The following is a 115,343-nucleotide window of genomic DNA, read 5'->3' on the forward strand; positions in this document are numbered from 1 at the left end:
CGGTGGTGGGGCGGGGGGTCGGTCCGGGGGGTGGGGGCCGGTGGTTCCGCCGGGGGTGTCGCTGCCGTCTGGCCCGTCTGGCCCACCTGGCCCGCCTGGTCCGCCTGGCCCGCCTGGTCCGCCTGGCCCACCTGGTCAACCTGGTCAACCTGGTCAACCTGGTCAACCTGGTCCACGATCGCCGCCGCCCGCGGCCCCGTGCTCGCCGCCGCCGACAGCGCCTCCGCCAGGCCGCCCAGCTCCACGTGGACGACCGTGACCGGCTTCGTGGGGCAGCTCGCGGCGGCGGCGCGCAGGGCCGCCGCCAGGGACTTGTCCTCGCCCTGGCGGGTGGACTCGCCGAGGGACGGGATGACGGTGACGACGACGGCGTCGGAGCCCTCGTCGGCCAGGGCGGCGGCGAGCGCGGTGCGGAAGTCGTCCGGGGACGCGGCGGTCGTCAGGTCGAGGGGCGGCAGGGGGCGCAGGCCCTCGGCGACGCAGGCGTCGTACGTGAGCAGGCCGAGCGACTCGGAGTTGCCGAGGATGGCGACGCGGGGTCCGGCGGGCAGCGGCTGCCCGGCGAGGAGCAGTCCGGCGTCGACGAGTTCGGTGACGGTGTCCACGCGGATCACCCCGGCCTGCCGGAGCAGCGCGGAGACGGTGGCGTGCGGGAGGCGGGTGGCGGCGCTCGCGTGGCCGGTCGGCGCGATGCCGCTGTGCCGGGCGCCCTGGACGACGACGAGGGGCTTCACGGCGGCGGTGCGGCGGGCGAGGCGGGTGAACTTGCGGGGGTTGCCGATGGATTCGAGGTACATCAGGGCGACGTCGGTGTCCGGGTCGTCGTACCAGTACTGGAGTACGTCGTTGCCGGAGACGTCCGCGCGGTTGCCGGTGCTGACGCACGTGGACAGGCCCCACAGGCCCGAGCCGCGGCGGTGCAGCCGGGACAGGAGGGCGATGCCGATGGCGCCCGACTGGGTGAACAGGCCGAGGCGTCCGGCGGGCGGCAGTTCCGGCGCCAGGGAGGCGTTGAGGCGGGTCTCCGGAGAGGTGTTGATGACTCCGAAGGCGTTCGGTCCGATGATGCGCATCCCGTAGGAGCGTGCTTGACGGACGAGTTCACGCTGTCGTTCGCGTCCTTCGGGGCCACTCTCGGCGTATCCGGCGGAGATGACGACGAGCCCCTGGACGCCGTGTTCGCCGCAGTCGGCGACGGCCTGGGGGACACGTTCGGCGGGGACGGCGACGACGGCGAGGTCGACCGGTTCGGCGATGTCGCGCACGGAGCGGTGGGCGGGCACCCCGTCGATGTCGGTGGCCCCTTCGGGGAGTGCGCTGTTCACCGCGTACAGCCAGCCGGTGAACCCCGCTCCCAGGACGTTGCGCAGGACGCCGCGGCCGACGCCGTCCGGGGAGCGTCCCACGCCGATGACGGCGACGGATCCCGGCGCGAGCAGGCGCTGCACGGAGCGGGCCTCCGCGCGCTGTTCACGGGCGCGCTGGACGGCGAGGGAGCGGTCGGTGGGCTCCAGGTCCAGTTCCAGACGTACGACGCCGTCCTCGAAGCTGCGCTGCTGCTGATAACCGGCGTCCGTGAAGACCTTGACCATCTTGGTGTTGGCGGGCAGGACCTCGGCGGCGAAGCGGCGGATGCCGCGCTCGCGGGCGACGGCCGCGATGTGCTCCAGGAGCGCGGAGGCGACGCCGCGGCCCTGGTGGGCGTCCTGCACCAGGAAGGCGACCTCGGCCTCGTCGGCGGGCGCGGACGCGGGGCGGCCCTGGGCGTCGATGCGGTCGAAGCGGACCGTCGCGATGAACTCGCCGCCCACGGTGGCCGCGAGTCCCACGCGGTCCACGTGGTCGTGATGGGTGAAGCGGTGCACGTCCTTGGCGGACAGGCGGGGGTAGGGCGCGAAGAAGCGGTAGTACTTCGACTCGTCGGAGACCTGCTCGAAGAAGCTGACCAGGCGGTCCGCGTCGGCGGCGGTGATGGGCCTGATCCGGGCGGTGCCCCCGTCCCGCAGCACCACGTCGGCCTCCCAGTGGGAGGGGTAGGGGTGCCGGTCCGCCGCGGTGGGCTCGGCGCTGTCCGACGAGGTGTGCGCTGGGCCGTCCGCCGGGGTCTGCATGGGGCCAGGGTACGGGTCGCGCGGCCGCCCGGGCCGGGGCAGTGTAGGAGTGGTCGAAGGGCGGCCGGGTAGGGGACGTACGTCCGTGGCGGGTGGTGACGGACGTCCGGCAGGAGCATTCGGGTCGGCATGAGATAGTGGTCTAGACAAGTGTGAGACACCTGGAAGGGCAGCAACACATGGCTGAGCGCCGCGTCAACGTCGGCTGGGCCGAGGGCCTCCACGCCCGGCCCGCCTCCATCTTCGTCCGTGCGGCCACGGCCGCCGGCGTCCCCGTGACGATCGCCAAGGCCGGCGGCAACCCGGTCAACGCCGCCTCCATGCTCGGGGTGCTCGGTCTGGGTGCGCAGGGCGGCGAGGAGATCGTGCTCGCTTCGGACGCCGAGGGCGCGGACGCCGCCCTCGACCGCCTGGCGAAGCTGGTCGCCGAGGGGCTCGAGGAGCTTCCCGAGACCGTCTAGTGCGCCTGGCCTCTCCGTACGCGGAGAACGCCGCCCGGCACATACGCGAAGGGCCCGTCCTGATTCCAGGGCGGGCCCTTCGCGTATCCGGCGCGCATCTCATGACGCATGGGCACATCTCGTGACTCATATGGAGTCGCGCACCTGGCGATTGTCCGGCCAGGCGCCTCACGCACATTCGGCGCATATTCGGCACGCATTCGGCACGCATTCGGCATGCACTCGGCACGTATTCGACGCATATTCGAAGCCGAAACAGAGGCAGTGGAATGCCGCCCGCGAACATGTCTCTCTTTGTATACGGCGTCGCCGTTAATTCCGCGCGCTCACCGTGTTGACGGCATGTTGCGAATCCCTCACACGCCCGGCGCGGGGGCCGGTCCGCGGCCGGTGCGCGATGGTGGCCCGTTCGGCGTGCAGCACGGTGAGGGCGCGGGCCCGCTCCGCGTCGCCGCGGGCCACGGCGTCGACGACGGCGGCGCGCTCGGACCAGGTCTGCGCGGGGACGGCCTGGGGCTCCATGCCGTACATCCAGGCGATCTTGTGGCGGAGCTGGGTGAGCAGGGTGATCAGGCCGGGGCTCGACGAGGCCTGCGTGAGCGTCTCGTGGAACCAGCCGTCGAGCGAGCGGAGGTCCTCGGTGCCGCCGTGCCGGGAGCGCTCCTTGCCGAGCCGGACGAGCCCGCGCAGGACCTTCAGATGGGCTTCGGTGCGGCGCTGGGCGGCGCGGGCGGCCGCGAGGGGCTCCAGGAGCGCGCGGATCTCCAGGAGGTCGGCTGCGTCCTGCTCGGTGGGCTCGGCGACGCAGGCGCCCGCGTGCCTGCGGGTGACGACGAAGCCCTCGGCCTCGAGCGTGCGCAGGGCCTCGCGCACGGGGACGCGGGAGACGCCGTAGCGGCGGGCGAGCAGTTCCTCGGTGAGGCGCGTGCCGCGTTCGTAGACACCGGAGACGATGTCGTCCCGGATGGCCGTGCAAACCGAGTGCGCGGGAATGCGCATGACGGACCTCCGCTTTAATGCCCGCGAAACGCGTCGGTCGGCGCGTCGGCCGACGCGTCGAATGGCGCTCGTTCAACGACTCCATGGACCCTGCCGCCGTGAACTCTATTGCAGCGGGCCGGATTTTCCGACGGGAGACCGGAATCCATGGATATCTTTTGGCCAAAAGGGCCCGCATGCGCAGGAAAGCCCCGGCTCGGTCGAGCCGGGGCTTTCCTGCGTCCGGGAGGGTCCCGGCATCAGGATTCAGACGTTGACGCCGTGCGAGCGGAGGTACGCCACGGGGTCGATGTCGGAGCCGTAGTCCGCGCCGGTGCGGGCCTCGAAGTGCAGGTGCGGGCCGCTGGAGTTGCCGGTCGAGCCGGAGAGGCCGATCTGCTGGCTCGGGGTGACCGCCTGGCCGACCGTGACACTGAGGGACGACATGTGGCCGTACTGCGTGTACGTGCCGTCGTTGTGGCGGATCACGACGTTGTTGCCGTAGGCGCCGCCCCAGCCGGCCTCGACGACGGTGCCCGCGGCGACCGCCTGGACCTGGGTGCCGGACGCGGCGTGGAAGTCGACGCCGGTGTGGCTGCCGGAGGACCACATGGCGCCGCCGGTCTTGTAGCCGGTGGAGACGTAGCTGCCCTCGATCGGCGAGACGTAGGAGCCGAGGCGCTTGCGCTCGGCCTCGCGGGCGGCGCGCTCCTTGGCCTCGCGCTCCTTCTGGGCCTTCACCTTCGCGGCGGCCTCGGCCTTCCGCTTGGCCTCGGCGGCCTTGCGCTTGGCCTCGGCGGCATCGGCGCGGGCCTCGGCCTCGGCCTTCTTCTGGGCGGCGGCCTCGGCGGCGGCGTGCTTCTGGGCGGCGGCCTGGGCGTCGATCTCGCCGGCCAGGGAGTCGCCGACGGAGATGGACTGGGTGAGGCCGGTGTGCGCGTACTCCGCGGAGCTGCCTTCGGCGGCGAGGGCCGGCGCGGCCAGGCCCGAGATGACTCCGGTGGTGGTGAGCGCGGCGACGCCCGCGGCGCTTGCGGTCGTGCGCGTGATGCGGCTCGGACGGCGGTGCTTGCCGGTCGGGCGGGTGAACGCCATGAAGCGGCTGATCCTTTCCTTCCTTCTCGCCTACCGGGTTAGCTGACGGGTTCGGAGCAGGAAGGTCTCCTACGGGCTCCTCGCCTCGCGGCAAGGGGTCCGATTCACCCCAGGGACGTGTGGGTCCCCGGCTCCCCTGGCTCGCGCCGTACGGGGACTCGGCGATGGCTGTCCGGTGCCGCGGACGCGGCGTACTGCCTGACGGACAGCCGGACCGACGCTAAACGCCTCATCTTTCAATCGACAAACGAATCAGGCCGTTTGTAGCGCACGCCACAGACCAGACGAGCAACCTCCATGCCAATTCGGACATATGGCGGCATGCAGGGACCCCAGCGGCTTCCTGAGCCACTGGGGTCCCTGTGCTCACGAGAGGGTTGCTACCGCTATGTCCGGCTTTACGTCATCAGCGGCGCAGGTCCGTCCCGTCCGGCAATCAGCCGGTGACCACCGTCACTTCACCGATGCCGAGCGCCTTGACGGGCTCCTCGATCTGCGCGGCGTCGCCCACGAGGACCGTCACCAGACGGTCGTCCGGGAAGGCGCTCACGACGGCCGCGGTGGCCTCCACGGTGCCCGTCTGCGCCAACTGGCGGTACAGGTGGGCCTGGAAGTCGTCCGGCAGGTGCTGCTCGACCTGGTCGGCGAGGGTGGCGGCGACGGCCGCCGCGGTCTCGTACTTCAACGGGGCGACGCCGACCAGGTTCTGCACGGCGACGTCGCGCTCGGGGTCCGTCAGGCCCTCCGCGGCGAGCGTGCGCAGGACCTTCCACAGGTCGTCGAGGGCCGCGCCCGTGTTCGGGGTGTCCACGGAGCCGCTGATGGCGAGCATCGCGGCGCCCGTCCCGTCCGGGGCGGAGCGCAGGACCTGGGCGAAGGCGCGCACTCCGTAGGTGTAGCCCTTCTCCTCGCGCAGGACGCGGTCCAGGCGTGAGGTGAGGGTGCCGCCCAGGCAGTACGTGCCGAGGACCTGCGCGGACCACACGCGGTCGTGCCGGTCCGGGCCGACGCGGCCGATGAGCAGCTGCGTCTGGACGGCGCCGGGGCGGTCCACGATGACGACGCGGCCGCGGTCGTCGGCGGTCACCGGGGGCACCGGGCGCGGCTCGGCCGTTCCGCCGGTCCAGGCGCCGAGGGTGTCGGCGAGGACGGCGTCCAGGTCGATGCCGGTGAGGTCGCCGACCACCACGGCGGTGGCCGTCGCGGGGCGGACGTGCCTTTCGTAGAAGGCGCGTACGGCCGCCGAGTCGATCGCGGAGACCGTCTCCTCCGTGCCCTGGCGCGGGCGCGACATGCGCGAGGACGCCGGGAAGAGCTCCTTGGAGAGCTCCTTGGCGGCACGCCGCGCCGGGTTGGCGGCCTCGTGCGGGATCTCGTCCAGGCGGTTGCGGACCAGGCGCTCGACCTCGCTGTCGGCGAACGCGGGCGCGCGCAGGGCGTCGGCGAGCAGGCCGAGCGCCTTGGGCAGCCGGGAGACGGGCACCTCCAGGGAGACCCGGACGCCGGGGTGGTCCGCGTGCGCGTCGAGCGTGGCGCCGCAGCGGTCGAGCTCGGCGGCGAACTCCTCCGCGGAGTGCTTGTCGGTGCCTTCGGAGAAGGCCCTCGCCATGATCGTGGCGACGCCGTCGAGGCCCTTGGGCTCGGCGTCCAGGGGGGCGTCGAGGTGGACCTCCACGGCGACGAGCTGCTGGCCGGGGCGGTCGCAGCGCAGCACGGTGAGGCCGTTGCCGAGCGCGCCGCGCTCGGGGGCCGGGAAGGCCCAGGGCCTGGCCGTGCCCGCCTGGGGCTGCGGGTGGAACTGCATCGTTGCGGCCTCGGTCACTTCGCCGTCTCCTCGTCTTCCTCGTCGGCGGCGTCTTCGGGGGCGGTGGGTTCGTACACGAGCACCGCGCGGTTGTCGGGGCGCAGGCGGGCCTTGGCGACCTCCTGGACCTCGTCGGCGGTGATGTCGAGGACGCGCTGGACGGCGGTGAGGGCCAGCTGGGGGTCACCGAAAAGGACCGCGTACCGGCACAGTTCGTCCGCGCGGCCCGCGACCGTGCCGAGCCGGTCGAGCCACTCGCGCTCCAACTGGGCCTGGGCGCGCTCCATCTCCTCCGGAGTGGGGCCCTCCGCGGCGAACCGGGCCAGCTCCTCGTCGACGGCGGCCTCGATGACGGGGACCTCCACGTCGCCGGACGTCTTCACGTCGAGCCACCCGAGGGAGGGCGCCCCGGCGAGACGCAGCAGGCCGAATCCGGCGGTGACGGCGGTGCGGTCACGGCGCACGAGGCGGTTGTAGAGCCGCGAGGACTCGCCGCTGCCGAGGACCGTGAGCGCCAGGTCGGCCGCGTCGCTCGCGCGCGTGCCGTCCTCCGGGAGGCGGTAGGCGGCCATGAGGGCGCGCGCGGGGACCTCCTCCTCGACGACCTCACGCAGCTCCTTGCCGATGCGCTCGGGCAGCGAGCCGTCACGCGGGGGCTGCTTGCCGTCGTGCGAGGGGATGGAGCCGAAGTACTTCTCGACCCAGCGAAGCGTCTCCTCGGGGTCGATGTCGCCGACGACCGAGAGGACCGCGTTGTTCGGCGCGTAGTACGTACGGAAGAACTCCCGCGCGTCCTCGAGGGTGGCCGCGTCCAGGTCGGCCATGGAGCCGATGGGCGTGTGGTGGTACGGGTGGCCCTCGGGGTAGGAGAGGGCGGTCAGCTTCTCGAAGGCCGTGCCGTACGGAACGTTGTCGTAGCGCTGGCGGCGTTCGTTCTTGACGACGTCCCGCTGGTTCTCCATCGACTCCTCGTCGAGCGCCGACAGGAGCGAGCCCATGCGGTCGGCCTCCAGCCAGAGGGCGAGCTCCAGCTGGTGGGTCGGCATCGTCTCGAAGTAGTTGGTGCGCTCGAAGCTGGTGGTGCCGTTCAGCGAGCCGCCGGCGCCCTGCACCAGCTCGAAGTGGCCGTTGCCGTGCACCTGCTTCGAACCCTGGAACATCAGGTGCTCGAAGAGGTGAGCCAGGCCCGTACGGCCCTTGACCTCGTGGCGGGAACCGACGTCGTACCAGAGGCAGACTGCGGCGACCGGGGTCAGGTGGTCCTCGGAGAGCACCACGCGCAGGCCATTGGCCAGCCGGTGCTCGGTCGCTGTCAGGCCGCCGGAGCCGGCCTCGGCTGTGGCCGTGTGACCCATGGGCATGTACGTCCCTTCGATCGCGAAATCCTCGATAAGTGCTGGCAAGTCCTGCCACTGTAAGCAAGGCCTCGGACCCCTGGCGAAGTTCCCGCTCCGCCCTCGGCGTAGTCGGGTTTCGCCCTCGGCGTGATCCGCCGCGGCCGCGGGCGCCGTCGGCCGGGCGGGTGAGCGGTGGAGGCGGTGGGACGGGCGGGGCGCACGGTCGCTGCCGGGGGGCGCGGCGGGCGGGGCGCACGGTCGGTACAGGTGCGGCGCGCGGTTGACGCGCGCTCGGGGCCCGCCCACCACCGGGTCGTGGTCGGCGTTGTCAGTGGGACAGTCCACAATGGTCGGCGTCAGATCCCGCACTTGTTGGTGAAGGAGCCGCAGCAGCGATGGCCCGCCGCAGCACGAAGACCCCGCCGCCCGACGACTCGTTCGAGGAGAAGATCCTCGACATCGACGTCGTCGACGAGATGCAGGGCTCCTTCCTCGAGTACGCCTACTCCGTCATCTACTCCCGCGCCCTGCCCGACGCCCGGGACGGCCTGAAGCCGGTGCACCGCCGCATCGTCTACCAGATGAACGAGATGGGCCTGCGCCCCGAGCGCGGCTACGTCAAGTGCGCCCGTGTCGTCGGCGAGGTCATGGGCAAGCTGCACCCCCACGGCGACGCGTCGATCTACGACGCCCTGGTGCGCATGGCGCAGCCCTTCTCCATGCGCCTCCCGCTGGTCGACGGCCATGGCAACTTCGGCTCCCTGGGCAACGACGACCCGCCCGCGGCGATGCGGTACACCGAATGCCGCATGGCCGACGCGACCTCCTTGATGACGGAGTCCATCGACGAGAACACGGTCGACTTCGAGCCGAACTACGACGGCCAGGAGCAGGAGCCGGTCGCGCTGCCCGCGGCGTATCCGAACCTCCTGGTGAACGGCTCCTCCGGCATCGCCGTCGGCATGGCGACGAACATGCCGCCGCACAACCTGGGCGAGGTCATCGCCGCCGCCCGGCATCTGATCAAGCACCCGGGCGCCGACCTCGACACGCTGATGCGGTTCATCCCGGGCCCCGACCTGCCCACGGGCGGCCGCATCGTCGGCCTCGCGGGCATCAAGGACGCGTACGAATCGGGGCGCGGCACCTTCAAGATGCGCGCCACGGTCTCCGTGGAGGCGGTGACCGCGCGCCGCAAGGGTCTGGTCGTCACGGAACTGCCCTTCTCCGTGGGCCCCGAGAAGGTCATCTCCAAGATCAAGGACCTGGTCGGCTCGAAGAAGCTGCAGGGCATCGCCGACGTCAAGGACCTCACCGACCGCCAGCACGGCCTGCGCCTGGTCATCGAGATCAAGAACGGCTTCGTCCCGGAGGCCGTCCTGGAGCAGCTGTACAAACTGACGCCGATGGAGGAGTCCTTCGGCATCAACAACGTCGCCCTGGTCGACGGCCAGCCGCTCACGCTCGGCCTCAAGGAGCTCCTCGAGGTCTATCTCGACCACCGCTTCAACGTCGTGCGGCGCCGCAGCGAGTTCCGCCGCGGCAAGAAGCAGGCCCGGCTGCACCTGGTGGAGGGCCTGCTCGTCGCCCTCCTGGACATCGACGAGGTCATCCGCCTCATCCGCTCCAGTGAGAACTCCGCGCAGGCCAAGGAGCGCCTGATGGAGCACTTCTCGCTGAGCGAGGTCCAGACGCAGTACATCCTGGACACGCCGCTGCGCCGCCTCACCAAGTACGACCGCATCGAGCTGGAGTCCGAGCGCGACAAGCTGAAGGCGGAGATCGAGGAGCTGACGCGGATCCTGGAGTCCGACGCGGAGCTGCGCAAGCTGGTCTCCTCGGAACTGGCCGCCGTGGCCAAGAAGTTCGGCACGGACCGGCGCACGGTGCTCCTGGAGTCGGCGGGCGCACCCGCGGCCGCGGTGCCGCTGCAGGTGGCGGACGACCCGTGCCGGGTGCTCCTGTCGTCGACAGGCCTGCTCGCGCGCACGGCCAACGGCGAGCCCTTCGGGGAGAGCGACGGCAAGCGCGTCAAGCACGACGTGATCGTCTCCGCGGTGCCCGCGACGGCGCGCGGCGAGGTGGGCGCGGTGACGTCCGAGGGGCGACTCCTTCGGCTCTCCGTAGTGGACCTTCCTCAGCTCCCGGACACGGCTTCGGCACCCAACCTCTCCGGAGGGGCGCCGGTCGCGGAGCTGCTCTCCCTGGAGGGCGACGAGAAGCTGATCTGCCTGATGACGCTGGACGAGTCCTCGCCGGGCCTGGCGCTCGGCACCGAACAGGGCGTCGTCAAGCGCGTGGTGCCCGACTATCCGGCCAACAAGGACGAGCTGGAGGTCATCACCCTCAAGGACGGCGACCGCATCGTCGGCGCGGCCGAGCTGCGCACGGGCGAGGAGGACCTGGTCTTCATCACGGACGACGCGCAGCTGCTGCGCTATCCGGCGGGGCAGGTCCGCCCGCAGGGCCGTCCGGCGGGCGGCATGGCGGGCATCAAGCTTGCCGACGGCGCGAAGGTGCTTTCCTTCACGGCGGTCGACCCGGCGGCGGACGCCGTGGTGTTCACGGTCGCGGGCTCGCGCGGCACGCTCGACGACTCGGTGCACACGACGGCCAAGGTCACGCCGTTCGACCAGTATCCGCGCAAGGGCCGTGCCACGGGCGGCGTGCGCTGCCAGCGGCTCCTGAAGGGCGAGGACTGCCTGAGCTTCGCCTGGGCGGGCCCGACGCCGCCGCGCGCGGCCCAGCGCAACGGCCTTCCGGCGGAGCTGCCGGAGGTCGACCCGCGCCGGGACGGCTCCGGGGTGTCGCTGGCGAAGTCGGTGGCGGCGGTGGCGGGGCCGGCGTAGTCAGTCGTCGGGGCCGGAATCGTCCGGGCCGGGGGCGGAGGCCGCGTCCGAGCCCGGCCCCGAGACCGGCTCCCCCTCCGGCTCCTGTACGTAGCGCAGGACGCCCCACATGCCGAACTCATCGGTGTGCGGGGCGTCCTCGTCGTTCTCCCGGCACAGCGTCAGCTCCCCGTCCAGGGCCGCGACGTCTATGCCGGAGCCGATGAGGACGAGCTGGGTGAGGCGCTTCTCGCCGGGCTCCCACGGCTCGGGGTAGAACCGCAGGAAGCGCCCCACGGCGTGCACCGCGTACCGGTTGCGGGCGTCGGCGGCGCCGAAGTCGACGTACCCCTTGATGCGGTACAGCCCCTCGGGCCTGCTGTCGAGGAACGCCATCAGCCGGCGCGGGTTGAGGGGCGCTTCCGAGGTGAAGGCGAGGCTTTCGTAGCCGGCGTGCAGGTGGTGGTGGGCGGGGTCGTCACACCCGCAGGCGGCGTGGCCCTCGGCATCGGGCCGCCCGGAGCCGGGCCTCTCCCCCTCCGGCAGGTCGGCCTGTTCGCCGTGGTCGTGCAGGTCGTCGAAGGACAGCTGCCCGACGCGTTCCCCCACGGGCTTGCGGTCGAGCAGGAGCGCCACGTCGACGCGCCCGTACGAGGCGGTGACGACGGCCGCGCGGTCGGTGAGGCGGTGCACCTCGGCGAGGATGCGCTCCCGCTCGGCGTCACTGACCCGGTCGGCCTTGTTGACGACGACGAGGTCGGCGATGCCCAGGTGCCGGTCGACCTCCGGATGCCGCTGCCTGGTGGCGTCGAACTCGGCGGCGTCGACGACCTCCACGAGACCGCCGTACACGATGTTCGGGTTCTCGCTGGCCAGCACCATCCGCATCAGCTCCTGCGGCTCGGCGAGCCCGCTGGCCTCGATGACGATGACGTCGATACGGGCGGCCGGTCCGGCAAGCCGCTCCAGATACTCGTCCAGCTCGCTGGCGTCCACGGCGCAGCACAGGCAGCCGTTGCCGAGGGAGACGGTCGAGTCGCCGAGCGCCCCGGCGACGGCCATGGCGTCGATCTCGATGGAGCCGAAGTCGTTCACAATGGCCCCGATCCGACTGCCTCCACTGCGATGCAGCAGATGGTTCAGGAGTGTCGTCTTCCCGGAGCCCAAAAAGCCGGTGAGGACGACAACCGGAATCTGCTGCTCACGCACGTGCGGCCCCTCGCGTCAACTCTCATCAAGGTGGATCAAGTCTCTCAAGATGTGTACACATCGCGGGCGACGAAGCTGTACGACGATTGAAGACCGCTCCAGGATATGTGCGCGTAGACGCGCCGGTTGGTGAACGATTGTTAGCGGCGCTCGCGGGGCACACATTGGGCACGGCGCACGGGAAGAGAGCACAGCTTCCCTCCGTGCGCCCTCCTCTCCGCCTCCCGCCCGATCAGAGCCGCTCGGCACCCTGGGAGACGGCAAGCGCCGCCCATCGCTCGCCGGTCCGCACTCTGCCGCCCCGCACCCGACGACCGGCGTACGGTCGCCTGATTCGGGGGTTGACATGACCACACGGAAAATCGGCACAGGGGGGCTCTGCTCCGCGGCCGGAGCGGGACTCGCCCTCGCGGCCGGATGCCTCGCACTCCTGGCCGCCCAGCAGCGCACATACGCAGAGCTCCGCGCGCGGGCGGACCGGGCGGAGCGCGCCGAGTGGCGGCGCGCCATGATGGCCGAACAGCAGGAACTCCAGCTCTATCTGCTCCGGAAGGCCATCGAGGACCCCGATCTCGCGGCGGTCTACAGCGTCGCGGAGGCCGATTCACCCACGCAGCGGCGTCAGTTCCTGTTCGCCAACGCGCTCTACACGAACGCGGTGCTCGCCTATCGCAGTGGCGTCGTCACCTGGGAGGAACTCCACGGCCACCTGCGATGGATCGCCACCAACCCGGTGTTCCGCCAGTACTGGCACGCCACCCGCCATCAGCGCGCCAGCCTGAAGGACTCCTCGGACGAAGCCCGGGTGGGCCGGATGACGGACACACTCATCCGCGACCTGGACGAGGCCGACACCGACGAGTACTGGGTGGTGGGTGAACCCCCGCCGGAATAGGGCCGGTTGGAGCAGCCCGAGTTCGGGGCGGGATAAGGAACGGCTAACCTGTCCCCGCCCGCCCCGTCGTCCACATCACGGGTGGCGGGCGCTGCGGCATGTCGACACCTCGGGGCGACGACCCTTCCTGCGTCCGAACCCCTCCCCTTGCGCCTCATCCGCATCACCCTTTTCACCCCATCCGCATCACCCTCCAGACCGACACTCCACTACCGCCCCCTACCCATGACCATTCACTCCTCAAGGACCGGGATCCACTTGAAGATCGTGCGCCGCATCGGTGCGTCACCACGGGAACGTGGCAGTCTCGCCGGCGACACCTGCCCCGACATCTTCGAACTCAGCAGCGGCGACTTCGCCGTCATCGGGACGGAAGCAACAGCGGCGCTCGACGGCGAGCTTCCCCCTGACGCCGCCCGCGCCCCTCACGAGCGCATCGTGATCGTCAGCCGCGAGACACTCCTCCGCGCGAAGGCCGACATCCCCAACAGCTGATCCCGCCGCGTGGAGTGACCGGCGCTCACCGCGCCCTCTCCGTCGAGGTCCTCCGGCCACCCCGTTGAGGCCGCCTCCGGATGACGAACTCCTCCGCTCGCCCCACCGACCTTGCGTGCAGTGAGGCCCGCGCCAGACCGGCACCGGGCCTCACTGCCGTCTCCCGGCCCGCGCCGGCCGCCTGAGACCGTCTCAGCCCCAGGCCGCCCCGGACCGGGGCCTCCTCAGAGTCCCGCCCCGTCCGGCGCGGGCACCGGAACCGGCGGCACCGGCCCCGCGTACCGCGCCGCAGGCCGAATGATCTTCGAGTCCTCCGCCTGCTCCAGGATGTTGGCGCTCCACCCGACCACACGCGCCGACGCGAACGTCGGCGTGAACATCTCGCGCGGCAACCCGCACAGCTCCATGACCACGCCGGCGTAGAACTCCACGTTCGTGTGGAGTTCGCGGCCCGGCTTGAGCTCCGCGAGGATCGCCTCGACCTGCCGCTCCACCTCGACGGCGAACGCGACCAGCTCCCCGCCGAACCCTCGTGCGATCCCGCGGAGCATCCGGGAACGCGGGTCCTCGGTGCGGTACACCGGGTGTCCGAAGCCCATGATGCGTTCACCCGCGAGGACCCGTTCACGGATCCACGGGTCGATGCGGTCGGGGGTGCCGATGGCGTCGAGCGTGTCCAGTGCTCGGCTCGGGGCGCCACCGTGGAGGGGCCCCGACAGCGCGCCGACGGCACCCACGAGACAGGCGGCCACATCCGCGCCGGTCGAGGCGATGACCCGGCCCGTGAACGTGGACGCGTTGAATCCATGGTCAATGGTGGAGATCAAGTATTGCTCGACCGCACGGGCCCGGTCGGCGTCCGGCTCTGAACCCGTGAGCATGTAGAGATAGTTGGCGGCGTACGGAAGGTCGTCACGCGGCTCGACCGGGTCGAGCCCCTGGCCAAGCCGGTACAGCGCGGTGAGCAGCGTCGGCACGACAGCGGACGCGGTGAGTGCGTCGGCGCGCCGCTGGTCACCGTCGATGTCGTACACCGGCCGGAAGCCCTTGGCGGCCCCGAACAGCGAAAGGGCCGAGCGCAGCCCGGCGAGCGGCCCCGACAGGGCGCTGGCCCTGGCGATGCCGGGCAGGGCCGCCCGCACCTCCTCGGGGAGGTGCCGCAGCGTGGCGGCCTGCTGGGCGAACGCGGCTCGCTGCGCGGCGTCCGGCAGCGAGCCGTGGAACATCAGGTGCCAGACGTCCTCGAAGCTGCGGGTCTGCGCGAGCTCCACGGCGGAGTACTGGCGGTAGTGGTAGAAGCCCTCGCGCCCCCGGACGTCACCGAGTTGGGTCTCGGTGACGACGACGCCCGCGAGACCGCGTGGGACCTCGACGGGAGCGGTGGGGGTGGCGGCGGAGCCATTGATCGGCATGTTGTTCCTCGACTTCCTCCCTGGACTTGATTCGACTGTCCATGCTTGACTGAAGCTCTGTCAATATTGATTGAATCAATATGACGATGCAGATGTCGGGACATGGATACGGTGACGCCCATGACGGATCAAGAAGCGGGTCACAGCGCAGTCACGCGCGCAGACCGCCGCCTCACCACCAAGGAAGCCGCGGAACTCCTCGGCGTGAAGCCGGAGACCGTGTACGCGTACGTGAGTCGCGGCCAACTCAGCAGCCGCCGCGGCCCCGGCGCACGGGGCAGCACCTTCGACCCCAAGGAGGTCGAGGCGCTGGCCCGCAGGAACCGGCGCGAACCCGCCGCGGCCTCCGGCGCCAACGAGCTCTCCGTACGCACCCGCATCACGCTGATCGAGAAGGACCGCTACTACTTCCGTGGCGTGGACGCGGCCGCGCTGGCCCTGCGCCACTCCTACGAAGAGGTCGCCGAGTGGCTGTGGACCGGCGTGCTGAAGCCCGGCATCCACTTCACGGCACCCCCGGAGCCGTCAGGCTCGGCCCGCCTGGCCGTGCGCGCGCTACCGGAGCACTGCGGCCCCACCGACCGCCTGCGCGTGGCGGCCATCGCCGCGGGAGCGTCCGACCCGCTCCGCTTCGACCTCTCCGAGGAAGCCGTCGTCGGCACGGCCCGCACCCTGATCCCGACACTCGTGGCCGCGCTTCCGCCCCTGCTCTCCGCCCACCGGGACGGCGGCCCACTCGCCGGACGCCTGTGGGGACGTCTCAGCCGCCACAAGCCCGACGACGCCTCCCTGCACGCCCTGGACACCGCGCTCGCGCTGCTCGTCGACCACGACCTGGCGGCATCCACGCTGGCGGTCCGCGTCGCGGCATCGGCACGCGCCCACCCGTACGCGGCCGTGTCGGCGGGGCTCGGCGTCCTGGAGGGCCCTCTGCACGGCGCTGCCAGCGGCCTCGCCCACCGCATGCTCCTGGAGGTCCTCGACCGCGGCACGGCGGCACCCGTCGTCGCGAACGAGCTGCGCGCGGGCCGCCGCGTCCCCGGCCTCGGCCACCGCGTCTACCAGGGCGAGGACCCCCGCGCGCAAGCCCTGTTCGGCCTCCTGGAGACCATGCCGAAAGCAGGCCCGGCCCTGGCGGCGGCCCGTGACGTGATCGCCACCACGGCCCGCCACACCGACCTGCACGCCAACGTCGACCTCCCGCTCGCCGTCCTCACGGCGTCGTCCGGCATGGCCGCGGAGGCGGGCGAGGCCGTCTTCGCCGTGGCGCGCACCGCCGGGTGGATCGCGCACGCCCTGGAGGAGTACGGCGAGCGGCCCATGCGGATGCGTCCCGTGGGGCAGTACGTCGGGCTGCGGCCGCCCCAGCCGCTGCCGGAGGCGCACGGCCCGTCCGGCACGTCCGATGTCCCCGGCGCGAGCGCCACGCCCGGCTCGCCCAGCAGGTGAAACAGGCTGGTCCGGGCGCGGGTTAGGCTCACCTCCGTGAGTACGTGCGCGACCGCCTCGCGGGATCTGGACGAACCTCTGGCGGGCACCGCGGCCACCGCCAGGACCTGGCTGCTCCTGGAACAGCCAGGACCCTGGGGCGCCAAGGCGCTCACAGCGAGCCACCTCGATCCGGACGTGGGACGCGCCCTGGAGCGGGCGGCCGAGTCGACCGGCGTGCGGGTCGCCCTCATCCGGCGCCCAGGGCGGCACGCCGACTGCCACACACCGGCGCGGCACCGCGTCTACGTAGCGCACACCGTCCCGGGCAACGCCTGGCTGCGCTCCCATGTGGTGGACGAACCACGGCAGTTGCTGGACCTGGACTTCGCGGCGCTCGGCGCCGGCGACCACGGGGGCTTCGGTTCACCGCACACGGGCGAGCCGCTGGCGCTCGTCTGCACGAACGGCAAGCGTGACCGCTGCTGCGCCCTGCTCGGCAGGCCGCTGGCCGGAGAACTGACCGCCTCCGGAGAGGAGGGCGTCTGGGAGATCACTCATCTGGGTGGTCATCGCTTCTCCCCCACGCTCCTCGTCCTGCCGCACGGCTATGCGTACGGCCGCACCGGGGCGCACGCCGTCAAGGAGATCCTGCAGGCGGTACGTGAGGACCGCGTCGTCACTGAAGGGTGCCGGGGCAACTCCGCCTGGGAACGCCCCGGACAGGCCGCCGAGCTTGCGGTGCGCACCGCCGCGCGGGAGGACGCGCTGGGCACGCTCAGCGTCGTGGGCACCACGGGTGGCGCTCCGCGCTGGGAGGTGACGGTCGCCCACACCGACGGGCGGCACTGGCGGGTCACCGTCGCGCAGGGCGCCTCGTTGCCGCCGCGCCCGGAGAGCTGCGGGGCGGCGCTGGGGTCGCCCGCGCGGATGGACGTGATGGCGGTGCGGGAGATCGTGTAGGGCCGCTCGGGCGGCGGGCTCCTGGCCGCGTGGAGCCGCCCGGACCGCCACCCTCCCGACAGCTCCGGAGAGGACGCTCCCGAAAGATCACGCAGGCCCGCTGGTCCAAGGGCTCTCGAAAGATCACGCAGGCCCACTGGTCGAAGGACTGCCGGGAGATCCACGCCACACTCCCTTCGGAGCAGGCCGCCCCTCGCCGTACCGTTCGTACACATGAGCCCGACTCCCCCTGCCCGACGTCTGCGCCTCGGCCTGCCGCGGCGCGTCTTCTCGCAGGTGCTGCTGATGCAGCTGGCGATCGCCGCCGGAGTGGCCGTGCTCGCCACCGGGCTCTTCCTGGCGCCGCTCAGCGACCAACTGGACGACCAGGCGATGCGCAGGGCCCTCGCCATCGCGCAGACGACGGCGGCGCAGCCCAGGATCGCCCAGGACCTGGCCTCCTCGCGTCCGGCGGCCGACGGGCCCGTGCAGGCCGCGGCGGAGCGGATCCGCAAGGCCAGCGGCGCCGAGTACGTCGTGATCATGAACAAGGAAGGTGTGCGCTGGTCGCACACGGACCGTGACGAGGTGGGCAGGGTCGTCTCGACGGACCCCAGCGACGCGCTGGCGGGCCGCCACGTCATGGAGATCGACAACGGCACGCTCGGCCGCTCCGCGCGCGGGAAGGTGCCATTGCGGGACACGAGCGGCACGATCGTGGGCGCTGTCTCCGTAGGCATCGAGTACGACAGCGTGCGCGCCCGGCTGATCCACACGATCCCGAGCCTGTTCGCGTACGCAGGCGGGGCGCTGGCCGTCGGCGCGCTCGCCGCCTATCTGATCTCGCGCAGGGTGCACCGCCAGACGCGTGACCTCGCGTTCTCCGACATCTCGGCGTTGCTCGCGGAGCGCGAGGCGATGCTGCACGGCATCCGCGAGGGTGTCGTCGCCCTGGACCGCGGCGGCAGGATCCGGCTGCTCAACGACGAGGCGCAGCGGCTCCTTGGGCTCGGTGCGGAGGCGATCGGTGAGTCCCTGGAGGCGGCGCTCGGCGAGGGCCGCACCACCGATGTCCTGTCGGGCCGCGTCTCCGGCACCGACCTCCTGACGGTACGCGGCCAGCGCGTCCTGGTCGCCAATCGCATGCCCACGGACGACGGCGGCGCCGTCGCGACCCTCCGCGACCGCACCGAACTGGAACAGCTCGGCCGGGAACTCGACTCCACGCGCGGCCTCATCGACGCCCTGCGCGCCCAGGACCACGAGCACGCCAACCGCATGCACACGCTGCTCGGCCTGCTCGAACTGGAGATGTACGAGGAGGCCGCGGAGTTCGTGGGCGAGGTGGCGGGCGCGCACCGGGTGACCGCCGAGCAGATCACCGAGAAGATCCACGATCCGCTGCTTTCGGCCCTGCTGGTCGGCAAGGCGACCGTCGCCGCGGAGCGCGGCGTGTCGCTCGCCGTCTCTGAGGACACCGCTCTGCCCGACCGGCTCGTCGACCCCGGTGGGCTCGTCACGATCGTCGGCAACCTCGTCGACAACGCGCTGGACGCGGCGGCGACCCTGCGGCCCGGGACTGCGGGCATCGGGCACGCGCGCGTGGAGGTCGCTCTGCGCACCGAGGGGCCGGAGGGGCGCACGATGGTGTTGCGGGTACGCGATTCGGGTCCCGGTGTGCCGGCGGAGCAGCGTGAGTCGGTGTTCACGGAGGGCTGGAGCACCAAGGAGCCGCCTGCGCACGGGAAGCGCGGTATCGGGCTCCCTCTGGTGCGCAGGCTCGCCGAGCGGCAGGGCGGCAGTGTGGCGGTGGGTGCGGCGCCAGGCGGTGGCGCCGAGTTCACGGTCGTCCTGCCTGAGGGACTCGCGGAGCTGCGGCCGGTGGCCACGGAGGAGGCACGATGATCGAGGTTCTGGTCGTGGACGACGACGTGCGCGTGGCGAACGTCAACGCGGCCTACGTGGAGAAGGTTCCGGGTTTCCGGGTGGCCGGGCGCGCGCACAGCGCCACCGAGGCCCTGCGCCTCGTCGAGGAGCTGCCGGTCGATCTGGTGCTGCTCGACCACTATCTGCCGGACGAGACGGGCCTGGCCGTGGTCCGCTCGCTGCGTGAGCGCGGCCACCAGACCGACGTGATCATGGTGACGGCGGCCCGTGACATCGCCACGGTCCAGGCCGCGATGCGTCATGGCGCGCTGCAGTACCTGGTCAAGCCCTTCTCGTACGCGGGGCTCCGCGCCAAGCTCGACGCGTACGCGACGCTGCGCCGCACTCTCGACGGCGGCGGCGAGGCGGAGCAGGCCGAGGTCGACCGCATCTTCGGTGCCCTCTCGGCCACACCGGCGCCGGAGCTGCCCAAGGGGCACTCTCCCACGACCGCGGAGCTGGTCCGCAGGGCCCTGATGGCGGCTGAAGGGCCGATCTCCGCCCAGGACCTCGCGGAGTCCACCGGGTTGAGCCGACAGACCGCACAGCGCTATCTGAAGCTCCTGGAGCGCACGGGCCGTGTACACCTGAGCCTGAAGTACGGCGACACGGGCCGCCCGGAGCACCGCTACGCCTGGTCGTCCTCCTTCTGACCTCCGACGCTACGCGGCGCCCGCTCCCGTCAGCGACCGCACTTCCGTCTCCGCGTGCTTGGCCTCGTCCGCCGGGTCCGACGAGGTGACCGTGCCGAACCATCCCGCGAGGAAGCCGAGCGGAATCGACACGAGCCCGGGGTTCTCCAGCGGGAAGTACTGGAAGTCCACGCCGGGGAACAGGGAGTTCGGGCTTCCGGAGACCACGGGCGACAACACCACGAGCACCAGTGAGGGCAGCAGCCCGCCGTAGACGGACCAGACGGCGCCCCGTGTGGTGAACTGCCGCCAGAACAGCGAGTAGAGCAGCACCGGAAGGTTCGCGGACGCCGCGACCGCGAAGGCCAGGCCGACGAGGAAGGCGACGTTGAGGTCGCGGGCGACCAGGCCGAGCCCGATCGCGACCGCGCCGATCCCCACCGCCGCGACCCGCGCCACCGCGACCTCGCTGCGCGGCTTGGCGTTCTTGCGCCGCAGCGAGGCATAGAGGTCGTGGGCCACGGACGCCGAGGAGGCGAGCGTGATCCCGGCGACCACGGCGAGGATCGTGGCGAAGGCGATGGCGGCCACGACCGCGAACAGAACCGTTCCGCCCGTGGAATCCGCACCGCCGCCCAGGTCGAGCGCGAGCAGCGGAACCGCCGTGTTCCCCGCCGCGTTCGAGCCCTTCACCGCGTCGGTCCCGACGATCGCCGCGGCACCGAAACCGAGCACGATCGTCATCAGGTAGAAGCTGCCGATGAGGCCGATGGACCAGATGACCGACCGACGGGCGGCCCGTGCGGTCGGCACGGTGTAGAAGCGCGACAGGATGTGCGGCAGTCCGGCGGTGCCGAGCACCAGCGCGAGGCCGAGGCTGATGAAGTCGAACCGCGACGTCCAGTCACCGCCGTACTTCAGCCCGGGCGCCAGGAACTGCCCGCCGTGCCCGCTGCGGTCGGCGGCCGTCCGCAGCAGTTGGTCGAAGTCGCCGTGGAAGCGCATCAGGACGAGCACGGTCAGTGCGATCGCCCCGGCCATGAGCAGGACCGCCTTGACGATCTGGATCCACGTGGTGGCCCGCATCCCTCCCATCGACACATAGATGACCATGAGCGCGCCGACACCGATCACCGTCCACGTCTGCGCCGCCTCGCTCGTCCCGCCCAGCAGCAACGCGACCAGTGAGCCCGCCCCCACCATCTGCGCCACCAGATAGAGAACGGACACGGTCACCGAGGAAGTTCCCGCGGCGATCCGCACCGGACGCTCCCGCATCCGCGCCGCCACCACGTCGGCGAGCGTGAACCGCCCGCAGTTCCGCACCAGTTCGGCCACCAGGAACAGCACGACGAGCCAGGCCACCAGGAAGCCCACCGAGTAGAGCAGCCCGTCGTAGCCGTAGAGCGCGATCAGCCCGGAAATGCCGAGGAACGAGGCCGCCGACATGTAGTCGCCCGCGATGGCAAAACCATTCTCCATGGGCGAGAACAGCCGACCTCCGGCATAGAACTCCTCCGCGGAGCCGTGCCGGTTGCGGCTCACATACGTCGTGATCCCCAGCGTGACGGCAACGAACGCCCCGAACAGGACCAGCGCCAGCGTCTGGTGATCCCCCGTCACCGCTCGGCCCCCTGGCGCAGTTCCTGCTCCCGCTTCTGCTCGAACACGACCCACCGCAGGTCGAGCGCCGCCTTGTCCCTGCGCAACCGGGCATGCCGTGCGTACGCCCACGTCAGCAGGAACGTTGAGGCGAACTGCGCGAGACCCGCGACCATCGCCACGTTCACCGCTCCGCTGACGGGGCGTGCCATCAGCTCCGGCGCCGCCGTCGCGGTCACGACGTACGCCACGTACCAGGTGAAGAAGGCGGCCACGGCGGGGATCACGAACCTTCGATACCGACGGCGCACCTCCTGGAAGGCCGCGCTCGCCTGCACCTCCAGATAGATGTCGGCGGCGCTCCGCTCCGGCGCGGCGGCCGGCGCCGGTACGGCGGGCGCCGTGGGTGCGCCGGTGCCGTCCAGCTCGCCCCATCCGGAGGCCAGCTCGTCGTACCACGGATCCTTCAGATCACCGGGCCGGACCCGCCCGGCGTCGCGGCCGTCGTGCTTCTCCACCGAACTCTCCTTGTCCGCGGCCTGATCCGGCCGCGTGCCCAAGGATGGGCAGATCGGGAAGATCCGTGACTCTTCTCTCCCCGCTCTTCACCCCATCAGGTGACGGAAGCCCCTCACCCCCGCGTTCTGCCCGGCGGCTGCGCGAGACCGTGCCGGTAGGCGTAACGCACCGCCTGCGCACGGTCCTTGAGCCCCGCCTTGGCGAAGAGGTTGTTGATGTGGGTCTTCACGGTGGCGGTGGAGACATGCAGCGCCCGCGCGATCTCCTGGTTGGTCATCCCTTCCGCGATCAGGGTGATCACCTCCGTCTCCCGCAGCGTCAGTCCGTCGGGCGGCTCCGCCGGGCGCGTGGCCTCCGCCGGCTCCGAAAGCCGCTCGAGGAGGCGCCGTTGGATCTTCGGCGAGAGCCCCGCGTCCCCCGAGAGCACGTCCTCGACGGCCCGCACGATCTCCTCCCCGCCCGCGTCCTTGGTGAGATAGCCCCGCGCCCCGGCCTTGAGCGCCGGGAAGAGCGACTCGTCGTCGGCGTACGTCGTGAGCACCACGACCTGCGTGCCCGGATACTGCGACCGGATCCGACGCGTGGCCTCCGCCCCGTCGCAGCGCGGCATCCGCAGGTCCATCAGGACCACGTCCGGCGCGAGTTCCGCGACGAGCCGCACCGCTTCCTCGCCGTCGCCCCCGGCCCCGACGACCTCGATGCCCGGCAGCAGCCCGAGGAGCATCACGATCCCCTCGCGCACCACGGTCTGATCGTCGACCACGACCACCCGCGCGGGCGGCCGACCCCCACCACCAGCGCCCCGGTCCCGCGGAACCACGCCCTCACCACCACTGCCCGTACCCCGCCGACCCGCGACACCAGCACCAGCCTCGGGTGACCCTTCGTCCATCGTCATCCCGGCACCTTCAACCGCACCGCGAAGCCTTCCTGTTCCGGCCCTGCCTCCAGCGAGCCGCCCAGCAGCTCGGCACGCTCGCGCATCCCCAGCAGACCGTACCCGGCTCCGGAAGCCGCGAGTTCGCCCGGCGAACCGCCCGAGTCCCGCACGTCCAGCGTCACCTCCCCCTCCCCGTACTCAAGGAGGACCGTCACCTTGGCCCCCCGCGCGTGCTTGCGCACGTTCGTCAACGCCTCCTGCGCCACTCGGCGCACCGCCTGGGACGCCTCCGCCGTCAGATCCCGCCGCTCCCCCGTGACCGCCACCGATGCCCGGTCCGACGCCGCCAGTTCCCGTAGGAAGTCCTCCACCGGCGTCATCTCACCACGCAGCGCGGACAGTGCCTGCCGGGTCTCGGCCAGTCCTTCCGAAGCCATGGACCGAGCTGCCACCACACGTCCGAGGATCTGCTGCCGCTCACCGCCACCCTCGATCAGCAGCCGGGCCGCCTCCAGGTGGACGAGCTGGGCGGACAGGCTGTGCGCCAGCACGTCGTGGATCTCCCGGGCGATCCGCCCCCGCTCGGCCAACGCTGCCGACTCGGCCTCGGCGACGCGCGCCGCACGCTCCTGGGCCAGCAACTGCTGGGCGTGCCCCCGAGCTTCCGCGTCCAGTCGCAGGACGTACCCAGCGAGGGCGATCCCCGCGGTCACCGCCGCCGTCGTCGGCCAGGGGTCCTCGTTCACCAGGGCGAACGCTCCGAGCGCCGCCCCGGTCGCGATCACAGCCGCTCCCAGGGGCAACCGCTCCAGCGACATGATGGCGGCGGCACACCACAGCACAGCCGCCGGAAGGTCGAAGCCGGTCGCATGGGCCGCGACGCCCACCGCCAGGACAAGGCCGAGCGATCCCAGCGACAGCCACAGTCGCTGCTCCAGCGTGGCGCGGAAGTACACCACGAGGGATGTCCCGCAGACGACGATGGCGACCAGTCCCAGCGCGATCCCCCAGCCCGGGAGCCCGCTTCGGAAGAGGGTGCTCCAGAGCAGCAGACCGATGAACACCGCGCGCACGAGCCGACTGAGCAGCCGTCGGGGGCGCGTCATCCTCTCGCTGGACAGGGCCTCTCGCGACGGCCAGCGCGTCCAGGTGTCAAGCGTGCCGGACACCCCGTTCCCACGGGGAGCCCCGTCGCCGGCGGGGTCCGTCCCCATCAGTGCGGGCATTTTGTCACCGTACGCCGCCGGCCAGGGCCGGCGCCGGGCGCAGGGCCTGGGCCCGCAGTTCCAGGATGCCCGCGCGCACCAGCAACGACGCGGCGAGGGCGACCAGGAGCGCGCCGGTGCCCTGGTGGATGCCGATGAGGAGGCCTATCCCCATGAGCCCGAGCCGGGCGGCTATGCCGACGGCCCAGACGACGGCGGTGGACTTGGTGCCGCGGGTCCACACGGAACCGTCCGGCTCGGTCCAGACCCGGCTGGTCCAGGCCCAGGCTGCGCCCATCAACAGTCCCACGGCGATCTCACCGCCGAGCAGCACGAGGGAGGCCGTCTCGTGCTGGGTGTCGATGACACCGGAGCCCCCGAGGCCGAAGTATCCGAGCACGACAGGGATCAGCCACCAGCGCTTGGAGTCGGTCATGCGCTGCGGCTGCGTCTGGCGTCTGACGACGAGAGCGACTGCGGCAAGGATGAGCAGCGCGTTGGCAAACCCGGGCATCACGGCCTCCGATGGCATGCGCGGACGAAGAAGAGCGATGAAGAAGTACGCCTTCGACGCTACGGAATCAGCCTGGTCAGAGGATCGGAGCTGGGGTGGATCATGGGTGGACCGGGTGTCTCCACCCACGGGTGGAGCTACCCGTCGCGAGGGCCTCCGGCCGCGCAGACACGGGTGCCCCGCGTGCTCCGGACACCCTGACGAGGGCGCCCCAGCGCACACGGGGCACTACTGCGTGCAAGATCGCGTTCAAGCACGCACCCATGGTCGAGCACGCGCCCGCAGGGACCTCACGCGTCGATGCGCGAGCGGTCCAGGGTCGCCGCCGAGCTCGTGATGAACTCCTTGCGCGGCGCGACCTCGTTGCCCATGAGCAGGTCGAAGACCTGTTCCGCCGACTCGAGGTCGGAGATGTTGATCCGGCGCAGCGTGCGGTAGCGGGGGTCCATCGTCGTCTCGGCCAGTTGGTCGGCGTCCATCTCGCCCAGGCCCTTGTAGCGCTGGATGGAGTCCTTGTACCGCACGCCCTTGCGCTCGAACTCGAGGAGGGTGTCGCGCAGCTCGCGGTCCGAGTACGTGTAGACGTACTTGTCCTGGCCCTTCTTGGGCTGGACCAGCTCGATCCGGTGCAGCGGCGGCACGGCGGCGAACACACGGCCCGCCTCGACCATGGGCCGCATGTAGCGCTGGAACAGGGTCAGGAGCAGGATGCGGATGTGCGCGCCGTCGACATCGGCGTCGACCAGCAGGATGATCTTGCCGTAGCGCGCCGCGTCGATGTCGAAGGTCCGGCCGGACCCGGCTCCTATGACCTGGATGATCGCGCCGCACTCGGCGTTCTTGAGCATGTCCGAGACCGAGGCCTTCTGGACGTTGAGGATCTTGCCGCGGATGGGCAGCAGGGCCTGGAACTCGGAGTTCCGGGCGAGCTTGGCGGTGCCGAGGGCGGAGTCTCCCTCGACGATGAACAGCTCGCTGCGGTCGACGTCGTCGCTGCGGCAGTCGGCGAGCTTCGCGGGCAGCGAGGAGGACTCCAGGGCGGTCTTCCGACGCTGGGCGTCCTTGTGCTGGCGGGCCGCGATGCGTGTGCGGGCGGCGGCGACGGCCTTCTCCATCACGGAGCGCGCCTGCGCCTTCGCGTCACGCTTGGTGGAGGTCAGGAACGCCTTGAGCTCCTTGGCGATGACGTTGGCGACGATGCGGTTGGCCGCCGACGTGCCGAGGACCTCCTTCGTCTGACCTTCGAACTGCGGCTCCGCTAGGCGCACGGTGACGACGGCGGTGAGGCCTTCCAGGGCGTCGTCCTTGACGATGTCGTCCTCGGCGACGCGCAGCAGCTTCTGCGCGCGCAGCGCCTCGTTCATCGTCTTCGTGAGCGACCGCTCGAAGCCGGTCACGTGCGTGCCGCCCTTGGGGGTGGCGATGATGTTGACGAACGACCTGACCGTCGTGTCGTACCCGGTGCCCCAGCGCAGCGCGACATCCACGCCGAGCTCCCGCGTGACCTCGGTCGGCGTCATCTGGCCGTGGTCGTCGAGGACGGGCACGGTCTCCTTGAAGGTGCCCTGGCCGGAGAAGCGGAGGACGTCACAGACGGCCTTGTCCTGCGCCAGGTACTCGCAGAACTCGCTGATTCCGCCGTCGAAGCGGAAGGATTCCTCGCCCTTCGTGCCGCCCTCGCCGAGGCCGAACTCGTCCCGCACGACGATGGTCAGTCCGGGCACCAGGAAGGCGGTCTGGCGGGCGCGCTGATGCAGGTTCTCCAGGCTGAGCCTGGCGTCCTTGAGGAAGATCTGGCGGTCGGCCCAGTAGCGCACGCGCGTGCCGGTGCGGGTCTTGGGGATCTTCTTGACCTTGCTCAGCCGTGCCGCCGGGTCGAACGCCGCGTCCGCGCCGGGCTTGGCGAAGGCTCCGGGGACACCGCGCCGGAAGCTGATGGCGTGCGTGTGCCCGGCGCGGTCCACCTCGACGTCCAGACGGGCCGAGAGGGCGTTCACCACAGAGGCGCCCACGCCGTGCAGGCCGCCGGAGGCCGCGTACGAACCGCCGCCGAACTTGCCGCCCGCGTGCAGCTTGGTCATGACGACCTCGACTCCGGAGAGCCCGGTCTTGGGCTCGACGTCGACCGGGATGCCGCGGCCGTTGTCCCGGACCTCCACGGAGGCGTCGTCGTGGAGGATGACCTCGATGTGGTCGCAGTACCCGCCCAGGGCCTCGTCGACGGAGTTGTCGATGATCTCCCAGAGGCAGTGCATCAGACCGCGGCTGTCCGTCGACCCGATGTACATGCCCGGACGCTTGCGGACGGCTTCGAGCCCCTCCAGGACGAGAAGGTGCCGCGCGGTGTAGTTGGAACCGTCCCGGTCTGCTCCGGTCAGCAACGCTGTGGACGGCACGGACGTCTCGGCGGTCACGCGGTTCGCTCCTCGCTGAATTTCAAGGGAGGCCCTTTGGGGTAAGGGCCCGGCTTCTACTGCCCGTCAGAGGGTACCGAGGCCTGGTAGAGCCGTTGTCACGCCACCCTCGACTCGGCCCAGACTAGTCCAGAAGCGCACGCGTGTTCGATCGCTCGATGGAGTGAAGCACACATCACGTTCCCTTCCAGGCATGAACCATTTAGGCTCCGGGCACGTCCTCATGAACAACCGGCAAGCCAGCCGGCGAGGACCTGACCTGACAGACAGCGCGAAACCGTACGACAGCAATACGGCACATTCGCCGCCAACCGGCAGCAGACAGCCACCCCGAATGAAAAATTCGAGGAAAAGCCACGAGCGGGAACGTTTTCGGCCTGGTTGGATGTTGACCCTGGTACGACAGCTCGTCGAGCTAGAGAAGAGGCGACGTGACTACTGTTCTGACCCCCGCGAGCCCCCTGACGGCCGCTGACCGCTGCGACCGCTGCGGCGCACAGGCGTACCTGCGCGTCGTCCTGTTGAGCGGCGGTGAACTGCTCTTCTGCGCCCACCACGGTCGCAAGTTCGAGCCGGAACTCAAGAAGATCGCCGCCGAGATACAGGATGAGACGGAGCGCCTGACGGCTGTGCCGGCCAGCTCATCCGAAGAGGAACGCTGAAGCCTCGCACGACGACGAGCGAGCGCCGGACCACCAGACCGGCGACCGGGCGGCTGCCCCTGTAACCCCAGGGGCAGCCGCCCGCTCACATTCCTCAGGACGCCCGACAGCCCGCGCTCCCCGGCCGACCGGGACTCTGTGCCGTACCGGTGCCCCAGGAGCGCGTGCGGGCCGCCCAGAGCCGCGCACGGCCCGTCCGCGCGGAGCCCGGAACTCAGGGCCCCGCGCGGTCCGTCCGCTCACTGACCCTGGTTCATCACCCGCACGACGTCCGAGATCCGTGTGTACACCCCCGGGCTGCCCGCCCGGCCGCAGCCGTCCCCCCACGACACCAGGCCGATGAGCCTCCCTCGCGCGACCAGCGGCCCACCGCTGTCGCCTTGGCAGGCATCCCGGCCCCCCTGAGGCTCCCCCGCGCACACCATGGAGGCGCGCGTGTACGTGCCGTCAGCACTGCCGGGGTACGCCTCCTCGCACACCTTGTCCGCGAGGACCGTGACCTGGGCGGCGCGCAGCGACCGGGCGTAGTCGCCCCGCCCCGTGGTGTCACCCCAGCCGTACACGGTGGCGCTCGTACCGGGGTCGTAGGCGGCGTCTCCGGCGCGCGCCGTCCCGATCACATGGCTCTGCGGCAGCGGCTGCGCCAGGGTCAGCACCGCGAAGTCACCGGCGTTGGTGTAGCTGTCGTAGTCGCGGTTGACCCGCACGCGGCTCACGGAGATCTCACTGCCCGCGTTCGTGGCCAGGTCCTCACGGTCGGCGATGACCTTGAGGTCCCGTACCTCACCGAGGGCCACACCGAGGACTTCCTCGCGCATGCAGTGCGCCGCGGTGAGGACCGTCGAGCGCGCGATCGCGACACCACCGCAGAACTGGCCCGACCTCGTACCCCCGAACCGGTCACGGCTCGCAAGGGCCACCGTCCAGGGGCTGTCGGCCACCCGCACCGGCTGGCCTCCGATGATGACGCTGTCGGCCTCGGCGGGGGCCGTGGCCGCCAGGGGCAGCGCCGCTGCCGCTGCCCCCAGGACCAGCGCTGAGGCCAGCGATCGGGCGATGGGACGACGCATGCGATCTCCTCACTCCGGGTTGCAATCGCACACCCAGAGTCAGCCACCGTCCCATGCCCCGCACGTGCGCCACGCGGGCAGGCGAAAGGCCCGGAGTCCCGTGCGGGTCTCCGGGCCTTTCTGTGGCACTGTGCCGCGGCTCAGTCCAGGTAGTCGCGCAGGACCTGCGAGCGCGACGGGTGGCGCAGCTTCGACATCGTCTTCGACTCGATCTGGCGGATGCGCTCGCGCGTCACTCCGTAGACCTTGCCGATCTCGTCGAGGGTCTTCGGCTGACCGTCGGTGAGACCGAATCGCATCGAGACGACGCCCGCCTCGCGCTCCGACAGGGTGTCGAGCACGGAGTGGAGCTGCTCCTGGAGGAGCGTGAAGCTGACCGCGTCGGCCGGGACGACGGCTTCGGAGTCCTCGATGAGGTCACCGAACTCGCTGTCGCCGTCCTCGCCCAGCGGCGTGTGCAGGGAGATGGGCTCGCGGCCGTACTTCTGGACCTCGATGACCTTCTCCGGGGTCATGTCGAGTTCCTTGGCCAGCTCCTCCGGGGTGGGCTCGCGGCCCAGGTCCTGGAGCATCTGGCGCTGCACGCGCGCGAGCTTGTTGATGACCTCGACCATGTGCACCGGGATACGGATGGTGCGGGCCTGGTCGGCCATGGCGCGGGTGATGGCCTGACGGATCCACCAGGTGGCGTACGTGGAGAACTTGTAGCCCTTGGTGTAGTCGAACTTCTCGACCGCGCGGATCAGACCGAGGTTGCCCTCCTGGATGAGGTCCAGGAAGAGCATGCCGCGGCCGGTGTAGCGCTTGGCCAGGGAGACCACGAGGCGGAGGTTGGCCTCCAGGAGGTGGTTCTTGGCGCGGCGGCCGTCCTCGGCGATGATCTCCAGCTCGCGCTTGAGCTTCGGCGCGAGCTTGTCCGCGTTGGCCAGCTTGTCCTCGGCGAACAGGCCCGCCTCGATGCGCTTGGCGAGCTCGACCTCCTGCTCGGCGTTGAGCAGGGGGACCTTGCCGATCTGCTTCAGGTAGTCCTTGACCGGGTCGGCGGTGGCACCCGCGGCGGCGACCTGCTGTGCGGGCGCGTCGTCCTCGTCCTCGTCGGAGAGCACGAAGCCCTGCGCGCCCTCCTCCGCGGGCTCGCCCTCGCCGGGCTTGCCGGCGGCGGGCGTCTCCTCGGTGGCCTCCTCGTCCAGGAGCTCACCGGCTTCCTTCTTGGAGGTGGTCTTCTTGGCCGCCGTCTTCTTGGCGGTGGTCTTCTTGGCGACGGCCTTCTTGGCGGTCGTCTTCTTGGCAGCGGCCTTCTTGGCCGTACCGTCCTCGGCGGCTTCGGCGGCGACCGGCTTCTCGGGCGCGGCCGCGGTGGTGGCCGGCTTCGCCGTGGCGGTCTTGGCCGCGACCGTCTTGGTCGCGGTGCGCTTGGCCGGGCTCTTCGCTGCGACGCTCTTGCGGGGGCGCTTCGGCTCCGCGGCACTGACCATCAGCGTCACACCCTCTTCCTCGAGGATCTGGTTGAGGCTGCGCAGAACGTTCTTCCACTGAGTGGCCGGGATCTGGTCAGCTTCGAAGGCACGACGAACGTCGTCGCCGGCGATCTGCCCATCAGCCTTTCCCCGCTCGATGAGCGCCATGACAGAGACGGATTCGGCGATCTCCGGCGGGAGCGTACGGGATGTGCTGGCCGACACGAACAACCTCTCGGAACGTTGGAAAACGGCTTCCGGCCCCGTCCACTGTGGACCGGAGCCGACGACCGACGGCTGGGGATTTGGGCCGACGGCGCGGGCGGGGCCGTGGAGCTCGGACAGCGCCGTGAACGACGGCTGTATTCCCTCCTCGGCTATCACCTCTTAGGTCATCGCGCTGTTCGTAGGAGCGTTACGCCCAATCTACGTGGCCCGAGTCACACCCCGTAAGCGCTCAAAAGCAGCTAGATGCGGTCAGAAGCGACGAGAGTTCCGTCATCCTCCAGTCGGATGCGCACGTCGCGTTCGTCGTGATGCGCGTCCGTCGGCGCCCTCACGGCCGCATCAACATTCCTCGTCACGCATCAACATCCTTCGACGTCCGTCGGCTCCCTTGGGGTGTACGCCGACGTCTCTCCGTGTCGCCAGCGTCCTTCAGCCCGGACCGCGACGCCACCCGGGCGCCGGGCTCACGGTCGCCGTCCACGTACGAAGTCATCGTCTTCCCCCTGAGTACGAAGCCCTCGCATGACCTCCCATCGCTCGTGCCATCCCCCGCCGCTGCCGCCGGACCCGCCCTGCCCCTGAGGGGTGCGGGAGTCCGGCGACGCGGGCGGCATAAGGCAGCGAAACGATGCTGCGGGGGCGGGCACGGGCTGCCGTACTGACGCGGGAGGGGTCAGTGCTCGCGGGGAGCGGGCACCACGCGCTCCACTTCCGGGTGGACGGTGAGCAGCTGCCGCATGGCGGACTCGGCACCGGCTCCGTCGCCCGCGGCGAGGGCGTCGACGATCCGGGAGTGGTGCACCAGGGAGGCCTCGGTCGGGCGGTCACAGCCGGTGACGGGCCCTCCGGAGACGTGGAGTGCGGCGGAGACGATGCCGGAGAGGTGCTCCAGCATGCGGTTGCCCGCGACCTGGATGAGCAGCGAGTGGAACTCGGCGTCCGCGCGGGAGAAGGTGATCGAGTCACCCTGGGCCAGCGCGTGGCCCATGATCTCCACCATGTCGGCGAGCCGCTGCTGCACCTCCTCGCGGCCGTGCCCGGCGGCGAGGCGGGCCGCCAGGGGCTCGATCGTCCAGCGGAGCTCACTGAGTTCGCGCCGCTGGTCGTCGCGCTGCGGGCCGAACGCCCGCCATTCGATGATGTCCGGGTCGAGCAGGTTCCAGTCGCTGACCGGGCGGACGCGCGTGCCGACGTTCGGGCGGGCGCTGACGAGGCCTTTGGCCTCCAGTACGCGCAGCGATTCACGGACGACGGTGCGGGAGACCTCGAACCGCTGGCCGATCTCCTCCGGGACCAGGGGCCGGTCGGCTCCGAGGTCTCCGGAGACGATCATCTGGCCCAGCTGCTGGACCAGTTGGCCATGCAGCCCGCGGCCGCGGTTGCCTGCGGCTCGTCGGCCCACGCGGCCCAGGTCCTGGTCCGCGCCGTCCCACACGGGAGCGACCACGCGGTCGGCGCCGGGAGCCTCCGCGTAGGGGTAGCGGTCGAGTTCGCCCGCCGGGCCGGCGAGGCCGGCGTCTGCGGAGCGGGCGGTGGTCATCATGGTGTGCGCAAGGGTACTCACGGATGAGTTGTCGGCTTGGCCCTCAAGTCCCTTGAGGTCTTTGGTGAAAAGCACACGAAAGGGTGATCGCTTACCTCGCTCCAATTGACGCGTTATCGGAAAGAAGTGGCCGCCGCCCGGAGAGTTGCGCGCAACGCAGGAACGAAAGGCAGCAGATTGCGGTCAGCTCGCCCTGTTTCGCGTCGCGGTCAGCAGATAAGCGCAGAGCAGGGCGGTGACGGACAACGCCAGTGCGCCGCCCACGGGTTGGGCAACCATCCGGAGTCCCCCGGCCAGATACCGCTCGACTCCGAAGGGCCATTCCACGAGTGCGAGCTGCCGCAATCGCCCTGGCAGACCGACCGCCGATCGCACAGACGGGCCCGCCAGCCCCTTTTGTACGAGGGGTACAACGACAATCGGAACGGCGACGACAGCGGCGAGCCCGGCAGTGGTGGACCGGAACACACCGGCCGCCAGAACCCCCGCCCAAGCACAGCCGATCATAAAGGTGATCCAACTCGTACTCACGGAAAGCCAGTCAGCGGGAACTTCGGTGAGCTCCGGTCCGTATACGAGGTGGAGCACGGCGGCGTCGCAGCCCACGGTGAGCACGGCCAGGAGCAGAGCGGTGACCGCGGCGACCACGAGCTTCGCGGCGAGCAGACCGAGACGGCGCGGGACGGTGCCTCGGTCCGTCGCGAGGGCGGGATGGCGGAACTCCTCGCCGAAGGCGAGTGCGCCGAGAAGCCCGGCACCAAGGGCCGCGGGCGGCAGCGGAAGTTCGGTGGGCCAGGCCGCGAGCAGCCGGGGCTGCGGTGTGTGGCCCGTGCGACCGAGGAAGACGCACAGCAGTGCGGATACGGCGAGGACGGCGGCCACCGTGAGGTGTCCGGTACCGATTCCGGTGGCGCGGCACAGTTCGTAGCGCAGGGGACGCAGGGGGCTGCGAGCCGCGTGGACGGCGATGGGGGGTGGCAGGGGGGACACGGGGGGTGGTGGAGGCTGGGGCGGGGCTGGGGACGGGGATGCATGCGGGCTCTGGGGGTGAGGCTTCGGTGATGTCCGTGTGGGGGTCAGGTCGGCGGGCGGCTCGCCGCCGTCCAGTGGGCGGAGCGGGACGAGCGGGTGGAGTGGGGCGAGTCGGGGTGAGGGCTCAGGGGGGCGTCCGGGCTCATCCCGGGGCTCACCCGTTGGCTCATCCCGCGGCTCATCCATTGGCTCGCTCCAGGGCTCGGCGGCGGGCGACCCGGCTCTCAGAGTGGGCTCCGCCTCTGCGCCTGGATCCGCCGGGGGCTCGTGCTCAGGCTCCGCGTCGGGCCGGACGAGGTCGGCGTACTTCCGTTCCTCAGGCAGGAGTTGAACCGTCGGTGCCGGTTCCGGCAAGGTCACGGGCGGGAGGGTGACGGTCGACGCGTCAGTGACGTCTGGCGGGGCGGTGTCAGCACCACACGGGTTGCGCGGAGTGCTCTTAGTGGATACGCCGGGCGCGCGCTCCGGCGCCGCCACCTCGGGCTCCGCCTCAGGAGCCAACCCACGACCTGCCGACGCCCCCGCGTCCCCGATCTCGTCCGCGAGGCGATGAACGAGAATGCCGTGCCGGAACGCGGTCTCGCCCACATCCGCGCAGGTGCTGCCGTACACCGAAAGCCTGTTGCCGTCCTCCTCCACCACCTCCACGGGCCTGCGGCGTGCCCGTGCTTCCTTCGTCAGCAGGGCGGCCAGGCGCGCGGCATGCGGCGTGCGGACAGCCACGCGGGGGCGCAGCCGGGTGCGGGCGAACTCCCCCGCCTCCTGATCGGCGGTGACGCGTCCGGCTTCGAGCGTGACGACCCGGTCAGCGGTTCGCGCGGCCTCCTTGGAGTCGCTGGTGGAGTACAGGACGGTGCCGCCTCGGGCCGCGTGCGCCCGCAGGAAGCCGTGCAGCCAGGCGCCCTCCCGGGCGGAAAGGCCGTCGGCGGGACCGTCCAGGACGAGCGTGTGCGGGTCGGCGAGCAAGGCGCAGGCCAGCGCGAGCCTGCGATCCATGCCGCGCGAGAGGGTGCCGAGTGACTGTCCGCGAAGGCTGACGAGCCCGACGGCCTCCAGTACGTCGTCGGCACGCAGCACGGGCACACCAACAGCGGCGCAGAGCATCCGCAGGTGGCCCCGCACCGAGCGAGCCGGATGACCTGGCACTTCGCCGAGCAGCACACCCACTTCCCGGGAGGGATGGGCGATGCGGTGCAGAGGGCGGCCTCTGAAGTAGGTGACCCCGCGGCCCTGTTGGAGTTCGAGCATCAACCTGAGCACCGTCGTCTTGCCCGCGTCGGCCGCGCCGAGCAGCGCGGTGACACGGCCCGTGCGCGCCTCGAAGGACACGTCGTCGACAGCGGGCGGGAGCTCCTTGCGACTCTTGCTGGTCAGTCCGATGGCCTGGATCATCGCTTCTCTCGCGGGACGTGCGACCGCTCGGCGGCCGGGGCGAGTCCGCCGAATCGGGGACGGACGAACCCCGTGGGTACCGCAGCAAGATAACGCGACATTTCCGGCTTTTCGCTCAGGGCGTGGGCCGCGGGTGTCAACCGCGGTGCCCGAGGCGCCGAATGACGCACCCCGATCGCGCAGCCAGGAGCGGCACTACGCGACCGAGAGGCGCCCTCAGACGTCGGGGCGCAGCATCGGCGGGTTGAGGAGCGTGGCGCCGCCTGCCCGGAAAAGCTGTGCGGGCCGCCCGCCCTGGCGGGTCGTCGTACCGCCGGTGGGGACGAGGAAGCCCGGCGTGCCCGTCACCTTGCGGTGGAAGTTACGCGGGTCGAGCGCCACACCCCACACGGCTTCGTAGACCCGGCGCAGCTCACCGACCGTGAACTCGGGCGGGCAGAACGCCGTGGCAAGAGAGGAGTACTCGATCTTCGAACGGGCGCGCTCCACTCCGTCGGAGAGGATCTGCGCGTGGTCGAACGCGAGGGGCGTCGCCTGTTCCCCCTCGCGGCCGTACCCGCCCTGGGCGAGCAGGGCGTCGACCGGCGCCCAGCGCGCGCTGTTCGCGTCACCGCCCGCTCTGGGCGCGGGCAGGTCGGGTGCGAGCGCGAGGTGCGCGACGCTGACCACCCGCATGCGCGGATCGCGCTTGGGGTCGCCGTAGGTGGCCAGCTGCTCCAAGTGCGCCCCATTGGCCTGAACCGGGCTGTCAGGATCATGGGCGCACAGCCCCGTCTCCTCGATCAGTTCCCGCGCCGCCGCAGACGACAGGTCCTCATCGGGCCGCACGAACCCGCCGGGCAGCGCCCAACGTCCCTGGAACGGTGACTCACCGCGACGTACGGCCAGCGCGCACAGCGCGTGGCGACGCACGGTCAGCACGACCAGATCGACGGTGACAGCAAAGGGCGGGAAGGCCGACGGGTCGTAGGGCGACATGCCGCGATCATAGTCGTCTGCTTGACGATAAACACCTCCTACGCCAGCTCCCGCAACATCTACTTCCGGCCCCGATTCCTGGGATCCGCGCCCGTGGCCCGCCGCGCCCTCCGCACCGCCGCCCAGCGCTCTCACACCCCCAACTGCAGCCGGTCAGCCGCTTCCTCGACCATGGCGAGCCCGAGCCTGCTCACCCGGACCGAGAACGGGGCTTCCGCGACACGCAGCCCCGTCAGCCCGAGCTCGCCCAGCGGGGCGCTGCGCACGGGGTTCAGCGTGACCGTGCCAGCAGGGGCGTCCGGACGGATTCCGGCGAGCACCGTCAGGAGCTGTACCCCGGCTGCCGCGGTCATGGCCGCCGGGCGGCATGCCGCAGGGTGCGGCAGTGGCGCGCCGCCCTCCGCGCGTTGCTCGCTCGCGTACATCTCGGGCAGGCGGTGGCCGAAGGTCTCGGCCGCGGCGAGCACTCCGCGCAGCAGCGACCCCGCTTCCTTCTCGTACCCCGCAGCGGCGAGCCCCGCGACCGCGACGGCCGTCTCGTGCACACGCACCGCCCCGCTCCGGTGCCCGAACGGGTTGTACGCGGCCTCCTTCACGCCCATGCTCCGCAGCCCCCAGCCCGAGTCCATGGCGGGGCCGCCGAACAGCCTGGCGACCTGTTCCGTCTGCACCTTGTCGAGCAAGCCGGGAGCGAGCTCCCCGGATCCGAGCAGCCCTGTGTCCAGGAGGTGGGCCGCGCTCCCGGTGAGGTACGGAACCAGTCGGCCGTCTGGCAACCGCGCCGCCGCAGGCCTGCCGCCCGCCCGGTCCGCCGCCCAGAACTCTTTGCGGAACCGGCCGCGCAGCCGCCCCGCCCACTCCCTGAGCTCGCCACCGCCCGCACGTCCATGGGCGTCGAGCAGGTCCGCGCCGAGCAGCGCCGCACGGTGGGCGTGGGCCTGGGTCTCGCAGCGAGCTGGGCCGCCGGGGTGGGGGTCCGGGAGGAAATCGCTGTCGTCGACGGCACTGAGGAGCCACCGCAGGCACCGCTCCGCGGGCGGCAGCAACTCCTCCACGTCCGCCTCCGGCGTCCCCCAGCGCCAGGCCTCGGCCAGCAGCACGGGGAACAGCAGCGTGGCTTCGATGCCCGTGCAGCCGGGAGGCAGCAGCGGTCCCGCGTTGCGCATCGGCCCCGGGATCATGCCTGCCCGCGGCCCCGGTGTGCCGATCTGGCTGCGGGCGAGGGTGCGCAGCGTGCCGACGGCGAGCCTGGTGCCGAGCGGCAGGGCCATCCGGGCGGCCATGAGCGCCTCGGCGGGCGCGAGACCACACCGCCAGGGCGCCCCTGCTGCCACGTACACGTCGGTCGGATACGCGGGGTCCCGCAGCAGCAGTGCCCTCAGGTCCGCCGTGGACGTCTCCAGGAGCCGACCCACCGTCGGCTCGTCGCCGACCGCCCGGACCGGTGACAGCGGGCTGCTCGCACCGTGCCCCACCGGGCGCACCGGCCCACCACCGTCCGGGCGGACCCGCAGCTCCACGCTCTGGCTGCCTCCCGGGGGCAGCTGCACCTCCCAGCGGAGCAGTCCGGCGGAGGCCAGCGCGTCCTTGGGTGCCGGAACGGCGGTGACCACGCAGTGGCCCTTGCCCGAGGACCAACGCATGCCGGAGTCGTGCACGCTGGCCGGCAGTTCCGGGCCGGCTCTGCCCGAGGCGACCGCGCCCAGTTCCGCGAGGTCCGTGCCGAGCGACACCTCGACGGGCAGCCTGAGGGGACGGCTGGCCGCGCTGTGCAGGGTGATCCGCTCCGTGCCGTCGGCGTGCCGGGTCCGCTCCACGACGACGTCCGGATCCGGCCCGCCTTCGGTGGACGGCAGGACGGTGGCGACGAAGCGGGCGCTGTCGGCCGAGAGCATCCGTGCCTGTACGGCGACCGGTTCCCGCCCGGCCACCCGCACCTGGCAGCGCGACAGCATGCGCCGCCCCGAGCGGTAGAACCCTTCGAGCCCACGGCCGTTCAGTTGCCCTTGGTCGGTGGACACCGCCAGCGCCGGCAGCGCAACGCAGACCAGCGAGGCGTGCACAGGCGGCAGCGCGCCTGGGCGGCGTGAAACGGGGCCGGGGTCCTGTCCGACGGGTGGGCGCCGGGCAGCGGTGGCGGGCAGGCGGATGCTGTTGTCCTGCCCGCCATCGGATCTCTTGGGCCTGCCGGAGAGACCGGACAGGCCGGAGGCAGGAGACGGAGCGGGAACGTGCATGGGGCGGCCTCTTCTGCGTTGTCTGCGCTGCGGAGACTCGGTCGCGGTGCAGCGGCGCGACCCGGACGTGGGTACCGCCACTCAGGTGAACGGGCCCGGGCCGCCCCAAGTCACGCACGCGCCTCAGGAAGCCGCCCATACGGCGGCGCACCGCCGCGACGGCCATTCCGGCTCGCGCCCGTACAGGTCGCCGTACGCGGCGCCCGTCCCCCGAGTTCACCTGCCGTTCCTCGTCTCACGCCGGCCCGCGGGCCGCCGGTGCCGCGGCCCCGCCCCTGCGCTGCCGCCCGGACGTGTCCCACGGGTGGTGGAGCAGCGAGCACGGCGCCGACCAGGGGACGTCGAGCCGACGCCTGCGTCAGCCCTCGGTTCACCTGCCACCACGGCGTCGGAAGCCGCGTCGGGGGCGGCACCTGATCCCGCGGCGGAGGCGGCGGGAGCGGCGGAGGCGGCGGGAGCGGCGGAGGCGGCGGGAGCTGCGGGAGCGGCGGGAGCTGCGGGAGCTGCGGGAGCTGCGGGAGCGGGGGCCGAGACGGCTGCGTCGGCGGGGGCCGGAGCAGATGCGCTCAACCGATCCGCATCTCCAGGAAGTTCGACACCTCCTCGAGGCTCGGGAATCTCGTCGAGGGCAGCGGCGTGATCGGCACCGAGTCCGTCTGCACTGAGCCGGTCGAAGGGTCCGGCGCCACGCACAGCCGTGGTGTCGGTGATGTCATCGGACGTGCCGGGGCTGTCAAGGGCACCCACGCCCTCAACAACCGCACCACTCCGGCCGCCTGCCAGGTCGACGATCGGGACTCCCGAGTCGACCGGAACCTCCGCGCCAGCCGGGGCCTCCGCGCCGACCGGGGCCTCCAGGTCGATGAGTTCCTCCGGGGCGAGCGGGATCTCGGGGTCGTCCGACTCGCGCTCGGCCCGCTCGCGACGCAGGACGCGGCGAATCGGCTCCGGGTCCTCGTCCGCGCCGCAGGCGGGGTAGAGCAGCAGCGCGAAGGTGTAGTGCGGGTCGGCTTTGAGCGCCATGGTCAACGCCTCCTGGCCCTCGATGAGGTCACCCAGAGACCAGGCGACCCAACCGGCCAGGGCCAGTGGCGCCGCCGCGTGCTCGTGGAACGGGCCGACGCAGCGGCGTGCGAGCGCCCGCCAGAGCCTGAGGGCGGGTTTCGCTTCCGCCCCCTCCATCCACTCCGCCGCCCGGTCCCGGGTCGTGCGGTCCTGGATGCCGAGGATAAGGGCAGCGGCCTCGTCATGGGCCAGCAGCTCGTCGTCCTGGAGGTCCGCGGCCAGCGGGTCGCCCTTCGCGGGCGCCTCAGCGAGACGGGCCATGACGCGACGGGCGAGGTCGATCGTCTCGTCGGAGACATCGGCGTGGCCGCCCTCGTCCAGGATCCTGGGCACGAGCGCGATGGCCGCCCCGTGCAGCGCGCTCTCCTGAGCGGCCGCGGCGTCGGTCCGCCAGGGCGTGAGTCGCGCTCGCAGCTTCCCCTGGTCGAGGCCCACAAGGCGGCCCGAATACGCGGTGGCCGCGGCCAGGACCGACGTGCCCGCGGGAAGCAGCCGCGTCCCCTCCGGCGGGCAGCACCGCTGGTCAGGGCAGCAGTACGTCCAGAAGCGCCCGTCCGAGATGCAGACGACCTCCAGGACCGGGACGTCGAGACCGCCGCAGGCGGTCCGCAGAGCCTGAGCCAGCGGCCGCAGGCGCTCCACGACCTGCCGCCCGGAATTTCCGGAGGCGCCTTCTGCCTCTCCTCGGCGGGGCTGCCCGGAGGTGTCCCCCGCGGACCCTCCCGGCTCCTGGCAGAGGAAGGCGACGACGCCGTCCGGTCGGGCCTCGCGCCGTTCGCAGCCGCTCACGAGACACTGCGCGAGTTGCTCCGCGACGGCCGGCCAGTCCTCCGCACGCGTCGGAATACCGAGGCGCGCCCGGCCGCCGAACCGTCCGCTACGGCCGTGCAGTGCGATGAGGACGACGCTGTTCTCGGGCCTGAAGCCGAGCAAGTACGGCAAGGCGTCGGCCAGTTCGGCGGGAGTGCGCAGGGTGACCACGGACTCGGCGACGGAGTCCGCGCTCGCATCTTCGACGGGCGCTTCGATCGTGCCCTCAGTCGGGCCGTCGGTCGTGCCCTCGGTCGGATCGGCTGATTCGCTGTGATTCGTCATGCGCCGACTCTGCACCGGATCCCATCATTCCGGTTGACCCTGTGGATAACCATGATCAGGGGCACCTCAAGAGTTATCCACAGACTGGCGGACTCGTTCACCCGATGTCGTACCCATCAGGTTGCATGGGGCCATGAGCAACGAAGACCTGCGCACGGCGGCCGACGCCGTCCTCGCCCGCCTCGTCGGCGGCCCCTCCCCCGATTCCGGCGGGGCGCCGCCGGGCGGCCCTCGGCTGCGCGAGGACCAGTGGCGCGCAATCGAGGCACTGGTCGCCGAGAAGCGCCGGGCGCTCGTCGTGCAGCGAACGGGCTGGGGCAAGTCCGCCGTGTACTTCGTCGCGACGGCACTGCTGCGGGAGCGGGGCAGCGGCCCCACCGTGATCGTCTCTCCGCTGCTCGCGCTCATGCGGAATCAGGTGGAGTCGGCCGAGCGCGCCGGGATCCGAGCCCGCACGATCAACTCGTCCAACACGGAAGAGTGGGACACCATCCAGGCCGAGGTGGCGGCGGGCGAGGTGGACGTCCTGCTGGTGAGCCCGGAGCGGCTCAACAACCCGGACTTCCGCGATCAGGTCCTGCCGAAGCTGGCCGCGGCCACGGGCCTGCTCGTGGTTGACGAGGCCCACTGCATCTCGGACTGGGGACACGACTTCCGCCCCGACTACCGCAGGCTGCGCACCATGCTGGCCGACCTTCCGCCCGGCGTCCCGGTCCTGGCCACGACAGCGACGGCCAACGCCCGCGTGACGGCCGACGTCGCCGACCAGCTCGGCACCGGCGGCGGATCGGACGCCCTCGTCCTGCGCGGCGCGCTCGACCGGGAGAGCCTGAGCCTCGGCGTGCTCCAACTGCCCAACGCGGCACACCGGCTGGCCTGGCTCGCCGACCACCTCGACGAGCTTCCGGGCTCCGGAATCATCTACACCCTCACCGTGGCCGCCGCCGAGGAAGTGACGGCGTACCTGCGCCATCGCGGGCACACGGTCACCTCGTACACCGGCAAGACGGAGAACGCGGACCGGCAGCAAGCCGAGGAGGACCTGCTCGCCAACCGGGTCAAGGCTCTCGTCGCCACCTCCGCCCTGGGGATGGGCTTCGACAAGCCGGACCTCGGCTTCGTCGTCCACCTCGGCTCGCCGTCCTCACCGATCGCCTATTACCAGCAGGTGGGCCGAGCGGGCCGCGGCGTCGCCCACGCGGAAGTCCTGCTGCTTCCGGGCAAGGAGGACACGGCGATCTGGAACTACTTCGCCTCGCTCGCCTTCCCGCCGGAGGAGCAGGTGCGGCGCACCCTGGACGTGCTGGCGCAGGCCGACCGCCCCATGTCGCTTCCGGCTCTTGAGCCTCTCGTCGAGCTGCGCAGGTCACGCCTCGAGACGATGCTCAAGGTCCTCGATGTCGACGGCGCGGTCCGGCGTGTGCAGGGAGGCTGGATCTCCACGGGCAGGCCGTGGACGTACGACACCGAGCGCTACGCCTGGGTGGCCAAGCAGCGGCAGGCGGAGCAGCAGGCCATGCGGGAGTACGCGACTACGGCCGGCTGCCGCATGGAGTTCCTGCGGCGTCAGCTCGACGACGAGGAGGCCGCGCCGTGCGGGCGCTGTGACAACTGCGCCGGCGGGCGGTTCAGCGACAACGTGTCGTCCGCGGCACTGGAGACGGCACGCGGCGAGCTCGCCCGCCCGGGTGTCGAGGTCGAGCCGAGGAAGATGTGGCCCACGGGTCTGGCGGCCGTGGGGATGACGCTCAAGGGACGCATCCCGGCCGGCGAACTGGCCGCACCCGGACGGGCCCTGGGCCGGCTGTCGGACATCGGCTGGGGCAACCGACTGCGGCCGATGCTCGCGCCCCAGGCTCCGGACGGGCCAGTTCCGGACGATGTGGCGAAGGCCGTCGTGGAAGTGCTGGCCGACTGGGCGAAGGGGCCGGGCGGCTGGGCCTCGGGAAGCTCCGACGCTGGGCCGCGTCCGGTGGGAGTGGTGACCATGGCCTCGCGCTCGAAGCCGCAGCTGATCCAGTCCCTGGGCGCGCGGATCGCGGAGATCGGGCGCCTGCCGCTGCTCGGCTCCCTGGAGTACGTCGACGGGGCCGAGACCGCGCACGTGCCGAGGAGCAACAGCGCCCAGCGGCTGCGAGCCCTGGACGGCACGCTGACCCTGCCGCCCGCGCTGGCCTCGGCCCTCCAGGAGGCGGACGGGCCCGTGCTCCTGGTGGACGACTCGACGGAGACCGGCTGGACGCTCGCCGTGGGAGCGCGGATGTTGCGCCGAGCCGGAGCCAAGGGGGTGTTGCCGCTGGTCCTGGCCGTACAGGGGTGAAGCGGGCTTGGGCGAGGGACGCTCTGGGCAGGGATATGCGAGACGTATCACCGGATACAGGGCGACGGCTTCAATTGCTCGTTGCCGCAAGCCAGTACGACGGGAAGAATTGGAAGCGCTCCCGCGCGGCCCCCGTGGTCCAGTAGGGCTCTGCCGTGGTGCGCCCCAGTCCGACGCCGCCCTCCGCAGGGGCGTGTAGCCGAAGGGAGGAACGTGACCTTCGGATTCACACCGTCCACAGCGGCATCGACGACGGATCCATCGGCCGCCGCCGCGATACCCGATCCCGCTCAGTCGCCCACCCGTCTGCTTGAGCCCGCCGAGTGGTCGGCCGCCGAGATCCCGCTGCTTCGGAACCCTCGCGAGGTCGTCAGTGGCCTGCACACCCGCCACCGGCCCACTCCGGCCACGGCGGTGGTCGCCGTCCTCGACCAGGAGGAACGGGTCAGGGCGTCCGCGTCGTTCGCGAGGCGGTCGAGCGTCGCCGACGGCTGGGTGTTCCGCAATGCCCTGCTCGCGCAGTTGCGCCGGGTCATCCCGCACGATCTGCGCCGCCGCACCCCGGTGCGTACGGCCGTGTTGCTCTACTGCCGGGACGGGGACGGGCTGTGGACGCCGGAGGACGGCGCGTGGATGTGGGGCCTGCGGGACGCGTGCACGCTGCACGGGCTGCGCTGCGGGGCGTACATCACGCTGACCCGGGAGGGCTGGCAGGTGCTCGGCGAAGGCCGCGCGGGCCGTCGGCCGAGCGCCGGTTCGCGTCCCGAGGACCTCGCCGAGGTCGAGACACCTCCGCCGCGCATGGGTGGCGTGGCGTCGGAGTTGTTACGTCGCGTCGCCGCTCGCTGAGACGTCGTAGGGACTGGACCGTCCCAGGGCGGGACGGGTAGGTGCCCGCCGGACGCCGCCTCGCACCGAGCGCCCCTCATGCACCCGCTACCGCCGCGGGCAACCCACGGCGCAGGCGCCAGCCGCCACCACGCACCACGCACCACGCACCACGCACCACGCACCACGCACCACGCACCACGCACCACGCACCACGCACCACGCACCACGCACCACGCACGTGCAGCGCGCGGCCACGCAGGTGGCCGCAGCCCAGCGCGACGTGGCGCGCGGCGCCGCGGCGCGAGGCCGCGGCGTGGCCCGCCGGACGGGAGCGTCAGACGCCCGCGCCCAGCATCGCGTTGATCCGCTGCGGGTCGCCGCAGACGACCAGCAGGGTTCCGGCCCGGGTGAGCGCCGTCGGCAGGGCCGCGACGGCGACCTCTTCGCTGCCGCCGTTCAGGGCCACGACGACCACGGGGCGAGCCTTGGCGCGGGGCAGGGCGGCGGCGTCGGCGTAGAAGACGTCGTCGCCTGCGTCGTGCTGGGCCCAGTAGGCGGCGTCGCCGAAGGACAGCTCGTGCGTCGCCCACGGGTGCGGTTCGCCGGTGGTGATCACCAGGACGTCACCCGGGGCGCGGCCCGAGTCGAGCAGCAGGTCGACGGCTTCCTCGGCGGCGTCCAGCGCGCCCTCGGACGAGGCCGGGATCAGCTGGATCTGCGGGAGCGCCGCGGCGGCGTCGACGGCGGAAGCTTCGGGGGCAGCCGGAGCCGTGGGCTCCGGCGTGGGGGCCAGGGCGGTGGGCCCGGGCTTGACGGCCGGTTCGCGCGTCGCGCGCTGCGCGGGCGGCGTCGGCCGTGCGGGACCCGGACGTCCGGGCCGCGGCGGCGCCGCGGGACGCGGGCCGGGTACGGGGCGGGGGGTCGGCGCGGTACGGCTGCTGGCCGGCGTGGCGCGGGGACCCTGGGCACTCTCGTGAATCTGAGGCTCCTCGGGAATGAGAGGCATGCGTTGTTGTCTATCAAACGCCGATGCGACACGCGTCGGCGGGTGGCACATGAGTGCGACCGGAACTGCGGAAAACATCAGAAGTCAAAGCCGAGCTGGCCCTCGATTTCCGGAACGTTTCCCTCCGCCCAGCTGCGGGCTTTCTTGAGATGCCGCCACTGGGGCAGCGCATCAAGATACGCCCACGTAAGCCGGTGGTAGGGGGTGGGCCCCCGTTCCGCCAGCGCGGCCTTGTGCACCGGCGACGGATAACCGGCGTTGGCCGCAAAACCGAAGTCTGCATGTTCGATGCCCAGTTCGGCCATCATTTTGTCGCGCCGAACCTTGGCGATCACCGATGCGGCGGCGACGGCCACGCAGGACTGGTCGCCCTTGATGACCGTACGGACCCGCCACGGCGCCCCGAGGTAGTCGTGCTTCCCGTCGAGAATGACCGCCTCCGGACGGACCGGAAGGGCCTCGAGGGCCCGGACCGCGGCCAGCCGCAGCGCGGCCGTCATGCCCAGGTCATCGATCTCCTCGTGCGAGGCGTGACCGAGGGCGTGCGCCGTGACCCAGCCCTCCAGCTCGTCGGCGAGCTCGGCTCGCCGCTTGGGGCTGATCAGCTTGGAGTCGGTGAGCCCTGCGGGCGGCCTGCGCAGTCCCGTCACCGCCGCACAGACAGTGACCGGTCCCGCCCACGCCCCGCGTCCGACTTCGTCGACACCGGCGACGATCTTCGCTCCGGTGGTGGCGCGCAGGGAGCGCTCGACGGTGTGGGTGGGTGCTTCGTACGGCATGGCGCCAGACAGCGTACGCCGCCGATGACCACTCGCGACACCCCGGTTCGCCGAGCTCTGTCCGGTTTCACGCCGACGCCCCGCGCGTGCGCCTCGGCCACCCCCGCGCTACACGCGCAGCAGCGGCACCATGACCTGGTCGATCAGGCTGATGAATTCCTCGTCCGTCCATTCGCTCCCGCACACCTTGGAGCGATACATCATCATCGCCGGAATCACATCGCAGACGAATGGATCCGTCGCTCCGGAACGCACCTCTCCGCGCTCCATTCCGCGCCGCATGACCTCTCTGATGAGTTCCACACTCGGTTCGATGACACCTTCGACGATCACTCCATGGAAACGCTCCGCGGTTGCCGTGTCGCACTCGTGAAGAACAGCCATGAGCGCATAGCCGGGGCGTGACGTCATGGCCGTACGCATCTGACGGCACAGTTGCAGCAGGTCCTCCCGGACGCTTCCGTGATCCGGAACGCCCACCAGGTCCGGCAGCCCGGCCTGCAGCGCGTCCACGACGAGGTCCTCCTTGGACGGCCAGCGCCGGTACACCGCGGCCTTGCCCGTCTGGGCACCCGCGGCCACGCCCTCCATCGTCAGCCCGCTCCAGCCGACCGTACTGAGCTGCTCCAGCGCGGACTCAAGAATCGCGCGCTCCAGCACGGGGCCTCGGCGGCGCGAGGAGACCGCCTGCGTGGAGGCAGCCGTCCAACGCGAAGTAACCATCTACACATCTCCGTTGAGCAATCAAGGCAGTTCCAGTGAACGCTTGCGTTCACTGTCAGGGTTTCACTACCGTAGACCGCGACAGTGAACGTATGCGTTCACTAACGCACTTGTGGGGGACCCATAGTGACAACCTCTCAGTTAAATCAAGATCAGAAGCCAGGTGCGGCCCGCCGAGAAGGCCGACCCGGCATAGCGCTCACCATCATCGCTGCCTGTCAACTCATGGTGGTCCTGGACGCGACGATTGTGAACATCGCGCTCCCGCACATTCAGGACGCGCTCAAGTTCTCCACGACAGACCTCACTTGGGTCGTGAGTGCGTACACCCTCACCTTCGGCGGCCTGCTGCTTCTCGGTGGCCGCGCCGGTGACATCCTCGGTCGCCGACGGGTCTTCATGACCGGCATCCTGCTCTTCACCCTCGCCTCGCTGCTCGGCGGATTCGCCCAGGAGCCCTGGCAGTTGCTGGCGGCACGCGCCCTGCAGGGCGTCGGTGGCGCGATCGCGTCGCCCACGTCACTCGCGTTGATCACGACGACGTTCCCCGAAGGCCCCGAACGGAATCGCGCGTTCGGTGTCTTCGCAGCCGTATCCGCCGGTGGCGGCGCGATCGGCCTGCTGGCGGGCGGCATGCTCACCGAGTGGCTGGACTGGCGCTGGGTGCTGTTCGTGAACGTGCCCATCGGCGTGCTGATCGCCTTCCTCACCCCGCTCTACATCAGTGAGTCCGAGCGCCATCCCGGCCGGTTCGACTTCGTGGGCGCGCTGACCTCGACCGCCGGCATGGCCGCGCTCGTCTACGGCTTCATCCGGGCCTCCGAGGACGGCTGGCGCGACGGTCTGACCCTGGGGTCCTTCGGCGCGGCGGTCGTGCTGCTCGCCGCCTTCGTCCTGATCGAGAGCCGGGCGAAGGAACCGATCACACCACTGAAGATGTTCGCCGACCGCAACCGGTCGGGCACCTACGTGATCATGCTCAGCCTGGCCGCCGCCATGTTCGGCATGTTCTTCTTCATCGTGCTCTTCGTCCAGAACGTGTTGAGCTACACCCCCATCGAAGCCGGCCTCGCCTTCCTCCCTGTGACGGTCGCGATCGTGATCGGCGCGGGTCTGTCGCAGCGGTTCCTGCCGGTTCTCGGGCCCAAGCCGTTCATGGTGACCGGCTCCGCCATCGTCGCCCTCGGCCTTGGGTGGCAGACGTTCATCACTCCGGACAGCTCGTACGTCAGCGGGGTCCTCGGGCCGATGGTCCTGTTCGGCTTCGGCATGGGTCTCAACTTCGTGACGCTCACACTGACCGCGGTGTCAGGCGTCGCGGTGCACGAGGCGGGAGCGGCGTCCGGACTGCTCAACGCGACGCAGCAGGTGGGCGGTTCGCTGGGCCTGTCCATCCTGACGACGGTCTTCGGCACGGCGAGCCGGGACGAGGCCAAGGAACAGGTCCCGGACTTCATGGCGAAGGCCTCGCCGGAGCAGAAGGCCGAGTTCGCCAAATCGGGAGAGCTTCCCGCTCCCTGGGGCCACGAGGTGCTGTCCACCGGCATCTCCACGGCCTTCCTGCCGGCTGTCGGCATGGCCGTACTCGCCCTGGTCACGGCCTTGCTCGTGATCCGGGTGCGCAAGAGCGACCTGGACGCACTCTCCGGTACGGCGAGCGCGGCAGGTCCAGCGGGGGGCTGACGGGGGCCGTGTGTGCCGGGCCGTTCGCGACGGCGAGACCGGCCCGGCACATACGTTGGTCAGCTCACCTCTGAGGGCGCGCGTCAGCGGTCCTCAGCGTACGAATCACCGGCCTGCTCCGGCCCTCAGGCAGCAGCCACCGGTACCCAGGCGGGCAGCGGCTCGGTCCGCTCCAGCCATGCGGCCGGAGGCGCCCCGTCGGCGTCAGCACCGGCACCGGCCCCCGCGGCGACGACCCCACCCACGATCGCGCACGTGGTGTCCATGTCACCACCCACCCGCACGGTCGCCCAGAAGCCCGTTTCGTAGTCGCCGAGCGCGCGTGCCGCAGACCACAGCGCGAACGGCACCGTGTCGTGCGCCGTCGTGCGGCGCCCGCACCCCAGCACCGCCGCCACCGTCCCGGCGTCCCCGTAGTCGAGCATGTCCCGGGCCCTGCGCAGCCCGGCGCCCACAGCGCTGCGAGGTACGAGATCGATGACCCCGTCGAGCAGCGCCTTGGGAGTCGGCGGCCCCGCGGGGTCGGCGGCCAGCGCGGCCGCGGCGGCCACCGCCATCGCCCCTACGACGGCCTCGCGATGCTGGTGGGTCGGGTAGGCCGAGATCTCCGCCTGGTGGGTCGCCTGCTCCGGGTCGTCGGCGTACCAGGCGCCGAGCGGAGCGATCCGCATGGACGCGCCGTTGCCCCATGACCCCTGCCCCTTGAACAGGGCGGAGGACAGCTCCCGCCAGTCCCCGCCGTCCCGGATCCGGCCGAGCAGCTGGTTCACGGCGGGGCCGTACCCCCGCTCGACGTGGTGGTGCTCGGCGAAGGAGCGGGCCAGCTCGTCCTGGTCGATCCTGCCGTGGGCGGCGAGGACGGACAGCACGGAGCAGGCCATCTCGGTGTCATCGGTCCAGGGCCAGGGGCCCTCGGGCAGCTCGCGCCGCTTGAGCAGTGGGTAGTGCGCGGGCTTGAAGAACTGGGAGCCCAGCGCGTCTCCCACCGCAAGACCACGCAGGCTGGCGAGGGCGCGGTCCAGGCGCTGGTCTGGAGAGAGGTCAGCGGTCATCGCCCTGTCACTCTATCCGGTGATGCCGTACGGCTCCGGCTCACGCCAGCGCTCAAACGGCCGGTCGAGTGTGTACTTGCCGTCCTCGCCGAGCAGCAGCGTCCGCGTCTCGCCGTTGCCGGGGTTGGACAGCGACTCGAACTCCGCCACCGACCAGTGGAACCAGCGCATGCAGAACAGCCGCATGGTCAGCCCATGGGTGACCAGCAGGACGTTCGGCGGGTGGTCAGGGGCCTCGAAGCTGCGGTACAGGCTCTCCAGGAAGGAGCCGACGCGGTCGTAGACGTCGGCACCGGACTCGCCCTGGGCGAAGCGGTAGAAGAAGTGGCCGTAGGCGTCGCGGTAGGCCTTCTGGAGCTTGACGTCGTCCCTGTCCTGCCAGTTCCCCCAGTCCTGCTCCCGCAGCCGCGGCTCCTCCCGCACCCGCACCCGGTCGGGGTCGAGGCGCAGGGCCCGGAAGGTCTCGTGGGTGCGGCGGTACGGCGAGACGTACACGCTCACGTGCTCCTGGCCGAACAGCTCCCGCAGATGTTTCCCGGTCTCCTCCGCCTGGCGCCACCCGGTCTCGGTGAGCGCCAGGGCATGGTCGGGCTCGCGTTCGTACACGGTGTCGTCGGCGTTGCCGGCCGACTCGCCGTGCCGGACGAGGACGATGCGCCGCGGTCGTGCCATGGGTCGACCCTAGATCGGTGGCACCCCGGGCGGGTCAGGAGGGTAGCCGTCCGGACTCCATCCGGCGTATTCGTCCCGTGAAACGGCCGCGCAGGAGTCGGTCGTGCGAGACGACCACGAGAGCTCCCGTCCACTGCTCAAGGGCCTCCTCCAACTCCTCCACGAGGGCGAGCGCCAGGTGGTTGCCCGGCTCGTCGAGCAGGAGCAGGTCCGCGGGTCTGGCGAGCAGCCGGGCCAGGGCGAGCCTCCGGCGTTGTCCCGCGGAGAGCGAGCCGACGGGGACGTGGAGGTCGCGGGGGTGGAACAGGCCGTAGGAGAGCAGCAGTTCGGCCTTCTCCTCGGCGGTGAGCGGCAGGCCCTTCCCGAAGGTGTCGAGCACGCGCTCCGCCGGCCGGTGCACCGGGATCTCCTGGGCGAGGTACCCGATGCGGCCCCGGCGGACGACGGAGCCCTCGTCCGGTTCGAGCACGCCCGCCATGGTGCGCAGCAGGGTGGACTTGCCCGCGCCGTTGCCACCGTGGATGAGGAGTCGCTCGCCCGCCGCCACCGTGAGCTCCGGGACGGACAGGCGGTCCCCGACCCGGACGTCCCGCAGGGTCACCAGGTCCCCGTCCACGGCCCCGGCCTCCGGGCGGGCGGCGAAGCGCAGGGGCGCGGGCGGCTTGGGCACGGGGTGGTCGTGCAGTCGGCGCAGCCTCTCCTGCGCGTTGCGCACGCGCCCGGCGACGGAGGCCTGCACGCGGCCTCCCGCGCGGTCGTACGCCATCTTGTTGTTGTCCTTCATGCCGCGGCCGCCCGCCACGGCGTGGGCCGTGGTCGCCGCGAACTCCTCCAGCCGCCGTGTCTCCTCGCACCACTCCACATAGGCCTGCTCCCAGCGCCTTCTCGATGCCGCACGCTCGGCCAGCAGGCCCTGATAGCCGCCCCCGTAGCGCACGACCGCGCGGCGGGCCTCGTCCACTTCGAGGATCGCGGTGGCCACGCGCTCCAGGAAGGTCCGGTCGTGCGAGACCGCGACAACCGTGCCGTGGTGCGCCAGAAGGGAGGTCTCCAGCCAGTCGAGTGCGTTCTCGTCAAGGTGGTTGGTCGGCTCGTCCAGGAACATCACTTCAGGGGCGGCGGCGATCAGGCAGGCCAGGCCGAGGCGGGCCTGCTCGCCGCCCGAGAGGCTGCCCAGCTGCCGTCCACGGTCTATGTGGGCGAGTCCGAGGCCGTGCATGGCCTTGTCCACGCGGGCGTCGGCCTCGTATCCGCCGCGCAGTTCGAAGGCCGTGAGGAGGTCGCCGTACTCGCTGAGCACAGCCTCGGACGCCGCGCCGAGCCCCGTCTCCAGCTCACGCAACCGGCGTTCCATGGTGCGCAGTTCGGCCAGGGCGGCGTCGATCGCGTCCCCCACGCGACGGTCTGCAGGCAGCTGCGGGGTCTGCGCGAGGAACCCCGCGCCGCCCTCCGCGACGGTGACCACGTCACCGCTGTCCGGCCGGTCCTGTCCAGCCAGGAGGCGCAGGAGTGTCGACTTCCCGGCGCCGTTCTCGCCGACGATCCCGATGCGTTCACCGGGCCGGACCGTGAAGGAGACGTCGCCGAGCAGGAGGCGGTCACCCCTGGCCTTCGTCACGCCACGTACCGAGATCTGTGTAGGCATGGGCACCCCCGTTTCCGTACATGCCACTTCCACCCGCTGCGGGCAAACGCAACCCATGTCGCATTACGATGAGTGTGACACAGTCGGCCGCACTAATGCAACAGGAGTAGCACTTGAGCGCGACACCACTCGGCGCAGCCGGGAAGACAGCCCGGCGCAGCCGGCCGGCCAGAGGAAGCGAAGGACCGAGATGACGAACGAGGGCGTTCACGCCGACGAGCGACCGGCACCCGGCACACGCCGCCCCGGCGGCCGCACCGCCCGCACCCGTGCGGCGGTCCGCGACGCGGTCCTGAGCGGGCTCAGCGACCACGGCTACCCGGGCCTGACGATCGAGTACGTCGCCGAGCACTCCGGCGTGCACAAGACCACGCTGTACAGGCGCTGGGGCGGCCTGGAGGGCCTGATGGCCGACGCGCTCGACCTCGCGGGCGAGGACGCGTGGACCCCGCCGGACACCGGCAGCCTGGAAGGTGATCTGCGCGCGCTCGCGCACGAGGTCGTCGACGCGTTCGCCGACGAGTCGAAGGCCGCGGCGCCGACTGCCTTCGTCGCCGCCTCGTTCCAGTCCCCGCGCGCGGCCGACGCCCTGCGGGCCTTCTACGCCGAGCGGTTCTCCCGCTGCGAGGCCGTGGTCACGCGAGCCGTGGAGCGGGGCGAGGCGGACCGGGACACCGACGCGGCGGCGCTCGTGCGCGCCGTCTCCGCGCCGCTGATGCTCCGCCTGTTCGTCACGCGGGAGCCGATCGACGCGGCGCTCGCCGACCAGTCGGCGGCCGTGGCACTCGCGGCCACACGCGCGGGGGCGTTCACGAGGCGCTGACTACGACTGACCACGACTGATTGCAGCTGATTGCGGCAGATTGCGGCTGACTGCGTATGTGCCCTCACACCGTCCACGAAGGTTCCAACTGCACGACATCCCCCGCGAGCGCCGCCACATCCGCCTCGGTCTGCGCGCGCAGCGCGAGCCGTTCCACCCGCTCCACGCGGTACTTCCCGTGCTCGGCCGCCGACTGCCACATGGAGAGGACCAGGAACTCATGGCCCGGGGCCTCACCGAAGAGCCCCCGGACCATGCCGGGCGAGCCCGCCATGGCAGGGTTCCAGACCTTCTCCTGCATCAGTGCGAAGTTCTCCACCCGCGCCGCATGAACGCGACAGTGCGCCACCCGGACCACGTCCGCGTCCGTGAACCGCGGCTCGAACCCCGTCTTCACGTCGAAGCGGTGGTCGAAGAGCTTGGCCTGCAGGTTCTTGTACGTGCCCACCTGCGCCGAGGCCAGCCGGTCGTGCGAGCGGGCCATGAACGAGTCGTAGAAGGCGCGGCTCTCCCAGAACGCGAAGACATGCGCCACATCCGGTCGACCGCGACTCCATCCTCCGCCCTGTCCCCGGAACCCCGGCTCCCCCAGAAGCCCCGCCCACTTTCGCTGCGCCCGCTCGAAACCCCGGCGGTCCACCACGGTGCAGCGAATCCACTTGACCAGCACCGCGCCATCGTACGGCGCGGCGCGTGGCCAGGGTCACGCTCCGGCGTAGTGCACCCGGATCAGCTCGGCGAACTCGTCGTCCCCCAACTCGATGCCGAACTCCCGCACGAGCGTGTGCCGCAACTCGCTTACAGGTACGTCGCGTTCGTCACGGGAGCCGTCGGGGCGCGTGCGGGTCAGTTGCGCGCCGATCAGCCGGCACCGCACGCCGGGGGCGGCCTGTTGCAGCACCGGGCGTCGGATGAAGGGAGATTTGGGGTGAGTTGAGGTGTAGTGGTTCATCACTACGTAGTCGACGGGCAAGCACCGGGTCGTCGTGTAGGCGTAGAGGTCGAACCAACCGTCGGCGTTCTGGGTGCGAAGAACCCGCACCCCTTCCTCTTCGCTCCCGATGCCGAACCGCCACTCTCCTTGGCTTACGTCGACGCCCGTGCGCAGGGGGATCGGTTCGAGCAGTCCGTCGGCGCCGAACCCGACATCGCAGTGCCACTGTTCACCGTCGGCCTCGACGTCCAGGAGCATGTGCGTCACCGCGCGCGTGGTGGACGCTCCCGCCCTGACCCGGGCGCCGAGCCCCTTGACCGAGAAGCCGATGCGCTCCAGGGCGGCGGCGAACAGCAGGTTCTGTTCGTAGCAGTAGCCGCCGCGGCGCCGGTGCACCATCTTGTCCTGCAGTGCCGCCAGGTCCAGCAGGACCGGCTGGCCGAGCATGATCTCCAGATTCTCGAAGGGGATCGAGGCCACGTGCCCGCGGTGGAGCGCGCGCAGCGTCTCCAGGTCCGGCTTGGCCTCGCCCTCGTACCCGATCCTGGCCAAGTAGGCCTCGATGTCCAGCTCTTCCCCGTTCCATGTCATGGGGGCAATGATCGCAGGCGATCCGAAGGGTTCACGGCACCGATGTCAGCGGCAGGCCTTAGCGTGGTCGTAGCACTGACAACGCACGAAGACCCAGGGGGAGTTCGGTGAGCAACATCAAGAAGGGGCTGAAGAAGGTCGAGGTCGGCCTGCGATGGGATCCGAGCCCCCTCGGCACGCCCTCCCACGACTTGGACATCGTCGCCGCGACGTACACCTCCGAGGACCTCCACGGCAGTCCCGCCTACCTCGTGCACTTCGACAGCCGTTCCCCGGACGGCACGATCACGCTCAGCAGGGACAGCAAGACCGGCCAGGGCTTCGGATACGACGAGGTCATGGTCCTGGAGCTGGAGCGACTCGCCGAGAGGTACGTCCGTGTGGTGGTCGGCGTGGCCATCCAGCAGCCTCCGGAGGGCCGGGTCTTCGGAGACATACTGAATGCCTCGGTCCGGATCCGCGAGGGGTACACGGACCTCGTCGAGCACGACTTCGCGGAAGTGGCCGGTTCCACGGCCTCGGTGGTCGCCGAGTTCACCCGGGATCAGCCGGGCGGCCCTTGGACGTTCCGCGAGCTGCTCCAGGGCTTCGACACCGACCTTGCGTCCTTCACGGCCGCGATGGGCGGCGTCCACTGAGACGCGGTGAGGGGCGGCGGGCCCGAAGGCCCGCCGCCCCTCACCTCACGGCGTCAAGCGGTCAGCTGCAGCCGCTGGTGGAGCCGCAGCCCTCGCAGATGTAGCACGAGCCCGCGCGCTGCATCTTCGTGCCGCAGGAGAAGCACAGCGGCGCGTCGGCCTGGATGCCCAGCTGCATCTCGACGAGCTCGGCGCTGGTGTGCGCCTGCTGCGGAGCGGCCGCCTCGGCCTCCGGCTTCGGCGTGGCGACGGCCTTCAGGACCTCCGTCTGCCGCGGGGCGGACTGGGCCAGGCCCTCGACGTCGACGTCCTCGTCGGCCGGCTCGTACGAACCGGTCTCCAGGTGACGCTGACGCTCCTCGGCGGAGTGGATGCCGAGCGCGGAGCGGGTCTCGAAGGGCAGGAAGTCCAGCGCCAGGCGGCGGAAGATGTAGTCGACGATCGACTGCGCCATCCGTACGTCCGGGTCGTCCGTCATGCCGGCCGGCTCGAAGCGCATGTTCGTGAACTTGGAGACGTACGTCTCCAGGGGCACGCCGTACTGCAGGCCGACGGAGACGGCGATGGAGAAGGCGTCCATCATGCCCGCGAGGGTCGAACCCTGCTTGGACATCTTGAGGAAGACCTCACCCAGACCGTCGTCCGGGTAGGAGTTCGCCGTCATGTAGCCCTCGGCGCCACCGACGGTGAAGGACGTGGTGATGCCGGGACGGCCCTTCGGCAGACGCTTGCGGACCGGGCGGTACTCGACGACCTTCTCGACCGCGCTGCGGATCGTGCCTTCGGCCTTCTCGGCGATCTCGGTCTTCTCCTCCTCCTTCTTCTTGGCGGAGAGGGGCTGACCGACCTTGCAGTTGTCGCGGTAGATCGCGAGCGCCTTGACGCCCAGCTTCCAGGCCTCGAAGTAGACCTCCTCGACGTCCTCCACGGTCGCGGTCTCGGGGAGGTTGACCGTCTTGGAGAGCGCGCCGGAGATCCACGGCTGGATGGCCGCCATCATCCGGACGTGACCCATCGCGGAGATGGAGCGCTCGCCCATGGCGCAGTCGAAGACCTCGTAGTGCTTGGTCTTCAGGCCGGGGGCGTCGATCACATTGCCGCGCTCGGCGATGTGGGCGACGATCGCCTCGATCTGCTCCTCCTGGTAGCCCAGGCGACGCAGGGCCTGCGGCACGGTGCCGTTGACGATCTGCATCGAGCCGCCGCCGACGAGCTTCTTGAACTTGACCAGGGCCAGGTCGGGCTCGAGGCCGGTCGTGTCGCAGGACATGGCGAGACCGATGGTGCCGGTCGGCGCGATGACCGAGGCCTGCGAGTTACGGAAACCGTTCTTCTCGCCGAGGCGCAGGACGTCCTGCCAGGCCTCCGTGGCGGCGGCCCAGATCGGGGTGTCCAGGTCGTCGATGCGGACGGCCGAGGCGTTGGCGTCGGCGTGCTGCTTCATGACGCGCTTGTGCGGGGTGGCGTTGCGGGCGTAGCCGTCATAGGCGCCGACGACCGCCGCGAGCTCCGCGGAGCGCTTGTACGAGGTGCCGGTCATCAGCGACGTGATGGCACCGGCGAGGGCACGGCCGCCGTCGGAGTCGTACGCGTGGCCGGTCGCCATCAGGAGGGCGCCCAGGTTGGCGTAGCCGATGCCGAGCTGGCGGAAGGCGCGGGTGTTCTCGCCGATCTTCTGGGTCGGGAAGTCCGCGAAGCAGATGGAGATGTCCATCGCCGTGATGACCAGCTCGACGACCTTGGCGAAGCGCTCGGACTCGAACGACTGGGTGCCGTTGCCGTCGTCCTTGAGGAACTTCATCAGGTTCAGCGAGGCGAGGTTGCAGGACGTGTTGTCCAGGTGCATGTACTCGCTGCACGGGTTCGAGCCGTTGATGCGGCCGGACTCCGGGCAGGTGTGCCAGGCGTTGATGGTGTCGTCGTACTGGATGCCGGGGTCGGCGCAGGCCCAGGCGGCCTCGGCCATCTTGCGGAAGAGCGACTTGGCGTCGACCTCCTCGATGACGTCGCCGGTCATGCGGGCACGCAGACCGAACTTGTCGCCGTTCTCCACGGCCTTCATGAACTCGTCGTTCACACGGACCGAGTTGTTGGCGTTCTGGTACTGGACGGACGTGATGTCGTCGCCGCCCAGGTCCATGTCGAAGCCCGCGTCACGCAGCGCGCGGATCTTCTCCTCTTCCTTCACCTTGGTCTCGATGAAGCCCTCGATGTCGGGGTGGTCGACGTCGAGGATGACCATCTTGGCCGCGCGGCGCGTGGCGCCGCCCGACTTGATCGTTCCTGCGGACGCGTCGGCGCCCCGCATGAAGGAGACCGGACCCGAGGCGTTGCCTCCGGAGGACAGCAGTTCCTTGGAGGAACGGATACGGGAGAGGTTCAGGCCGGCGCCGGAGCCGCCCTTGAAGATCATGCCCTCTTCCTTGTACCAGTCGAGGATCGACTCCATGGAGTCGTCGACGGACAGGATGAAGCAGGCGGAGACCTGCTGCGGCTGGGGCGTGCCGACGTTGAACCACACCGGGCTGTTGAAGCTGAAGATCTGGTGCAGGAGGGCGTATGCCAGCTCGTGCTCGAAGATCTCGGCGTCGGCGGGCGAGGCGAAGTACTTGTAGTCCTCGCCGGCCTTCCGGTACGTCTTCACGATGCGGTCGATGAGCTGCTTCAGGCTCACCTCGCGCTGCGGCGTGCCGACCGCGCCGCGGAAGTACTTGCTCGTGACGATGTTGACCGCGTTCACCGACCAGAACTCGGGGAACTCGACGCCGCGCTGCTCGAAGTTGACCGAACCGTCGCGCCAGTTGGTCATGACGACGTCACGGCGCTCCCAGGCCACCTCGTCGTACGGATGCACGCCCGGGGTCGTGTGGATGCGCTCGATGCGCAGGCCCTTGCCGCCCTTGGGTCCCTTCGCGCGCGAACCTCGCGCGGGGCCGCTCGTCGTCTCGGTCATGCCGCCTCCCTGTATCAGGCTAAAACGCCCTGAAGTGCCACGCTCTTCCCGCAGCACGGTGTGTGTCTTGTGTCGCGGGCACCACTGGGGGCGACCGCGACAGGTCTGGTTCGCCGTCGGACCGTGAAAGGTCAGTCGCCGGCGGTGGCAGGCTGCGGGACTTCGGCAGTCCCACCGGGCCCGCGGCCGGTCGCGTCACGTTCCGCTCCGGAGCCGTCCGGCGCGGCGTCGCGCCGCTCCCGCAGCTCTTCGACCGCGGCCTCGAAGTCCTCGAGCGAGTCGAACGCCCGGTACACGGACGCGAAGCGCAAGTAGGCGACGAGGTCGAGTTCCTGCAGCGGGCCGAGTATGGCCAGCCCCACGTCGTGGGTGGTCAGTTCGGCACTTCCGGTGGCCCGGACCGCTTCCTCGACGCGCTGGCCGAGCTGCGCCAGCGCGTCCTCGGTCACAGGCCGCCCCTGGCATGCCTTGCGGACGCCGTTGATGACCTTGGTGCGGCTGAAGGGCTCGGTGACGCCGCTGCGCTTGACGACCATCAGGGAGCAGGTCTCCACGGTCGTGAAACGACGCGAGCAGTCCGGGCACTGACGGCGCCTGCGGATCGACGTGCCGTCATCAGTGGTGCGGCTGTCGACTACGCGGCTGTCGGGGTGCCTACAGAAGGGGCAGTGCATGGATCTCCCAACCCTCCTTCATGGCACGACACAGAGGCCTCCAAGGACCCTTGGGCCCCTCGAAGCAGCCCCAAGCATAGGCGATGCCCGCGGCCCCGGAAGACCGGGGACCACAACTTCTAGGCTGCGGTCGCAATCCAACCACTACATCTGGGGTTTGCCCGTCATCCTCGACGTCACCGCGTGTCGCGGGAGCCGCCGGACGGGCAGGCGCGTGCGGGCCGGCGCCGACGCCACCCGGGAGGTCCCAGCGCCCTGTTGACGGGGCACCGAATGGCACTATGGGAGCCTCACTCGGCAGGGCCTGGACCCCGGCGGTGAAGCGTACCGTAATGAACCGAAATTCCTTTCGGCCCGAACGTCAGCCATACACCCAGACACATGATCAGGACAGGGAATCTACGATTTTTCACTCGAACGTGTGTTTGGCGCAACCTTTCGAAAGCAACTACCGTTGGCTAACTAGGGAGAACATCTCGAGAGGGGCCGACCGACGTGACCACCACCGCAGACAGCGCCACCATCACAGCCCAGGACCGCTCCCAGAGCCGATTCGAGCCGGTGCATGCCATGAATGACGCAGCCACGAACCAGGAGGGGCCCAAGCCCACACGCTCCCTGCCGGGCCGACCTCCAGGAATCCGCGCCGACAGCTCCGGGCTCACCGATCGCCAGCGCCGGGTGATCGAGGTCATCAGGGACTCGGTGCAGCGGCGTGGTTACCCGCCGTCGATGCGGGAGATCGGTCAGGCGGTCGGACTCTCCAGCACCTCGTCCGTCGCCCACCAGCTGATGGCTCTCGAGCGCAAGGGCTTCCTGCGCCGCGACCCGCACCGCCCGCGGGCGTACGAGGTCCGGGGTTCGGACCAGCCCAGCACCCAGGCCACGGACACCACGGGCAAGCCGGCCGCTTCGTACGTCCCCCTGGTCGGCCGCATCGCGGCAGGCGGCCCGATCCTCGCCGAGGAGTCCGTCGAGGACGTGTTCCCCCTCCCCCGCCAGCTCGTCGGCGACGGAGAGCTGTTCGTCCTGAAGGTCGTCGGCGACTCCATGATCGAGGCCGCCATCTGCGACGGGGACTGGGTCACGGTCCGCCGCCAGCCCGTCGCCGAGAACGGCGACATCGTCGCCGCCATGCTCGACGGCGAAGCGACCGTCAAGCGCTTCAAGCGCGAGGACGGACACGTCTGGCTCCTGCCGCACAACTCCGCGTACCAGCCGATCCCCGGGGACGAGGCGACCATCCTCGGCAAGGTGGTCGCGGTCCTGCGTCGCGTGTGAGCCTCCGCCCCTGACACGGGCCCCGGAACCTACTGCGCCGGTTCCGGGGCCCGTCTCTTGCGTTCTGAGGGCTGCTGCAACGGGGCAGCGGTGCGTTCTGGGCGCTGCCGCAACGGGGCAGCGAGCTACTCCTCCGAGGCCTCGGCCGCCTGCGCCGCCCCGGCCCCTCCCGACGCTTCCGCAGCCGTCGCCGCCGCGTCGATCGCCGCCAGGGAGCGACGCACCTGGTTCCGGTCCGTCGTGTACCAGAACTCCGGCAGCGAGGCCCGCAGATAGCTTCCGTAGCGCGCGGTGGCCAGGCGCGGGTCCAGGACAGCCACCACCCCACGGTCCCCCGAGGCCCGGACGAGACGACCGGCACCCTGGGCCATGAGCAGCGCGGCATGGGTCGCCGCGACCGCCATGAAGCCATTGCCGCCCGCTTCGTCCACGGCATTCTGCCGGGCACTCATCAGCGGGTCGTCAGGGCGCGGAAACGGGATCTTGTCCATGATCACCAGCTGACAGTTCGCGCCCGGCACGTCGACGCCCTGCCACAGCGAGAGCGTGCCGAACAGACACGTCCGCGCATCGGCCGCGAAGCCCTTGATCAGCTCGCCCAGCGTCTCCTCGCCCTGCAGCAGGATCGGCATGTCGAGCCTGCCCCGCAGCTCCTCGGCCGCCGCCTGGGCCGCCCGCATCGAGGAGAACAGGCCGAGCGTCCGCCCACCCGCCGCCTCGATCAGCTCGGTGAGCTCGTCCAGCATGTCGCCGCGCGTGCCCTCCCGCCCGGGACGTGCCAGGTGCTGCGCGACGTACAGGATGCCCTGCTTGCGGTAGTCGAAGGGCGAGCCGACGTCGACGCCCTTCCAGACGGGCGCGTCCTCGGTGTGGCTGCCCTCCGGGGACAGCCCGAGGGACGCCCCGACGCCATTGAAGTCCCCGCCGAGCTTGAGCGTGGCGGACGTGAGGACCACAGAGCGGTCGGTGAACAGCTTCTCGCGGAGCAGGCCCGAGACGGACATCGGGGCCACCCTCAGGGAGGCGCCGAAGCGGTCGTGGCGTTCGTACCAGACGACGTCGTACTCGGAGCCGTTCGTGATGCGCTCCGACACGTCGTGGATCGTCTCCACGGAGGCCAGGGCCTGCTTGCGGACCACGTCCTCGTCCTGGACGGACTTGTCGCGGGTCGAGCCGAGTGCCGAGATGACCGTGCGGGCGGCGTCGCGCAGCGCCATGAGGGCATAGCCGAGGTCCTCGGGGACCTCTTCGAGGCGCCCCGGCAGCGCCAGCTCCATGAGCCGCTCGAAGCCCTCGGCGGCCGTCTGGAGCTGATCCGCGGCCTTCTCGTTGACCAACTTCGCCGCGCGCCGCACCGCTCGGTTGACCTGTCCCGGGGTGAGCTCGCCGGTGGCGACACCCGTGACACGGGATACCAGCTCATGGGCCTCGTCCACGATCAGCACCTCGTGCTGGGGCAGGACGGGGGCGCCCTCGATGGCGTCGATCGCAAGGAGCGCGTGGTTGGTGACCACGACCTCGGCGAGCTTCGCGCGCTCGCGGGCCATCTCGGCGAAGCACTCCTGGCCGTACGCGCACTTCGATGCGCCCAGGCACTCCCTGGACGAGACGGACACCTGGGCCCAGGCGCGGTCGGAGACGCCCGGGGTGAGGTCGTCGCGGTCGCCGGTCTCCGTCTCGTCCGCCCAGTCCCGCATGCGCAGCAGGTCCCGGCCGAGCTTGCTCGTGGGCGTCGCCGCCTCGAACTGGTCGAAAAGACCCTCTTCCTCGTCCTGCGGAACGCCCTCGTGCAGGCGGTGCAGACAGAGATAGTTCGACCGGCCCTTGAGCATGGCGAAGTCGGGGCGGCGGCGCAGCAGCGGATGCAGGGCGTCCACCGTCCGCGGCAGGTCGCGCTCGACCAGCTGGCGCTGCAGCGCCAGGGTGGCCGTCGCGACGACGACCCGCTCCCCGTGCGCCAGCGCGGGCACCAGGTAGCCGAGGGACTTTCCGGTGCCGGTGCCGGCCTGGACCAGCAGGTGGGAACCGTCGTCGATCGCCTCGGCGACGGTCTCGGCCATGGTCACCTGGCCGGGGCGCTCCGTACCGCCGACGGCGGCGACGGCGGCGTGCAGGAGCTCGGGGAGGGAGGGCTTCGTCATAGCTCGACCACCCTACGGTGCCCCACTGACAACACTGCGATCAAGGCTGATGGAGGGGGTTGGCCACGGTCCCGTGGACAGCGGCGTGCGGGCGCTCGGAACGGTCGCGGTAGCCGTCGAGGTGGAGCCGGTTGCGGTTCAGACACAGCCGCTCGATACGGGGTGTGAGCAGGTCGAAGGTCTCGTACCGCTCCTTCAGCTCGGGGGCGCGGGCCTGGTGCCGCAGGATCTCGGCCCGTACGAGGGCCCAGAAGTCGGCCTCCGGGACGCCCAGTTGGTCCTCGCACAGCGGCGCCAGGTAGCGGAAGACACCCACGAAGAGCCCGGCGTGGATGAACTGGGTCAGGAAGGACGGCGGCTCGGTGAGCAGGATGTCGCGTACGTCGTCGGGCATGGAGGCGTGCTCCGGCACGGGCTCCGCACTGACATTGACGTCGTCCACGAAGTCCTTGACCGCGAGGCGCACGGGGACGTCCTTGTCGTCGAAGACGACGATGGCGTTCTCTCCGTGCGGGGAGAACACCGTTCCGTAGCGATAGAGGAACTGCAGCAGGGGCGGCAGCAGCGCGGCGAACAGACGCGTCAGCCAGGCCGCAGGCGTCAGCCCGGAGCGGGCGACGAGCTCCGTGACGAAAGCGCGGCCCTGGGGATCGGTGTGCAGGAGCGCGGCGAGGGTGCGGGCGCGCTCCCCGGGCGCGAGGTAGCGCGTGAGGGGCTCGCGCCAGATGGCTCCCAGGAGTTCCTTGTACTGGTAGGGAACTTCTGGGAGCGAGTCGTAGACAGGGTGCTCGACGGCGACGGAGGCGACCTCTCCGAGGAGGATCACCCGGCACTCGTCACGCAGGAACGGATCGCTGTCACGCAAGGCGTGCACCCAGGAAGTGACGGCCGAGGCGGCGACCGTCCGCTCAGTCGGCAGACCACGCCACACCAGTGTGTTGAGGACCGACAGCGGGAGCTTGATGGTGTGCCGGTCGGGACGGGTGGTGTTCAGGAATGTCCGGATCGACTGCTGTGGCAGACGCAGGTCGCCGTCACTGGGGAGCGGGACGATGGTCCCCGCGGCGACGGACGGGGCGAACAGGGGCAGCACGACGTCGTCCCACTGCCAGGGATGCACGGGCAGGTACAGGTACTCCCGGGGGTCGAGGCCGCGCGCGCCGAGTATGGCCGCGTAGGACTCGCGGGTGCCTGCGTCGAGCTCGCGCGCGTAGAGGTCGTCCGCGGTGTCCAGGCCCGGCACGCCGCGGTAGGTGGAGATGCTGTGGTGCACGGCGATCCACGGGATGGCCGCGTCGCTGCGGGCCTCGGGTGCCCAGCGTGCGGCGTCCGTCGCGGAGAAGCCGATGCGGCCCTTGTTGAGGACGAGCCAGGGATGGCCGGTCTGGTGGCCTTCGAGCTCCGCGTAGCCGAGGTCGGCGAGCTGCCCGGCGCTGAGCGCTCCGTGGTCGAGGCGGGTGTCGGCGCTCAGCGTCGCGGTCAGTTCGCGGATGAGGTGGCCGAGGGTGGCGCCGTCGAGGTCCAGAGTGCGGCGGGCGACGGTCAGGAAGCGCAGTGGGTCGATGCAGGGGCGCGGGCTGCCGGTGCCGTCGGTGAGCGTGAGGCTCGCCGGGTCCACTCGCCAGCTGCCGTACGCGCCGCGGCGGGCGCGGAAGGTGAGACGGGGGCGGGGCTCGCCGGGCGCGGCCGGTTCGTCGAGAAGCAGGGTGTACGTGTCCGTGGCGCACCCCTCACCGTCCGCGACGCCCCCTTCGCTTCCTACGGCGGACGCTGCGGCGGACGCCCTGCTTCCCCTGGCATCCTCGCGGCCTTCGGCATCGCCGCCTCGGCTGTCGGCGCTCACTGCCCCCGCCGGTACCGGACTGAGGATCTCTTCGTACGCGAACTCGGCGACGATCTTGGCGAGGAGTCGGCGCCCGGCCTCCTCCCAGCGTTCCGCGGTCAGCTCAGGCGGGTCGTAAAGGGCGGCGGGGTCGTTGGGTGTCGCGGGGTCGGAAAGATTCGGCACGGGGACTCCTCGGGGAGGGAACCGGATCGGGTCGAGCGGTGTATCAGAAGTGAGCGGATCGAAGTGAGCAGATGAGAGGGGCGGGCCGAGCGGGTCACAGCACGGCGCGCAGGGCCCGGTCACGGACCATGAGTGCCGCTCGTTTGTCGGGGAGGTCCACCTCGGCGGCGAAGCGGAACCCGGCACTGAGAAAGGCAGAGACGGAGGGGGTGTTGCGCAGATCTGGTTCGGCTACGACACGTGCGCAGGAGGGGCGGTGATCGAGTACGAGGTCGGCGACGGCCCGGAGCAGGGTGGTGCCGAGGCCTCGGCCGCGATCGGCGACGCCGCCGACGAGGAGGTGGATCCCGGTGTCGTGAGGGCGTGCGGGGTAGTGGCGGGCGAGGGGGTCGAGGTCGGCGCGGTAGATCTCCCAGTAGCTCATGGGGGCGCCGTCGAGGACGCCGAGGCAGGGCACGCTGCGCCCGTCGCCGTCGAGCTGGGGGCGCAGGTGGGTCTCCGTGACGGATGGGGGTCCGGCCAGTTCCCAGAAGGCCGCCACGGCGGGGTCGTTCATCCACCTGCTGATCAGCGCCAGGTCGCGTTCGATGCGTACGGGGACGAGTTGGAAGACGCCGGCTTCGGTGGTGGCCGGGCTCCAGGTGGCCACGTGGTCGAGGAGGTCGCCGCGGGCCGGGTCGGGCTCGGGGGCCGTCGTGGGGTCCGAGCCCGCCGTGGCGTCGGAGCTGAGGTGCGCCGCGTGCCCACCGGAGTCGGCGATCAGCGCGACGAGTTCGTCGGGCAGCCGCAGGTCCAAGGTGTCGTCGCAGTCCGGGGTGCCCGCGGTGGCGGGATCTGTTCCGGCGTCGGTGCTCGCGTCGGTGGGAGGCACGGCGTCGCTCCTCTCGGAGGGGATCGGAGGGGAAGGGTTCGGCAGGGGTGGGGCCTGGTCCTCAGGAAGGGGTCATGGTCATCGGCGGGGAAAGGGGGCGTGGCCCCCAGTGGCGCAAACGAAGTGGTCGTGGCCACCGGGGAGTTGGTGGATCCGGGCGGGGTTCGGGGTGGAGCGGGTCACGTATGGAGGGGATTCGAGATGGTGACGTAGACGGATTGGGTGTCGACGGGCCCGACGAGTTCGTCGAGTCCGTGCAGGCGGGTCAGCAGGTTGGCCTTGCACCGCAGCACGGGTGAGTCGAGCAACCGGGCGGGCAGCGGGGTACGGAGCCGGTCGGGGCCCGAGGCGGCGGCGAGGAGGAAGCGGCGGAACGCGGCGAGCAACAGCCGTTCTTCGGCGAGGCGTTCGGCGCCCAGGGCGCCGATGAGGCCGAGGACGTTGTTGATGCCGAGGTAGTAGGCGAAGCGTTCGTCGGTGACCTCGTCGGAGACGAAGGTGTCGCTCTGTCGGCCGATGCCGGGGAGCCGCTTGTCCAGCTCGGCGCGGCGGGATTCGCGGAAGTAGTAGCCCTGGTTGTCGCGGTAGCGGCCGCCGGTGGGCCAGCCGTCGGGGTCGAGCAGCAGCAGGGTGTTCTGCTGGTGGGCCTCCAAGGCGACGCCCGCTTCGCTGTCCAGCCAGAGCACGGGGCGTACGACGTTCTGGAGGTAGCGCAGGAACCACTCCGTGGCGACGGCTCCTCGTGGGCGGCCGGTGTGTCCGGCGAGCCGGGTGATGATCACGGCGAGCCGGGAGCGCATGAGCGGCCGGTCCTGGCCGGTGGGCTGGGCGGGCGGCCGGGGCGAGACGAGGCCGGCGATGCAGGTCGCGTCGTCGCCGGAACGGAAGGGGTTGTGCCGGATCATCACGTCGAGTCCGGGGACGGCTTCCCCGTCGGCTCCGGTGACGGCGAGCCAGGCCGGGTCGCGGATCACGTCGAAGCCGGGATGGGCCGCCTGCCACTGCTCGGCGAGGCCGCTGCGCAACAGCCGGTGGACCTCGACGCCGCGGTGGAGTTCCTTGCGGAGGTTCTCACGACGGGAGTTGGTGATGCGCAGGGCCAGCGAGAGCTTCAGCATGGCCGGGGCGCCGGAGCGGTAGAGGGTGCGGACGGAGGAGGTGGGGTGCCAGGGTGCGCCGTGCGGGCCGAGGTCCTTGAGGAGTCCGGCGTCGAGCAGCGCGGCGGTCTCGGGGCGGTGGCGGAGTTCGCGGATCTGCCACGGGTGTGCGGGCAGCACGGCGTGATCGTCCGGCAGCGGCAGGTCGGGGCCCGCGAGGCGGGCGGCGAGCTGGTCGGCGGGGACGGTGCGGCCGCGTTCGGTCCAGGCCGAGTCCATGGCGAGCACCGAGCGTTCGACGGCGAGCCAGTGCAGCGGGAAGGCGCCGCGCAACTCGGGTGAGTAGAGCCGGGATTCGGTGTCGGACAGTCCCTCGCGGCTCTTCGGGGTCGGGTGCAGCGGGTGACCGAGGAGGAGGGACTGTTCGGCGGCCAGGAACAGGTCGGGGATGTCGCCTGGATTGTTCCTGCGGTCGGCGATGAAGTCGGCGGTGCGGCGGACGGAGTCGGCGACGCGGGCCACCAGGTCGGCGCCGTCGGGGGCTTCCCGGGCCTCGGTGGGTTCGGCTTCGGACGCTTCCCCGAGGGCCGCGGTCGGCGGGACCGCCGGTTGCGGTTGTGGCTGCGGCTGCTCCGGGCCGGGCTGCGCCTGGGGGTCCGAGTCGGTGAATTCGCCACGCTGGGTGTCGGGTTGGGCGGCGGCGTCGGGGGTGTGTGCGGTGTGCTCCCGGGTGGGGCCGTGGGTAGCTTCGGCCGTGCGGGCTGTCTCGCGGCTCAGGAGGGCGGCGACGGTGACGGCGTCGACCGGTGGCGCGGTGGTGGGGCCGTCTTCCAGGCAAGGGGGGCCGAAGCGGTGCCAGCCGGTCGGGGACCAGTAGTCCACGGGGACGAGGAGGGCGGTGCCGCTGGCTTTGAGGGGGATGCGCAGGGAGCCGTGTTCCGGTGCGGCCATGTCGTTCTCCCGCACCCAGCAGCGCAGCAGGTTCTCGACGGCTGCGGCCTGGGCCGCGGTGTGCGGGTCGGGGTGGTCGAGGAGGTCGGTGGTGCCGTGGTGCAGTCGCTCGGCCTCCTGGCTCCTGCCTTTCTGCCGCGGGACCGTACTGGCCTCCGCCGTCTGCGGGGACTGCGCGGACTGTGTGCCGCACGCTGCCGGTGGGTGCGGTTGGGGACGGCCGTCGGGTGCGGGGGTGGCGTTCAAGAGGGTTCCTTGTGTGGTTGATCGGGCTCCGTTTGGCGACGGGCGGTGTTGGGCGGGACGGGTCGCGGAGGGGGCACAGGGTGGGACGGTGACGGACGCGCCTGGGAGGTGATGGTGCGGCTGCGCCTGTCACCAGGTCGGTCGGTTCGTGCCCGGCTCGGTCAGGGGACGTGCGTCGCGGTGGTCATGGATGGTCCGGTGCGAGTCTGCCGTCGGGGGTGCGGCGGTGGGAACGCTCCGCCGCGGTGAGGGCATCGGCGAGTCGGTCGAGGACCGCGGTCGCCTGTTCGTCCGTGATGGTGAGGGGAGGCAGGAGTCGCACGACGCTGGAGTGCCGTCCGCCGAGTTCGACGATGAGCCCGCGGCGCAGGCACTCGCGCTGTACGGCGGCGGCCAGTTCGGGGGCCGGTGGGTGCGGACGGGTGTCGGGGAGGTCGTGCGGCCGGTGGTGCTGAAGGTGATTGTGCCGGTGCGGGTGCTGGTGTGGGTACTGGGCACTGGCCGGAGGCGCGGTGGGCATGGTCACGGGGGGTGCGGTCGTCGGGGGTGCGGGGGCCGGTTGCGCGGGGGCTGTGGGGGCGTACGAGGTGCTTGGGGTCTGTGAGGTGGACGCGGAAGGCGCCGTCGCGTGGCCCAAGTGCAGGGTGCGGGAGGCGGGTTGGGGGCTTTCCGGGTCCACGAGTTCGACGCCCAGCATGAGGCCGAGCCCGCGGACGTCGCCGACGCAAGCGTGGTCGGCAGCGAGGGAGCGCAGACCGCCGAGCATGCGGGCGCCGAGGGTGGCGGCGCGTTCGGCGAGGCGGTTCTCGCGTACGTGGGCGAGGGTGGCGGCGCCGGCGGCCATGGCGAGTTGGTTGCCGCGGAAGGTGCCCGCGTGGGCGCCGGGGGGCCAGACGTCGAGGTCGTCGCGGTAGACCACGACGGCGAGGGGGAGGCTGCCGCCGATCGCCTTGGACAGGACGAGGACGTCGGGGACGATGCCGCTGTGCTCGACGGCCCAGAAGGCGCCGGTGCGGCCGACGCCGGTCTGTACCTCGTCGGCGATGAGAGGGATGCCACGGGCCGCGGTGATGTCGCGCATCCGGCGGAGCCAGGCGTCGGGGGCGGGGAGGACTCCGCCTTCGCCCTGGACGGGTTCGAGGATCATGGCGGCGGGGGCAGGGACGCCGGACTTGGTGTCGTCGAGGAGGTTCTCGGTCCAGCGGGCGGCGAGTTCGGCTCCGTTGGGGCCGCCGATGCCGAAGGGGCAGCGGTAGTCCTGCGGGTAGGGCAGGCGGGCGACGCGGACGTCGCGGGCGCCGCCGGATGCTTCGAGGGCTCCTGCGGTCATGCCGTGGTAGGCGCCGGTGAAGGCGAGCAGGCCCTCGCGGCCGGTGGCCGTGCGGGTGAGTTTGAGGGCCGCTTCGACCGCGTCGGTTCCGGCGGGGCCGCAGAACTGGATGCGGGCGTGGTCGGCGAGGGCGGGCGGGAGGGTGCGGAACAGTTCGGTGGTGAAGGCGTCCTTGACGGGGGTGGCCAGGTCGAGGACGTGGAGGGGGGCTCCGGAGTCGAGGACGTTGCGGATGGCTTCGAGGACGACGGGGTGGTTGTGGCCGAGGGCGAGTGTGCCCGCGCCGGAGAGACAGTCCAGGTAGCGCTGTCCGTCGGCGCCCTCGATGGTCATGCCGCGGGCTCGGACGGGGACGATCGGCAGGGCTCGCGCGTAGGTGCGCGCGGCGGACTCGCGGGCGGACTGGCGGCGCAGGATGCCTTCGTGCGCGCCCCTGTCGGGGGTGGGGGTGCCTGACTGATGCGTGCCGGTTTGGTGCACGGCCTTGCCCTGCGCGCCGCTGTCCTGCGCACTCTCCTCGCGGGCGACACCCTCAGGCACAACACCCTCACGCCCACCCTCCTCGCGCACGGCGCCCTCGCCAGCACCCTCCACGTCCGCGCACCCCTCGTACACAGCACCGTCACGTGCGACACCCACACGCATGACAGCGTCGCCCGCAGCACCCCCACCACGCCCGGCCACCTCACCGGCAGTTCCCTGCTCCGCGGCCCCCGCCGCGATTTCGCGCCCCGCGGGCACCACCGCGGAAGCAGGCTCGATCACGGCCACAGCTGTTGGTCCTCCCGCTGGGACTTGACGCGGGCCCGCGGATTTCGGTCGGGCGCGCGAGCGAGTTGGCGCGGGGGCTGAACGCGCGCGGCGTGTCCCCCGTACGTACCAACGACGGCACGTGCGCGGGATCACGGGTGCCGGGAAGATCCTTGCCGTGACGGAACCGTTGCCGTCTCGTGGGCCGTCCCCAACGGCACCGGCATAGTGTGGGGTGCCGTTCATCAGCACCAAGGTGTTCCGCACCGCGGGCAAATCCGGACGTTCGGTACCACCGACGACCGGGCGCCCGCCAGCACGGGCATCCGCGCGCCCCCTAGGGGTGCGCCGTGATGACCGAGGCCGTACAGAAGGACGTACGGCACCACGATGTACGGCATTTGGAACGATTTCGAGGCCCAGGGGGATTCTCACCATGCGACCCATACGTCCGCTCTTCAGCTCCCGCAGTGGGAGGAGCGCGCGCGGCAGGACCTCCCCCGTGGCGGCCGCCGTCGCGCTCGGCGCGGCGCTCGTTCTGACGGCGACCGCCTGCGGCCCGAGTGACGACAACGCGGGCGACTCGTCCGCGTCGCAGCCCGGCGACAAGGGCGACGACAAGATCCAGCTTCCCGGCGACATCCAGGACCGGCTCAAGGAGCACGGCATCGACCTGGACAAGTGGAAGGACGGCGCCTGGAAGAACTGGGACAAGGACGACTGGCTGCGCGAGGCGGGCGACTTCGTCAACCCGATCATCGAGGACCTCTGGGACCCGGACCGCATGCGGGACGCGGACAAGAACCCGGACCGCGGTGTCGACGAGGGCGACATCTCCGGTGACCAGGGCGTGACGGACCCGACGCCGGAGCCCGTCGAGGCCGCGGCCGTGAAGACGCCGTACCACGACCAGGTCCCCGCGGCCGGCAAGCTCTTCTTCGACGGTCCCGAGGGCTCCATGGTCTGCTCGGCCACGGTCGTCAAGGACCCGAAGAACCCGGGCAAGTCCAACATGGTGTGGACCGCCGGTCACTGCGTCCACGCGGGCGCCAAGGGCGGCTGGTACCGCAACATCGCCTTCGTCCCGTCGTACAACGACAGCGGCACGCCCACCACGGAGCTCCAGGGCAAGCCCAAGGAAGAGGTCGCTCCGTACGGCGTCTGGTGGGGCGACTGGGCACAGACGTCCGACCAGTGGATCGAGACGGGCGGCCCGACGGGCGGCAAGGGCGCTCCTTACGACTTCGCGGTGATCCACGTGACGCCGGAGAAGGGCAGCGAGGGCAAGTCCCTGGAGGAGACGGTCGGCACCGCTCTGCCGGTGGACTTCGACGCCCCCGCGGTGCCGAAGATCAAGGACATGACGGCGACCGGCTACCCGGCGGCGTCGCCGTTCGACGGCCAGAAGCAGTTCCAGTGCGCGGACAAGCCGGGCCGCCTCTCCCTGAGCAAGCCCGACCCGACGATGTACCGGATCGGCTGCACCATGACCGGCGGTTCGTCCGGTGGCGGCTGGGTCACGGAGGGCCAGGACGGCAAGCCCGCGCTGGTGTCGAACACGTCGATCGGCCCGGTGACGGCGGGCTGGCTCGCGGGTCCGCGCCTCGGTGACGAGGCCAAGGGCATCTACAACGCGGTGAGCAAGAGGTTCGCAGGGCAGTAGGCAGTCGGGGCGGTGCGACGTCACCGCCGGTGGGTCGGCCTCGATTCCCGAGGCCGCCCCACCATCCGCTTCGTCCGCGTACGAGACGCGTACGAGACGCGTACGAAAAGCGTGCGTGCGGCGTACGCGCATCAGCGCGGCGAAACCTTCACCGCCCCGCCGCTGTTCGTCCCCAATTCCACAGGCATAGTGGGAGCTCACGTCGGCCCGGGCGGCGGACGCCACGCCCACGCCTGACACGCACATGGCAAATACACGTTCCTACGGGGGTTACAGCTACATGCGTTCCATTCGTGCGCCCTTCGCGCGCAGCCGCGGCCGCCGCGCCGCGCTCGCCGTCACCGGGCTCGCCGCGACCCTGGCGCTCACCGCCACGGGCTGCGGCCCGAGCGACGACAAGGCGAGCGACAAGTCGGACAGCGGCTCGGCGCAGGAGGCGGACAAGGGTTCCGGCTCCGACTCCGGCTCCGGTCTGCCCGGCGACCTCGCCGACCGGCTCAAGGAGCACGGCATCGATCCGGACAAGTGGAAGGACGGTGCCTGGAAGAACTGGAGCAAGGACGACTGGCTGCGCGAGGCAAAGGACTTCGTCAACCCGGTCATCGAGGGGCTCTGGAAGCCCGAGCGGATGCAGAAGGCCAAGGACCCGAACAAGACGATCGCGGCGAAGGACGCGACCGCCGACCAGGGCCAGACCGACCCGGACCCCGCTCCGGTCCGGGCGAAGCCCGAGAAGACGCCGTACCACGACAACGCGGCGCCGGTCGGCAAGATCTTCTTCGACTCCCCCAAGGGTTCGATGGTCTGCTCCGGCACGGTCGTGAAGGACCCGCGCAACCCGGGCAAGTCCAACCTCGTGTGGACGGCGGGCCACTGTGTGCACGCCGGTTCCGAGGGCGGCTGGTACCGCAACATCACCTTCGTGCCCTCGTACAACGACCTGGGCAAGTCCGAGGCGGCCCTGAGCAACGCGGCACCGCAGGAGATCGCGCCGTACGGCCAGTGGTGGGCGGACTGGGTCTCGACGTCCGGTGAGTGGATCGACCAGGGTGCCTCCTCGGGCGGCGCCGGCGCTCCGTACGACTACGCCGTGATGCACGTGAAGCCGCAGGAGGGCACCAAGTCCCTCGAGGAGACCGTCGGCAACGCGCTGGAGGTCGACTTCTCGACTCCGTCGGCGCAGAGCGTGGCGTCCATGGGCGCCTGGGGCTACCCGGCCGCGCCGCCGTACAACGGCTTGATCATGCACAAGTGCATCGACAAGCCCGGCCGTCTGTCGCTGGACCCGGCGACGCCGACGATGTACCGCATCGGCTGCACCATGACCGGCGGTTCGTCCGGCGGTGGCTGGTTCCGGGTGGTGGGCGACAAGTCCCAGCTGGTGTCCAACACGTCGATCGGCCCGGCCGACAACACCTGGCTCGCCGGTCCGCAGCTGGGCAGCGGCGCGAAGCAGGTCTTCGACAACATGAGCGAGAAGTACGGCTCGCAGTGAGCCGTCGGCCGCCCGGGCCGAAGTGACCCTTCGGCCGCCTGGTCCCGGTGACCCGACGGCGGCCAGGTCCCGGTTGCCCGTAGGCAGTCACGACCGCGGTGACCTGGAGCTTTCACGGTGAAGGCCCCGCCCCCTACGAATGGGGGCGGGGCCTTCACCGTGTGGTGCGCCTACAAGTTCCGCGTCAGCGCGCGGATTCTCTGCGTCCGGTCAGTGCGCCGCGGGGACGTACGGCGCGAGTTCCGCCGCCAGTTCCTCGTGCACCCGTGCCTTGAGCAGCGTGCCCTCGGGAGTGTGCTCCTCGGAGAGCACCTCGCCGTCGGCGTGCGCACGCGCCACGAGCTTGCCGTGGGTGTACGGCACGAGGGCCTCGATCTCGACCTCGGGGCGCGGCAGTTCGGCGTCGATGAGCGCGAGCAACTCCTCGATGCCGGCGCCGGTGCGCGCGGACACGGCGATCGCGTGCTTCTGCTGACGCAGCAGCCGCTGGAGGACCAGCGGGTCGGCCGCGTCCGCCTTGTTGATCACCACGATCTCGCGCACGTCCGTCGCGCCCACGTCCCGGATGACCTCGCGCACGGCGGCGAGCTGCTCCTCCGGCGCGGGGTGCGAGCCGTCCACCACGTGCAGGATCAGGTCGGACTCGCCGACCTCCTCCATGGTGGAGCGGAACGCCTCCACGAGGTGGTGCGGCAGATGCCGGACGAAGCCGACCGTGTCGGCCAGGGTGTACAGCCGACCGCTGGGCGTCTCCGCCCTGCGGACCGTCGGGTCGAGGGTGGCGAACAGGGCGTTCTCCACCAGCACACCCGCGCCCGTGAGGCGGTTGAGCAGGGAGGACTTGCCGGCGTTCGTGTACCCGGCGATGGCGACCGAAGGCACCTTGTTGCGCTTGCGCTCCTGGCGCTTGATGTCGCGGCCCGTCTTCATCTCCGCGATCTCCCGGCGCATCTTCGCCATCTTCTCGCGGATCCGTCGCCGGTCCGTTTCGATCTTGGTCTCACCGGGACCGCGGGTGGCCATGCCGCCACCGCCGCCGCCACCCATCTGACGGGAGAGCGACTGACCCCAGCCGCGGAGCCTCGGCAGCATGTACTGCATCTGCGCGAGGGCCACCTGTGCCTTGCCCTCTCGGGACTTGGCGTGCTGGGCGAAGATGTCGAGGATCAGGGCGGTCCGGTCGACCACCTTGACCTTGACGACGTCTTCGAGGTGGATGAGCTGGCCGGGGCTGAGCTCACCGTCGCACACGACGGTGTCCGCTCCGGTCTCGAGGACGATGTCACGCAGCTCCAGGGCCTTGCCGGAGCCGATGTACGTCGCCGGGTCGGGCTTGTCGCGGCGCTGGATGACGCCGTCGAGCACGAGCGCGCCCGCGGTCTCCGCGAGGGCGGCCAGCTCGGCGAGGGAGTTCTCCGCGTCGTGAACCGTTCCTGAGGTCCAGACGCCCACGAGGACGACGCGCTCCAGGCGGAGCTGTCGGTACTCGACCTCGGTGACGTCCTCGAGCTCGGTGGAGAGTCCTGCGACGCGGCGCAGGGCCGCGCGCTCGGAGCGGTCGAACTGCTCTCCGTCGATCTCGTGGCTCCAGGCGACGTCCTCTTCCATCAGGGCATCGGCCCGAAGACCTTCGGGGTAGTTCTGCGCGAAGCTCTGTGCGTCCTGGGAAGGGGAAGAAGAGGAGGTCATTGGGTCCTTTACGTCGATGGGAATCCGATACGGAGAGCGCCTGCGGGCATTCTTCGCCCTGCCGCACCGCGTGTGCGACTCGCACCGCGTGCCACAGCGCCACCCGTCATGTTCGACAACGCTCACAGCCCCCCGGAGATTCCCCGGGCCGGCCGGGTCCGCCCCTGAGATGTCCCCGAGGGGATCTCCCGGACGGGCCGCGCCGTCGACCTGTTGATGGTCGCACGGTACGACCCGTCTCGTCACCCGAGTATTTCGGTGCGGCGCCTCGCCCCGGGACGGCCGGGGCACCCGCCGCCTAGGGCCTGGCGCTGCTTCTTGCCGGACGCCGCCTTACTTCTTGCCGGACGTCGCCTTCTTCTCCGGCGGCGTCGACGTCCAGTCGGGGTGCCCGGGCATCGGCGGCGTCTTCGCCCCGTACAGCCAGGCGTCGAAGAACCCGTCGAGGTTCCGGCCGGAGACCTCGGACGCGAGCCGCACGAAGTCGGCGGTGGTCGCGTTCCCGTCGCGGTAGGTGTGCACCCAGGCCCGCTCCACGGCCTCGAAGTCGGACCGGCCGATCTCCTGGCGCAGCGCGTAGAGCACGAGCGCGCTGCCGTCGTACACGACGGGCCGGAAGATGCTGATCTTCTCCCCCGGCCGGGGCCCCTTGGGCGCGGCCGGGGGCCCGCCCGCCGCGCGCCAGCTGTCGGAGAGCCGGTAGGCGTACCGCATCCGCTTCTCCAGCGGCTGGCGCGCCTTCTCCTCGGCGTACAGGGCCTCGTACCAGGTGGCGTGCCCCTCGTTCAGCCACAGGTCGGACCAGGTGGCGGGGCTCACGCTGTCGCCGAACCACTGGTGCGCCAGCTCGTGCACCATGATCGATTCCACGTACCACTCGGGGAACTCGGGCCGTGTGAACAGCTCCTTCTCGAAGAGCGACAGCGTCTGTGTCTCCAGCTCGAAGCCGGTCCGGGCGTCGGCGACGAGCACCCCGTAGGTCTCGAACGGATAGCGGCCGACCTTGTCCTCCATCCAGGAGATCTGGTCAGGGGTCTTCTTCAGCCAGGGTTCCAGTTGCTTGCGGTCCTTCGTGGGCACGACGTCCCGTACGGGGAGGCGGTAGGGGCCGGTGCGGTGCAGCACGGTGGAGCGGCCGATGGACACCTGGGCCAGCTCGGTCGCCATCGGGTGCCGGGTGCGGTACGCCCACGTGGTGGTGTCCGCGCGGCGTTCCTCGGCCAGGGGCAGGCCGTTGGCCACGGCGGTGAGGCCCTTGGGCGCGGTGACGCGGAAGGTGAACTGCGCCTTGTCGGCGGGGTGGTCGTTGCACGGGAACACGCGGTGCGCGACGTCCGCCTGGTTGGCCATCGCGAGCCCGTCGCCGGTGCGCACCCAGCCGCCCTCGACGTCGCGGGACACCGGGTCGCTGGTGTGCCGCACGGCGATCCGCAGGCGCTCGCCGGGCTGCACGCGCGCGTGGGGCGTGACGACCAGGTCCTCACCGGCGGTGGTGAAGTCGGCGGCGGCGCCGTTCACCTCGACGGAGCGGACCTTGCCGTGGGTGAAGTCGAGGTTGACGCGCTCCAGCGGGGCCGTCACCCGGGCGTCGATCTTCGTGAGCGCGTCCAGGGGCTTGCTGTTGTCCCCCTGATAGGTGAAAGCGATGTCGTACGACGTGACGTCGTACCCGGGGTTGCCGAGGTGGGGGAAGAGCCTGTCGCCGATGCCGAGCGGGGCGGCGGGCTGCGGGGCGCTCGCGGCGAGCAGGGCGGCGGAGGTGGTGGCGGCGAGGACGGCGACGGCGATCCGGACCGACTTCGGCCGGGACGGCTTGGTGCGCGGGGTGAGGAGCATGAACTACGGCTATCAGCGCACGCCTTCCACACCGGGACGGCACGCGACGGGCCCACCCGAACGAGTCGGCGCCGTTTCACCGAAGAGCGCCGCCGAGCTCAGCGAGGGGCGCTGCCGGGACCCCCGGGGAGCATCGTCAGGCTCCCGTCGGGCTCAGCGTGGAGCGGCCTCAGGGCGCCGCTGCCGCCCGGTGCTGAGCGCGGGCCACGTCGTACACCCCGGGGACATTGCGCATGGCGCGCATCAGGCCCGGAAGGTGTGCCGCGTCGGGGAGTTGGAGCGTGTACGTGTGGCGTACGCGCTGTTGGCTCGGGGGTTCGACGGTCGCCGAGATGATCGCGGCGCCTTCTAGGGCGATGGCTTCGGTGAGGTCGGCCAGGAGGTGCGCCCGGCCGAACGACTCGGCGATCAGGGTGACCCTGCACTCCGTAGTGTCCCCCCAGCGCACGCCCACCTCCGGGCGCCCCACCTGCGTCATGCGCGCCACCGCGGGGCAGGTCACGCGGTGGACGGTGACGACGCCGCCGCGTACCGCGAAGCCGGTGATCTCGTCGGGCGGGACCGGGGTGCAACAGCCCGCGAGCCGTACGGTGGCGCCCTCGCGGTCGACGACGACGTTCTCCGCCGCCGGGCGCAGGGCCGCGGAGACCTGGGGCCTCGGTGTGGCGGCGGGCACCGTCACGAGGGCGGGCGGAGCCGGGGCGGACTGCGCGGGAGGGACGGGGGCGGACGCCGGGTGCGTGGTGAGCCAGCGCCGGATGGCAATGCGCGCGGCGGGGGTGCGCGCGTGGTCGAGCCAGTCGCGCGAGGGCCCCGACGCCAGGTCCTGGCCCATGAGCAGCTGCACGGTGTCGCCGTCGCGCAGGACCGTGCTGAGCGTGGCCAGGCGGCCGTTGACGCGCGCGCCGATGCAGGCGTGGGCGTCCTCGCCGTACTGGGCGTAGGCGGCGTCGACGCAGCTGGCGCCCGCGGGCAGGCCGAGCGTGCCGCCGTCGGTGCGGTAGACGGCGATCTCGCGGTCCTGGGCGAGGTCTTCGCGGAGCGTCGACCAGAAGGTGTCGGGGTCGGGGGCGGCCTGCTGCCAGTCGAGGAGGCGCGAGAGCCAGCCGGGACGGGTGGGGTCGGCGCGCTCGCCGTCGGGCGGCTGCTCCTCGGACGGCACGGCGTAGGGGTTGTGCAGGGCGACGACGCCCGCTTCGGCGACCCGGTGCATCTGGTGGGTGCGGATGAGGACTTCGGCGACTTCGCCGTCGCCGCGGGCCACGGCCGTGTGCAGCGACTGGTACAGGTTGAACTTCGGTACGGCGATGAAGTCCTTGAACTCCGAGACGACCGGCGTGAAGCAGGTGTGCAGCTCGCCGAGGACTCCGTAGCAATCGGCGTCCTCGTTGACGAGGACGAGCAGGCGGCCGAAGTCGGCGGGGCGCAGCTCGCCGCGTTTGCGGTGCGCGCGGTGGACGGACACGAAGTGGCGTGGCCGGATGAGGACTTCGGCGGCGATGCCGGCCTCGCGCAGGACGCCGCGCACCTCTTCGGAGATGTCGGCCAGCGGGTCGGTCCCGGCCCGCGTCTTCGCCGAGATCAGCTCCCTGACCTCGGCGTACTCCTCGGGGTGGAGGATCGCGAAGACGAGGTCCTCCAGCTCGGTCTTGAGGGCCTGCACGCCGAGCCGTTCGGCGAGCGGGATGAGGACGTCGCGGGTGACCTTGGCGATGCGGGCCTGTTTCTCGGGGCGCATCACGCCGAGCGTGCGCATGTTGTGCAGGCGGTCGGCGAGTTTGATCGCCATCACGCGGACGTCGTTGCCGGTGGCGACCAGCATCTTGCGGAAGGTCTCCGGTTCTGCAGCGGCTCCGTAGTCGACCTTTTCGAGTTTGGTGACGCCGTCGACCAGGTAGCAGACGTCGTCGCCGAACTCCGCGCGTACCTGATCGAGCGTCACATCCGTGTCCTCGACGGTGTCGTGGAGCAGGGACGCGGTCAACGTGGTGGTCTCGGCGCCCAGTTGGGCCAGGATGAGCGTGACGGCGAGCGGGTGTGTGATGTACGGCTCACCGCTCTTGCGCATCTGGCCGCGGTGCGAGGACTCCGCGAGGACGTAGGCGCGGCGCAGCGGCTCCAGGTCGGCGTCCGGGTGGTGGCCGCGGTGGGCCTCGGCCACATGGCCGATGGCGTCCGGCACGCGGTCCCTCGCGGCGGGGCCGAGGAATGCGGCGCGGCCGAGTCTGCGCAGGTCGAGGCGGGGGCGGGCGCGCCTTCGCTGGGTCGAGGGCGTCGTCGGGCCTGGCGTCGCGGGATTCGTCGCCTCCGCACTCATGGGCACCTCCGGCAGCTCCGACCGGCGGTGGGCGGACGGCAGCCTGCTCCGTCCGGGCCGGTGCTTGATGCTATCGAGCCCATCACGTGGTGCTGACCCGCTCTCGCCGAGCGTGAAACGGATCACCCATTCGAGCGACAGTTCTGTGGAGTGTCGTTTCGAGCGGGACGAGCGGGGTTTCGACCACGGCGCGGGGTCGGGGGCGGGCGGACCGCCCGTGCTCCCGTGTGCGCCGTGCGGCCGAGCGCGCCATCAGGCCGCCGCTACGGCCGCCGCCAGCCAGTCGGCGTCGATCTCGCCCTCGGCCACGATCACGGCGGGGCCCGTCTTCTCGATCTCGCCGTCCGGCCGCTCTGTGATGACCAGGCGCCCGCCGGGCACGTCGACGGTGTACGCCACGGGGGTGCCGGTCACTGCGGGGTCCAGGCCGTCCCTGCGCGCCGCCGCGACGGCCACGGCGCAGGCTCCCGTGCCGCACGAGCGGGTCTCGCCGGCGCCGCGCTCGTACACGCGCATGGCGACGTGGCGCGGGCCGCGGTCGACCACGAACTCCACGTTCACCCCGTGCGGGTAGGCCGTGGCCGGGCTGAAGGGCGGCGGGTCCAGGAGGCGGCCCGCGTGCGCCAGGTCGGCCACGAAGGCGACCGCGTGCGGGTTGCCCATGTTCACGTTGAGCGCGGGCCACTGGTGCTCGTCCACGGAGATCGTGACGTCGCCCCCGGGGAGCACGGCCTTGCCCATGGCGACGGTGATGTCGCCGGGGGCGCCGTCCTCGGTGGGCTTGGCGATGTGGACGCGCTTGACGCCGCCTCGGGTGGCGACGGCCACGTCGCCCTCGCCGACGAGCCCCGCACGCTCGAGGTACCGGGCGAAGACGCGCACGCCGTTGCCGCACATCTCGGCGACCGAGCCGTCGCCGTTGCGGTAGTCCATGAACCACTCGGCCTCCGCGGCCAGGTGCCGCGCGTCCGGGTGGGCGGCGGAGCGCACGACGTGCAGCAGACCGTCGCCGCCGATACCCGCGCGGCGGTCGCACAGGGCGGCGACGGCGGCCGGGGGCAGTTCGATGGCGTTGTCGGCGTCGGGGACGATCACGAAGTCGTTCTCGGTCCCGTGCCCCTTGAGGAAGGCGATCCGCGTGCTCATCCCTCGATCGTACGGGGTGGGTGCGACAAGCTGCCGGGGCCGTCCATGGGGAGAGGTGACGCCCAGGCCGCGTCGGTGCGCCGTCGGGGTCGGGGCGTCAGCGGAGGCGGGCCACGCGCCACACCGCGAGCACCGCGACCACCCCGACGACCAGCGTGTACGCGGACACCACGCGCCAGTCCGGCCGCCGCCCGGAGCCGCGCTCCGGCAGCCCCGGCCAGGTGTGCCCCACGCGGCGGGCGGCCATCATGCCCCAGCCCGCGGCACAGGAGCTGAGGAGCAGCCCGAGCATCGCGACGACGGCGCCGCCGTCGCCGAACTCGAAGGCCAGCGGGAAGGCGAACATCAGGGAGCCGACGGCGGCGAGGATCACGATCGGCGCGAGCTGCCAGATGCGCAGCCTGCGCTGCGGCCGCAGCTCGACCTCGACCTCGGGTTCCGTCGCCAGCTCCTCCTCGGTGGGGCCGTCGTCGGTCATGCCGCTCTCGGTGATCCCGGGGCTGTCGGGTCCGTCCGGGCTGAGTCGGCCGTCCGGTCCGTCCGGGCCGAGTCGCGCGCCGCTGTGCGCGGGGTGCTCCGCACCGTCCTGTGCGGTGTGCTGCTCGCCGTCATGTGCGGTGTCACGAGGGCCGGCCTCCATCGCCACGCGCCCTCCCACTTCGGACTCCACTGGTCGATCGATGGTCGATGATGGCACGCCGTCAGCTGCCTCGATGACCGGCGGAGCGTCCCGATGCCATCACGTGATCAGGCTGTGACCGCTCGTTCGACCAACGCCATTGCACTCCCCGGGAGTTCCCCGCGGTCGGCGACGGCGCCGCTCAGCCAGTGCACGCGTGGATCACGCCGGAACCAGGAGTCCTGTCGGCGCGCGAAGCGTTTCGTGGCGCGCACGGTCTCGGCGCGCGCCTCGTCCTCGGTGCACTCACCGGCGAGCGCCCCGAGCACCTGTTGGTAGCCGAGCGCGCGCGACGCCGTGCGCCCCTCCCGAAGCCCTTGCGCCTCCAGCGTGCGCACCTCCTCCACAAGTCCCGCCTCCCACATGCGGTCCACGCGCGTGGCGATGCGCAGGTCGAGCTCGGGGCGGGCCACGTCGACGCCGATCTGCACGGTGTCGTACACGGACTCGTGACTGGGGAGGTTGGCGGTGAACGGCTTGCCCGTGATCTCGATGACCTCCAGGGCGCGCACGATCCGGCGCCCGTTGCCGGGCAGGATCGCGTGGGCCGCGTCCGGGTCGGCGGCGGCAAGGCGGGCGTGCAGCACGCCGGGGCCGTGCTCCTCCAGCTCCTCCTCCAGGCGGGCGCGGACGGCGGGGTCGGTGCCGGGGAACTCCAGGTGGTCGACGGCCCCGCGCACGTACAGGCCGGAGCCGCCGACCAGGATCGGCCAGCGGCCCTCGCCGAGCAGCCGGTCGATCTCCGCGCGCGCGAGCTTCTGGTACTCGGCCACGCTCGCCGCCTCCGTCACGTCCCAGACGTCCAGGAGGTGGTGCGGCACCCCTTCGCGCTCGGCGGGCGTCAGCTTGGCGGTGCCGATGTCCATCCCCCGATACAGCTGCATCGAGTCGGCGTTGACGACTTCGCCGCCCAGACGCTGGGCGAGGTGGACGCCCAGATCGGACTTTCCGGCCGCGGTGGGCCCGACGACGGCGATGACCCGCGGGGCGGGAGGTGCACTTCTCACCGACCCAGTCTCGCAAATCGCTCGGCGGGTGCCCGAACGAGCTACGTGACGGCACGGCTCCGGGTTCGTTGCCTGTTGCGAGGTTCCGGCCGCCGGTTTCGAGGATCGGTGACCCGGGCGACGCAATCGGACGCACCGGGTGGCGCGGGATTTCGCCCACACGAGTAACGTATGGAGTAGATATGGGCGTTTTTAGTCGGTTTCGCCGGAAGAGCAAGGACACGGACGAGGCATCGACCACCGAGGCGTCGGCCGCCACCGTGACGGCCGATGAGGAGGACGCCGAGGCCTCCGCTGAGGCCAAGGCCGACGACAAGGCAGAGGACGGAACCGAGGCCGCAGAGGCAACCGCGTCCACCGCGGCCGCCACGTCCGCCACGTCCGCCACGTCCGCCACGTCCGCCACGTCCGCCACGTCCGCCACGTCCGCCACGTCCGCCACGGACAAGGACAACGACAAGTCCGAGGCCAAGGCCTCTGCCGAGGACGAGACGGAGGAATCGGCCGAGGCGGCTGCCGCGGAGGGTGTGGAGATCCCGAAGCAGCAGTCCGCGCAGGAGGCGGCCGACAACGAGGCCGGTGAGAGCGCCCGCAAGTGACTCCCCCGCGAAGGAAGGCGAATCCGTGGGCTTCCTGAACCAGCTGAAGGACAAACTCGCCCCTGCCAAGGACAAGGTCTCGGGCCTCGCGCAGCAGCACGGGGACAAGATCGACCAAGGCCTGCACAAGGCCGCCGACGTGGTCGATCGCAGGACCAAGGGCAAGTACAGCGACAAGATCCAGGCGGGGGCGGGCAAGGCCAAGGACGCCCTGGACCGCCTCGCCGGGACGGACGGCGGCAAGGGCGGGAGCGGCGGTGCCACTCCCCCCGGCGACGCCCCACCCCCGTCACCGCCGACGCCCCCTTCGGCTTCCTGAGCGGCTCTGGACCACCGGCGGACGGCCGTGAAGCGCGACTGGCTTCACGGCCGTCGGCGTGTCCGGGAGACGGCTTTCCGGGAGTGTCGGCCGGGGCCGCGGCGGCCTCCTGGGAGCCCTCGGGCGGGCCGGTGGCCCTCCACAGGGTGTCGGCGTGGCCCTACGACCAGGCCGCCACCAGGTAGCCCACCCCGTACGGCGCGTCGTCGAAGAGCAGCTCGCCGCGCAGGCCCGCGCCGTCGGCCGCGCCCGCGAGCACCTGCCAGGGCGCCCGGCCCGCCGCCTTCAGCTCCTGCGCGAGCTCCGCGTCCAGTGCCTTGAGCGCCGCCACGTCGGCCGCGGCGAGCGCTCGCGCCACGTCCGCGTCGAACCCTGCGGCCCGCTCGTCCAGATAGCCGGGCGCCTTGAGTGTGCGGCACGCGCTGGCGTCGCCCATCACGAGCAGCGCCACCCGGTCCGCGCGCGCGGCGATCTCCTCTCCCACTTGGATACACCGCTCGGGCGCGAGAGGTTCCCCCACACCGAGGCCTTCGAGCGGGGCGGCCGACCACTCCGTGCGCCCGAGCAGCCAACCGGCGACGGCCAACGACACCGGGAGCAGACGCTCCGTGGCCTCACCCGTGCCGGCCCCGGCGTCCGCCGGGGCCTCTCCGAGGCGTACGTCGAGGTCCACGCCGAAGCCCCGGAACGAACCGCGTGCCCCCTGGGCGTGCGGTCCGCGGTCCTGCTGCTCCGCGGGTCCCACGACGACGAGCCGGTCGGGCCGGGACGCGGCGAGCACACCGATCGCGTCCGTGCACGCCGCCCGCGCGGCATCCAGTTCCGGCGCGGCGCCCGCTGCGACCTCGGGCACGAGCAGGGGCGGACAAGGGCAGACGGCTGCGGCGACAAGCATGATCCGCAGCGTACAGACAGGGCCGACGGCCGCGGCGGACAGGCGCAGCGGACGCGGCTCTGGGCAGGGAACGCCGTGTGCGTCAGTCGATGCTGCAGCCGCCCGTGGCCGCCGGGAGCGGCTCGGGGACGCCCACCTTCGGGAGGCCGAGGAGCACTCCGGAGGGCTTCGGGGCGTCGGCCGTATTGCGCTTCTCCCAGGCGTCGCCCGCGCGGGTGCGCCGGACGTCGAGGACGGTGCCCTCGGCGAGCAGGTGGTGCGGCGCCGCGTACGTGATCTCGACCGTCACCACGTCACCAGGGCGCACCTCGGTGTCGGGCTTGGTGAAGTGCACCAGGCGGTTGTCGGGGGCGCGGCCGGACAGGCGGTGCGTGGTGCCGTCCTTGCGGCCCTCGCCCTCGGCGACCATCAGCTCCAGGGTGCGGCCGACCTGCTTCTTGTTCTCGGACCAGGAGATCTCCTCCTGGAGGGCCACCAGGCGTTCGTAGCGCGCCTGGACGACCTCCTTGGGGATCTGGTCGTCCATCTCGGCGGCGGGCGTCCCGGGGCGCTTGGAGTACTGGAAGGTGAAGGCGTTGGCGAAGCGGGCCTCGCGGACCACGTGCATGGTCTGCTCGAAGTCCTCCTCGGTCTCACCGGGGAAGCCCACGATGATGTCCGTGGAGATCGCCGCGTCCGGCATGGCGGCGCGGACCTTTTCGATGATCCCCAGGAAGCGGTCCTGGCGGTAGGAGCGGCGCATCGCCTTCAGGACCGGGTCCGAGCCGGACTGCAGCGGCATGTGCAGCTGGGGCATCACGTTCGGCGTCTCGGCCATCGCTGCGATCACGTCGTCCGTGAAGTCGCGCGGGTGCGGGGAGGTGAAGCGCACCCGCTCCAGGCCCTCGATCCGCCCGCAGGCGCGCAACAGCTTGCTGAAGGCCTCGCGGTCGCCGATGTCGGAGCCGTACGCGTTCACGTTCTGGCCGAGCAGCGTGATCTCCGAGACGCCCTCGCCGACGAGCGCCTCGATCTCGGCGAGGATGTCGCCGGTCCTGCGGTCCTTCTCCTTGCCGCGCAGGGCGGGCACGATGCAGAAGGTGCAGGTGTTGTTGCACCCCACGGAGATCGACACCCATGCCGCGTACGCGCTCTCGCGGCGCGTGGGCAGGGTCGAGGGGAACGCCTCCAGGGACTCGGCGATCTCGACCTGCGCCTCTTCCTGCACGCGGGCGCGCTCCAGGAGGACCGGCAGCTTGCCGATGTTGTGCGTGCCGAAGACGACGTCGACCCAGGGCGCCTTCTTGACGATGGTGTCGCGGTCCTTCTGGGCCAGACAGCCGCCGACGGCGATCTGCATGCCGGGGCGCTGGGTCTTGCGGGGGGCGAGGCGGCCGAGGTTGCCGTACAGGCGGTTGTCGGCGTTCTCCCGAACCGCGCACGTGTTGAAGACCACCACGTCCGCGTCGCCGTCGGAGCCCTCCGGAGCGCGCACGTAACCGGCGTTCTCCAGGAGGCCGGAGAGGCGTTCGGAGTCGTGGACGTTCATCTGGCACCCGTAGGTGCGGATCTCGTAGCTTCGCGCGACGGCCGCTTCGTCCACTGCTTCGTCCACTGCTCCGGTCCGGACACTGCTGCTGGTCATCCCTCAAGGGTACGGGGGCTGCGGCAGTGGGCTCTCACCACCTTGGTCCCCGCCCTCGTCCCTGCCGCGCCCCGCCCAATTCGGGTGCGATCCGCGGGGCGGCCCCCTAGCTTCTGCACATGAGCGCTTCCTTTGTCCCCGACGACTTCGTCGTCCCCCTGGAGCTGGTCACCCCGGAGTTCCGTCTGGAACCGCTGGAGGGCCGGCACAACACCGAGGACCTCGCCGCCTGGACCGGCAGCATCGAGCACATCCGTGCCACTCCGGGCTTCCGGGGCCGGAGCTGGCCCCCGCTGGCCGGGATGTCGCCGGAGGAGAACCTGCGCGACCTGCACGAGCACGCGGAGGACTTCGCCCGGCGCGGCGGGTTCACGTACACCGTGATCGAGACGGCGAGCGGCGAGGTCATCTGGTGCCTCTACATCTATCCGCACCGTGCCGACGGCTCTCCGCCCCATGCCGACGGTTCCCACACCGATGCCTCCGGAGGAGACGGTTTCGACGCCGACGTCCGGTCCTGGGTCCGGGCCGACCGCGCCGCCCTCGACGCGACCCTGTACGAGGCCGTGAGCGCGTGGCTGGCCGCGCGCTGGCCCTTCGGGAAGGTCAACTACGCGGCCCGCTGACCCCGCGCCGCTACACGACCCCGGTCACCGTCACCCTGACCCGCGCGGACACCGCCTCCGGCGCCTGCTCCTCCAGGGCCGCCACGACCGCCGAGCGCACCGCGCGGGTCACGTCCAGGGCGCGGTGCCCCCGGCTCAGCACCACGTACACCTCGATGTCCAGACCCTGGGAGCCCTTCCCGCGCTCCACGCGCACTCCGGAGGCCCCGGCCGCCCCGGACGTGCCGCGGCCCGCTCCCAGGCCCACGGAGGAGCGCAGCAGCTCGGCCAGCCCGGGGCGCAGGAAGGCCACGCCACGGGTGGCGAGCACGGCGCTGCCGACGACGTCCGCGAGTGCGCGCGGAGCCTGCTGTTCCGTCATCCCTGCCGCCCTTCGGTGCCCTCGTCGTCCAGCAGGTCGGCGATCACCACGTCGACCGCAGCGACCCGCATGCCCAGTTCGCGGTCCGCGGCCGCGACGATCCGGGCGCGCACCTCGTCCGCGACGAGCTGCAGGTTCCAGGAGAGGCCGACCTGCACTTCGACGCGGATCCGGGCCGGTCCGCGCGGCAGCCGTCCCGGGGGCGGTGCCGCGGCCGGGCGGACGGTGTCCTGAGGGTCGGCCTCTATGCGGCAGCTGCCCGCGCGGACGCCCGGCAGGGAGTCCACGGCGGCCCGGAACGTCCGCGCGGCCGCCGCCTCCACGATCCACGCGTCCTCGTCGGCCTCGCCCAGCGGCAGGGTGCGGCCAGGACGCAGCTCCAGGCGTACGACGTCCATGACGCGGCCGGCGAGCGCGGTGGTGTCCCACGTGTGTTCCTGGGGTTCGTCGTCGCGTGTCCGGGCGACGGCGTCCTCCAGGGAGCGCAGCGCCCGCAGCGCGTCGGCGCAGTGCGGGCAGCCGGCCGTGTGCGGGTCCGGCTCGCCCGTCTCCGCCTGCTCCCACACCTGCGCGAGTTCGCGGCCGCACGGCAGGATCTCGTCCTCGGGCACGTCCTCGAACGACGTCCCGCCCGGTGCCCCGCCTTCGTTCATCGCCATCCGGCCATCGCCTCCGTCAGATAGCGCCGGGCCCTGAAGACGCGGCCTCGGACCGCCTCCTGGCTGATGCCGACCGACTCGGCGATGGACTCGTAGGGCACGCCGTCGAGCTCCCGCAGGACCCAGCACACCCGCTGCTCCGGTGAGAGCCCTTGTATCGCCCGTGACAGGTCCTGGACGGCGGCGTGCGCCTCGGCGGCCCGCGGCGGGGACACCTGGTGCTCGGGGGCCTGCGGCTCCGGAACGCTGTCCAGGGCCGTCACGGGCTGCCGCGAACGCAGCACGTTGAGACAGCGGTTGGTGACGATCCTGTGCATCCAGGTGCCGAACCGGGCGTCCCCGCGGAACTCCGGCAGTTTGCGCCAGGCGCTCACGAAGGCCTCCTGCACGGCGTCCTCCGCCTCTGTCGGGCTGCCGAGCAGCCGTGTGGCGAGGCGCAGCAGGACGGGCGCGTGCCGGTGCACGAGCGCCTCGAAGGCCTCGTCGTCACCTTCGGCGGCACGCACCACCAGCAGCGCGTCCTCATGCGGCAACGACGCATCCTCGTCCTCCGGCGCTCTGCCCCGTTCCCCGGGCACACGCGGCTCCTCTCGCTCCGGTCGTCCTCTTACGACACACGACAAGCCGCCCGCGTTACGCGGCGCAGGCACGCTACCTGTCCGGGGAAGAAATTCCCGAGAGGCGCGTAACGGATCCGGGGCACCCGTGTCAGTGGAGGTGAAGGGCGCGACACGAAGTGGTGCGGCGCGGCGAGCGCCGTACGACGCGGAACACGCCACGGGGGCAGCACAGCGACACGGTCGGCACGGCGTGCACGGCCGTTGAAGACCCGCACGACCAACGAGACAACGAGACCAACGACTAGGAGATGCCGATATGGCGACACAGGAGCTCACCTCGAAGTCGGCCGCTTCCAGCAGCACGGAGAAGGAACTCGTCGGCGGCCAGAAGAGCACCGAGGGGGCCACCACCCTCGCGGGCCGCACCGGCGCGAGCGAACCGGCGGCGACGCGCGGCAAGACCTCGATCGCGGATGTCGTGGTCGTCAAGATCTCCGGCATGGCGGCGCGCGAGATCCCCGGAGTGCACGACATGGGCGGCGGTCTGTCCCGCACCATCGGCGCCGTGCGCGACCGCGTGCCCGGAGGGCGCCCGAACGTGGGCCGCGGCGTGAAGGTCGAGGTCGGCGAGCGGCAGACGGCGATCGACCTCGACATCGTCGTCGAGTACGGCGTGCCCATCACGGACGTCGCCCACGACGTGCGCGAGAACGTCATCGCGGCCGTGGAGCGCATCACCGGCCTGGAGGTCGTCGAGGTCAACGTCGCGATCAACGACGTGCACCTGCCCGACGACGACCGGGACGCCACCGCGGAGACCCGCGTCGAGTAGGACCAGGCCCCTTGCCGCTCTCCCGGCGGCTGCGATGCCCCTTCTGCGTCCCTTCTACGGTGTGAGGTGAGTGGTGAACAAAGCCCTGGTAGGCCTGTTTTCGGGGATGGCTCTGGGATTCGCCGGATGGTTCGGCGGCTTCGGCGCGTTCCTGCTGGTCGCCGCGCTCGGCGCGGTGGGCTTCGTCCTGGGGCGCCTCGTGGACGACGGGATCGACATCCGGGAGTTCCTGTCCGGGCGTGACCGGGAGCGGCGATGAGCACCCCCGCCGCGGAGCGCGGTGCGACCACCGTCGCGGACCGCGCGGTGCGCCGGATCGCGGAGCGCGCCGCCACGGAGGCGCTGGGGCCGGGCGAGGTCCGGGTCAGCGGGGGCTCGGCGGCCGTGCGCGGCCGCCGGGCCCGTGTGGACGTCACCGTGGCGGTGCCCTACGCGGGCGTGCTCGACGACACGGGCGAGAACGTCCGCTCGCACGTCACCGAGCGCACGGCCCACCTGACCGGCCTCTCCGTGGACTCGGCCCGGGTCCACGTACGGGAGTTGTCCTTGCGGGAGGGCTCGACGGAGAGGGTTGATCAGGCGGAGGGCGCTGGGTACGGGGAGGGCTCCGGGTACGCTGAGCGCCCTGCGTACGGCACAGGCACCGCAGACGCGCGGGACGCCAAGGCGACCTCTCGGGACGCCAAGGCGAGCTCTACGGAGGCGACGGTCACGCGCGGCGTACGGCGCCCGTGGTCCGAACGGCGGTTGCCGGTGGCAGCGTTGGCCCTGGCTGCGGCCGTCGCCTCCGGAGTGCTGCTGTACGACGTGGTGGCGGTGCACGCGGCGGACCGGGCGCCCGCGCGGTGGCGGGTGCGGCTCGTGGACTGGCTGGCCGCGCACGGGCCGGACGGCGGTACCGCGGTGACCATCGCCGCCGCGGCGGCCGTGTTGGCCCTCGGCGTGTGCCTGCTGGTCCTGGCGGTCGCCCCGGGGCAGCGACGGCTTCTCCCGATGGCGGCGCCGCTGCCCGGGGTGCGCGCGGTCCTCGAACGCGGTGCGGCCGCGGCCCTGTTGCGGGACGCCGTGGTCCAGGTGCCGGGAGTCACGCGGGCGCGGGTGCGGGTCGGACGCCGCCGGACGCGGGTGCGGGTGGGGCTCGGGTTCGGTGACCCCGCCACGGCCCGCCAGGAGGTCCTGAGGGCGGCGGAGGCGGCGTTGGCGGAGTGCGGGCTCGCCAGGCCGCCGCGGCTGCGCGTACGGCTGCGTACGGAGCCCACGTGGCGTGAACCGGCGCCGCCGGCCCCGGTGGCCCCGCTCCCGGCCGGCACGACACCGCAGCCCGCCGCCCAGGAGCCCGCACCGGGGAGCGGCCCCTCATGAGCGCGCTCCGGCAAGGTGTGAACCGCGCGACGCTGCTGTGCGTCGCGGTGCTGCTGCTCGGTTCGGGGGCCGCCCTGGCCACCACGGCGGACCCCGTCCGGGACCGGCTGCCGTCCGGCTGGCCGCGCCTCGGCACCGACCGCGTGTGGCTGGACGGCGCCGCGCTCGGGCGCTGGCGCGACCACTCCTGGTGGCCGCCCGTCGTGATCGCGGCCCTGGCGGTCGCCCTGTTGCTGTTCCTGTGCTGGGTCGCCCTCGAGGTCCGCGCGGGGCGCTTGCGGGTGCTCCCGCTGGGGCGGGACGGGGTCACCCTCGCGGGTCCGGCGCTCGCGGCGGCGATGGCCGGGCGCGTCCAGGCGGTCGACGGGGTGGCCCGTGCCCACGTGCGCCTCCTTGGCCGCCCCCACCGGCTGCGGGCGCGCATCACGCTGGTCCTCGCGGCGGACGGCTCGCCCCGCGCGGTCCTGCGCCGGCTGGCCGAGCAGGCCGTCGCGGAGGCCCGTGCGGCGGCGGCACCGCGCGCCCTGGAGGCGGAGGTGCGGATCGGCGTCCGGACGCACAGGGCGCGCCCGCGCCGTCGCGTCCGCTGACCAACGTCCCGCGCCCGGACAGCGTGCCCCGCGGGGCGCACCCGCCTCGAAACCCGCCCCTCGTAAGGGCGTTCAGGGGCGCCTTGCCGCCGGTGTGAGATGGACGCTCATATTCCGCGACTAGATTGCCTCCTGGCACCTCAGCGGCCGCGCGCGTCACGGCCCTCACCCCGCCACAACCTCACAACGTCACACGTAAAACGTCACGCCAGGAGGCGATCACGTGACCGCGAGCCCTTCTCCGCAGGAGTCGAACCCGCAGGACTCGGCCGACGCGGCCGACGCCGTACGGAACCGGATCAACACCGCGCAGCCGCACACGGCCCGCATCTGGAACTACTGGCTCGGCGGCAAGGACAACTACGCGGTCGACCGCGAGGCGGGCGACAGCATCCGTGAACTCCACCCGGGAATCGGCGACTACGCGCGCGCGGACCGCCTCTTCCTCGGCCGCGCGGTGCGGCACCTGGTGGCCGACTGCGGCGTGCGCCAGTTCCTCGACATCGGCACCGGACTGCCGACCGCGGACAACACCCACGAGGTGGCCCAGCGGATCGCTCCGGAGTCACGCATCGTCTACGTAGACAACGATCCGCTCGTCCTCACCCACGCGCGCGCCCTGCTGACGAGTTCCCCCGAGGGCCGGACGGACTACCTGGACGCCGACATGCGTGACGTCGAGGCCGTCCTGGAACACGCCTCGCAGACGCTGGACTTCAGCCGTCCGGTCGCGTTGATGCTCCTCGGAGTCGTGATCTTCATCGAGGACGACAAGGAGGCCCAGGGCCTCGTGCGCCGCATCATGGACGCGCTGCCCTCGGGGAGCTATCTCGTCCTGTCGCACACGATCACCAGTCCGGCGATGCCGGACGTCGACGCGGCGGTGGCCTTCTGGAACGAGCACGGCACTCCGAAGCTGACGCAGCGCACCCCGGAGCAGGTCGCCAAGTTCTTCGACGGTCTCGAACTGCTGGAGCCCGGCGTGGTCTCCTGCTCGCGGTGGCGCCCGGAGCCGACGGGGCTCGGCGAGCCGGACGAGGTGGCGATGTTCGGGGGTGTGGCCCGCAAGCACTGACGCGCGCCGCGCAGGTCGCGTGGCGCACGGGTCACGTGGTGCACGGGTCACATACCGCACAGGTCACGTGCCGTCGGGCCGAAGCGCCGCAGGGGGCACGGCAGCGGGCCCCAGTCCCTCCGGCCCTGGGCGTCCCTCCCGGCCCGGCCGACGGCCAGGTGGCATTGGTCTCCTCGGGCGGAGACGAGGCGGGGGCATGAGCGAACGGCGGCCAGGTGCTGCCGGAGCGGGGTGCCAGGCCCAGCCGAGGGGGCGCCGTGCAGGTGCGTGAAGGTGACCGCGTCGATGTTCGGGGTGGCGGCCTACTTCACGGAGGCTGTCCGGGAGGTGGTCGGCGTACGGCTCCCAGTCGCCCGCGGCCGTCGTGGGCAGCCGGCCGCGCGGCTTTGAGGCCCACCGCGCTGAGCCGCATGACCACAGGGCACGGCGGTGCCGCACAGAGGGAGCCCCACGCCACGACCACCGGCGCCCGCTGCCCCTGCGCGAACTGGCGGAGCGCATGTGCTGCGAGCCGTTCAACAGCACGTTCGTCGCCGACCGCGTGGAGGAGCAGGGGGGGGCAGGGGCTGGTCGCGCGCCGCCCGCACCCCTGCGACCGTGCCGAGTCACCTCTCGCGCCGCTGACCCAGCAGGAGCAGGGCACCCTCCAGGACCTGCTCCAACGCGCTGTCGACCGCTGAGAATTCGGTTTCGCCGGCGCGGTGCGGCCACGAAGAATGCCCCCATGACGACGCCCACCCACGAGCCCCACCAGCACGGCAAGCTGCACGCCGGGGAGCCCGACATCGACGTACCGCTGGTCCGGAAGCTGCTCGCGGCCCAGTTCCCGCAGTGGGCGCACCTGCCCGTCGAGCAGTTCCCGTCGGCCGGGACCGTCAACGCCGTGTTCCGGCTCGGCGACGACATGGCCGTACGCGTCCCCCGCATCGCCGGTGGCGCCGCGGACGTGGCCAAGGAGAGCCGCTGGCTGCCCTGGCTCGCGCCCCGGCTCCCGACGGCGATCCCCACCGTGCTGGGCCGCGGCGAGCCCGGCGAGGGCTATCCGTGGGTCTGGTCCGTCCACAGCTGGCTCGACGGCGAGAACCCGGCCGTCGGGGCGCTCACCTCGCCCGACGCGCTCGCCGCCGACCTCGCCGCGTTCGTCACGGCCATGCGCCACGCCGACCCCACGGACGCGCCGCCCGCCTATCGCGGGGCCCCTGTGGCGACGGAGGACGCCGAGACGCGCGCGGCGCTCGAGGAGCTGCGACGGCTGGGACAGTCGGGGCCAGAGGATCAGCCGAGCCGACCGGGTCACGCTGGTCAATCCTCCCCGGACACCACTCCCACCCCCTCCCCCGCCGTCGACACCCGCATCGACCTCGACGCCGCCACCGCCGTCTGGGAGGCCGCCCTCCGCACCCCCGAGTGGGACGCACCGCCCGTCTGGGTCCACTCCGACCTCATGCCCGGCAACCTGCTGGTCCGCGACGGCCGCCTCCAAGCCGTGATCGACTTCGGTACGGCGGGCGTGGGCGACCCCGCCTGCGACCTGATCGTGGCGTGGAACCTGCTGCCCGCCGACGCGCGTGAGACGTTCCGCGCCGCGACCGGCGCGGACGACGCGACGTGGGCGCGCGGGCGCGGCCGTGCGCTGTCCATGGCGCTCATCCAGCTGCCGTACTACGCCGTCACGAACCCGGCGCTCGCCGCCAACGCGCGCCATGTGATCCACGAGGTCCTGGCGGACCACGCGCGCGGCACCTGACACCGCCGCCCGGGCGCCCGTACCAGTACGGGGGCCCGGGACCGTGCCGGCACGGCCAAGCCCTCCCGCACCCGGTGCCCCCAGGAGCCACGCCCCCGCCGCCACAGCCTGGCGCCCCCGCCCGCACAGACACCGCCCTCCCTGGCCAGCACGCCGCGTGAGGTGGCAGGATCGCGCCCATGTTCGCGGCCCTCCACCTCAGCCGGCGCCGGGCCCTGCAGGCCTCGGCGGCGGCCCTAGTGGTGTTCGGGCTGCTCCTGTGGTGGCTGCTCCCGGTGGGCGAGAGTTCGCCGCAGGGCCGGATGACCTTCAGTACGGGAGTGAAGGGCGCCGTCTACGAGACGTACGGGAAGCTGCTGCGCAACGCCGCCGCGGACGACATGCCGGACGTCGACATCGACCTCCTCAACAGCGAGGGCTCGCAGCAGAACGTCGAGCGCGTCGCGACGGGCAAGGCCGACTTCACCATCGCGGCGGCCGACGCCGTGGAGAAGTACCGCCTGGAGGACCGGCCCGGCGCGGACCGGCTGCAGGGCTGCGCACGGCTGTACGACGACTACGTACAGCTCGTCGTGCGGCGCTCCTCCAAGATCGAAGAGGCCAAGGACCTGCGCGGGCAGCGGGTCGCCGTGGGGCAGCCGCGCTCGGGCGTGCGGCTGATCGCCGACCGGGTGCTCAAGGCCGCGGGGCTGCGGCTCGACAAGGACATCACGGCGCTGCCCGCGGGCATAGACACCGCCCCCGACCTGCTGCAGAGCGGCGACATCGACGCGTTCTTCTGGTCGGGCGGGCTGCCCACCAGCTCGGTGCGGGAGCTGTCCGAGGGCCTCGCCATCCGCCTCGTACCGCTCGGCGACCTCGTGAAGGCGCTGCACAAACAGGGCGGCGCGTCCCGCTACTACCGCGCCGCCACCATGCCGGCTGACGCCTACCCGCAGGCCCAGCAGAGCGCGTCCGTGCCGACCCTGGCCGTGGCGAACCTCCTGGTGACCACCGACCGGGCCGACCCGGAGCTGACGGAGGGGCTGACCCGGACCGTCATCGACAGCCGGGACCACATCGGCGCGCAGGTGCACGCGGCCCAGCTGGTCGACCTGCGCACCGCCCTGTACACCGACCCCCTGACCCTGCACGAGGGCGCGCGGCGCTACTACCGCTCGGTCAAACCCTGAGGCAGCACTCGCAAACCCTGAGGCAGCACCCGGCCCATCCCTCAGGCATCGCTCCAGCAAGCCCTGAGGCACCGCTCAGCCGCCCCCGGGCCCCCCGCCCGGCTCCGCTCCGGGGCCCTGCTTCCGAACCGCCCCCGCCCCCTCCGGCGCCTGCCTCGGAATGCCCACCGTCACCTTCAGGCCGCGCGGTTCATGGCGTTCGTACGCCATCGTGCCGCCGCCCGCCGCGAGCAGGGCCCGCGAGATCGACAGGCCGAGGCCGGAGCCCTTGACGTTCTGGTGACGGTTGCTGCGCCAGAAGCGGTCGCCGATGCGGGACAGTTCGTCGTCGGCGAGGCCGGGGCCGCCGTCGGTGACGACGATGGTGGTCCTGGAGTCGGCGGCGGCGACCCGCACCCGCACCTCCGCTCCCTCCGGTGTGAACTTCAGGGCGTTGTCGATCACCGCGTCCAGGGCGCTGGACAGGGCGATCGGGTCCGCCCAGCCGGTCGTCGCCGGGCACTCCCCGGCAAGACGCACGCCCCGCTCCTCGGCGAGCGGCCGCCAGGCGGCGACGCGCTCGGCCGCCAGCTCGCCGATGTCGGTGAGCTGGAGATCCGCCGCCGCGTGTTCCGCGAGCGCCAGGTCGAGCAGGTCGTCGAGGACCTGCGCGAGGCGCTTGCCTTCGGTGCGCACCGAGGCGATCTCCTCGTTGCCCTCGGGCAGTTCGAGGGCCAGGAGCTCGATGCGGAGCAGCAGGGCGGACAGCGGGTTGCGCAGTTGGTGCGAGGCGTCGGCGACGAAGGCGCGCTGCTGCTCGAGGACGTCTTCGACGTTGTCCGCCATCTCGTTGAACGACCGGGCCAGGCGCCTTAGTTCCGGCGGACCGCCGGCGGCCGCGACGCGGGAGGCGAGGCGGCCGGTGGCGATGTCGTGGGTGGTGGCGTCCAGGACCCGCACCGGGCGCAGGACCCAGCCGGTGAGGCGCAGCGCGGCGCCGACCGCGAGGAGCATGGCGGCGGACTCGCCCGCGCCGATGAGCAGCCAGCCGTGCAGGGTCTTCGCGCGCATGCGCCCGGTGGGCGAGTCGGTGACGACGACGGCCACGACGTCGCCGTCGCGGATCACCGGTGAGGCGACGACGATCCGTCCGCCCTCGTTCCAGGGCCATACCTGGGGCGGGTTGTGGCTGCCGCGGGAGCGCAGGGCCTCTTCGAAGGCGTCGCTCACGTCCCCGCCGCCGGTGGGCAGGTACCAGTCGCCGGGGGCGTGCGCCATGGGGAAGCGGTCGCGGAAGAACACGCCCGCCTTGATGCCGTACACCTCGTGGTAGTAGTCGAGTTCCTTCTGCAGGGTCTCGCGTCGCTCGTCCTTGTCGCGCACCCGTGAGCCCGAGGGGCGCTGGGTGACGAACTGCGCGAGCGCGGCGAAGCGCGCCGTGTCGTCGATGCGGTCGACGACCACCTTCTGCTGCTGTGCCGACGCCACGCTGACCGCGAGCGGGAAGCCCAGGGCGAGCAGCACGCCCGCCATGAGGACGATGAGGAGCGGTAGGAGGCGGGCGCGCACCTGTGCCCGCTACGACGCCGGGGCGACGAGCCGGTAGCCGACTCCGCGCACGGTCTCGATCAGGGCGGGCATGTGCAGCTTGGCGCGCAGGGACGCCACGTGCACCTCCAGCGTGCGCCCCGTGCCCTCCCAGCTCGTGCGCCACACCTCGCTGATGATCTGCTCGCGCCGGAAGACGACTCCCGGGCGCTGGGCGAGCAGCGCGAGCAGGTCGAACTCCTTGCGGGTCAGCTGGACCACGTCGCCGTCCACGCTGACCTGCCGGGTGGGCAGTTCGATACGGACGCTGCCGAGCCGCAGCTCGGTGTCGGCGGACTTCTTCGCGGCACCGGCCGAGGGGCGGCGGATGACGGCGTGGATGCGGGCGATGAGTTCCCCGGTGTCGTACGGCTTCACTACGTAGTCGTCGGCTCCGAGGTTGAGGCCGTGGATGCGGGAGCGGACGTCGGCACGGGCGGTGACCATGATGACGGGGATGGAGGTGCGCTTGCGGATCTTTCCGCAGACCTCGTAGCCGTCCTGGTCGGGCAGGCCGAGATCGAGGAGTACGACTCCGAAGGGCGCCGCTTCGCCGGGCAGCAGGGCCTGTAGTGCCTCCTCCCCGCTGCGGGCGTGGGTGACGGCGAAGCCGTGCCGGGCCAGGACCGCGGACAGGGCGGCGGCCACGTGGTCGTCGTCCTCGACGAGCAGCAGTCTCATGCGGTCTCCCTCCAGCCCATCGGCCCCCCACTCGTTCATCGGTCGTTCCGTTCCCGCTCACGCGGTCCCGCATGTGTGTTCGCGGCCGCCGGGCACGCGCGCGTGCGCGCGGATTTCAAGCGGCATACGGGCGCACGAAAGCACCCAAGGCATCCACGCCGATGGATAAGGACCGCGTCAAGGCCCTTAGGGTCACGGACACGTTCCGTTATGCACCCGGTACGCAGCCGGGGCGCCCTCTTCACACGGAGTGTCCGGTTGCGGCCGGATCGTTATGCTCAATTTCCCCTCAGATGTAATGACGCTGGTCGCACCGGGTTACTACTGTCCTCCCAACCCGAGGAGGATGGAGCAACAAGCCGTGACCGAAGTATCGGTGACCAAGGACGCCAAGCCCGCGGCGGACGACCTTGTCGTGCTGAAGGGTGTCAACAAGCACTTCGGCGCCCTGCACGTCCTCCAGGACATCGACCTGACCATCACCCGTGGTGAGGTCGTCGTCGTGATCGGTCCCTCCGGGTCGGGCAAGTCGACGCTGTGCCGCACCATCAACCGCCTGGAGACCATCGATGCGGGAGCGATCTCGATCGACGGCAAGCCGCTGCCCCAGGAGGGCAAGGAACTGGCCCGGCTCCGCGCGGACGTGGGCATGGTCTTCCAGTCCTTCAATCTCTTCGCGCACAAGACCGTGCTCGAGAACGTGATGCTGGGCCAGACCAAGGTGCGCAGGACGCCCAAGGCGGAGGCGGAGGAGAAGGCCCGCGCCCTGCTCGACCGGGTGGGTGTCGGCTCCCAGGCCGACAAGTACCCCGCGCAGCTCTCCGGCGGCCAGCAGCAACGCGTCGCGATCGCCCGCGCGTTGGCGATGGGACCCAAGGTGATGCTCTTCGACGAGCCGACCTCGGCCCTCGACCCGGAGATGATCAATGAGGTCCTCGAGGTCATGCAGCAGCTCGCCCGGGACGGCATGCCACCTTCGATGCCAGGACGCACCACAGCGTCTCCCTCAACCTCCGCCGAAACAAAGGATGTCCACCATGAAGGTTCGCAAGTCCGCCGCCGCGGCGGCGGTGATCGCCGCTCTCGCCCTGACCGCCACCGCCTGCGGCGGTGACTCCGGGACCGCCGGTGACAAGCCGAAGGGCGGCGCCGGTGGCAAGGACCAGCCGAAGCTGCCCACGTACACGGTCGCCAAGGACGTCAAGATCGACTCGCCGACCCTGAAGAAGGCGCAGAAGGACGGCGAGATCGTCTTCGGCGCCAAGAACGACCAGCCGTTCCTCGGCTTCGAGGACACCGACGGCAAGCGCTCCGGCTTCGACATCGAGATCGCCAAGATGGTGGCGGCCGACCTCGGCTTCCCCGCGAACAAGGTCAAGTTCGAGACGATCGACTCGAACGTGCGTGAGACGGCCATCTCCAAGGGCCAGGTCGACCTCTACGTAGGCACGTACACGATCAACGACGAGCGCAAGAAGCAGGTCGGGTTCGCCGGACCGTACTTCATGGCCGGTGCCGACCTGCTCGTCCGCAAGGACGACAAGGCCATCACGGGTCCGAAGTCCGTCAAGGGCAAGACGGTCTGCTCCATCAAGGGCTCGACTCCGCTGCAGGAGATCAAGAAGTCCAAGTACGGCGCCAAGACCGTCGAGCTGTCCAAGTACTCCGAGTGCGTTCAGCAGCTCCTGAACAAGGAGGTCGACGCCGTCACCACCGACGACGCGATCCTCAAGGGCTACGCCGCCCAGCGCCCGGAGAAGCTGAAGGTCGTCGGCGACCCCTTCACCAAGGAGCCGTACGGCGTCGGCATGAACAAGGACGACAAGGCCCTGCGGGACGCCGTCGCCGACGCCCTCGAGGCGCACCAGAAGAACGGTGACTACAAGAAGGCGTACGACGCGACCCTCGGCCTGTCCGGCTCCCCGTACCAGGAGCCCCCGGCCCTCGAGCGCTACTGACATCTCCGTTCGATCCACCGGCACTGAGCGTCGCGCCCTGTGGGTGCCGTCACGGCACGCGCAGGGCGCGGCAGCTCCGCCCGACAGCAGCCGCCGCTAGGACATCTCCGTGAATGTTTTGCTCGATCATCTCCCGGAATTCCGGGAGGGGTTCATAGGAACCATCCTGCTGACCCTGGCCAGCGGAGCCCTGGCGATGGTGCTGGGGATCGTGATCGCCGGGTTCCGCGTGTCCCCCGTGCCCCCGCTGCGCTTCTTCGGCGCGGCCTGGGTCACGCTCTTCCGGAACACCCCGCTCACGGTGCTCTTCCTCGTGGCGTGGTTCGTCGTTCCCGTGATCTTCATGCCGGGTCTCAGCCCCTGGACCAAGGCGCTGTTGGCACTCGGCTTCTACACCTCGGCGTTCGTCTGCGAGGCCATCAGGTCCGGCATCAACACGGTGCCCCTGGGCCAGGCCGAGGCCGCCCGCTCCATCGGCATGACGTTCTTCCAGACCCTGCGTCTGATCGTCCTGCCGCAGGCCACCCGCACGGTGATCCCTCCGCTCAGCTCGATCTTCATCGCCCTGACGAAGAACTCCGCCATCGCGGGCGCGTTCAGCGTGACGGAGCTGTTCGGCGTGCAGAAGCTGCTCAGCGACAAGGGCTTCGACATCGCCTGGATCTTCCTCTGGGTGGCCATCGGCTACCTGATCATCACCTTCACCATCAGCGGTCTCTTCCGGCTGCTTGAGCGCCGCTTGGGGGTCGCGCGATGAGTGCGAGCGTCCTGTACGACGCGCCGGGACCGAAGGCCCGTCTGCGCAACCGGATCTACACGGTCATCGGCTCGCTCGCCGTGCTCGGCCTGATCGTCTTCGCGATCTTCCGACTGCACGACAAGGGCCAGCTGGAGCCCGAGGTCTGGGACATCTTCAACAACGCGGGCGTGCGGAACAAGATCCGCGACGGCCTCCTGAGCACCCTCAAGGTGTTCGCCCTCGCGGGAGTCCTCTCGCTCGCCCTCGGCCTGCTGCTCTCCGTCGGCCGGCTCTCGGACCACCGGGCGATCCGCTGGTTCGCCACGGGCTTCATCGAGCTGTTCCGCGCCGTCCCGCTGCTGATCACCATCTACGCGCTGTGGGTGCTGATCCTCACGTACCAGAAGGACCTGGGCGTGATCGGCGAGAACGCCTCCTTCTGGGCCCTGGTCATCGGCCTCACCGTGTACAACGGCTGCGTCCAGGCCGAGGTGTTCCGCGCGGGCGTCAACGCCGTGCCCCGCGGTCAGGTCGAGGCCGGGTACGCGCTCGGCCTGCGCAAGTCGCAGGTCATGATCACCCTGCAGATGCCCCAGGCGATCCGCGCGATGCTGCCGACGGTCATCAGCCAGCTGGTGGTGACGCTGAAGGACACGTCCCTCGGCTACATCATCACGTACGACGAACTGCTCTTCGCCGCCCGCACGATGGCGAACAACATCATCGTCAACGGCGAGAACCCGATCACCCCCGTGGTCATCGTCGTCGGCGCCATCTACATCGTGATGTGTCTGGCCCTCTCGTCCCTCGCCACGTGGATCGAGCGGCGCGGCAGCAGGGCGAAGACGGGCATCAGGGTGGCGGCCGCCGCGGAGCCCGCCGAGGCCCCGCAGGTGCTCGACAAGCCCGTGTCCCCCGTCGTCCCGCCGACGGCGGACAGCGTGACCGTGGCGGAGGACGCGGCCTCTACGGAGAGGGCGGTCTCTACGGGGGACGCGTCCTCTACGGAGGGAGCGACTTCCACGGACGGTACGGCTGACGGTACGGCCCCGACCGACGGCGGTGCTGCCGAGCCGCCGGAGGACACCCCGCCTCCGGACCTCAAGAAGTAGCGTTCGCGCACGCACACCGCGATGGCCCGCCGGAACACCGGCGGGCCGTCGCCGTTCCGGTGCGCCGCCCAGTCTCCCGACGGGGTACGCCCCGAGCGTCCGCTTGACGGGGTGCCATGCAGTCTGTTGCATACGTTCTGTGATCGTGCACCGGGCTCCAACTGCCATTTCCTGTACGTACGTCCAGCGCCCCCGGACCGTCCTGGCAGGAGGCCGCGCGCCGTGGACCCGGTGATCGTCGTCGGCGCGGGTCCCGTCGGCCTCACCCTCGCCCTGGCCCTCGCACGTCACTCAGTTCCCACCGTGGTCCTCGACGAAGGACCCGGCAAGGACGAGCAGCGCCCCGCGCGGACCGCTGTCCTGCGCGAGGACACCACGGCGCTCGTCGAACGGCTCACCGGGCACTCCTTCGGCGACGCGGAGACCGGCGCGCGCTGGACCGGATGGCGTTCGATGCGCCGCAAGCAGGTGATGCGCGAGCTCACGTTCAGTGACGAGCTGCCTTCTCCGCTGCACGTCCCGCAGCACGAGCTGACCGGCGCGCTGCGCGCCGCCATCGCCGACGAACGCCTCGTCAAGGTCGCCGTGGAGAGCAAGCTCGACGCCCTGGAGCAGGACGCCTCCGGGCTCACCGCCCACACGCGCGGCCTCAAGGACACCTGGTGGCGTGGCAGTTATCTGGTGGGGTGCGACGGGCCCCGCTCGACGGTGCGCAAGCTGCTCGACGTCCGCTTCCCGGGGCGCACGGCGGTGGAGCGGCACGCGGTCGCCGCGCTGCGCACGGAACTTCCGTGGCCCGGCCAGGCGTTGTTGCATCGGAGCCCTCCTTGGCGCGGTGGCGGTGCCGAGGTGACGGGACGTCCGCTGGCCGACGGCGCGTGGCGGATCGACTGGCTCCTGCCGCCGCGCGGCGAGCTGGTGACACCCGACGTCCTCGTGACCCGCATCCGCGAGACGCTCGCCGGCTGGTCCGGCGGCGCCACACCGGCGTACGAACTGCTCGACACCGGCGTCCACACCGTCCACCACCGCCTCGCCCGCCGGTGGCGGGTCGGCCGTGCCTTCCTGGCCGGGGACGCCGCGCACCTCCTCGGCGCGCTCGGCACCCACGGCCTGGACGAGGGCCTGCGCGACGCGGACAACCTCGCCTGGAAGCTGGCCCTCGCCTGGCACCACGGCCCGCGCGAGGTCCTGCTCGACAGCTATCAGGCCGAGCGCCGCGGCGCCGTCTCCGGCCGGCTGCGCGCCGCCGACCAGGCGCTGCCCGCGCTGCGCGGCGGCAAGGGCCTGCGGGCGTATGTCCCAGGGACCGCGCGCGGGCAGGACGCCCTGCTCATGGACGGCCACGTGGGCAACGGACAGCTGGGCGGCCCCGGCAGGTACGCCGACTCGCCGCTGGCCCCGGAGAGTTCGGACTCCGTCGTGGCGGTGGACACGGAACCGGGCAGTCCGGTCACCGATGTGGGCGTGACCGCGCCCGACGGCACCTTCGTCCGGCTGCGGGACCGGCTCGGCCGCGGCCATCTGCTCGTCGTCCTTGTGGCGCCGGGCACCGTCGTGTGGGAGCGGCGGCACTGGGTGACGGCCGGGATCATGCCCCGGCTCGCCGCCGCGGTCACCGCGCTCCCCCACCCCGCCGAACTCCTCGTCGCGGAGGCCTACCCGGGCGCCGCGGCGCACAGCGTCCTTCTCGTACGCCCCGACGGCCATCTGGTCACCGCGCTCAGCGGGGTGCGTCCGGCGGAGCTGTACGCGGCGGCCGAGGCGGCGCTGGGTGAAGGGGCGGGGAAGGGGGGTGCGGGCGGGAGCGGTGCGGATTCCCGCTCCGGTTCGGGTCCCGGTTCCGGTCCCGGCGAGGCGTCCGGCGCCTCGCCCGAGCACATGTCCGACTCCGAATCGGGCGCGCCCGCCCGGGCCCCGTCCAACACCCCGTCCAACGCCCCCTCCAACGCCCCCTCCAACGCTCCGACCAGCGGAAAGCGCGGCCCCAAGAAGTCCGGTGGTTCATCCTGAGATCACCGACCGACCGGATGCTGAACATGAGTTGACCGTCTCCCGGCCGCATGGTCTACTCCGGACCATGACCGACACCGCTGTTCGCCTGTGGCGGAGGGTCCATATGGACCTCGTCCGCTATGCGGGCTGCGTGTGTCGGCCGTCCTGCTGAATTCGCCATTCCCCTTTCCGCGCATGCCGTACGTCGGCGTGCGCTTCCGCGAACTCACTGGACGGCCCCCATGTCTGCCTCCGTACCGGCCTCTGCTCCCGTACCCGCCGCGCTGCCCACGCCCGCCCGGCCGACGGCGAAGCCCACCTCGGCCGAGCTCCTCGACTTCGTGCGCCGCGCCGCGGCCGACACCGACCTCATCGCCTCGCTGCCCCTGGACGCGGAGGGCCGCACCTGGGTCCGCCTCGAAGGCCCCCAGGGAAGTGAGGCCTGGCTGATCGGCTGGCCGCCCGGCACCGGCACCGGCTGGCACGACCACGCCGAGTCGGTGGGCGCGTTCACCACCGCCGCGGGCACCCTCAAGGAGAACTCGCTCGCCGCCCGCCTGCCCACCGACGGCTGGAAGACCCTGGAACTCGCCGAGAGCGTCGACCGCGAACGCCGCCTCGCCACCGGACAGGGCCGGGCCTTCGGCCGCAACCACGTGCACGAGGTGCTCAACGAGTCCACGGACCAGCACGCCATCTCCGTGCACGCCTACTACCCCCCGCTCCCGCAGATCCGCCGCTACAGCCGTACCGGCGCCGTGCTGCGCCTGGAGCACGTCGAGCGCCCGGAGGACTGGCAGTGAGCGCGGGCCTGGAAGTGAACGGCGTCCCCGGGGTCCCGGCGGAGCAGCGCCCCTCCGGAGAACCCCAGTCCCCCGTGGGCATCGACGAGTTGCTGGAGCGGGTGCGGCGCGGGCTCGACCGGGTCACCCCTGAGCAGGCGTACGAGATCGCGTACTCGGACGGGCTGCTCGTCGACACCCGGTACGCGGAGCTGCGCGAGCGGGACGGCCTGATCCCCGGCGCCATCGTCGTCGAACGCAACGAACTGGAATGGCGCCTCGACCCCCAGGGCAGCCACCGCGCCCCCGAGGCCACCAGCCACGAACTGCGGGTCGTGGTGTTCTGCAACGAGGGCTACGCGTCGAGCCTCGCGGCCGCCTCCCTGCGGCAGTTGGGACTGCGGCACGCTACGGACCTCATCGGCGGGTTCCAGGCGTGGAAGGCGGCGGGCTTGCCGGTCGAGCAGGCCGAGTAGGCCGAGTAGGCCGAGTAGGAGTAACGAGTAGACGGGTAGACGGGTAAACGAGTAAGAGGCGTCCGCCATTGCGTACGCCCCTTACTCCCTCAGTGCGTACGCCGCCTACTCCCTGGCCGTCGCGAGCGTGACCGGGCGTGGCTTCAGGGCGGCCCGGCCGGGCAGTGCCGTCGCCGTCAGGGCGAGCAGCCCGGCGACGCCGACCACGGCCGCGAGGACGAGGGGCAGGACGGCCGGCGCCGCGGCGCCGGTCATGCCGACGCTGAAGCCGGTCAGGACAGCGAGGGCGATGCCACTGCCGAGCACGGTCGCGAGGAGCAGGACGGCGAGTGCCTCGGTGCGCAGCATCCGCAGGACCTGGCGGCGCGTCGCGCCGGCGAGGCGGAGCAGCGCGAACTCCCGGGCGCGTTCGGAGATCGACATGGCGAACGTGTTGACGACGGCGATCGAGGTGAACGCCAGGATCAGGCCCATGGCCACGTGGTTCACCTCGGCGTTCGCCTGCCCGCGCTCGGCCTGGAGGGTGCCGACCGCGGAGGGTGACTGTACTTGTACGTTCGGGAACTTCGTGAGGGCCTTGGAGAGTTGATCCTTCGTACGGTCGGTCTTGACGAGGACCGTGGCGGCGAGCGGGTTGTCGACGTGGCGGGCGACCAGCGCGTGGGCCATGGTCAGATCGCCGAAGCCGAGCCCGCGCGCGTAGACGGCGGTGACCTTCAGGGTCGTCGGGGTGCCGTCGCCGAGGGTGAGCTTGAGGCTGCTGCCGGGCCGCACGCCGAGCTGGTCGGCAGCGACCTCGCTGAGGGCGACATCGCCCGCGCCGAAGGACGTCAGCGAGCCCGCGGTGACATCCGGGTCCCAGGTGTGCCCGAGGCCCGCCGGGGTCACGCCCTGCGCCGGGTACTTGTCGAGGCCGACGCGGACGGTCGTGCGGACGACCTCGGTGACGGCGTCGACGCCCGCGGCTGTCCGCAGCTGCCCGGCGGCCTGCCCGGGCACGCCCGGCCCCCGCGCGGTCAGGACCCAGTCCGCGCGGACGCCGTCGCGGGCCTGGGCGGTGGCGGCGGCGTCGAGCGTGGGCTGGACGAACAGGACGGTGCAGGTCATGCCGATGAGCAGGACGAGGGGGGTGACGGCTGCGGCCATGCGGGCGGCGTTGCCGCGCAGGTTGGCGTGCGCGAGGCGGCCGCCGGGGCCGGTCATGCGCAGCGGGAGGCGGAGCAGGGCGGCGGCCGCCTTCACGATGAGCGGCCCGAGCAGGGCGACGGAGGTGGCGAGGACCACAACGGCCAGGAAGGTGACGGGAGTCGAGGCGGGTTCGGTGCGCAGGCTGCCGAGGACGACGACGAGGGCGATCCCTCCGGCGAGGAGGGCGAGGCCTGCCCCGATGCGGGCCCAGGACGGCCTTGTGGGCTCAACGCGGGCCTCGGCGAGGGCTTCGCCCGGGCGGATCCGCACGATGCGGCGCGCGGAGAGGCGGGCGGCGGCCCAGGCGCCCAGGAGCGTCGCGGCGAAGGCGGCGAGCAGCGGGAAGGGGCTGACGACGCGGTCGAGGGTCGCCGGGACCGCGCCGCGGGACACGAACTCGTCGTACAACAGGCCGCCGAGCGGGATTCCGGCGAGCGCGCCGAGCACTCCCCCGGCCGCTCCGACGATGAGCGCCTCACGGCCGAGCAGACGGCGGATCTGCTTGGGGCTCGCGGCGATGGCGCGCAGCAGGGCCAGTTCGCGGTGGCGCTGCTGGATGGAGAGCGCGAAGGTGCCGACGACCACGAGGACGGCGACGAGCAGGGAGGTGCCGCCCATCGCGCCGCCGATGCTGACCAGGCGCACCCGGGCGCCCGCGGCGTCGAGGAACTCGACCGGCCCCCGGTCGCCACCGGCGTTGACCTGCGCGGTCGTGCCGCTGAGTGCCTTCTTGACGGCGTCCTTGAGCTGGTCGGCGGAGGTGCCGTCGGCCGGTACGACACCCACGGCGGTGACCTTGCCCGGGTGGGCGGCGAGCCGCTGGGCCTCCTGGGTGGAGAAGAACAGCGCGGTCTGGTGTGCGAGCGCGCCGTCGCCACTGCCGTCGCCGCGGCCGGGAGTGGCGATGCCCGTGACGCGGTACGTGCGCGGGGCCTGTGTCGACTGCACGGTGAGGCGGTCGCCGGGTTCGAGTCCGGCGCGGTCGGCGAGGCCGCGGTCGATGACGAGGTCGGTGTCGGCGCGCGGGGCCCGGCCTGTGGCGATCCGGAAGGGCGTGAGGGCGGCCGACGTCCAGGCGTGGCCGTACGCGGGGCGGCTCGCGTCACGCGCCCCCGGGGGCGTCGACGGCTCGGCCAAGAAGGTCAGTTCGGGCACGACCTTGCCGACGCCGGGGACGTCCTTGAGCCGTTGCGTGACGCTGTCCGGCAGCCAGGCCCGCTCGGCGATCGGCTTGGCCTTGTGCTTGACCTTGGTCTTGCCCTTCTTGTGCTTGACCGTCGTCTTGTGGACGTTCTGGTCCGCGGAGACCATCACGGGGGCGGCGGCGTAGCGCTCGGTGCGGATGGTGCCGCGCAGGCCTGTCTCCAGGAGCGTGCCGCAGGCCGTGATGAGCGCTGCGGCGCACATCAACGCGACGAACGCGCCGAGGAATCCGCCTTTGCGGTCCCGGATCGTCTGCAGTGCGTAGCTCAGCATCATGGCGTCTGGGGGCCTTTGCGGTTGTCGGCGGCCTCGTCGGTCACCGGGGTCGGGAAGGCGAGGAAGCGGGTGAGCACCGTGCGCGCGCCGGGCGGGGTGTCGGCTTCGGGGCGCTTGTAGCGGTTGAGGAGCGCGATGTACTCCTCGAAGAACTCACGGAGTTCGGCCACCGTCAGGCGCATCGTGCCGCGTGAGTACGGGAAGGCGTCGGCCCATTCGCCTGCGTCGTCGGCGTCGGTCTCCTGCTGGAGCCGGGCGAAGAGTTCGAGGTCGGCGGCGTACGCGTGGTGGTTCAGCTCGTCCATGACGAGCCGTGTCTCGGCGCTCTGCCGACTGCGGGGCGGGAAGCGCCGGTCGCCGGGGATCATTCGCCACCAGCGCTCCCGCCCGTGCCCGGGGCCCGGTGTCTCCTCGACGAAGCCGTAGCGCGCCAGTTCGCGGAGGTGGTAGCTGGTGGCTCCGGTGTTGAGGCCGAGGGCGCGCGCCAGTGTCGCGGAGGTGGCGGGGCCGTGCAGGGTGAGGTGCTGCAGCATCTGCTGGCGCCGGGGCTGCGCGAGCGCCTTGAGCACCTGGAGGTCGTCGAGCTCCTGTGGTGCGGGCGGGAGGTGGCTGCTCGCGGGGGTGCCGCCCGCCGACGCCTCGGAGGGGGCGCCGCTCGCCAGCGCCTCGGCCTGCGTGCCGCTCTCAGGTGCCCCGGCGGGCCTGCCGCCCTCCGGAACCCCGGCGGGGGTGCCGTCTTGGGAGGCACTGCCCTCACCGAGCACGGCGTCGTCGTCAGTGGTGCTCTCGTCCTGAGCCATGCGTACACAGTCGCCTGTGCACAGGTATCTGTGCACTGAGGCGACCAGGCATGTTCAGGGTGGGGACAACCCCACCCTCTGGCCGGGATCCCAGGTCAGTACGCCTCGTACCCCAGGTCGTCCGTGTCCTCCCCCTCTTCCTCCAGGGCCTGGCGCACGACCCGGAGCGCCATGCCCTCCGCGTACCCCTTGCGGGCGAGCATGCCGGCGAGGCGGCGGAGTCTCTTGTCCCGGTCGAGGCCGCGGGTGGAGCGGAGCTTGCGGGCGACGAGCTCGCGGGCGGTCGCTTCTTCCTGGTCCGCGTCCAACTGCCCGACGGCCTCGTCGATCACGGCCGAGTCCACGCCCTTGGTGCGCAGCTCCCGCGCGAGCGCCCGCCGCGCCAGGCCCCGGCCGTGGTGCCGGGACTCGACCCAGGCGTCCGCGAAGGCCTCGTCGTTGATGAGGCCGACCTCCTCGAAACGGGACAGCACTTCCTCCGCCACGTCGTCGGGGATCTCCCGCTTGCGCAACGCGTCGGCGAGCTGCTTGCGCGTGCGCGGGGTCCCGGTGAGCAGGCGCAGGCAGATGGCCCGCGCCCGCTCAGCCGGGTCCCCCGTGGGCGGTTCCCCGTCCTCGGCCCTCGACGAGGACGGGGAACCGCTGTCCTGTTGGCCGCCGAAGCCGCCGCGCCGCCGACGGCCACCGGCGCGACCGCCCCTGCCGCCACGACCGCCGCCGCGCGGGCCGCCGCTCTCGTCGTCGCCCGGGAGTCCCGGGGCGACACCGGCCGGGGCGCGGCCGTCCGGGCCGACGGCCTCGGGGCGGCTTCGCCCCGCGGGGTCGGCGCGGTCCGCCCAGTCGGTTCGTCGCGTCATGGCCTAGCTCTTGGCCGCCGCGGCCTTGGACTTGGTGGCCTTGACCGCGGGGGCGGGCACGGTCTTGGCGGCGTCAGCCTCCGCGGGGGCCGGGGTGACCGCGGCATCCGCGCCCGGCTCCGCCGGAGTCTCCGGGCGCACGCCGACGCCCAGCTTCTCCTTGATCTTCTTCTCGATCTCGTTGGCGAGGTCGGGGTTGTCCTTGAGGAAGTTGCGGGCGTTCTCCTTGCCCTGGCCGAGCTGGTCGCCCTCGTACGTGTACCAGGCGCCGGCCTTGCGGACGAAGCCGTGCTCCACGCCCATGTCGATCAGGCCGCCCTCGCGGCTGATGCCCTGGCCGTAGAGGATGTCGAACTCGGCCTGCTTGAAGGGGGGCGCGACCTTGTTCTTGACGACCTTGACGCGGGTGCGGTTGCCCACCGCGTCCGTGCCGTCCTTGAGGGTCTCGATGCGGCGGATGTCCATGCGCACGGAGGCGTAGAACTTCAGCGCGCGGCCACCGGTCGTGGTCTCCGGGGAGCCGAACATCACGCCGATCTTCTCGCGGAGCTGGTTGATGAAGATCGCGGTGGTCTTGGACTGGTTGAGCGCACTGGTGATCTTCCGGAGCGCCTGGCTCATCAGACGGGCCTGCAGACCCACGTGCGAGTCGCCCATCTCGCCCTCGATCTCCGCGCGCGGCACCAGGGCGGCGACGGAGTCGATGACGATCAGGTCGAGGGCGCCGGAGCGGACGAGCATGTCGACGATCTCGAGGGCCTGCTCGCCGTTGTCCGGCTGGGACAGGATGAGGTTGTCGATGTCGACGCCGAGCTTCTTGGCGTACTCCGGGTCGAGGGCGTGCTCGGCGTCCACGAAGGCCACCGCGCCGCCGGCCCGCTGGGCGTTGGCCACGGCGTGCAGGGTGAGGGTCGTCTTGCCGGAGGACTCCGGGCCGTACACCTCCACCACGCGGCCGCGGGGGATGCCGCCGACGCCGAGTGCGACGTCGAGTGCGGTCGACCCGGTGGGGATGACCTCGATGGGCTCGTTCGGCCGCTCGCCCATGCGCATCACTGCGCCCTTGCCGAATTGCCGTTCAATCTGTGCGAGCGCGGCGTCGAGCGCCTTCTCGCGGTCGGTTCCTGCCATGGGTTCCACCCGATTTGCTTGAGTCGATCGCTTCACGTCAAAGACGCTAACGCCTGCCACTGACAATGCGCCCCGACGCCCGCCCGGCCTGTGGATAACTCCGGGCGATCCGCCCTCCTCGAGCCACCGGCGCGGCCCGGGGATCCCCCCGTGAACCCCCGGGAACGCGCCACCAGAACCCCTATATGAATGGATGTTCGATTTCACTGTCAAGCGCACCACGCGGCACCGACTCGCATCCGCTTGACATGCAGCCAAACAGCTGCCCATCATGAAAAGGCAGCCACTTGGCTGCATTACTGGGGGTGGCAGACACGTGGACGCGGTGTTCAAGGCACTGGCCGACCCCAGTCGCCGTCGGCTGCTGGACCGGCTCCGGGACCGCAACGGGCAGACCCTGCGGGAGCTGTGCGCGGGACTGGACATGGCCCGGCAGTCGGTCAGCAAGCACCTGGCCGTGCTGGAGGCGGCCGAGCTGGTGACCACGGTGCGGCAGGGGCGGGAGAAGCTGCACTACTTGAACGCCGCTCCGATCAACGCCATCGCGGAGCGATGGATCAGCCGATTCGACCGCGAGCGGGTCAACGCCCTCGCGGACCTGAAGAGAGCACTGGAGCAACCTCCCATGGACAACAAGACCTTCGTCTACACGACCTACATCCGCACGACCCCCGAGCAGCTCTGGCAGGCCCTGACCGACCCGGCCTTCACCAGCCGCTACTGGGGCGTCAGCTTCCGGACCGACTGGGCCAAGGGATCCCCCATGGCCTGGGCCGAGGCCGACGGCAGCGTCACCGAGCACCCCGAGCAGGTCGTCCTCGCCCACGAGCCCCACAGCCGACTGTCCTACACCTGGCACACCTTCAGCCCGGAGTGGGCCGCGGCCAACGGCATCAGCGAGGAGACGCGCGCCCGGCTCGCCGCGGAGCGCCGCTCCCAGGTCACCTTCGCCCTCGAGCCGCACGGCGACCAGGTCAAGCTGACCGTCACCCACGAATTCGACCCCGCCGGCGCACTGCACGCGATGTGCAGCCAGGGCTGGCCGGCCATCCTCTCCAGCCTGAAGAGCCTCCTGGAGACGGGCGAACCGCTCGTCGAGGCGCACGAGGGCTGACTCCGTGGTCGACGGCGCAGGCAGGCCCGCGCCCCCTCCGCCCGACAGCCCGCCCGGTGTTCCCCGGAGGGCTGTCGGCAGCCTGTCGGCGCCGACGGACGAATCATCACCAGGGTGTCGGCGGCGGCTGCGACGGTGAACGCGTCGATACCGCCCGCGTGAGCGGCACCCGAGCGCGAGGAACCGCTGTGCACCAGCCCTGGGACGTCCACGTCCTGCCGTCCGCCCCGGGGCGGACCTTCCTGATCACCGGGGGCAACGCCGGTATCGGCTACTTCGTGGCGGAGCAGCTCGCCGCGACCGGAGCCCGGATCGTGCTCGGCAGCCGGGACCCGCGGAAGGCCGAGGCCGCCATGACCTCGATCCGCTCGTACGTCCCCGGGGCCCGCCTGCACCACCTGCCGCTGGACCTGGCCGAACCGGCGTCCCTGAAGTCCGCCGTGGACGCATGGGACATCGACCGCCTGGACGCGGTGGTCCACAACGCCGGGATCGCGCTCGACGATCCACCACGTCGCGAGAACAGGCACGGCCACGAGCTGATGTTCGCCACCAACCACCTCGGCCACTTCGCGCTGACCGGATGGCTCGCACCGCTGCTCGCCGCGGCACCGGCGGGACGCGTCGTGACGGTCGGCAGTTTCGCGGCCCGGTCCGAACGCCTCGACCCGGCCGATCTGCAGTGCGCCCACGACTACCGGCCGAAGCGCGCCTACGGCCGCTCGAAGCTGGCGCAGATGGTCTTCGGCTTCGAGCTCGACCGCCGCCTGCGTGCCGTCGGCAGCCCGGTACGCAGTGTGGTGGCCCATCCCGGGGGCGCGCTGGACGCCCTCACGCCTTCCCGGCCGCCGGTGCACTCCCGGAGCGTCGGCGAGCGGCTGCGCGGCCTGCCCGCCGGGCTGCTGGTCCAGAGCAAGGACGCGGGGGCGTGGCCCCTCGTGCGGGCCGTCCTGGACCCGGACGTACACGGAGGGCAGCTGTGGGGGCCGGGCGTCTTCGGCCTGCGCGGCAGGCCCCGGCTTGAGCCGGTACCGCCGCACATGGCCGATCCCGCGGTCGCGGCCCGGCTGTGGGCGGCCAGTTGCGACCTCGTGGGCGTCGACCCGGGCCTCGGCCTGACGTAGCCGCGCTCCGCTACCGCGCGTCGGGCGGCGTCTCGTCCCCGGGCCCCGACACCAGGCGCCGCACGCGCGCGAGGAGGGACGATCCGTCGCGGCGACGGTGCCCGTGCACGCGCGGGTCGTCCATGACGTCGTACCGCTTCACGTACGCCCCCAGGAAGGCCTGCAGCGTCGCAACCGCCGGGATGGCGACCAGGGCGCCGACCGCGCCGAGGAGCGCCGTGCCGGCGATGACCGACCCGAAGGCGACCGCCGGGTGGATGTCCACGCTCTTGGCGGTGAGCTTGGGCTGCAGGACGTAGTTCTCGAACTGCTGATAGATCACGACGAAGATCAGCACCCACAGCGCGTACCAGGGGTCCACGGTGAAGGCGATCAGCATCGGCAAGGCGCCCGCGAGATAGGTGCCGATCGTCGGGATGAACTGCGAGACCAGGCCGACCCACACCGCGAGCACGGGGGCGTAGGGAACTTCGAGGACCTGGAGCAGGATGTAGTGCGCGATCCCGGAGATCAGCGCCATCAGACCGCGGGAGTAGAGATAGCCGCCGGTCTTGTTGACCGCGATCTCCCAGGCGCGCAGGACCTCGGCCTGCTTGGCGGGCGGCAGCACGGAGCACAGCGCGCGCCGCAGCCGGGGCCCGTCGGCGGCGAAGTAGAACGAGAACAGCAGGATCGTCAGGAGCTGGAAGAGACCACCGAGCACCTGGGCGGAGACATCCAGGACACCGCTCGCGCTGTTCTGGACGTACTTCCGCAGCCAGTCGGAGTGGATGAGGCTGTCCTGGACCTCGACCCGGGACAGGTCCGTGTCGAAGGTCATGTTGATCCAGCGGATGACCTTGTCCAGATAGTCGGGGAAGTCCTCGACCATGTCGACGATCTGGCCCGCGAGCATGGATCCCATCATGGTGATGAAGCCCGCGCTCGCGATCAACACGCCCAGGAAGACGATGGCCGTGGCCAGGCCCCTGCGCAGCCCGCGGGCCGCCATCCAGCTCACGGCGGGCTCGACGGCGAGCGCCAGGAAGAACGCGATCAAGATATTGATCAACAGACCGGTGAGCTGGTGGAAGGCCCAGCTGCCGAGCTGGAAACAGGCGACCAGAGCGAGCGCGAGCACCATGGCGCGCGGCAGCCAGCGCGGCATGCCGGCGCCACGGGCCTGCTCCGCCGAGGGAGGCTGGGCGGACGGGGCGGTGCCGGGCGCTGCTGCCTCGGGGGTGATCTGTGCGGTCTCGTCTGTGGGTGCCACCGTGCCAGTCTCGCCCACGCCACGACCGTTCTGCCGCCGCCCCCGGATTTAGCGGTCTCTACGCGCGCGTGGAGACCGTCACCACGTACGTGAAGGCACGCCCTCCGCGACTGAGCTGCCCTGTGTCAGCGGTTTTCAGCCGGTACGTTCATGGCCGAGCACACCGCCCGCCACACGTCCTTCGCCTCCCAGCCCGCGTCAAGGGCCTGGTGCACCGTGCGCCCGCCGAGCTCCGTCATCACATGATCGCGCGCGAAGGTCTCGGCGTACCCCGCGCCGAAGTGAGCCGCCATCCGCTGCCAGAAGACCGTCAACCGCATGCGTCCAGTATCGCGCCCCTGAGAGTGCAGCCCCGCACAGAGGGCTTCCCCCAGCCGCGTTCCGCCCTACCTTCTGAACATGGCCGAAAACGGAGCGTCCCCGCACACCGCTTCCTCCCCGTCGCCGTCCTCCCCGCTGCGCCGCGCCGAGCAGTTCGTCTGGCTCACCGCGCGCGTGCTCGAACAGCGACGGTTCGCGTACCACTTCCTGGACGGCGGCACCGGGAGCGCCGACGCGGTGGAGACAGCGCTGGCCGCGTACGGCAACGAGGACGGGGGGTACGGCCACGCGCTCGAACCCGACCTGCGCGGGCCGGTCAGCCAGCCGCTGCACACCGGGCACGCGCTGCGCGTCCTGGACTCAATCCAGCGCTGCGGCGGCATGCGCGTGGAGCGGGTGTGCCGCTATCTGACCTCGGTGTCGACACCGGACGGCGCGCTCCCTGCGATCCATCCCAGCCAGCGCGGCTACCCCTCGGCGCCGTTCGTGCCCGTGGTGGCCGACCCGCCCAGCGAACTGCTCGCCACGGGTCCTGTGGTGGGCCTGCTGCACCGCAACGAGGTGTGGCACGCCTGGCTGTTCCGGGCCACCGACTTCTGCTGGCAGACCGTGGAGAGCCTGGAGAAGTCGCATCCGTACGAGATCCAGGCCGCCGTCGCCTTCCTGGACGGCGCGCCCGACCGCCCGCGCGCGGAGGCGGCCGCCGACCGGCTGGGCAGGCTGGTCCGCGAGCAGCGCCTGGCGGTCCTCGACCCGGAGCAGGCCGACGCCAACCCGGTCTCCCCGGGGTACGGCCCCGGGGAGCATCACTTCGCGTACGACTTCGCCAAGGCTCCGGAGTCGCTCGCCCGCGCGTGGTTCACGGATGACGAGATGACACGCTCCCTGGACTTCCTCGCGAACGAGCAACAAGGAGACGGCGGTTGGCCGATCCGGTGGCGTCAGTGGGCGCCGGGCACGGCCTTGGAGTGCCGTCCGATCGTCACGGTCGAGGCGCTGCGCACGCTGCGGGCGTACGGGCGGTCCATCGGCTGACGGCCCGCCTGGGCACACCGCGGTGCGGCCCTCCGGTGCTCACCCCGCCAGGGCCCGCACGCCCGCCGTGACGACGACGGCCGCCCCGATGACCACCAGGAAGGGCGCCCGCAACAGCAGCGCCAGGGCGGCTGCGGCCAGGCCCGCCGCCTTGGCGTCGAGCACGAGCACCCGGCCGTCGGCGAAGGCCTGCTGGGCCGTGAGGGCGGCGAGCAGGGCCACCGGCAGCAGGGCGGCCGTGCGCTGGACGAGCGGCCGCTCCAGGGCGCCCGCGGGCACGAGCAGGCCCGCGAGCTTGACGGCGTAGCAGCCGACGACCGTCACGGCGATGGCGATCCAGATGTTCAACGGTCTTCCCCTTGCGCGCTGTCGTCGGATGCCTGCTGTGCTCGCTGTGTTCTGCGCCCCTCTACGCGTTTGTGGCCCTCTACGTAGAGGACGACCGGGACAGCGAGAGCGGCGGCGAGGACCGGCACTCCGGAGGGCAGCACCGGCAGCAGTCCGAGTCCCAGGAGGACGGCGACGGCCGCGACCGCCCGCTGCGTCGTGGTCCGCACCATCGGCGCGAGCAGCGCGAGGAACACGGCGGGACCGGCGGCGTCGAGCCCCCAGGTGGCGGTGTCCCCGATGGCCTCCGCGCCGAGGGCGCCCAGGAACGTCGAGAGGTTCCACAGGAGGTAGAGGCTGACTCCGGTGACGACGAAACCGATCCGTGCCGCGCGCCGGCCGTGCTGCGCCAGCGAGACGGCCGTCGTCTCGTCGATCACCATGTGGGCGGCGAGCGGACGCACCGCGCGCGGGAGGGCGAGCAGTTGGGAGAGCCTGATCCCGTAGAAGGCGTTGCGCATGCTGAGGAAGACGGCGCCCACGGCGGCCGTGAACGGGCTCCCGCCCCCGGCGAGCGCGCCGACCAGCGCGAACTGGGAGGCGCCTGTGAAGGCCAGCAGGCTCAGCACGCAGGTCTGGAGCACGGTGAGGCCGCTCCCGGCCGACGTCACCCCGAAGGCGAAGCCGGAGAGGCCTACGGCGATTCCGACACCGAGGGCGTCGCGGACGACAGCGGAGTCGGGACGGGCCGGACCGGGACCGGCGCCGACCGCGGGGCCCGGGGCCTCAGGGGCTGCTTCGGAGTGCCCGGGTATGTCTGGGGATGATGTTCGCTCTGCCACCCCCCGGACGCTACGAGGGGCAGGTCGGGGCGGTCTTGTACGTTCTTGCGCTCCCGCTGGTAGGCACCCGGGGGCACCCCGACGATCCGCGCGAAGTGCCGGTTGAGGTGCGGCTGGTCGGTGAAGCCGACGGCGACGGCCGCCTCCGCGGGGCTCGTACCGGCGTCCAGGAGGTGGCGGGCGCGCCGCACGCGCGCGTCGGTGAGCCAGGCGTGCGGCGGCATGCCGTACGCGTCGCGGAAGGCCCGCAGCAGGGCGAAGGAGCTGACGCCGAGACCGGCGGCAAGGCGCTCCAGGCTCGGCGGGTCGACGAGCCGTTCCTCCAGGACGGCACGCGCGCGTGCCGCGACCCGCGCGCCCGCGGAGCGCACACCGCGCTGCGGCAGGTTGCCGCCGTTCGACCGCAGCAGCCGGGTGACGGCGACTCGCAGGAACGTGTCGGCGGCGAGCGCGTTGCCCTCCTCGGCCGCCCGCAGGACCCGGTGGACCAGGGCCACGGCGTACGGGTCGTCGAGGACCGGCAGGACGAAGCCGGGCGTCCCCCGCAGGGTGGTCGTCTCCCTGGCGATGGCGGCGACCACGTCGGGGGCCGGATAGACGGCTCCGTAGCGCCAGCCCTCAGGGTCTCCGGCGCGGCCAGTGTGCGGGGTGTCGGGGTTGATCAGGGCGATACTGCCGGGTCCGGCGTGCCGGTCGGCGCCGGTGTGCTGGAACACGTCGACGCCCTCGCGGATCGCCGCCATCACGAAGTGCTCGTGGGTGTGGCGCGCGAACGTCTTGCGGACGTAGTGGGCGCGCAGCAGGTCCACGCCGGGCAGCTCGGCGTACGTCCAGTGCCGTGCCTGCTCCGCCGAACCAGCCATACCTCCATTCTGCGCCCGTCCGGCGCTTCGAGTGCAAGCCCTTTTCGCAGGTCGGAGCCATTGTCAGTGGCGGGGTGCACGATGGGGTCATGGTCAGGTCCGCTCGCAGTCACGACGACGCCCTCGACGGCTTCTCCCCCGCGACCCGCGGCTGGTTCACGGGGGCCTTCTCCGCGCCCACGTCCGCCCAGGCCGGGGCGTGGCGGGCGATCGCGGAGGGCTCGGACGTGCTGGTGGTCGCCCCGACCGGCTCCGGCAAGACCCTGGCCGCCTTCCTCGCCGCCCTGGACCAGCTGGCCTCGACCCCGCCCCCGGCCGACCCCAAGCAGCGCTGCCGCGTGCTGTACGTATCCCCGCTGAAGGCACTCGCGGTCGACGTGGAGCGCAATCTGCGCAGCCCGCTCACGGGCATCCGCCAGGAGTCGGTGCGCCTCGGCCTGCCCGAGCCCGAGGTGCGGGTGGGCATCCGCTCCGGAGACACCCCGGCGGCTGAGCGCCGCGCCCTGGCCACGCGTCCGCCGGACATCCTGATCACGACGCCGGAGTCGCTGTTCCTGATGCTCACGTCGGCCACCCGGGACGCGCTCACGGGCATCGAGACGGTGATCCTGGACGAGGTGCACGCCGTGGCGGGCACCAAGCGCGGGGCTCATCTGGCGCTGTCCCTGGAGCGGCTCGACGCGCTCCTGAAGCGCCCCGCCCGTCGTATCGGCCTGTCGGCGACGGTCCGCCCCGTGGACGAGGTCGCCCGCTATCTGTCGCCGCAGCGCCGGGTGGAGATCGTCCAGCCGAAGTCGGGCAAGGAGTTCGACCTCTCCGTGGTGGTGCCGGTCGAGGACCTCGGCGAGCTGGGCGGCTCACCGGCGACCGACTCCGACGAGAACGCCGAGCGCCCCTCGATCTGGCCGCACGTCGAAGAGCGCATCACCGACCTCGTGCAGGCGCACCGCTCGACGATCGTCTTCGCCAACTCCCGCCGCCTGGCGGAGCGCCTGTGCAACCGGCTCAACGAGATCGCCTACGAACGCGCGACGGGCGAGGCCCTCCCGGACGACCAGAGCCCGGCGGAGGTGATGGCACAGTCCGGCGCCGCCCAGGGGGCGCCGCCGGTCCTCGCCCGCGCACACCACGGCTCGGTCTCCAAGGAGCAGCGCGCCCAGGTCGAGGAGGACCTGAAGGCAGGCCGCCTGCCCGCGGTCGTCGCCACGTCCAGCCTGGAGCTGGGCATCGACATGGGCGCGGTGGACCTGGTGGTGCAGGTCGAGTCGCCGCCCTCCGTGGCGTCCGGCCTGCAGCGGGTGGGCCGCGCGGGGCACCAGGTGGGCGCGGTCTCCACGGGCGTCGTCTTCCCGAAGTACCGAGGCGACCTGGTCCAGGCCGCCGTCGTCACGGAGCGGATGCGCACGGGCGCCATCGAGTCGCTGCGGGTCCCCGCCAACCCCCTGGACGTGCTGGCCCAGCAGCTGGTCGCGATGGTCGCCCTGGACAGCTGGCAGGTGGACGACCTGCTGGCCCTGGTCCGCCGTGCCGCGCCGTTCGCCTCGCTCCCGGAGTCGGCGTTCACCTCCGTCCTCGACATGCTCGCCGGCCGCTATCCGTCCGACGCCTTCGCGGAGCTGCGCCCGCGCGTGGTGTGGGACCGCGTCGCGGGCACGGTCACGGGGCGTCCGGGGGCACAGCGCCTGGCGGTCACCTCCGGGGGCACGATTCCCGACCGCGGCCTGTTCGGGGTCTTCCTCGCGGGCGCCGACCCGAAGAAGGGCGGCGGCCGCGTCGGCGAGCTCGACGAAGAGATGGTCTACGAATCCCGCGTGGGCGACGTCTTCACTCTCGGTACGAGCTCCTGGCGCATCGAGGACATCACGCGCGACCGCGTCCTCGTCTCCCCCGCGCCCGGCGTCCCCGGAAGGCTGCCGTTCTGGAAGGGCGACCAGCTGGGCCGCCCGCTCGAACTGGGCCGTGCGCTCGGCGCGTTCCTGCGCGAGGTCGGCTCACTGCCGCAG

At 71.6% G+C, this 115,343-nt stretch carries 96 protein-coding genes and 1 riboswitch (1 of these 97 running past the window's edge); of the genes, 39 read left to right on the forward strand and 57 right to left on the reverse strand.

All coding sequences use genetic code 11. The features are described 5' to 3' along the window. A partial coding sequence (locus OO63_RS33010) for a GNAT family N-acetyltransferase (protein WP_107405975.1) occupies nucleotides 1-2,111 on the reverse strand: 2,111 nt, incomplete at its 3' end. Nucleotides 2,112-2,290: 179 nt separating this feature from the next. Between OO63_RS33010 and OO63_RS33015 the strand changes: the two genes are divergently transcribed. After that, on the forward strand, nucleotides 2,291-2,572 hold the full coding sequence (locus tag OO63_RS33015) for an HPr family phosphocarrier protein (protein WP_030357341.1): 282 nt from the start codon (nucleotides 2,291-2,293) through the stop codon (nucleotides 2,570-2,572). 312 nt (nucleotides 2,573-2,884) lie between these two features. Here OO63_RS33015 and OO63_RS33020 read toward each other — a convergent pair whose 3' ends face one another. From OO63_RS33020 to OO63_RS33035, 4 genes are all read right to left on the reverse strand, one after another. Then, entirely contained in the window at nucleotides 2,885-3,571 is a 687-nt protein-coding gene (locus tag OO63_RS33020; RefSeq protein WP_030357342.1) for a GntR family transcriptional regulator, read from the reverse strand. A gap of 246 nt (nucleotides 3,572-3,817) precedes the next feature. Continuing rightward, nucleotides 3,818-4,645 (reverse strand): M23 family metallopeptidase, encoded by an 828-nt coding sequence (locus OO63_RS33025; RefSeq protein ID WP_030357343.1) that lies wholly within the window; start codon nucleotides 4,643-4,645, stop codon nucleotides 3,818-3,820. Between the two features lie 13 nt (nucleotides 4,646-4,658). After that, a riboswitch (cyclic di-AMP (ydaO/yuaA leader) is annotated at nucleotides 4,659-4,819 on the reverse strand. A 262-nt stretch (nucleotides 4,820-5,081) separates the two neighbouring features. Beyond that, entirely contained in the window at nucleotides 5,082-6,467 is a 1,386-nt protein-coding gene (locus tag OO63_RS33030) for a M16 family metallopeptidase (RefSeq protein ID WP_030357344.1), read from the reverse strand. After that, nucleotides 6,464-7,804, reverse strand: coding sequence for a M16 family metallopeptidase (locus OO63_RS33035; RefSeq protein ID WP_193560840.1), 1,341 nt, complete (start codon nucleotides 7,802-7,804; stop codon nucleotides 6,464-6,466). The genes OO63_RS33030 and OO63_RS33035 overlap by 4 nt, the downstream gene beginning before the upstream one ends. Before the next feature lie 377 nt (nucleotides 7,805-8,181). On the opposite strand from OO63_RS33035, the gene OO63_RS33040 reads away from it, so the two are divergent. Beyond that, the gene (locus OO63_RS33040; protein ID WP_030357346.1) at nucleotides 8,182-10,635 is read left to right on the forward strand and encodes a DNA gyrase/topoisomerase IV subunit A; all 2,454 of its coding nucleotides are present in this window, start codon (nucleotides 8,182-8,184) and stop codon (nucleotides 10,633-10,635) included. On the opposite strand, the gene OO63_RS33045 is transcribed toward OO63_RS33040, so the two are convergent. Then, complete coding sequence (locus OO63_RS33045; RefSeq protein ID WP_051811410.1) at nucleotides 10,636-11,823, reverse strand: CobW family GTP-binding protein; 1,188 nt, start codon at nucleotides 11,821-11,823, stop codon at nucleotides 10,636-10,638. 346 nt (nucleotides 11,824-12,169) lie between these two features. On the opposite strand from OO63_RS33045, the gene OO63_RS33050 reads away from it, so the two are divergent. Together OO63_RS33050 and OO63_RS33055 are read left to right on the forward strand one after the other, a co-directional pair. After that, nucleotides 12,170-12,718: a DUF6082 family protein gene (locus tag OO63_RS33050; protein WP_030357348.1), complete on the forward strand. Its 549-nt coding sequence runs from the start codon at nucleotides 12,170-12,172 to the stop codon at nucleotides 12,716-12,718. A gap of 258 nt (nucleotides 12,719-12,976) precedes the next feature. After that, nucleotides 12,977-13,213 carry a hypothetical protein gene (locus OO63_RS33055; protein ID WP_030357349.1) on the forward strand — a complete coding sequence of 79 codons (237 nt, stop codon included), beginning with the start codon at nucleotides 12,977-12,979 and terminating at the stop codon, nucleotides 13,211-13,213. A gap of 224 nt (nucleotides 13,214-13,437) precedes the next feature. Here OO63_RS33055 and OO63_RS33060 read toward each other — a convergent pair whose 3' ends face one another. After that, the gene (locus tag OO63_RS33060; RefSeq protein WP_030357350.1) at nucleotides 13,438-14,625 is read right to left on the reverse strand and encodes a citrate synthase/methylcitrate synthase; all 1,188 of its coding nucleotides are present in this window, start codon (nucleotides 14,623-14,625) and stop codon (nucleotides 13,438-13,440) included. Nucleotides 14,626-14,745: 120 nt separating this feature from the next. On the opposite strand from OO63_RS33060, the gene OO63_RS33065 reads away from it, so the two are divergent. The 4 genes from OO63_RS33065 (at nucleotide 14,746) to OO63_RS33080 (ending at nucleotide 19,574) form a co-directional block, all read left to right on the forward strand. After that, the gene (locus OO63_RS33065) at nucleotides 14,746-16,074 is read left to right on the forward strand and encodes a citrate synthase (protein WP_234311084.1); all 1,329 of its coding nucleotides are present in this window, start codon (nucleotides 14,746-14,748) and stop codon (nucleotides 16,072-16,074) included. A 36-nt stretch (nucleotides 16,075-16,110) separates the two neighbouring features. After that, complete coding sequence (locus OO63_RS33070) at nucleotides 16,111-17,016, forward strand: ferredoxin family protein (protein WP_030357352.1); 906 nt, start codon at nucleotides 16,111-16,113, stop codon at nucleotides 17,014-17,016. Between the two features lie 213 nt (nucleotides 17,017-17,229). After that, on the forward strand, nucleotides 17,230-18,900 hold the full coding sequence (locus OO63_RS33075; protein WP_030357353.1) for a sensor histidine kinase: 1,671 nt from the start codon (nucleotides 17,230-17,232) through the stop codon (nucleotides 18,898-18,900). Beyond that, entirely contained in the window at nucleotides 18,897-19,574 is a 678-nt protein-coding gene (locus OO63_RS33080) for a response regulator (RefSeq protein WP_030357354.1), read from the forward strand. The genes OO63_RS33075 and OO63_RS33080 overlap by 4 nt, the downstream gene beginning before the upstream one ends. Nucleotides 19,575-19,583: 9 nt before the next feature. Here the strand turns inward: OO63_RS33080 and OO63_RS33085 are convergent, their stop codons facing one another. The 6 genes from OO63_RS33085 to OO63_RS33110 form a co-directional block, all read right to left on the reverse strand. Next, entirely contained in the window at nucleotides 19,584-21,176 is a 1,593-nt protein-coding gene (locus OO63_RS33085; protein ID WP_030357355.1) for a solute symporter family protein, read from the reverse strand. Beyond that, complete coding sequence (locus OO63_RS33090; RefSeq protein ID WP_030357356.1) at nucleotides 21,173-21,673, reverse strand: DUF485 domain-containing protein; 501 nt, start codon at nucleotides 21,671-21,673, stop codon at nucleotides 21,173-21,175. Before OO63_RS33090 ends, OO63_RS33085 begins: the two co-directional genes overlap by 4 nt. A gap of 113 nt (nucleotides 21,674-21,786) precedes the next feature. Continuing rightward, complete coding sequence (locus tag OO63_RS33095) at nucleotides 21,787-22,572, reverse strand: response regulator (RefSeq protein WP_234311085.1); 786 nt, start codon at nucleotides 22,570-22,572, stop codon at nucleotides 21,787-21,789. Next, nucleotides 22,569-23,660, reverse strand: coding sequence for a sensor histidine kinase (locus OO63_RS33100; RefSeq protein WP_234311086.1), 1,092 nt, complete (start codon nucleotides 23,658-23,660; stop codon nucleotides 22,569-22,571). Before OO63_RS33100 ends, OO63_RS33095 begins: the two co-directional genes overlap by 4 nt. 124 nt (nucleotides 23,661-23,784) lie before the next feature. Next, nucleotides 23,785-24,273 carry a DUF1453 family protein gene (locus OO63_RS33105; protein WP_030357359.1) on the reverse strand — a complete coding sequence of 163 codons (489 nt, stop codon included), beginning with the start codon at nucleotides 24,271-24,273 and terminating at the stop codon, nucleotides 23,785-23,787. Nucleotides 24,274-24,563: 290 nt separating this feature from the next. Continuing rightward, a complete protein-coding gene (locus tag OO63_RS33110) occupies nucleotides 24,564-26,687 on the reverse strand; it encodes a DNA gyrase/topoisomerase IV subunit B (RefSeq protein ID WP_030357360.1) in 2,124 nt (707 codons plus the stop codon). A 431-nt stretch (nucleotides 26,688-27,118) separates the two neighbouring features. On the opposite strand from OO63_RS33110, the gene OO63_RS33115 reads away from it, so the two are divergent. After that, a complete protein-coding gene (locus OO63_RS33115; RefSeq protein WP_030357361.1) occupies nucleotides 27,119-27,349 on the forward strand; it encodes a DUF7455 domain-containing protein in 231 nt (76 codons plus the stop codon). Nucleotides 27,350-27,588: 239 nt separating this feature from the next. Here the strand turns inward: OO63_RS33115 and OO63_RS33120 are convergent, their stop codons facing one another. From OO63_RS33120 to OO63_RS33150, 7 genes are all read right to left on the reverse strand, one after another. Then, nucleotides 27,589-28,419: a S1 family serine peptidase gene (locus tag OO63_RS33120; protein WP_030357362.1), complete on the reverse strand. Its 831-nt coding sequence runs from the start codon at nucleotides 28,417-28,419 to the stop codon at nucleotides 27,589-27,591. A gap of 140 nt (nucleotides 28,420-28,559) precedes the next feature. Then, a complete protein-coding gene (locus OO63_RS33125) occupies nucleotides 28,560-30,107 on the reverse strand; it encodes an RNA polymerase sigma factor (RefSeq protein WP_030357363.1) in 1,548 nt (515 codons plus the stop codon). A gap of 670 nt (nucleotides 30,108-30,777) precedes the next feature. Next, on the reverse strand, nucleotides 30,778-31,668 hold the full coding sequence (locus tag OO63_RS33130) for a FadR/GntR family transcriptional regulator (RefSeq protein ID WP_078619518.1): 891 nt from the start codon (nucleotides 31,666-31,668) through the stop codon (nucleotides 30,778-30,780). Nucleotides 31,669-31,830: 162 nt separating this feature from the next. Continuing rightward, nucleotides 31,831-34,071, reverse strand: a complete 2,241-nt coding sequence (locus OO63_RS33135; RefSeq protein ID WP_031192727.1) for an ATP-binding cassette domain-containing protein — start codon at nucleotides 34,069-34,071, stop codon at nucleotides 31,831-31,833. Between the two features lie 216 nt (nucleotides 34,072-34,287). Then, entirely contained in the window at nucleotides 34,288-35,049 is a 762-nt protein-coding gene (locus OO63_RS33140) for an NUDIX hydrolase (protein WP_030362786.1), read from the reverse strand. A 131-nt stretch (nucleotides 35,050-35,180) separates the two neighbouring features. Further along, entirely contained in the window at nucleotides 35,181-37,121 is a 1,941-nt protein-coding gene (locus tag OO63_RS33145) for a glycogen debranching N-terminal domain-containing protein (RefSeq protein WP_030362787.1), read from the reverse strand. Between the two features lie 381 nt (nucleotides 37,122-37,502). Beyond that, nucleotides 37,503-39,446, reverse strand: coding sequence for a DUF4192 domain-containing protein (locus OO63_RS33150; protein ID WP_234311412.1), 1,944 nt, complete (start codon nucleotides 39,444-39,446; stop codon nucleotides 37,503-37,505). Nucleotides 39,447-39,579: 133 nt separating this feature from the next. Here OO63_RS33150 and OO63_RS33155 point away from each other — a divergent pair, with 133 nt between their 5' ends. Both OO63_RS33155 and OO63_RS33160 read left to right on the forward strand, forming a co-directional pair. Further along, nucleotides 39,580-41,766, forward strand: coding sequence for a RecQ family ATP-dependent DNA helicase (locus OO63_RS33155; RefSeq protein WP_030362789.1), 2,187 nt, complete (start codon nucleotides 39,580-39,582; stop codon nucleotides 41,764-41,766). 213 nt (nucleotides 41,767-41,979) lie between these two features. Then, entirely contained in the window at nucleotides 41,980-42,615 is a 636-nt protein-coding gene (locus tag OO63_RS33160; protein ID WP_030362790.1) for a hypothetical protein, read from the forward strand. Between the two features lie 316 nt (nucleotides 42,616-42,931). On the opposite strand, the gene OO63_RS33165 is transcribed toward OO63_RS33160, so the two are convergent. The 3 genes from OO63_RS33165 to OO63_RS33175 all read right to left on the reverse strand — a co-directional run bounded on the left by OO63_RS33165 (nucleotide 42,932) and on the right by OO63_RS33175 (nucleotide 45,105). Next, on the reverse strand, nucleotides 42,932-43,603 hold the full coding sequence (locus OO63_RS33165; protein WP_030362791.1) for a hypothetical protein: 672 nt from the start codon (nucleotides 43,601-43,603) through the stop codon (nucleotides 42,932-42,934). A gap of 77 nt (nucleotides 43,604-43,680) precedes the next feature. Then, on the reverse strand, nucleotides 43,681-44,382 hold the full coding sequence (locus OO63_RS33170; RefSeq protein ID WP_030362792.1) for a ribonuclease HII: 702 nt from the start codon (nucleotides 44,380-44,382) through the stop codon (nucleotides 43,681-43,683). A gap of 108 nt (nucleotides 44,383-44,490) precedes the next feature. Beyond that, on the reverse strand, nucleotides 44,491-45,105 hold the full coding sequence (locus OO63_RS33175) for a TetR/AcrR family transcriptional regulator (RefSeq protein ID WP_030362793.1): 615 nt from the start codon (nucleotides 45,103-45,105) through the stop codon (nucleotides 44,491-44,493). A gap of 126 nt (nucleotides 45,106-45,231) precedes the next feature. Here OO63_RS33175 and OO63_RS33180 point away from each other — a divergent pair, with 126 nt between their 5' ends. Next, nucleotides 45,232-46,788: an MFS transporter gene (locus tag OO63_RS33180; protein WP_030362794.1), complete on the forward strand. Its 1,557-nt coding sequence runs from the start codon at nucleotides 45,232-45,234 to the stop codon at nucleotides 46,786-46,788. A gap of 125 nt (nucleotides 46,789-46,913) precedes the next feature. Here the strand turns inward: OO63_RS33180 and OO63_RS33185 are convergent, their stop codons facing one another. From OO63_RS33185 to abc-f, 3 genes are read right to left on the reverse strand one after another with little or no spacing between them, the layout of a single operon-like run. Beyond that, entirely contained in the window at nucleotides 46,914-47,840 is a 927-nt protein-coding gene (locus tag OO63_RS33185) for an ADP-ribosylglycohydrolase family protein (protein WP_030362795.1), read from the reverse strand. Nucleotides 47,841-47,852: 12 nt separating this feature from the next. Further along, on the reverse strand, nucleotides 47,853-48,512 hold the full coding sequence (locus OO63_RS33190) for a histidine phosphatase family protein (protein WP_030362796.1): 660 nt from the start codon (nucleotides 48,510-48,512) through the stop codon (nucleotides 47,853-47,855). 34 nt (nucleotides 48,513-48,546) lie between these two features. Then, entirely contained in the window at nucleotides 48,547-50,157 is a 1,611-nt protein-coding gene (gene abc-f / locus OO63_RS33195) for a ribosomal protection-like ABC-F family protein (protein WP_030362797.1), read from the reverse strand. Between the two features lie 190 nt (nucleotides 50,158-50,347). Here abc-f and OO63_RS33200 point away from each other — a divergent pair, with 190 nt between their 5' ends. Next, nucleotides 50,348-50,980, forward strand: a complete 633-nt coding sequence (locus OO63_RS33200; protein WP_030362798.1) for a TetR/AcrR family transcriptional regulator — start codon at nucleotides 50,348-50,350, stop codon at nucleotides 50,978-50,980. A gap of 64 nt (nucleotides 50,981-51,044) precedes the next feature. On the opposite strand, the gene OO63_RS33205 is transcribed toward OO63_RS33200, so the two are convergent. Both OO63_RS33205 and OO63_RS33210 read right to left on the reverse strand, forming a co-directional pair. Beyond that, nucleotides 51,045-51,650: a YdbC family protein gene (locus tag OO63_RS33205; protein ID WP_033264696.1), complete on the reverse strand. Its 606-nt coding sequence runs from the start codon at nucleotides 51,648-51,650 to the stop codon at nucleotides 51,045-51,047. A 33-nt stretch (nucleotides 51,651-51,683) separates the two neighbouring features. Continuing rightward, the gene (locus OO63_RS33210; protein ID WP_030362800.1) at nucleotides 51,684-52,505 is read right to left on the reverse strand and encodes an arylamine N-acetyltransferase family protein; all 822 of its coding nucleotides are present in this window, start codon (nucleotides 52,503-52,505) and stop codon (nucleotides 51,684-51,686) included. A 107-nt stretch (nucleotides 52,506-52,612) separates the two neighbouring features. On the opposite strand from OO63_RS33210, the gene OO63_RS33215 reads away from it, so the two are divergent. Further along, on the forward strand, nucleotides 52,613-53,143 hold the full coding sequence (locus OO63_RS33215; protein ID WP_030362801.1) for a TerD family protein: 531 nt from the start codon (nucleotides 52,613-52,615) through the stop codon (nucleotides 53,141-53,143). A gap of 61 nt (nucleotides 53,144-53,204) precedes the next feature. On the opposite strand, the gene OO63_RS33220 is transcribed toward OO63_RS33215, so the two are convergent. Next, complete coding sequence (locus OO63_RS33220) at nucleotides 53,205-56,096, reverse strand: vitamin B12-dependent ribonucleotide reductase (RefSeq protein ID WP_030362802.1); 2,892 nt, start codon at nucleotides 56,094-56,096, stop codon at nucleotides 53,205-53,207. Between the two features lie 131 nt (nucleotides 56,097-56,227). Then, nucleotides 56,228-56,770 (reverse strand): transcriptional regulator NrdR, encoded by a 543-nt coding sequence (gene nrdR / locus OO63_RS33225; RefSeq protein WP_030362803.1) that lies wholly within the window; start codon nucleotides 56,768-56,770, stop codon nucleotides 56,228-56,230. Between the two features lie 495 nt (nucleotides 56,771-57,265). Between nrdR and lexA the strand changes: the two genes are divergently transcribed. Beyond that, the gene (gene lexA / locus OO63_RS33230) at nucleotides 57,266-58,051 is read left to right on the forward strand and encodes a transcriptional repressor LexA (RefSeq protein WP_030362804.1); all 786 of its coding nucleotides are present in this window, start codon (nucleotides 57,266-57,268) and stop codon (nucleotides 58,049-58,051) included. Between the two features lie 125 nt (nucleotides 58,052-58,176). Here the strand turns inward: lexA and OO63_RS33235 are convergent, their stop codons facing one another. The 5 genes from OO63_RS33235 to OO63_RS33255 all read right to left on the reverse strand — a co-directional run bounded on the left by OO63_RS33235 (nucleotide 58,177) and on the right by OO63_RS33255 (nucleotide 67,175). Continuing rightward, nucleotides 58,177-60,192, reverse strand: coding sequence for an ATP-dependent DNA helicase (locus tag OO63_RS33235; RefSeq protein ID WP_030362805.1), 2,016 nt, complete (start codon nucleotides 60,190-60,192; stop codon nucleotides 58,177-58,179). 40 nt (nucleotides 60,193-60,232) lie between these two features. After that, a complete protein-coding gene (locus tag OO63_RS33240) occupies nucleotides 60,233-62,200 on the reverse strand; it encodes an IucA/IucC family protein (protein ID WP_030362806.1) in 1,968 nt (655 codons plus the stop codon). A gap of 94 nt (nucleotides 62,201-62,294) precedes the next feature. Then, nucleotides 62,295-63,071 carry a GNAT family N-acetyltransferase gene (locus OO63_RS33245; RefSeq protein WP_030362807.1) on the reverse strand — a complete coding sequence of 259 codons (777 nt, stop codon included), beginning with the start codon at nucleotides 63,069-63,071 and terminating at the stop codon, nucleotides 62,295-62,297. A gap of 179 nt (nucleotides 63,072-63,250) precedes the next feature. Further along, the gene (locus tag OO63_RS33250) at nucleotides 63,251-65,365 is read right to left on the reverse strand and encodes an IucA/IucC family protein (RefSeq protein ID WP_030362808.1); all 2,115 of its coding nucleotides are present in this window, start codon (nucleotides 65,363-65,365) and stop codon (nucleotides 63,251-63,253) included. Nucleotides 65,366-65,549: 184 nt separating this feature from the next. Then, a complete protein-coding gene (locus tag OO63_RS33255; protein ID WP_033264704.1) occupies nucleotides 65,550-67,175 on the reverse strand; it encodes a diaminobutyrate--2-oxoglutarate transaminase family protein in 1,626 nt (541 codons plus the stop codon). A 706-nt stretch (nucleotides 67,176-67,881) separates the two neighbouring features. Here OO63_RS33255 and OO63_RS33260 point away from each other — a divergent pair. Beyond that, the gene (locus tag OO63_RS33260; RefSeq protein ID WP_078619520.1) at nucleotides 67,882-69,108 is read left to right on the forward strand and encodes a trypsin-like serine peptidase; all 1,227 of its coding nucleotides are present in this window, start codon (nucleotides 67,882-67,884) and stop codon (nucleotides 69,106-69,108) included. Nucleotides 69,109-69,388: 280 nt separating this feature from the next. After that, a complete protein-coding gene (locus OO63_RS33265; protein ID WP_030362811.1) occupies nucleotides 69,389-70,603 on the forward strand; it encodes a trypsin-like serine peptidase in 1,215 nt (404 codons plus the stop codon). A 210-nt stretch (nucleotides 70,604-70,813) separates the two neighbouring features. Here OO63_RS33265 and hflX read toward each other — a convergent pair whose 3' ends face one another. The 6 genes from hflX to miaA form a co-directional block, all read right to left on the reverse strand. Continuing rightward, nucleotides 70,814-72,292, reverse strand: a complete 1,479-nt coding sequence (gene hflX / locus OO63_RS33270) for a GTPase HflX (RefSeq protein WP_030362812.1) — start codon at nucleotides 72,290-72,292, stop codon at nucleotides 70,814-70,816. Between the two features lie 333 nt (nucleotides 72,293-72,625). After that, nucleotides 72,626-74,128, reverse strand: a complete 1,503-nt coding sequence (locus tag OO63_RS33275; RefSeq protein WP_030362813.1) for a M1 family metallopeptidase — start codon at nucleotides 74,126-74,128, stop codon at nucleotides 72,626-72,628. Between the two features lie 169 nt (nucleotides 74,129-74,297). After that, on the reverse strand, nucleotides 74,298-76,445 hold the full coding sequence (locus OO63_RS33280) for a RelA/SpoT family protein (RefSeq protein WP_030362814.1): 2,148 nt from the start codon (nucleotides 76,443-76,445) through the stop codon (nucleotides 74,298-74,300). 252 nt (nucleotides 76,446-76,697) lie between these two features. Next, a complete protein-coding gene (gene dapF, locus OO63_RS33285) occupies nucleotides 76,698-77,591 on the reverse strand; it encodes a diaminopimelate epimerase (protein ID WP_030362815.1) in 894 nt (297 codons plus the stop codon). Between the two features lie 97 nt (nucleotides 77,592-77,688). Continuing rightward, a complete protein-coding gene (locus OO63_RS33290; protein ID WP_030362816.1) occupies nucleotides 77,689-78,231 on the reverse strand; it encodes a hypothetical protein in 543 nt (180 codons plus the stop codon). 107 nt (nucleotides 78,232-78,338) lie between these two features. After that, nucleotides 78,339-79,277, reverse strand: coding sequence for a tRNA (adenosine(37)-N6)-dimethylallyltransferase MiaA (gene miaA, locus OO63_RS33295; RefSeq protein WP_030362817.1), 939 nt, complete (start codon nucleotides 79,275-79,277; stop codon nucleotides 78,339-78,341). A gap of 182 nt (nucleotides 79,278-79,459) precedes the next feature. Between miaA and OO63_RS45690 the strand changes: the two genes are divergently transcribed. Together OO63_RS45690 and OO63_RS33305 are read left to right on the forward strand one after the other, a co-directional pair. Continuing rightward, nucleotides 79,460-79,876, forward strand: a complete 417-nt coding sequence (locus OO63_RS45690) for a hypothetical protein (RefSeq protein ID WP_033264697.1) — start codon at nucleotides 79,460-79,462, stop codon at nucleotides 79,874-79,876. A 25-nt stretch (nucleotides 79,877-79,901) separates the two neighbouring features. Further along, the gene (locus tag OO63_RS33305) at nucleotides 79,902-80,195 is read left to right on the forward strand and encodes an antitoxin (protein ID WP_030362819.1); all 294 of its coding nucleotides are present in this window, start codon (nucleotides 79,902-79,904) and stop codon (nucleotides 80,193-80,195) included. 160 nt (nucleotides 80,196-80,355) lie between these two features. Here OO63_RS33305 and OO63_RS33310 read toward each other — a convergent pair whose 3' ends face one another. Beyond that, complete coding sequence (locus OO63_RS33310; protein ID WP_030362820.1) at nucleotides 80,356-81,090, reverse strand: class III extradiol dioxygenase subunit B-like domain-containing protein; 735 nt, start codon at nucleotides 81,088-81,090, stop codon at nucleotides 80,356-80,358. 82 nt (nucleotides 81,091-81,172) lie between these two features. Continuing rightward, entirely contained in the window at nucleotides 81,173-82,714 is a 1,542-nt protein-coding gene (gene miaB, locus OO63_RS33315; protein WP_030362821.1) for a tRNA (N6-isopentenyl adenosine(37)-C2)-methylthiotransferase MiaB, read from the reverse strand. Nucleotides 82,715-82,833: 119 nt separating this feature from the next. Between miaB and OO63_RS33320 the strand changes: the two genes are divergently transcribed. After that, entirely contained in the window at nucleotides 82,834-83,340 is a 507-nt protein-coding gene (locus tag OO63_RS33320) for a hypothetical protein (protein WP_030362822.1), read from the forward strand. Between the two features lie 10 nt (nucleotides 83,341-83,350). Here the strand turns inward: OO63_RS33320 and OO63_RS33325 are convergent, their stop codons facing one another. The 3 genes from OO63_RS33325 to OO63_RS33335 are packed head-to-tail and all read right to left on the reverse strand — an operon-like array spanning nucleotide 83,351 to nucleotide 84,893. Further along, nucleotides 83,351-83,701, reverse strand: coding sequence for an Asp23/Gls24 family envelope stress response protein (locus OO63_RS33325; RefSeq protein WP_030362823.1), 351 nt, complete (start codon nucleotides 83,699-83,701; stop codon nucleotides 83,351-83,353). Beyond that, nucleotides 83,698-84,360, reverse strand: coding sequence for a hypothetical protein (locus tag OO63_RS33330; protein ID WP_051811413.1), 663 nt, complete (start codon nucleotides 84,358-84,360; stop codon nucleotides 83,698-83,700). The genes OO63_RS33325 and OO63_RS33330 overlap by 4 nt, the downstream gene beginning before the upstream one ends. Beyond that, the gene (locus tag OO63_RS33335; RefSeq protein ID WP_030362825.1) at nucleotides 84,351-84,893 is read right to left on the reverse strand and encodes an RNA polymerase sigma factor; all 543 of its coding nucleotides are present in this window, start codon (nucleotides 84,891-84,893) and stop codon (nucleotides 84,351-84,353) included. Before OO63_RS33335 ends, OO63_RS33330 begins: the two co-directional genes overlap by 10 nt. Before the next feature lie 343 nt (nucleotides 84,894-85,236). Here OO63_RS33335 and OO63_RS33340 point away from each other — a divergent pair, with 343 nt between their 5' ends. The 7 genes from OO63_RS33340 to OO63_RS33370 all read left to right on the forward strand — a co-directional run bounded on the left by OO63_RS33340 (nucleotide 85,237) and on the right by OO63_RS33370 (nucleotide 91,698). Then, on the forward strand, nucleotides 85,237-85,752 hold the full coding sequence (locus OO63_RS33340) for an Asp23/Gls24 family envelope stress response protein (protein ID WP_030362826.1): 516 nt from the start codon (nucleotides 85,237-85,239) through the stop codon (nucleotides 85,750-85,752). A gap of 73 nt (nucleotides 85,753-85,825) precedes the next feature. After that, nucleotides 85,826-86,011, forward strand: coding sequence for a hypothetical protein (locus OO63_RS33345; RefSeq protein WP_030362827.1), 186 nt, complete (start codon nucleotides 85,826-85,828; stop codon nucleotides 86,009-86,011). Further along, nucleotides 86,008-87,114, forward strand: coding sequence for a DUF6286 domain-containing Asp23/Gls24 family envelope stress response protein (locus OO63_RS45045; RefSeq protein ID WP_030362828.1), 1,107 nt, complete (start codon nucleotides 86,008-86,010; stop codon nucleotides 87,112-87,114). Before OO63_RS33345 ends, OO63_RS45045 begins: the two co-directional genes overlap by 4 nt. Continuing rightward, the gene (locus OO63_RS33355; protein ID WP_030362829.1) at nucleotides 87,111-87,704 is read left to right on the forward strand and encodes a hypothetical protein; all 594 of its coding nucleotides are present in this window, start codon (nucleotides 87,111-87,113) and stop codon (nucleotides 87,702-87,704) included. Before OO63_RS45045 ends, OO63_RS33355 begins: the two co-directional genes overlap by 4 nt. Before the next feature lie 298 nt (nucleotides 87,705-88,002). Then, nucleotides 88,003-88,779 (forward strand): SAM-dependent methyltransferase, encoded by a 777-nt coding sequence (locus OO63_RS33360; protein ID WP_193560839.1) that lies wholly within the window; start codon nucleotides 88,003-88,005, stop codon nucleotides 88,777-88,779. A 724-nt stretch (nucleotides 88,780-89,503) separates the two neighbouring features. Further along, nucleotides 89,504-90,526 carry an aminoglycoside phosphotransferase family protein gene (locus tag OO63_RS33365; protein WP_051811414.1) on the forward strand — a complete coding sequence of 341 codons (1,023 nt, stop codon included), beginning with the start codon at nucleotides 89,504-89,506 and terminating at the stop codon, nucleotides 90,524-90,526. A gap of 179 nt (nucleotides 90,527-90,705) precedes the next feature. Beyond that, nucleotides 90,706-91,698, forward strand: a complete 993-nt coding sequence (locus OO63_RS33370) for a TAXI family TRAP transporter solute-binding subunit (protein ID WP_030362832.1) — start codon at nucleotides 90,706-90,708, stop codon at nucleotides 91,696-91,698. 75 nt (nucleotides 91,699-91,773) lie between these two features. On the opposite strand, the gene OO63_RS33375 is transcribed toward OO63_RS33370, so the two are convergent. Both OO63_RS33375 and OO63_RS33380 read right to left on the reverse strand, forming a co-directional pair. Continuing rightward, the gene (locus OO63_RS33375; protein WP_051834923.1) at nucleotides 91,774-93,246 is read right to left on the reverse strand and encodes a sensor histidine kinase; all 1,473 of its coding nucleotides are present in this window, start codon (nucleotides 93,244-93,246) and stop codon (nucleotides 91,774-91,776) included. A 9-nt stretch (nucleotides 93,247-93,255) separates the two neighbouring features. Then, complete coding sequence (locus OO63_RS33380; RefSeq protein ID WP_030362834.1) at nucleotides 93,256-93,945, reverse strand: response regulator transcription factor; 690 nt, start codon at nucleotides 93,943-93,945, stop codon at nucleotides 93,256-93,258. A 361-nt stretch (nucleotides 93,946-94,306) separates the two neighbouring features. Here OO63_RS33380 and OO63_RS33385 point away from each other — a divergent pair, with 361 nt between their 5' ends. The 8 genes from OO63_RS33385 (at nucleotide 94,307) to OO63_RS33415 (ending at nucleotide 101,007) form a co-directional block, all read left to right on the forward strand. Beyond that, nucleotides 94,307-95,059 carry an amino acid ABC transporter ATP-binding protein gene (locus tag OO63_RS33385; protein WP_428835936.1) on the forward strand — a complete coding sequence of 251 codons (753 nt, stop codon included), beginning with the start codon at nucleotides 94,307-94,309 and terminating at the stop codon, nucleotides 95,057-95,059. Further along, nucleotides 94,983-95,903 (forward strand): glutamate ABC transporter substrate-binding protein, encoded by a 921-nt coding sequence (locus tag OO63_RS33390; RefSeq protein ID WP_030362836.1) that lies wholly within the window; start codon nucleotides 94,983-94,985, stop codon nucleotides 95,901-95,903. The genes OO63_RS33385 and OO63_RS33390 overlap by 77 nt, the downstream gene beginning before the upstream one ends. Before the next feature lie 109 nt (nucleotides 95,904-96,012). Beyond that, nucleotides 96,013-96,660, forward strand: coding sequence for an amino acid ABC transporter permease (locus OO63_RS33395; protein ID WP_030362837.1), 648 nt, complete (start codon nucleotides 96,013-96,015; stop codon nucleotides 96,658-96,660). Continuing rightward, nucleotides 96,657-97,754, forward strand: coding sequence for an amino acid ABC transporter permease (locus OO63_RS33400; protein WP_234311413.1), 1,098 nt, complete (start codon nucleotides 96,657-96,659; stop codon nucleotides 97,752-97,754). The genes OO63_RS33395 and OO63_RS33400 overlap by 4 nt, the downstream gene beginning before the upstream one ends. 222 nt (nucleotides 97,755-97,976) lie before the next feature. Then, nucleotides 97,977-99,767 (forward strand): FAD-dependent monooxygenase, encoded by a 1,791-nt coding sequence (locus OO63_RS33405; RefSeq protein ID WP_078619521.1) that lies wholly within the window; start codon nucleotides 97,977-97,979, stop codon nucleotides 99,765-99,767. Between the two features lie 67 nt (nucleotides 99,768-99,834). Beyond that, complete coding sequence (locus OO63_RS47620) at nucleotides 99,835-99,921, forward strand: putative leader peptide (RefSeq protein ID WP_346009348.1); 87 nt, start codon at nucleotides 99,835-99,837, stop codon at nucleotides 99,919-99,921. A gap of 70 nt (nucleotides 99,922-99,991) precedes the next feature. Next, nucleotides 99,992-100,552, forward strand: a complete 561-nt coding sequence (locus OO63_RS33410) for a cupin domain-containing protein (RefSeq protein WP_030362840.1) — start codon at nucleotides 99,992-99,994, stop codon at nucleotides 100,550-100,552. A gap of 14 nt (nucleotides 100,553-100,566) precedes the next feature. Further along, nucleotides 100,567-101,007, forward strand: coding sequence for a rhodanese-like domain-containing protein (locus tag OO63_RS33415; RefSeq protein ID WP_169786649.1), 441 nt, complete (start codon nucleotides 100,567-100,569; stop codon nucleotides 101,005-101,007). Nucleotides 101,008-101,112: 105 nt separating this feature from the next. On the opposite strand, the gene OO63_RS33420 is transcribed toward OO63_RS33415, so the two are convergent. The 4 genes from OO63_RS33420 to recA form a co-directional block, all read right to left on the reverse strand. Then, entirely contained in the window at nucleotides 101,113-103,674 is a 2,562-nt protein-coding gene (locus OO63_RS33420) for an FtsX-like permease family protein (protein ID WP_030362842.1), read from the reverse strand. Further along, nucleotides 103,671-104,474 carry a helix-turn-helix domain-containing protein gene (locus tag OO63_RS33425; RefSeq protein ID WP_234311414.1) on the reverse strand — a complete coding sequence of 268 codons (804 nt, stop codon included), beginning with the start codon at nucleotides 104,472-104,474 and terminating at the stop codon, nucleotides 103,671-103,673. The genes OO63_RS33420 and OO63_RS33425 overlap by 4 nt, the downstream gene beginning before the upstream one ends. 95 nt (nucleotides 104,475-104,569) lie before the next feature. Beyond that, nucleotides 104,570-105,331 carry a recombination regulator RecX gene (recX, locus tag OO63_RS33430; protein WP_030362844.1) on the reverse strand — a complete coding sequence of 254 codons (762 nt, stop codon included), beginning with the start codon at nucleotides 105,329-105,331 and terminating at the stop codon, nucleotides 104,570-104,572. Nucleotides 105,332-105,334: 3 nt separating this feature from the next. Beyond that, nucleotides 105,335-106,462 (reverse strand): recombinase RecA, encoded by a 1,128-nt coding sequence (gene recA / locus OO63_RS33435; RefSeq protein WP_030362845.1) that lies wholly within the window; start codon nucleotides 106,460-106,462, stop codon nucleotides 105,335-105,337. Between the two features lie 316 nt (nucleotides 106,463-106,778). On the opposite strand from recA, the gene OO63_RS33440 reads away from it, so the two are divergent. Both OO63_RS33440 and OO63_RS33445 read left to right on the forward strand, forming a co-directional pair. Continuing rightward, nucleotides 106,779-107,576, forward strand: coding sequence for an ArsR/SmtB family transcription factor (locus OO63_RS33440; RefSeq protein ID WP_030362846.1), 798 nt, complete (start codon nucleotides 106,779-106,781; stop codon nucleotides 107,574-107,576). Between the two features lie 188 nt (nucleotides 107,577-107,764). After that, the gene (locus OO63_RS33445) at nucleotides 107,765-108,700 is read left to right on the forward strand and encodes an SDR family NAD(P)-dependent oxidoreductase (RefSeq protein ID WP_030362847.1); all 936 of its coding nucleotides are present in this window, start codon (nucleotides 107,765-107,767) and stop codon (nucleotides 108,698-108,700) included. Nucleotides 108,701-108,710: 10 nt separating this feature from the next. On the opposite strand, the gene OO63_RS33450 is transcribed toward OO63_RS33445, so the two are convergent. Continuing rightward, a complete protein-coding gene (locus tag OO63_RS33450) occupies nucleotides 108,711-109,952 on the reverse strand; it encodes an AI-2E family transporter (protein WP_051811419.1) in 1,242 nt (413 codons plus the stop codon). 125 nt (nucleotides 109,953-110,077) lie between these two features. Next, nucleotides 110,078-110,272 carry a DUF3046 domain-containing protein gene (locus OO63_RS33455; RefSeq protein ID WP_030362849.1) on the reverse strand — a complete coding sequence of 65 codons (195 nt, stop codon included), beginning with the start codon at nucleotides 110,270-110,272 and terminating at the stop codon, nucleotides 110,078-110,080. A gap of 79 nt (nucleotides 110,273-110,351) precedes the next feature. Between OO63_RS33455 and OO63_RS33460 the strand changes: the two genes are divergently transcribed. Further along, entirely contained in the window at nucleotides 110,352-111,308 is a 957-nt protein-coding gene (locus OO63_RS33460; RefSeq protein WP_030362850.1) for a hypothetical protein, read from the forward strand. A 39-nt stretch (nucleotides 111,309-111,347) separates the two neighbouring features. On the opposite strand, the gene OO63_RS33465 is transcribed toward OO63_RS33460, so the two are convergent. The 3 genes from OO63_RS33465 to OO63_RS33475 are packed head-to-tail and all read right to left on the reverse strand — an operon-like array spanning nucleotide 111,348 to nucleotide 113,340. Next, complete coding sequence (locus OO63_RS33465) at nucleotides 111,348-111,656, reverse strand: AzlD domain-containing protein (protein WP_030362851.1); 309 nt, start codon at nucleotides 111,654-111,656, stop codon at nucleotides 111,348-111,350. Then, a complete protein-coding gene (locus OO63_RS33470; RefSeq protein WP_030362852.1) occupies nucleotides 111,653-112,306 on the reverse strand; it encodes an AzlC family ABC transporter permease in 654 nt (217 codons plus the stop codon). Before OO63_RS33470 ends, OO63_RS33465 begins: the two co-directional genes overlap by 4 nt. A 23-nt stretch (nucleotides 112,307-112,329) precedes the next feature. Beyond that, nucleotides 112,330-113,340: an AraC family transcriptional regulator gene (locus OO63_RS33475; RefSeq protein WP_030362853.1), complete on the reverse strand. Its 1,011-nt coding sequence runs from the start codon at nucleotides 113,338-113,340 to the stop codon at nucleotides 112,330-112,332. Nucleotides 113,341-113,429: 89 nt separating this feature from the next. On the opposite strand from OO63_RS33475, the gene OO63_RS33480 reads away from it, so the two are divergent. Next, nucleotides 113,430-115,343, forward strand: partial view of an ATP-dependent helicase gene (locus tag OO63_RS33480; RefSeq protein ID WP_030362854.1) — the 5' portion only. 2,763 nt of this gene lie beyond the right edge of the window; only the first 1,914 of its 4,677 coding nucleotides appear in the window; its start codon is at nucleotides 113,430-113,432; the stop codon falls past the right edge of the window.

Origin of the sequence: Streptomyces alboflavus (genome assembly GCF_000716675.1) — a bacterium.
GTDB classification, from domain to species: Bacteria; Actinomycetota; Actinomycetes; order Streptomycetales; family Streptomycetaceae; genus Streptomyces; species Streptomyces alboflavus.

Bases quoted from the DNA above. Each gene is read 5' to 3' on its own strand.
- OO63_RS33340 (WP_030362826.1), top strand. From the start codon at position 85,237: ATGGCGACACAGGAGCTCACCTCGAAGTCGGCCGCTTCCAGCAGCACG.
- OO63_RS45690 (WP_033264697.1), top strand. From the start codon at position 79,460: ATGGGCGTTTTTAGTCGGTTTCGCCGGAAGAGCAAGGACACGGACGAG.
- OO63_RS33235 (WP_030362805.1), bottom strand. From the start codon at position 60,192: ATGACGAAGCCCTCCCTCCCCGAGCTCCTGCACGCCGCCGTCGCCGCC.
- miaB (WP_030362821.1), bottom strand. From the start codon at position 82,714: ATGACCAGCAGCAGTGTCCGGACCGGAGCAGTGGACGAAGCAGTGGAC.
- OO63_RS33025 (WP_030357343.1), bottom strand. From the start codon at position 4,645: ATGGCGTTCACCCGCCCGACCGGCAAGCACCGCCGTCCGAGCCGCATC.
- OO63_RS33325 (WP_030362823.1), bottom strand. From the start codon at position 83,701: ATGACGGAACAGCAGGCTCCGCGCGCACTCGCGGACGTCGTCGGCAGC.
- recX (WP_030362844.1), bottom strand. From the start codon at position 105,331: ATGACGCGACGAACCGACTGGGCGGACCGCGCCGACCCCGCGGGGCGA.
- OO63_RS33275 (WP_030362813.1), bottom strand. From the start codon at position 74,128: ATGCTCCTCACCCCGCGCACCAAGCCGTCCCGGCCGAAGTCGGTCCGG.
- abc-f (WP_030362797.1), bottom strand. From the start codon at position 50,157: ATGCCTACACAGATCTCGGTACGTGGCGTGACGAAGGCCAGGGGTGAC.
- OO63_RS33265 (WP_030362811.1), top strand. From the start codon at position 69,389: ATGCGTTCCATTCGTGCGCCCTTCGCGCGCAGCCGCGGCCGCCGCGCC.
- OO63_RS33150 (WP_234311412.1), bottom strand. From the start codon at position 39,446: ATGACGAATCACAGCGAATCAGCCGATCCGACCGAGGGCACGACCGAC.
- OO63_RS33050 (WP_030357348.1), top strand. From the start codon at position 12,170: ATGACCACACGGAAAATCGGCACAGGGGGGCTCTGCTCCGCGGCCGGA.
- OO63_RS33175 (WP_030362793.1), bottom strand. From the start codon at position 45,105: ATGGTTACTTCGCGTTGGACGGCTGCCTCCACGCAGGCGGTCTCCTCG.
- OO63_RS33420 (WP_030362842.1), bottom strand. From the start codon at position 103,674: ATGATGCTGAGCTACGCACTGCAGACGATCCGGGACCGCAAAGGCGGA.
- OO63_RS33355 (WP_030362829.1), top strand. From the start codon at position 87,111: ATGAGCGCGCTCCGGCAAGGTGTGAACCGCGCGACGCTGCTGTGCGTC.
- OO63_RS33135 (WP_031192727.1), bottom strand. From the start codon at position 34,071: ATGATCCAGGCCATCGGACTGACCAGCAAGAGTCGCAAGGAGCTCCCG.
- OO63_RS47620 (WP_346009348.1), top strand. From the start codon at position 99,835: ATGACCGACACCGCTGTTCGCCTGTGGCGGAGGGTCCATATGGACCTC.
- OO63_RS33370 (WP_030362832.1), top strand. From the start codon at position 90,706: ATGTTCGCGGCCCTCCACCTCAGCCGGCGCCGGGCCCTGCAGGCCTCG.
- OO63_RS33155 (WP_030362789.1), top strand. From the start codon at position 39,580: ATGAGCAACGAAGACCTGCGCACGGCGGCCGACGCCGTCCTCGCCCGC.
- OO63_RS45045 (WP_030362828.1), top strand. From the start codon at position 86,008: ATGAGCACCCCCGCCGCGGAGCGCGGTGCGACCACCGTCGCGGACCGC.
- OO63_RS33075 (WP_030357353.1), top strand. From the start codon at position 17,230: ATGAGCCCGACTCCCCCTGCCCGACGTCTGCGCCTCGGCCTGCCGCGG.
- OO63_RS33200 (WP_030362798.1), top strand. From the start codon at position 50,348: ATGACGAACGAGGGCGTTCACGCCGACGAGCGACCGGCACCCGGCACA.
- OO63_RS33100 (WP_234311086.1), bottom strand. From the start codon at position 23,660: ATGACGCGCCCCCGACGGCTGCTCAGTCGGCTCGTGCGCGCGGTGTTC.
- OO63_RS33165 (WP_030362791.1), bottom strand. From the start codon at position 43,603: ATGCCTCTCATTCCCGAGGAGCCTCAGATTCACGAGAGTGCCCAGGGT.
- OO63_RS33170 (WP_030362792.1), bottom strand. From the start codon at position 44,382: ATGCCGTACGAAGCACCCACCCACACCGTCGAGCGCTCCCTGCGCGCC.
- OO63_RS33060 (WP_030357350.1), bottom strand. From the start codon at position 14,625: ATGCCGATCAATGGCTCCGCCGCCACCCCCACCGCTCCCGTCGAGGTC.
- OO63_RS33140 (WP_030362786.1), bottom strand. From the start codon at position 35,049: ATGTCGCCCTACGACCCGTCGGCCTTCCCGCCCTTTGCTGTCACCGTC.
- OO63_RS33220 (WP_030362802.1), bottom strand. From the start codon at position 56,096: ATGACCGAGACGACGAGCGGCCCCGCGCGAGGTTCGCGCGCGAAGGGA.
- nrdR (WP_030362803.1), bottom strand. From the start codon at position 56,770: ATGCACTGCCCCTTCTGTAGGCACCCCGACAGCCGCGTAGTCGACAGC.
- recA (WP_030362845.1), bottom strand. From the start codon at position 106,462: ATGGCAGGAACCGACCGCGAGAAGGCGCTCGACGCCGCGCTCGCACAG.
- OO63_RS33105 (WP_030357359.1), bottom strand. From the start codon at position 24,273: ATGCCCGGGTTTGCCAACGCGCTGCTCATCCTTGCCGCAGTCGCTCTC.
- OO63_RS33460 (WP_030362850.1), top strand. From the start codon at position 110,352: ATGGCCGAAAACGGAGCGTCCCCGCACACCGCTTCCTCCCCGTCGCCG.
- OO63_RS33120 (WP_030357362.1), bottom strand. From the start codon at position 28,419: ATGCGTCGTCCCATCGCCCGATCGCTGGCCTCAGCGCTGGTCCTGGGG.
- OO63_RS33020 (WP_030357342.1), bottom strand. From the start codon at position 3,571: ATGCGCATTCCCGCGCACTCGGTTTGCACGGCCATCCGGGACGACATC.
- OO63_RS33280 (WP_030362814.1), bottom strand. From the start codon at position 76,445: ATGAGTGCGGAGGCGACGAATCCCGCGACGCCAGGCCCGACGACGCCC.
- OO63_RS33380 (WP_030362834.1), bottom strand. From the start codon at position 93,945: ATGAGACTGCTGCTCGTCGAGGACGACGACCACGTGGCCGCCGCCCTG.
- OO63_RS33185 (WP_030362795.1), bottom strand. From the start codon at position 47,840: ATGACCGCTGACCTCTCTCCAGACCAGCGCCTGGACCGCGCCCTCGCC.
- OO63_RS33260 (WP_078619520.1), top strand. From the start codon at position 67,882: ATGCGACCCATACGTCCGCTCTTCAGCTCCCGCAGTGGGAGGAGCGCG.
- OO63_RS33065 (WP_234311084.1), top strand. From the start codon at position 14,746: ATGACGGATCAAGAAGCGGGTCACAGCGCAGTCACGCGCGCAGACCGC.
- OO63_RS33410 (WP_030362840.1), top strand. From the start codon at position 99,992: ATGTCTGCCTCCGTACCGGCCTCTGCTCCCGTACCCGCCGCGCTGCCC.
- OO63_RS33455 (WP_030362849.1), bottom strand. From the start codon at position 110,272: ATGCGGTTGACGGTCTTCTGGCAGCGGATGGCGGCTCACTTCGGCGCG.
- OO63_RS33320 (WP_030362822.1), top strand. From the start codon at position 82,834: ATGAGCGCTTCCTTTGTCCCCGACGACTTCGTCGTCCCCCTGGAGCTG.
- OO63_RS33080 (WP_030357354.1), top strand. From the start codon at position 18,897: ATGATCGAGGTTCTGGTCGTGGACGACGACGTGCGCGTGGCGAACGTC.
- OO63_RS33425 (WP_234311414.1), bottom strand. From the start codon at position 104,474: ATGGCTCAGGACGAGAGCACCACTGACGACGACGCCGTGCTCGGTGAG.
- OO63_RS33400 (WP_234311413.1), top strand. From the start codon at position 96,657: ATGAGTGCGAGCGTCCTGTACGACGCGCCGGGACCGAAGGCCCGTCTG.
- OO63_RS33310 (WP_030362820.1), bottom strand. From the start codon at position 81,090: ATGCTTGTCGCCGCAGCCGTCTGCCCTTGTCCGCCCCTGCTCGTGCCC.
- OO63_RS33210 (WP_030362800.1), bottom strand. From the start codon at position 52,505: ATGACATGGAACGGGGAAGAGCTGGACATCGAGGCCTACTTGGCCAGG.
- OO63_RS33015 (WP_030357341.1), top strand. From the start codon at position 2,291: ATGGCTGAGCGCCGCGTCAACGTCGGCTGGGCCGAGGGCCTCCACGCC.
- OO63_RS33365 (WP_051811414.1), top strand. From the start codon at position 89,504: ATGACGACGCCCACCCACGAGCCCCACCAGCACGGCAAGCTGCACGCC.
- OO63_RS33475 (WP_030362853.1), bottom strand. From the start codon at position 113,340: ATGGCTGGTTCGGCGGAGCAGGCACGGCACTGGACGTACGCCGAGCTG.
- OO63_RS33290 (WP_030362816.1), bottom strand. From the start codon at position 78,231: ATGGAGGCCGGCCCTCGTGACACCGCACATGACGGCGAGCAGCACACC.
- OO63_RS33040 (WP_030357346.1), top strand. From the start codon at position 8,182: ATGGCCCGCCGCAGCACGAAGACCCCGCCGCCCGACGACTCGTTCGAG.
- OO63_RS33190 (WP_030362796.1), bottom strand. From the start codon at position 48,512: ATGGCACGACCGCGGCGCATCGTCCTCGTCCGGCACGGCGAGTCGGCC.
- OO63_RS33390 (WP_030362836.1), top strand. From the start codon at position 94,983: ATGAAGGTTCGCAAGTCCGCCGCCGCGGCGGCGGTGATCGCCGCTCTC.
- OO63_RS33035 (WP_193560840.1), bottom strand. From the start codon at position 7,804: ATGGGTCACACGGCCACAGCCGAGGCCGGCTCCGGCGGCCTGACAGCG.
- OO63_RS33095 (WP_234311085.1), bottom strand. From the start codon at position 22,572: ATGACGATGGACGAAGGGTCACCCGAGGCTGGTGCTGGTGTCGCGGGT.
- OO63_RS33330 (WP_051811413.1), bottom strand. From the start codon at position 84,360: ATGGCGATGAACGAAGGCGGGGCACCGGGCGGGACGTCGTTCGAGGAC.
- dapF (WP_030362815.1), bottom strand. From the start codon at position 77,591: ATGAGCACGCGGATCGCCTTCCTCAAGGGGCACGGGACCGAGAACGAC.
- hflX (WP_030362812.1), bottom strand. From the start codon at position 72,292: ATGACCTCCTCTTCTTCCCCTTCCCAGGACGCACAGAGCTTCGCGCAG.